99 protein-coding genes, 2 tRNA genes and 2 pseudogenes (2 of these 103 running past the window's edge) are annotated in these 115,343 nt (G+C 64.8%); 62 read left to right on the top strand and 41 right to left on the bottom strand.

Annotated features, from left to right (window positions below; translation table 11 throughout):
- Nucleotides 1-1,823: the 5' portion of a S9 family peptidase gene (locus OY559_RS18775; protein WP_277730063.1), read on the bottom strand. The gene continues 520 nt to the left of window position 1, outside the view; 1,823 of the gene's 2,343 nt are visible here — the first part of the coding sequence; it begins with the start codon at nt 1,821-1,823; its stop codon lies beyond the left edge, outside the window.
- Between the two features lie 186 nt (nt 1,824-2,009).
- Between OY559_RS18775 and OY559_RS18770 the strand changes: the two genes are divergently transcribed.
- Nucleotides 2,010-2,267, top strand: coding sequence for a YcgL domain-containing protein (locus OY559_RS18770; protein WP_277727807.1), 258 nt, complete (start codon nt 2,010-2,012; stop codon nt 2,265-2,267).
- Nucleotides 2,260-5,556 (top strand): ankyrin repeat domain-containing protein, encoded by a 3,297-nt coding sequence (locus OY559_RS18765; protein ID WP_277727806.1) that lies wholly within the window; start codon nt 2,260-2,262, stop codon nt 5,554-5,556. The genes OY559_RS18770 and OY559_RS18765 overlap by 8 nt, the downstream gene beginning before the upstream one ends.
- Here OY559_RS18765 and OY559_RS18760 read toward each other — a convergent pair.
- Entirely contained in the window at nt 5,553-7,349 is a 1,797-nt protein-coding gene (locus OY559_RS18760) for a monovalent cation:proton antiporter-2 (CPA2) family protein (protein WP_277727805.1), read from the bottom strand. The genes OY559_RS18765 and OY559_RS18760 overlap by 4 nt on opposite strands.
- 77 nt (nt 7,350-7,426) lie before the next feature.
- Between OY559_RS18760 and OY559_RS18755 the strand changes: the two genes are divergently transcribed.
- On the top strand, nt 7,427-8,290 hold the full coding sequence (locus OY559_RS18755; RefSeq protein WP_277727804.1) for an energy transducer TonB: 864 nt from the start codon (nt 7,427-7,429) through the stop codon (nt 8,288-8,290).
- A gap of 145 nt (nt 8,291-8,435) precedes the next feature.
- Here the strand turns inward: OY559_RS18755 and OY559_RS18750 are convergent, their stop codons facing one another.
- Nucleotides 8,436-9,305, bottom strand: a complete 870-nt coding sequence (locus OY559_RS18750) for a DUF2306 domain-containing protein (protein WP_277727802.1) — start codon at nt 9,303-9,305, stop codon at nt 8,436-8,438.
- Nucleotides 9,306-9,485: 180 nt separating this feature from the next.
- Here OY559_RS18750 and OY559_RS18745 point away from each other — a divergent pair, with 180 nt between their 5' ends.
- Together OY559_RS18745 and OY559_RS18740 are read left to right on the top strand one after the other, a co-directional pair.
- Nucleotides 9,486-11,453 (top strand): winged helix-turn-helix domain-containing protein, encoded by a 1,968-nt coding sequence (locus OY559_RS18745; protein WP_277727801.1) that lies wholly within the window; start codon nt 9,486-9,488, stop codon nt 11,451-11,453.
- 225 nt (nt 11,454-11,678) lie between these two features.
- Entirely contained in the window at nt 11,679-12,545 is an 867-nt protein-coding gene (locus tag OY559_RS18740) for a protein tonB (RefSeq protein ID WP_277727800.1), read from the top strand.
- Nucleotides 12,546-12,643: 98 nt separating this feature from the next.
- Here the strand turns inward: OY559_RS18740 and rho are convergent, their stop codons facing one another.
- Together rho and trxA are read right to left on the bottom strand one after the other, a co-directional pair.
- Nucleotides 12,644-14,347 carry a transcription termination factor Rho gene (rho, locus tag OY559_RS18735; RefSeq protein ID WP_277727799.1) on the bottom strand — a complete coding sequence of 568 codons (1,704 nt, stop codon included), beginning with the start codon at nt 14,345-14,347 and terminating at the stop codon, nt 12,644-12,646.
- Nucleotides 14,348-14,554: 207 nt separating this feature from the next.
- Nucleotides 14,555-14,896 (bottom strand): thioredoxin TrxA, encoded by a 342-nt coding sequence (gene trxA / locus OY559_RS18730; protein WP_055939299.1) that lies wholly within the window; start codon nt 14,894-14,896, stop codon nt 14,555-14,557.
- Nucleotides 14,897-15,121: 225 nt separating this feature from the next.
- Between trxA and rhlB the strand changes: the two genes are divergently transcribed.
- The 5 genes from rhlB (at nt 15,122) to ung (ending at nt 20,116) form a co-directional block, all read left to right on the top strand.
- Entirely contained in the window at nt 15,122-16,807 is a 1,686-nt protein-coding gene (gene rhlB, locus OY559_RS18725) for an ATP-dependent RNA helicase RhlB (protein WP_277727798.1), read from the top strand.
- 103 nt (nt 16,808-16,910) lie between these two features.
- Entirely contained in the window at nt 16,911-17,597 is a 687-nt protein-coding gene (ftsE, locus tag OY559_RS18720; RefSeq protein ID WP_142125980.1) for a cell division ATP-binding protein FtsE, read from the top strand.
- A complete protein-coding gene (ftsX, locus tag OY559_RS18715) occupies nt 17,594-18,538 on the top strand; it encodes a permease-like cell division protein FtsX (protein WP_277727797.1) in 945 nt (314 codons plus the stop codon). Before ftsE ends, ftsX begins: the two co-directional genes overlap by 4 nt.
- Nucleotides 18,539-18,552: 14 nt before the next feature.
- Nucleotides 18,553-19,392 (top strand): response regulator, encoded by an 840-nt coding sequence (locus OY559_RS18710; RefSeq protein ID WP_192202873.1) that lies wholly within the window; start codon nt 18,553-18,555, stop codon nt 19,390-19,392.
- A gap of 16 nt (nt 19,393-19,408) precedes the next feature.
- Nucleotides 19,409-20,116 carry a uracil-DNA glycosylase gene (gene ung / locus OY559_RS18705; protein WP_277727796.1) on the top strand — a complete coding sequence of 236 codons (708 nt, stop codon included), beginning with the start codon at nt 19,409-19,411 and terminating at the stop codon, nt 20,114-20,116.
- A 110-nt stretch (nt 20,117-20,226) separates the two neighbouring features.
- On the opposite strand, the gene OY559_RS18700 is transcribed toward ung, so the two are convergent.
- On the bottom strand, nt 20,227-20,784 hold the full coding sequence (locus OY559_RS18700; RefSeq protein ID WP_277727795.1) for a DUF2059 domain-containing protein: 558 nt from the start codon (nt 20,782-20,784) through the stop codon (nt 20,227-20,229).
- A gap of 122 nt (nt 20,785-20,906) precedes the next feature.
- Between OY559_RS18700 and arfB the strand changes: the two genes are divergently transcribed.
- Complete coding sequence (arfB, locus tag OY559_RS18695; RefSeq protein ID WP_277727794.1) at nt 20,907-21,341, top strand: alternative ribosome rescue aminoacyl-tRNA hydrolase ArfB; 435 nt, start codon at nt 20,907-20,909, stop codon at nt 21,339-21,341.
- 4 nt (nt 21,342-21,345) lie between these two features.
- Nucleotides 21,346-21,942 (top strand): lysophospholipid acyltransferase family protein, encoded by a 597-nt coding sequence (locus OY559_RS18690; protein ID WP_277727793.1) that lies wholly within the window; start codon nt 21,346-21,348, stop codon nt 21,940-21,942.
- A gap of 69 nt (nt 21,943-22,011) precedes the next feature.
- On the opposite strand, the gene OY559_RS18685 is transcribed toward OY559_RS18690, so the two are convergent.
- The 3 genes from OY559_RS18685 to OY559_RS18675 form a co-directional block, all read right to left on the bottom strand.
- Nucleotides 22,012-25,068: a TonB-dependent receptor gene (locus OY559_RS18685; protein ID WP_277727792.1), complete on the bottom strand. Its 3,057-nt coding sequence runs from the start codon at nt 25,066-25,068 to the stop codon at nt 22,012-22,014.
- Nucleotides 25,069-25,167: 99 nt separating this feature from the next.
- Nucleotides 25,168-26,229: a FecR family protein gene (locus OY559_RS18680; RefSeq protein ID WP_277727791.1), complete on the bottom strand. Its 1,062-nt coding sequence runs from the start codon at nt 26,227-26,229 to the stop codon at nt 25,168-25,170.
- Nucleotides 26,207-26,803: an RNA polymerase sigma factor gene (locus OY559_RS18675; protein WP_277727790.1), complete on the bottom strand. Its 597-nt coding sequence runs from the start codon at nt 26,801-26,803 to the stop codon at nt 26,207-26,209. The genes OY559_RS18680 and OY559_RS18675 overlap by 23 nt, the downstream gene beginning before the upstream one ends.
- Nucleotides 26,804-26,826: 23 nt before the next feature.
- On the opposite strand from OY559_RS18675, the pseudogene OY559_RS19760 reads away from it, so the two are divergent.
- From OY559_RS19760 to OY559_RS18630, 9 genes and pseudogenes are all read left to right on the top strand, one after another.
- A pseudogene (locus OY559_RS19760) lies at nt 26,827-27,645 on the top strand (cyanophycinase); the annotation flags it as partial.
- Between the two features lie 249 nt (nt 27,646-27,894).
- Nucleotides 27,895-28,875, top strand: a complete 981-nt coding sequence (locus OY559_RS18665; protein ID WP_277730062.1) for an isoaspartyl peptidase/L-asparaginase family protein — start codon at nt 27,895-27,897, stop codon at nt 28,873-28,875.
- A gap of 418 nt (nt 28,876-29,293) precedes the next feature.
- Entirely contained in the window at nt 29,294-31,015 is a 1,722-nt protein-coding gene (locus OY559_RS18660; protein WP_277727789.1) for a prealbumin-like fold domain-containing protein, read from the top strand.
- A 73-nt stretch (nt 31,016-31,088) separates the two neighbouring features.
- A complete protein-coding gene (locus tag OY559_RS18655; protein WP_277727788.1) occupies nt 31,089-33,188 on the top strand; it encodes a gluconolaconase in 2,100 nt (699 codons plus the stop codon).
- 115 nt (nt 33,189-33,303) lie between these two features.
- The gene (locus tag OY559_RS18650) at nt 33,304-33,729 is read left to right on the top strand and encodes a YciI family protein (RefSeq protein ID WP_277727787.1); all 426 of its coding nucleotides are present in this window, start codon (nt 33,304-33,306) and stop codon (nt 33,727-33,729) included.
- A gap of 10 nt (nt 33,730-33,739) precedes the next feature.
- The gene (locus tag OY559_RS18645) at nt 33,740-34,147 is read left to right on the top strand and encodes a VOC family protein (RefSeq protein ID WP_277727786.1); all 408 of its coding nucleotides are present in this window, start codon (nt 33,740-33,742) and stop codon (nt 34,145-34,147) included.
- Nucleotides 34,148-34,254: 107 nt separating this feature from the next.
- Nucleotides 34,255-34,896, top strand: a complete 642-nt coding sequence (locus tag OY559_RS18640) for a hypothetical protein (RefSeq protein ID WP_277727785.1) — start codon at nt 34,255-34,257, stop codon at nt 34,894-34,896.
- Between the two features lie 23 nt (nt 34,897-34,919).
- Complete coding sequence (locus OY559_RS18635; RefSeq protein ID WP_277727784.1) at nt 34,920-36,269, top strand: T6SS phospholipase effector Tle1-like catalytic domain-containing protein; 1,350 nt, start codon at nt 34,920-34,922, stop codon at nt 36,267-36,269.
- 97 nt (nt 36,270-36,366) lie between these two features.
- On the top strand, nt 36,367-38,304 hold the full coding sequence (locus OY559_RS18630) for an alpha/beta hydrolase family protein (protein WP_277727783.1): 1,938 nt from the start codon (nt 36,367-36,369) through the stop codon (nt 38,302-38,304).
- A gap of 7 nt (nt 38,305-38,311) precedes the next feature.
- Here the strand turns inward: OY559_RS18630 and OY559_RS18625 are convergent, their stop codons facing one another.
- The 4 genes from OY559_RS18625 to OY559_RS18610 form a co-directional block, all read right to left on the bottom strand.
- A complete protein-coding gene (locus OY559_RS18625) occupies nt 38,312-38,686 on the bottom strand; it encodes a YciI family protein (protein ID WP_277727782.1) in 375 nt (124 codons plus the stop codon).
- An 89-nt stretch (nt 38,687-38,775) separates the two neighbouring features.
- Nucleotides 38,776-39,024, bottom strand: coding sequence for a DUF3297 family protein (locus OY559_RS18620; protein ID WP_142125999.1), 249 nt, complete (start codon nt 39,022-39,024; stop codon nt 38,776-38,778).
- 51 nt (nt 39,025-39,075) lie between these two features.
- Nucleotides 39,076-39,786: a DUF6445 family protein gene (locus tag OY559_RS18615; RefSeq protein ID WP_277727780.1), complete on the bottom strand. Its 711-nt coding sequence runs from the start codon at nt 39,784-39,786 to the stop codon at nt 39,076-39,078.
- A 125-nt stretch (nt 39,787-39,911) separates the two neighbouring features.
- On the bottom strand, nt 39,912-40,508 hold the full coding sequence (locus tag OY559_RS18610; RefSeq protein WP_277727779.1) for a fasciclin domain-containing protein: 597 nt from the start codon (nt 40,506-40,508) through the stop codon (nt 39,912-39,914).
- Between the two features lie 174 nt (nt 40,509-40,682).
- Here OY559_RS18610 and OY559_RS18605 point away from each other — a divergent pair, with 174 nt between their 5' ends.
- Nucleotides 40,683-41,237, top strand: a complete 555-nt coding sequence (locus tag OY559_RS18605; protein WP_277727778.1) for a DUF6630 family protein — start codon at nt 40,683-40,685, stop codon at nt 41,235-41,237.
- Nucleotides 41,238-41,341: 104 nt separating this feature from the next.
- Nucleotides 41,342-43,816, top strand: a complete 2,475-nt coding sequence (locus OY559_RS18600) for a mechanosensitive ion channel family protein (RefSeq protein ID WP_277727777.1) — start codon at nt 41,342-41,344, stop codon at nt 43,814-43,816.
- A gap of 9 nt (nt 43,817-43,825) precedes the next feature.
- Here the strand turns inward: OY559_RS18600 and motB are convergent.
- A pseudogene (motB, locus tag OY559_RS18595) lies at nt 43,826-44,866 on the bottom strand (flagellar motor protein MotB); the annotation flags it as partial.
- Nucleotides 44,867-44,875: 9 nt separating this feature from the next.
- Nucleotides 44,876-45,730, bottom strand: coding sequence for a flagellar motor stator protein MotA (gene motA, locus OY559_RS18590; RefSeq protein WP_277730061.1), 855 nt, complete (start codon nt 45,728-45,730; stop codon nt 44,876-44,878).
- 162 nt (nt 45,731-45,892) lie between these two features.
- Here motA and OY559_RS18585 point away from each other — a divergent pair, with 162 nt between their 5' ends.
- Both OY559_RS18585 and OY559_RS18580 read left to right on the top strand, forming a co-directional pair.
- Entirely contained in the window at nt 45,893-46,288 is a 396-nt protein-coding gene (locus OY559_RS18585) for a BlaI/MecI/CopY family transcriptional regulator (protein WP_277727776.1), read from the top strand.
- A 1-nt stretch (nt 46,289) separates the two neighbouring features.
- Entirely contained in the window at nt 46,290-48,119 is a 1,830-nt protein-coding gene (locus tag OY559_RS18580) for a M56 family metallopeptidase (RefSeq protein ID WP_277727775.1), read from the top strand.
- Between the two features lie 80 nt (nt 48,120-48,199).
- Here OY559_RS18580 and OY559_RS18575 read toward each other — a convergent pair whose 3' ends face one another.
- The 5 genes from OY559_RS18575 to msrB all read right to left on the bottom strand — a co-directional run bounded on the left by OY559_RS18575 (nt 48,200) and on the right by msrB (nt 51,429).
- Nucleotides 48,200-48,499 (bottom strand): DUF4031 domain-containing protein, encoded by a 300-nt coding sequence (locus tag OY559_RS18575; protein ID WP_277727774.1) that lies wholly within the window; start codon nt 48,497-48,499, stop codon nt 48,200-48,202.
- Nucleotides 48,496-48,903 (bottom strand): DUF3037 domain-containing protein, encoded by a 408-nt coding sequence (locus OY559_RS18570; RefSeq protein ID WP_277727773.1) that lies wholly within the window; start codon nt 48,901-48,903, stop codon nt 48,496-48,498. Before OY559_RS18570 ends, OY559_RS18575 begins: the two co-directional genes overlap by 4 nt.
- Complete coding sequence (locus OY559_RS18565) at nt 48,890-49,663, bottom strand: HipA family kinase (protein ID WP_277727772.1); 774 nt, start codon at nt 49,661-49,663, stop codon at nt 48,890-48,892. The genes OY559_RS18570 and OY559_RS18565 overlap by 14 nt, the downstream gene beginning before the upstream one ends.
- Nucleotides 49,664-49,817: 154 nt before the next feature.
- Entirely contained in the window at nt 49,818-50,873 is a 1,056-nt protein-coding gene (locus OY559_RS18560; RefSeq protein WP_277727771.1) for a CorA family divalent cation transporter, read from the bottom strand.
- Between the two features lie 88 nt (nt 50,874-50,961).
- Nucleotides 50,962-51,429, bottom strand: coding sequence for a peptide-methionine (R)-S-oxide reductase MsrB (gene msrB / locus OY559_RS18555; RefSeq protein WP_277727770.1), 468 nt, complete (start codon nt 51,427-51,429; stop codon nt 50,962-50,964).
- Between the two features lie 145 nt (nt 51,430-51,574).
- On the opposite strand from msrB, the gene OY559_RS18550 reads away from it, so the two are divergent.
- Complete coding sequence (locus OY559_RS18550) at nt 51,575-52,330, top strand: hypothetical protein (RefSeq protein WP_277727768.1); 756 nt, start codon at nt 51,575-51,577, stop codon at nt 52,328-52,330.
- 54 nt (nt 52,331-52,384) lie between these two features.
- Here OY559_RS18550 and OY559_RS18545 read toward each other — a convergent pair whose 3' ends face one another.
- Together OY559_RS18545 and OY559_RS18540 are read right to left on the bottom strand one after the other, a co-directional pair.
- Entirely contained in the window at nt 52,385-52,957 is a 573-nt protein-coding gene (locus tag OY559_RS18545) for a DUF3016 domain-containing protein (protein ID WP_277727767.1), read from the bottom strand.
- A gap of 108 nt (nt 52,958-53,065) precedes the next feature.
- Nucleotides 53,066-53,974: an AraC family transcriptional regulator gene (locus OY559_RS18540; RefSeq protein ID WP_277727766.1), complete on the bottom strand. Its 909-nt coding sequence runs from the start codon at nt 53,972-53,974 to the stop codon at nt 53,066-53,068.
- A gap of 539 nt (nt 53,975-54,513) precedes the next feature.
- On the opposite strand from OY559_RS18540, the gene OY559_RS18535 reads away from it, so the two are divergent.
- From OY559_RS18535 to OY559_RS18520, 4 genes are all read left to right on the top strand, one after another.
- On the top strand, nt 54,514-56,082 hold the full coding sequence (locus OY559_RS18535) for an SEC-C metal-binding domain-containing protein (RefSeq protein ID WP_277727765.1): 1,569 nt from the start codon (nt 54,514-54,516) through the stop codon (nt 56,080-56,082).
- Between the two features lie 1,009 nt (nt 56,083-57,091).
- Nucleotides 57,092-58,179 (top strand): IS3 family transposase gene (locus tag OY559_RS18530; RefSeq protein ID WP_277727764.1). Its coding sequence is split into 2 segments (ribosomal slippage): nt 57,092-57,344 and nt 57,344-58,179, totalling 1,089 coding nucleotides; the frame shifts between segments, so codons are not numbered across the junction.
- Nucleotides 58,180-58,730: 551 nt separating this feature from the next.
- Complete coding sequence (locus OY559_RS18525) at nt 58,731-59,423, top strand: hypothetical protein (protein WP_277727763.1); 693 nt, start codon at nt 58,731-58,733, stop codon at nt 59,421-59,423.
- Between the two features lie 83 nt (nt 59,424-59,506).
- Nucleotides 59,507-60,667 (top strand): IS30 family transposase, encoded by a 1,161-nt coding sequence (locus OY559_RS18520; RefSeq protein ID WP_277727762.1) that lies wholly within the window; start codon nt 59,507-59,509, stop codon nt 60,665-60,667.
- Nucleotides 60,668-60,724: 57 nt separating this feature from the next.
- Here the strand turns inward: OY559_RS18520 and OY559_RS18515 are convergent, their stop codons facing one another.
- A complete protein-coding gene (locus OY559_RS18515; protein ID WP_277727761.1) occupies nt 60,725-60,931 on the bottom strand; it encodes a twin transmembrane helix small protein in 207 nt (68 codons plus the stop codon).
- A gap of 33 nt (nt 60,932-60,964) precedes the next feature.
- A complete protein-coding gene (locus OY559_RS18510; RefSeq protein WP_277727760.1) occupies nt 60,965-61,291 on the bottom strand; it encodes a hypothetical protein in 327 nt (108 codons plus the stop codon).
- A 156-nt stretch (nt 61,292-61,447) separates the two neighbouring features.
- Here OY559_RS18510 and OY559_RS18505 point away from each other — a divergent pair, with 156 nt between their 5' ends.
- Nucleotides 61,448-62,851, top strand: coding sequence for an aminotransferase-like domain-containing protein (locus tag OY559_RS18505; protein WP_277727759.1), 1,404 nt, complete (start codon nt 61,448-61,450; stop codon nt 62,849-62,851).
- Nucleotides 62,852-62,877: 26 nt separating this feature from the next.
- Here the strand turns inward: OY559_RS18505 and OY559_RS18500 are convergent, their stop codons facing one another.
- Nucleotides 62,878-63,801: a LysR family transcriptional regulator gene (locus OY559_RS18500; protein ID WP_277727758.1), complete on the bottom strand. Its 924-nt coding sequence runs from the start codon at nt 63,799-63,801 to the stop codon at nt 62,878-62,880.
- A 208-nt stretch (nt 63,802-64,009) separates the two neighbouring features.
- Between OY559_RS18500 and OY559_RS18495 the strand changes: the two genes are divergently transcribed.
- The 7 genes from OY559_RS18495 (at nt 64,010) to OY559_RS18465 (ending at nt 73,519) form a co-directional block, all read left to right on the top strand.
- Complete coding sequence (locus OY559_RS18495; protein ID WP_277727757.1) at nt 64,010-65,182, top strand: efflux RND transporter periplasmic adaptor subunit; 1,173 nt, start codon at nt 64,010-64,012, stop codon at nt 65,180-65,182.
- Complete coding sequence (locus tag OY559_RS18490) at nt 65,179-68,385, top strand: efflux RND transporter permease subunit (protein ID WP_277727756.1); 3,207 nt, start codon at nt 65,179-65,181, stop codon at nt 68,383-68,385. Before OY559_RS18495 ends, OY559_RS18490 begins: the two co-directional genes overlap by 4 nt.
- Complete coding sequence (locus OY559_RS18485; RefSeq protein WP_277727755.1) at nt 68,382-69,911, top strand: efflux transporter outer membrane subunit; 1,530 nt, start codon at nt 68,382-68,384, stop codon at nt 69,909-69,911. Before OY559_RS18490 ends, OY559_RS18485 begins: the two co-directional genes overlap by 4 nt.
- 239 nt (nt 69,912-70,150) lie before the next feature.
- Nucleotides 70,151-71,239: an NADH:flavin oxidoreductase gene (locus OY559_RS18480; protein ID WP_277727754.1), complete on the top strand. Its 1,089-nt coding sequence runs from the start codon at nt 70,151-70,153 to the stop codon at nt 71,237-71,239.
- Between the two features lie 257 nt (nt 71,240-71,496).
- The gene (gene yghU, locus OY559_RS18475; RefSeq protein WP_277727753.1) at nt 71,497-72,366 is read left to right on the top strand and encodes a glutathione-dependent disulfide-bond oxidoreductase; all 870 of its coding nucleotides are present in this window, start codon (nt 71,497-71,499) and stop codon (nt 72,364-72,366) included.
- 121 nt (nt 72,367-72,487) lie between these two features.
- The gene (gene gstA / locus OY559_RS18470; protein ID WP_277727752.1) at nt 72,488-73,099 is read left to right on the top strand and encodes a glutathione transferase GstA; all 612 of its coding nucleotides are present in this window, start codon (nt 72,488-72,490) and stop codon (nt 73,097-73,099) included.
- A 78-nt stretch (nt 73,100-73,177) separates the two neighbouring features.
- Nucleotides 73,178-73,519: a carboxymuconolactone decarboxylase family protein gene (locus OY559_RS18465; RefSeq protein WP_277730060.1), complete on the top strand. Its 342-nt coding sequence runs from the start codon at nt 73,178-73,180 to the stop codon at nt 73,517-73,519.
- A 111-nt stretch (nt 73,520-73,630) separates the two neighbouring features.
- Here the strand turns inward: OY559_RS18465 and OY559_RS18460 are convergent, their stop codons facing one another.
- From OY559_RS18460 to OY559_RS18445, 4 genes are all read right to left on the bottom strand, one after another.
- On the bottom strand, nt 73,631-74,539 hold the full coding sequence (locus OY559_RS18460; RefSeq protein ID WP_277727751.1) for a LysR family transcriptional regulator: 909 nt from the start codon (nt 74,537-74,539) through the stop codon (nt 73,631-73,633).
- Between the two features lie 47 nt (nt 74,540-74,586).
- On the bottom strand, nt 74,587-75,975 hold the full coding sequence (gor, locus tag OY559_RS18455; RefSeq protein ID WP_277727750.1) for a glutathione-disulfide reductase: 1,389 nt from the start codon (nt 75,973-75,975) through the stop codon (nt 74,587-74,589).
- A gap of 130 nt (nt 75,976-76,105) precedes the next feature.
- Nucleotides 76,106-76,477, bottom strand: a complete 372-nt coding sequence (locus OY559_RS18450) for a DsrE family protein (protein WP_277727749.1) — start codon at nt 76,475-76,477, stop codon at nt 76,106-76,108.
- A gap of 125 nt (nt 76,478-76,602) precedes the next feature.
- A complete protein-coding gene (locus OY559_RS18445) occupies nt 76,603-77,661 on the bottom strand; it encodes a LysR family transcriptional regulator (RefSeq protein WP_277727748.1) in 1,059 nt (352 codons plus the stop codon).
- Between OY559_RS18445 and OY559_RS18440 the strand changes: the two genes are divergently transcribed.
- Together OY559_RS18440 and OY559_RS18435 are read left to right on the top strand one after the other, a co-directional pair.
- Nucleotides 77,660-78,592, top strand: coding sequence for a pyridoxamine 5'-phosphate oxidase family protein (locus OY559_RS18440; protein ID WP_277727747.1), 933 nt, complete (start codon nt 77,660-77,662; stop codon nt 78,590-78,592). The two genes, OY559_RS18445 and OY559_RS18440, sit on opposite strands and share 2 nt — an antisense overlap.
- A gap of 3 nt (nt 78,593-78,595) precedes the next feature.
- Complete coding sequence (locus OY559_RS18435) at nt 78,596-79,549, top strand: PDR/VanB family oxidoreductase (RefSeq protein WP_277727746.1); 954 nt, start codon at nt 78,596-78,598, stop codon at nt 79,547-79,549.
- Between the two features lie 15 nt (nt 79,550-79,564).
- On the opposite strand, the gene OY559_RS18430 is transcribed toward OY559_RS18435, so the two are convergent.
- On the bottom strand, nt 79,565-80,341 hold the full coding sequence (locus OY559_RS18430; RefSeq protein ID WP_277727745.1) for an alpha/beta fold hydrolase: 777 nt from the start codon (nt 80,339-80,341) through the stop codon (nt 79,565-79,567).
- A gap of 451 nt (nt 80,342-80,792) precedes the next feature.
- Between OY559_RS18430 and OY559_RS18425 the strand changes: the two genes are divergently transcribed.
- Nucleotides 80,793-81,866 (top strand): alkene reductase, encoded by a 1,074-nt coding sequence (locus OY559_RS18425; protein WP_277727744.1) that lies wholly within the window; start codon nt 80,793-80,795, stop codon nt 81,864-81,866.
- 664 nt (nt 81,867-82,530) lie between these two features.
- Here the strand turns inward: OY559_RS18425 and OY559_RS18420 are convergent.
- Nucleotides 82,531-82,890 carry a serine hydrolase gene (locus OY559_RS18420; protein ID WP_343228738.1) on the bottom strand — a complete coding sequence of 120 codons (360 nt, stop codon included), beginning with the start codon at nt 82,888-82,890 and terminating at the stop codon, nt 82,531-82,533.
- Between the two features lie 24 nt (nt 82,891-82,914).
- Between OY559_RS18420 and OY559_RS18415 the strand changes: the two genes are divergently transcribed.
- From OY559_RS18415 to OY559_RS18355, 13 genes are all read left to right on the top strand, one after another.
- A complete protein-coding gene (locus OY559_RS18415; RefSeq protein ID WP_277727741.1) occupies nt 82,915-83,040 on the top strand; it encodes a hypothetical protein in 126 nt (41 codons plus the stop codon).
- 192 nt (nt 83,041-83,232) lie between these two features.
- Entirely contained in the window at nt 83,233-86,769 is a 3,537-nt protein-coding gene (locus OY559_RS18410) for an ATP-binding protein (RefSeq protein ID WP_277727739.1), read from the top strand.
- Between the two features lie 10 nt (nt 86,770-86,779).
- Nucleotides 86,780-88,006 (top strand): EAL domain-containing response regulator, encoded by a 1,227-nt coding sequence (locus tag OY559_RS18405; protein ID WP_277727737.1) that lies wholly within the window; start codon nt 86,780-86,782, stop codon nt 88,004-88,006.
- Between the two features lie 50 nt (nt 88,007-88,056).
- The gene (locus OY559_RS18400; protein ID WP_277727735.1) at nt 88,057-89,145 is read left to right on the top strand and encodes a response regulator; all 1,089 of its coding nucleotides are present in this window, start codon (nt 88,057-88,059) and stop codon (nt 89,143-89,145) included.
- 397 nt (nt 89,146-89,542) lie between these two features.
- Entirely contained in the window at nt 89,543-89,815 is a 273-nt protein-coding gene (locus OY559_RS18395) for a hypothetical protein (protein ID WP_277727733.1), read from the top strand.
- Nucleotides 89,816-89,883: 68 nt separating this feature from the next.
- Entirely contained in the window at nt 89,884-90,516 is a 633-nt protein-coding gene (locus OY559_RS18390) for a hypothetical protein (protein WP_277727732.1), read from the top strand.
- Nucleotides 90,517-90,575: 59 nt separating this feature from the next.
- The gene (locus tag OY559_RS18385; RefSeq protein ID WP_277727730.1) at nt 90,576-91,244 is read left to right on the top strand and encodes an AbiV family abortive infection protein; all 669 of its coding nucleotides are present in this window, start codon (nt 90,576-90,578) and stop codon (nt 91,242-91,244) included.
- A gap of 1,572 nt (nt 91,245-92,816) precedes the next feature.
- Nucleotides 92,817-95,228, top strand: coding sequence for a hypothetical protein (locus tag OY559_RS18380; RefSeq protein ID WP_277727728.1), 2,412 nt, complete (start codon nt 92,817-92,819; stop codon nt 95,226-95,228).
- Nucleotides 95,228-96,244 (top strand): ATP-binding protein, encoded by a 1,017-nt coding sequence (locus OY559_RS18375; RefSeq protein ID WP_277727727.1) that lies wholly within the window; start codon nt 95,228-95,230, stop codon nt 96,242-96,244. The genes OY559_RS18380 and OY559_RS18375 overlap by 1 nt, the downstream gene beginning before the upstream one ends.
- A 2,081-nt stretch (nt 96,245-98,325) precedes the next feature.
- A complete protein-coding gene (locus OY559_RS18370; RefSeq protein WP_277727725.1) occupies nt 98,326-99,060 on the top strand; it encodes an SDR family oxidoreductase in 735 nt (244 codons plus the stop codon).
- A gap of 101 nt (nt 99,061-99,161) precedes the next feature.
- On the top strand, nt 99,162-100,196 hold the full coding sequence (locus tag OY559_RS18365) for an aldo/keto reductase (protein WP_277727723.1): 1,035 nt from the start codon (nt 99,162-99,164) through the stop codon (nt 100,194-100,196).
- Between the two features lie 195 nt (nt 100,197-100,391).
- On the top strand, nt 100,392-101,672 hold the full coding sequence (locus OY559_RS18360; protein WP_277727721.1) for a Xaa-Pro dipeptidase: 1,281 nt from the start codon (nt 100,392-100,394) through the stop codon (nt 101,670-101,672).
- A gap of 10 nt (nt 101,673-101,682) precedes the next feature.
- Entirely contained in the window at nt 101,683-102,339 is a 657-nt protein-coding gene (locus tag OY559_RS18355; RefSeq protein WP_277727718.1) for a DsbA family oxidoreductase, read from the top strand.
- 25 nt (nt 102,340-102,364) lie between these two features.
- Here OY559_RS18355 and OY559_RS18350 read toward each other — a convergent pair whose 3' ends face one another.
- The 3 genes from OY559_RS18350 to OY559_RS18340 form a co-directional block, all read right to left on the bottom strand.
- Complete coding sequence (locus OY559_RS18350; RefSeq protein WP_277727716.1) at nt 102,365-102,862, bottom strand: DUF1579 domain-containing protein; 498 nt, start codon at nt 102,860-102,862, stop codon at nt 102,365-102,367.
- Nucleotides 102,863-102,955: 93 nt separating this feature from the next.
- Nucleotides 102,956-103,168 carry a hypothetical protein gene (locus OY559_RS18345; protein WP_142126021.1) on the bottom strand — a complete coding sequence of 71 codons (213 nt, stop codon included), beginning with the start codon at nt 103,166-103,168 and terminating at the stop codon, nt 102,956-102,958.
- A 135-nt stretch (nt 103,169-103,303) separates the two neighbouring features.
- Nucleotides 103,304-103,948, bottom strand: a complete 645-nt coding sequence (locus OY559_RS18340) for an arylesterase (RefSeq protein ID WP_277727713.1) — start codon at nt 103,946-103,948, stop codon at nt 103,304-103,306.
- 88 nt (nt 103,949-104,036) lie between these two features.
- Here OY559_RS18340 and OY559_RS18335 point away from each other — a divergent pair, with 88 nt between their 5' ends.
- Together OY559_RS18335 and OY559_RS18330 are read left to right on the top strand one after the other, a co-directional pair.
- Nucleotides 104,037-104,759, top strand: coding sequence for an ABC transporter ATP-binding protein (locus OY559_RS18335; RefSeq protein WP_277730059.1), 723 nt, complete (start codon nt 104,037-104,039; stop codon nt 104,757-104,759).
- Nucleotides 104,756-107,257, top strand: a complete 2,502-nt coding sequence (locus OY559_RS18330) for an ABC transporter permease (RefSeq protein WP_277727710.1) — start codon at nt 104,756-104,758, stop codon at nt 107,255-107,257. Before OY559_RS18335 ends, OY559_RS18330 begins: the two co-directional genes overlap by 4 nt.
- Nucleotides 107,258-107,393: 136 nt before the next feature.
- Here the strand turns inward: OY559_RS18330 and OY559_RS18325 are convergent, their stop codons facing one another.
- The 5 genes from OY559_RS18325 to OY559_RS18305 form a co-directional block, all read right to left on the bottom strand.
- Nucleotides 107,394-108,617 carry an RtcB family protein gene (locus OY559_RS18325; RefSeq protein ID WP_277727708.1) on the bottom strand — a complete coding sequence of 408 codons (1,224 nt, stop codon included), beginning with the start codon at nt 108,615-108,617 and terminating at the stop codon, nt 107,394-107,396.
- Nucleotides 108,618-108,755: 138 nt separating this feature from the next.
- A complete protein-coding gene (locus tag OY559_RS18320; RefSeq protein ID WP_277727707.1) occupies nt 108,756-109,874 on the bottom strand; it encodes a slipin family protein in 1,119 nt (372 codons plus the stop codon).
- Nucleotides 109,875-110,246: 372 nt separating this feature from the next.
- A tRNA-Asn gene (locus tag OY559_RS18315) sits at nt 110,247-110,312 on the bottom strand.
- A gap of 2 nt (nt 110,313-110,314) precedes the next feature.
- Nucleotides 110,315-110,386: transfer RNA gene (locus OY559_RS18310), tRNA-OTHER, on the bottom strand.
- Nucleotides 110,387-110,817: 431 nt separating this feature from the next.
- Nucleotides 110,818-110,943 (bottom strand): hypothetical protein, encoded by a 126-nt coding sequence (locus OY559_RS18305; RefSeq protein WP_277727706.1) that lies wholly within the window; start codon nt 110,941-110,943, stop codon nt 110,818-110,820.
- Between OY559_RS18305 and OY559_RS18300 the strand changes: the two genes are divergently transcribed.
- From OY559_RS18300 to OY559_RS18280, 5 genes are all read left to right on the top strand, one after another.
- Entirely contained in the window at nt 110,942-111,094 is a 153-nt protein-coding gene (locus OY559_RS18300; RefSeq protein ID WP_277727705.1) for a hypothetical protein, read from the top strand. The two genes, OY559_RS18305 and OY559_RS18300, sit on opposite strands and share 2 nt — an antisense overlap.
- A complete protein-coding gene (locus OY559_RS18295; RefSeq protein WP_277727703.1) occupies nt 111,091-112,173 on the top strand; it encodes a class I SAM-dependent methyltransferase in 1,083 nt (360 codons plus the stop codon). The genes OY559_RS18300 and OY559_RS18295 overlap by 4 nt, the downstream gene beginning before the upstream one ends.
- Nucleotides 112,174-112,177: 4 nt before the next feature.
- Nucleotides 112,178-112,885, top strand: coding sequence for a pseudouridine synthase (locus OY559_RS18290; RefSeq protein WP_277727702.1), 708 nt, complete (start codon nt 112,178-112,180; stop codon nt 112,883-112,885).
- A gap of 44 nt (nt 112,886-112,929) precedes the next feature.
- A complete protein-coding gene (locus OY559_RS18285; RefSeq protein ID WP_277730058.1) occupies nt 112,930-113,568 on the top strand; it encodes an HAD family hydrolase in 639 nt (212 codons plus the stop codon).
- A gap of 83 nt (nt 113,569-113,651) precedes the next feature.
- Nucleotides 113,652-114,146: an REP-associated tyrosine transposase gene (locus OY559_RS18280; protein ID WP_277727701.1), complete on the top strand. Its 495-nt coding sequence runs from the start codon at nt 113,652-113,654 to the stop codon at nt 114,144-114,146.
- A gap of 78 nt (nt 114,147-114,224) precedes the next feature.
- Here the strand turns inward: OY559_RS18280 and OY559_RS18275 are convergent, their stop codons facing one another.
- Both OY559_RS18275 and OY559_RS18270 read right to left on the bottom strand, forming a co-directional pair.
- Nucleotides 114,225-114,788: a DUF1415 domain-containing protein gene (locus OY559_RS18275; protein ID WP_277727700.1), complete on the bottom strand. Its 564-nt coding sequence runs from the start codon at nt 114,786-114,788 to the stop codon at nt 114,225-114,227.
- Nucleotides 114,781-115,263: a YajQ family cyclic di-GMP-binding protein gene (locus tag OY559_RS18270; RefSeq protein WP_142126029.1), complete on the bottom strand. Its 483-nt coding sequence runs from the start codon at nt 115,261-115,263 to the stop codon at nt 114,781-114,783. The genes OY559_RS18275 and OY559_RS18270 overlap by 8 nt, the downstream gene beginning before the upstream one ends.
- A gap of 78 nt (nt 115,264-115,341) precedes the next feature.
- Here OY559_RS18270 and OY559_RS18265 point away from each other — a divergent pair, with 78 nt between their 5' ends.
- Nucleotides 115,342-115,343: a 2-nt sliver of a DMT family transporter gene (locus OY559_RS18265; RefSeq protein WP_277727699.1), read on the top strand. The gene runs 883 nt beyond the window's last position; just 2 of its 885 coding nucleotides fall inside the window; only part of the start codon is in view: it crosses the right edge, with 2 bases visible at nt 115,342-115,343; its stop codon lies off the right edge, out of view.

The raw sequence follows: 115,343 nt of genomic DNA, 5'->3' as shown, positions 1-115,343 counted from the left end.
CAGTCGCGGCCGTAGCCCTCGCTGGCCCGGTAGTCCAGGTCGAGCACGATGTAGCCGCGTTCCACCAGCAGGTGGTGGAACATCTGCTCGCGGAAGTAGTTGGGGTAGCGCGCGGTGACGTTCTGCAGGTAGCCGGCGCCGTGCACGAACATGACGATGGGGTAGCGCTTGCCGGGTTCCATCGTCTTCGGGCCGTAGTACTTGCCCCAGACCATGCCGGCGCCGTGCTTGGATGGCACCTGCACGTACTGCGGTTCGATCCACTCGCGCGCCTTGAACGCCGCGCTGCGGGTGTCGGTAAGCAGCTTCGGCGCACCACCGTCCACGCCCACGACGGACAGTTGTGCCGGCGTGTAGCTGCGCGAGTGCCGGACCAGCAGCTGGCGACCGTCCGGCGATGCGCTGAAACTCTCCACGCCGTCGAGCGCGGTGACCTCGCGCAGCTGGTCACTGGCGAGGTCGAGCTTGCAGACCTCGTAGTCGCCCGGCCAGGCGCGGTTGCAGAGGAACAGGAAACCGTTGCCATCCGGTGCGACCTCCGGCTCGGAGACTTCCCATTTGCCCGCCGTGCGTGCGCGGAATTTCCCGCTGCCGGTGGCGGTATAGAGGTGCGAATAGCCGGATTCTTCCGACAGCAGCCACAGCGTGCGGTTGTCCGGCAGCCAGCCGAACTGGTTGAAACCCCAGTTCACCCACGCGGCGTCGGTCAGGCGGTGGCGCGGCTGCAGCGTGGCGCCGGGCAGGTCGACAGTGGCGATCCAGCGGTCCTTGTTGTCCACTGCATGGATCTGCACGGCGGCCTGCGTGCCGTCGTTCGTCCACGCCACGGCGCTGCCGTCGCTGTCGTTCTCCACGCGTACGTCGCGGTTGCCTTTCAACGGGTCCTTGCCGGCCGCTTTGCGCAGCGCCGCCAGCGGGTCCTTGTCGATACCGGGCAGCGGATCGAAGGCGAGCGGCTTCACACTGCCGTCGGCCAGATCCACGCGCCACAGCGCGTGCGGCAGCGGCGCGTTGCGGCCGACGCGGGTGCGCACGTCCTGGAATTCCTCGTAGCCGGACTCGGTGACGTACTTGGGCATCTTGCCGCCCTGTCCGGCATCGGCGCCCTTCTTGCGCGTCACCACCAGCAGCCAGCGGCCGTTCGGCGACAGCGAGCTGGATTCGATCTCGACATCGGGGCCCAGGTACACCGGCGCCGGTGCGCGGGTGGGATCGGCCTTGCGCCAGGCCTCGGCCTGCTTCTGCGCGGCCTCGCGCTGGGCGCGGTCGTCCGCGAGCGTGCGGATCGTCCGCAGCTGCTGTTCGCGCAGGGCGTCGGCCTTCGGCGGGGCAAGCGGATCGCGTTCCGTCTTCAGCTCGGCGACGGTGGTCGTGCCGGGGCCTGCGGCCCAGCGGTACCACGTGTTGCCCGCGCGCCAGATCACGGCGCCGTCATGGGCGAAGCGTGCCTGCTGTTCGGCCTCGTTGGTCCGGGTGACCTGCGCAAGCGCGCCGCTGCGCAGGTCGCGCACGAACAGGTCGCTGTTGCGCGACAGCAGCATGCGCTGGCGGGTCGCGTCGTAGACGGGGTTGCCGGCATCGAGCCGGGCGCGCTGATCATCGGCGATACGCCGCGCGGCGCTGCCGTCGAGTGCCTGCTCGAAGGTGTCGCGCACCACGCTGGCGTCGCGCTTGAGTTCGTACTGCACCTGCTTGCCGTCCCATGCCCACCACGCGCGCTCGACAGGGGGGCCGATCCAATCCGGCTCGGCCATCGCCTGTTCGATCGTCAACGGCGCGGACGTCTGGGCGTGCGCCGCGGGGGCGAGGGCGAGCGGCAGCAGCAAGGCGAGCAGGGCAGGGCGCATCGGGCATCCGTTAGTGCGAGGTGAAGGGGCGAAGATTACCAGCCCTGCCGCACGGTTCCGGCCGCCGATGGTCACGTCCGGCGTGAACGCGCGCGGGTTTCGCGCATAAGGCATTTCCCGCACAATCCCTGCTTGTCCACTCGCGGGGCGCGATACGCGCGAATGCAAGCCTACGTCTACAAGACCGAGCGCAAGGCCGACACCTTCGTCTACCTGGCGAAGCGCGACGACTTCACCCTCGTGCCCGAGCCGCTGCGTACCCAACTGGGGCCCCTTTCGTTCGTGCTGGAAGTGGCGTTGACGCCGGACCGCAAGCTGGCGCGCGAAGATGCCGGCGTGGTGCGCGAGAACCTGACCGCGCGCGGCTTCCATATCCAGTTCCCGCCCCAGGCCGATCCCACTGTTCGCCCCGATGCCTGATTTCCGGCTGCAGCCCCGTCCTGTCGCCCTGGTCGCCTTGCTGGCGGGCCTGCTGCTGGCCGGTGTCGGCGGATGGGCAGGCGGGATTTCCGCGGCCGTGGCGGCATGGCTGGCGCAGCCAGCCGTCGCGCTGGGCGTGTCGTGGCTGCGCGGCACCCGCGTGCTGGCGCCCTCGCGTGCCTGGCGTGAGGACGTGCCGGCCTTGATGCTGGCCTGGGCGGTCGCGTTCGCGGGTACGGCCCTGCTGCTGGCGTGGCCGCTGGCCTCGTTGCGCGACAGTGGCAGCCTGCCGGCCGCGCTGGGCGTCAGCGCGGTGGTGGGGGCAGTGATCGTCGCGCTGTGGCGGACGTGGCCTCTCTGGCACGGCCTGGAGCGTGATGGCGGCGCCCTGTCCGCGCATTGGCGTGGCCTGGTCGAACGCGACTTCCACGCGTGGCGCGGTCTGGCCGTGGCCACGCTGTTGACGCTTGCCGTGGCCGGTGGCCTTTCCCTGGCGTGGACGGACCTGGTGCCGGATGCGGCGCGTACCGGTGCCGCCGTGGCGTATGCACTGCTGTTGCCGCTCGTGCACTGGGGGGTGCAACGGCTGGACGGAGCCGGCGTGCTGGCCGTCGTGGAAATGCCTGGAAGCGAGGCCGATGCCTTCCACGCGACGGTCGAGGAGGAAGCACCCGGACATGCCCTGGACCTGGAGCAGGCGTTGTTCGATGCCGCCCGCACCGGGCGCGTGGACCGCGCGCTGGAACTGCTCGAAGCCGGCGCGGATCCGCATGCGTTGCCGGCGGAAGGCTCGCGCGACCAGCGCAGTCTCGGCGCGCTGGCGGCCGTGCTGCCCGACCTGCGCCTGCTACGCACGCTGATCGCGCATGGCGTGGACCTCAACCATGCCCATGCCGGCGTGACGCCGCTGCTGGCCGCCACGCGCGACAGCTGGCATGGCCGCCCGGACGCGGTCACCACGCTGCTGGCCAATGGCGCCGATCCGCGCATCGCCGACGCGGATGGCAACACACCGCTGCATCACGCCGCCCGCAGCTCCGATCCCGGCGTGGTCGCGCTGCTGCGCGACGCTGCCGCGGAACTGGATGCCTTGAACCATGACGGCCTCACTCCGTTGGGCGTCGCCTGTGTCGCCGGCAACTGGCGGCTGGCGAAATTCCTGCTGGAGCGCGGCGCGCGTCCGGATCCGCAGGGCGGGCAACCCGTGCTGCTGGCGGCGGCCTCGACCGAGGAAGACGATCCTGCCGGCGTGCAGTTGCTCCTCAAGCACAAGGCGAAGGTGGATGCGCGCGATGCCCAGCGCCGCAGCGCACTGCACGAAGGCGCGTATGCTGGCCATGCGGAAATCGCGGCATCGCTGCTGGCGGCAGGTGCCGACGTGCATGCGCGTGATGCACAGCAGCGCACGCCATGGCTGGAAGCCGCGCGCGGCGGACATCTGGGCGTGCTCGAGAAGCTCGCCGAGGCGGGCGCCGACCGGCAGGCCGTCGACGCGGATCGCCGGAACGCACTGATGCTGGCATGCGCCGCCGAGCATGCTTCGCCGGCGCTGGTGCGCCGGCTGCGGGAATGGGGCATCGATCCCGAGGCCACCGACGCCCTGGACCGGCGCGCGGTCGATCTCGCCGCCGAAGCGGGGCGCTGGGCGTTGGTCTCGGCGCTGGACCCCGGCTATGCCTTGCCCACCGCCGTGGCGACGGCGGACGACGAAACCCCACCCGACCGCGCGCCGGCCGCCCTGCTGCGCGAGGGCCTGGCGAGCGGCCAGGTGGAGGGCATGGAGGCGCTGGCGCGCCTGAGCTCGCGTGATGAGCTCGGTGCGCTGCTGCACGACGCCGAGATGCAGCGTCCGACGCGTCTGGCATGGTTGCTGAGGCAGGGCGCCGATCCTGAGTATCGCAATGCGCATGGCGACACCATCGCGTTCGCATTGCTGTCGCAGGGGCCGGCGGGCATGCCCGCGTTGGCGACATTGCTTGCGCGTGCGGTTTCGCCGGCCGGTGCCGGGGGCCTGGCGCGCTTCATGGCAGCCTGTGCGTCGGACGATCAGGCCGCGAGGACGCTGGAATCCTGTGCGCTGGACCTGCTCGAGCGTGGCGCCGACCCGTTCGCCCCCTCCCCGCAAGGCGATCCTGCGCTCTCGCTGGCGGTGCGCCTGGGTTGGCAGCGCGTGCTCGACCGGCTGCTGGATATCGGCGTGGACCGCGAGGCGCGCGACAGCCACGGCATGACCGCGTTGCACCTGGCGGCGGTACTCGGCCGCGAGACCGCTCTGAAACACCTCATCGCCAAGGGTGCGTCGCCCGAGTCGCGCGCCGCCGATGGCCAGACCCCGCTGGGTGTCGCGCTGGCTTGCGGGCGCCGTGACCTGGCCGACTGGCTGGACTGGCGCATCTGGTCGCTGCCGCGTCGCGCGTTGCGTCCCGCCGACCTGCCGGCGGCGGCCATGGCAGGCGATCGCGATGCGGTGCGACGGTTGCTGGATCTCGGCTTCGACGTGGACTCGCCCGACGCCCAGGGCTGCACCGCATTGCTGCGTGCCGCCGGTGGTGGATTCACGCCCACGGTGGAACTGCTGCTCGCGCGTGGCGCCGATGCGCAGCGTGCCGCCAATACCGGTGCGACGCCGCTGTCGGCTGCGGTGAGCATGCGCCAGGCCGACATCGTCAGCGCGTTGCTCGCGGCCGGTGCCGACATCGAATACCGGTTGCCCGGTGGCGTCACCGTGCTGATGCTGGCCGCCGCGCTGGGCCTGCCGGAAATCGTCGCGCGCCTGATCAACGCCGGGGCCAACGTGCATGCCGGCGATGCGCAGGGACTGACGCCACTGCATTGCGCCGCACTGTACGGATTCACCGCGCGCGAGAAGCCGCGCCTGGTGGCGCTGCTCGATACCCTGCTGCTGTCCGGTGCGGAATCCGAGCAGGTCGCGGCAGGGTCGGTGACGCCGCTCCTGTTGCTGCTCGGCTCGCGAGCCGAACCCGGCACCGCCTGCGACGAGGAGGTCGTGCTGGCCGGCCTGGAGCGCCTGCTGGACGAAGACGTTTCGCTCGACGTGCAGGATCCGCGCGGCTTCGGGCCGCTGCACCTGGCGTCGCTGCATGGCCTGTTGCGCGTCGTCAGCCGCCTGCTCCGCGCAGGCGCCGACCCGGAGTTGCGGGATGCATTGAACCGCACGCCGCGCGAGATCGCGGTGATGCGCGGTTTCATCGATGTGGCAGCGGAATTCGTTCCCGCCACGCCGGGCGCGGGCGCTTCGATGGCCCGCTTCCTGCGAGACCGCGGTTAACGCGCGGGCGGCGGGATGTCTTTGCCGGTGGCGTCGGCTTCGAAGAGTTTCTCCAGGTCGCTGATCGCATCGCGCGCGGTCTGGATCACCGCCCCGTCGTCGTCGTACACCAGGTACTGCGCACGCATCAGGCTTTCGTCGTGCTGGCGGAAGCGGCGGGTGTGCTCGGCAGCGGTCTCCGGCGGCATGCCCAGTTCCACCAGCACCTGCTGCGCCATCTCCAGGCTCGATCCCAGGGTTTCGCGGTAGGCCTCCGCGCTCAGGTCCATCAGGCGCCACGCATGCTGCCGGTTGCGCGCGCGCGCCAGCACGCGCGCCTCGGGGAACATGCGCCGGATCAGCCGCGTCGCCTTGATGTTGGTGTCGGGGTCGTCCATCGCCACCACGAAGACCTTCACGTGCTGCGCGCCGGCCGACCGGAGCAGATCGGGACGCGTCGGATCGCCGTAGTACAGCCGGATGTTGCCGAACCGCCGCAGCGTATCCACGGTCTCGGAGCTGTTCTCCAGCGCGACGAACGGGATGCGCTGCGCCGTGAGCAGGCGCGCGACGATCTGGCCGAACCGGCCCATGCCGGCGATCAGCACTTTCGGCTGCTCGTCCGGAATGTCATCGAACGCACGCGCCGACGGCCCGGATCGCCGCGCGCGCGCCGGCAGGCGATGCAGGCCCAGCAGCAGCACCGGGGTCAGCGCCATCGAGATGCCCACGATGGCAGTCAGCTGGTTGCGCAGTTCGGCGTCCATCAGGCGCACCCGCGCGGCTTCGCTGAAGACGACGAAGGCGAACTCGCCCCCCAGCCACAGGGTGCCTGCCAGCATCAGCGCGCCACGCGGGTCCAGCCGGCCCGGCCAGCGCCCGACGCAGAACAACAGCGTGAACTTCACCGTCAGCAGGATCAGCACGCCGGCGGTGACCAGTTCCGGCTGCCTCATCACGGCGTCCAGGTCGATGTCCATGCCGACGGCGATGAAGAACAGGCCCAGCAGCAGCCCCTTGAACGGATCGATCTGCGATTCCAGTTCGTGACGGAACTCCGAATCGGACAACAGCACGCCGGCAAGGAACGCGCCAAGGCCGGCGCTGAGGTCGGCCAGTTGCATGAACCACGCGATGCCCAGCACCACCAGCAGCGCAGTGGCGGTGAACACCTCGGGCATGCGGGTACGCGCCACGATGCGGAACAGGTGCCGCAGCAGCAGCCGTCCACCAATGATCACGATGGCGACGGCACCGATGGCATGCAGCACCATGGTCCAGGTCAGCGTTTCGTTCTTGGCGCCGCCCAGCAACGGAATAGCGGCGAGCAGCGGAATGGCGACCAGATCCTGGAACAGCAGGATCGCGAAGCCGAGCCGGCCGTGTTCGGTGGTGAGTTCCTTGTGTTCGGACAGCAGTTGCAGGCTGACGGCCGTGGACGACAGCGCCAGCCCCAGCCCTATCACCAGCGCCGTCTTCCAGTGGTGCTCGAACAGCAGCGCCACCCCGCCCAGCACCAGCGCACTCAGCATCACCTGCAGGCCACCCGCGCCGAACACCGGCTTGCGCATCACCCGCAGGCGCGCCGGCGACAGCTCCAGGCCGATGACGAACAACATCATCACCACCCCGATCTCGGCCGCATCCAGGATGCGCTCGGCGTCCCGCACCAGCGCCAGCCCGTCCGGGCCCAGCACCACACCGGCCACCAGGTACGCCAGCACGGCACCCAGGCCAAAGCGCTTGAACACCGGCACCGCGATCACCGCGGCCAGCAGGAACACCAGCGTCAACTCCAGACCACTACCGTGCATGCGTCACCTCAGGCGGATAGTATGCGGCGGACGGGCCCGGACCGGGCTGCGCGATTCCATCGATCAAGGAGGGGACGATGAAGTATCGGATGATGTGGGGCATCTGCGCTTGCGTGGGGCTGCTCGTTTTCGCGGGTAGCGTGTGGGGGCAGGGCGCCGGTGGCGTGCGCAAGCAGCTCGAAGCCAGCCTGCTGGTGCAAGGCGAAATCACGGTGGACGAGCAGGGCGCGATCGTCGACTACACGCTCAAGGAGCCTGACAAGCTGCCCGCGGACGTGGTCGCCTTCATCCGCGGCAACCTGGCAGGTTGGGCGTTCGATCCGCCGAGGATCGACGGCAAGGCGGTCAGGATCCGCAACGACATGAGCCTGTTGCTGGTGGCGAAGAAGGTGGATGACGACAGCTTCCTCATGCGCGTGCAGGCGGCCAGCTTCTACCCCCAATCCACGGGCGAGGGCTACGAGATCGTCCGCAGGAAGATGGACCCGCCCCGCTATCCGGTAGCGGCGGCACGGGGAGGCGCGCAGGGCACGGTGTATCTGGTGCTCAAGGTCGGTCGCGACGGGCTTGTGCAGGACGTGATCGCCGAACAGGTCAACCTGCGCGTGGTGGCCAGCGAGAACATGATGCGCCAGCTCCGCGAGATGTTCGCGGAGGTATCCATCAATGCCGCCAGGAAATGGCAGTTCACGCCGCCGACGCGCGGTGACGACGTGGGCGCCGAGTTCTGGTCTGTCCGCGTGCCGGTGGATTTCAACATGGGAACGAAGCTGCCGCGCTACGGACGCTGGGTGGGCTACATTCCGGGGCCACGCCAGAAGGCGGGCTGGGTGGATCAGGAACTCGCGGAAATGTCGCCCGAAGCGATGGCGGCGGGTGAGCCTCGCCAATTGGGCAGGGAAGGCCTGCGTCTGCGGACGCTGCTGTCGCAAGGGGGCTGAAAGGGATCCATCAAGGAGGACTCCCTATGCCGCACAGCATGCCATGCCGCATGTTGACGGCGGGGGGATGGTACGTCCGTCGGACAGCACGGTGCGTGTATGCCGGCCCCGCGCTCGGCGGGAAGCCGCCCTCGAGAGGCGGGAATCAACCACCCAGAAGTTGCAGCAGGTGCTTCCCGTACTTCCCGGTAGATGTCGCGGTCACCACGGTCACCGCATACGCAAACACCAGCACCACGGCGGCGAGCACCGCAGCCGCAAGCCATCCCAGGACGCGATGCGCAGCGATGTACTTGTGCTGGTTGCGGATGAAGCATTCCGCGACCAGCAGGTTGGGAACGAAAAACAGGTACAGGATCGCGTAGTCGAACGGACCGCTGGTGTTGCCTGCGCCCATGCCGAGTCCGCCGGTCAGGTCCTTCCATGCGCGGATCTCGAGATCGAACACCCATGAGCCCAGCACCATAGCGAACAGTCTGATCGCCCATGCGCGGTGCAGGTCGAAACGTTTAGCCCGCGCATGCAGGTACGCCATCACCGCACTCAGCATCAGCACTGCGCCCCAGATGGCGAACGCGATGGAGGCGGCCGGGGTATACGCGCCGTGGGTGAGGATGAATGACATGCCGCCAGCGCCCGCCAGGATGCCGGCGGTCACATAGGTCCGCCCCGTCCAGCGATGCACGGCGCGATGGCGGGTGCGGATACGCGCCGACAACAGGATCGGCCACGCCAGCACCAGCACCGTGCCCATGACGAAGTGGACACCGATGCCGATGTTGGCGATCCAGTCGGACACGGTCGGCATCGGCAGGCCGTCCACCAGCGCGCGCCACTGCGCGAAGTTCTTGAACGTCGCCCCGGTGGCCCGGAGCGCGATGTAGGCGCCGAAGGCCAGCAGGCCGATCAGGGTCACGAAACGGAAGACGCGAGCGATGCCGCGGAGCCCTCGTTCCGCGACGGAGGCCGGCGGCGCCCCGGTCCGGTCCATGTGCAGCGTGCCTGGCTCACTCACGGCGTTTCCTTCCTGGGCTGTACCGGGTCGCCCCCGGCGCCGACAGCGTCCGGTCATGGCGAGGGGATGTCGTTAGGGGAGTCGCAGGGCGCGATGAGGAAAGCTCAGGAACGGGTGGCCGGCCCGAGCGCGTCGGCACCTATACTGGATCGGGCGGGGCAGGCTCCGCCGGGGGACCGCATGCCGCAAGCTGATCCGAGCCGCCTGGCCTTCGACGACGTGGTCATCGACTTCGTCGGTCGGCGGCTGATGCGTGCGGGCGACGAGCAGCCGCTGGAACCCAAGGCCTTCGCCGTGCTCGCGCTGCTGGCAGGTTCGCCCGGCCGGGTGTTCACCCGGGACGAGCTGCTGGATGCGGTCTGGGGCCATCGCCACGTCACCCAGAGTGTGCTGAACCGGATCATGAGCCTGCTGCGCCAGGCGCTGGACGAGGACGCACAGCACCCGCGCCTGCTGCACACCGTGTACGGCATCGGCTATCGCTTCGACCTGCCCGCCGCGGCCGGCATCGCGGCCGTGTCCGCGGAACCGGAGGGTGCTCCGCGTTGGCGGCAATCCCGGGTCATCGTGTCGGCGTGCGTGCTGCTGCTGACGTTGGGTGGCGTCATCTGGGTGCAGCGGAACGTCTCTCTCGAAGCGCCTGGTGAACCCATCGCAACCCAAGCCCGGCCTTCGCTCGCGGTGCTCCCTTTCGCCGACCTCTCACAAGCGCGCGACCAGGGCTACCTTGCCGACGGCCTGGCCGAAGAGATCCGCAACCAGTTGGCGCAGGCACCTCCGCTGCGGGTCGTCGGGCGCACGTCGAGCGGCGCGTTCAAGGGGAGGAGCGAGGATCTGCGCGCCATCGGCCGAGCCCTTGGCGTGGCCTACCTGCTCGAAGGCAGCGTGCGCCGCGAGGGGAGCCACCTGCGTGTCACCGCGCAGCTGATCCGTGCCGATGATGGCTCCCACCTGTGGTCGAAGACCTACGCGCGCGAACTGCGCGACGTATTCGCCGTACAGGACGAGGTTGCGCGCGATGTGGCACGAGCGCTCAGCGTGAAGCTGGATGTGGCCAGGTTCAACCGTGAGCAGGGCGGCACCACGCAGGTCGACGCTTACGAACGATTCCTGCGCTGGCGCAGCATCGTGATGCGCGAGCAGTTCGACGTCGAACACGATCGCCTGCGCCTGCAGCTCGCGCGCGAGATGGTGGCGCTGGATGCGCAATGCGTGCTGTGCTGGGATGCGCTCGCGGTCTCGCTGAATGCCATGGCAGAGGAACTCGACGACGTGCAGGCCGATCGGTTGCGTGCAGAGGCGTTGCAGATTCGGAACCATATCGCCCGCATCGCGCCTGAGAGCTGGGTGGCCAGGCGCGACCGGTCCAATGCGCTGTGGCGCGAAGGCAGCCGGGCCGAGGCCATCGCGCTGGCCAGGCAGATCACCGATGCCGGACCGTTGACCAAGGAGCGCACGTGGGACTACGCCTACATGCTCTATGCGATGGGCCATCTGGAGGACACCATCGCGCTGGTAGAGCAGGTGCGTGCCACCGAACCCAGGGCCCTGTTCCTGTCGCGCGACCTGCAGTACGACTACACCGCCGCGCGTCGCTATCCGGACGCGGAGGCCGAATACCAGCGCGGTCTTCGGCTGGAGGGCAGCCAGCGCGAGCCGGATTACGTGGCTTTTTTCCGTCAACTCGCGGGGCGGCGGCCTGGAGGGACGCCTGAGCTGCAAGCCCTGCATCGCCGTCTGCTGCGGTACGACGGTCTGGATACGCCATTCTTGCGCGATCTGGGCGAAGTGCTGGACGACCGGGAAGCGATGCTCGTGCTCGTGCGCCGTGCGCTGGCGGACGATGCTTACGCTGGTGGAGTGGAGGTCGCATACACACGCACCAGCGTGGCAGACGCACTGGGGGATGCGGACTTGGCGGTGAGGTCGTTACGCAGGGAACTGGAAGCCCAGCCCGGATTCGAGGACGGCACCATGGCGCAACACGCCTACGTCGCTTTCTGGAACGTGCCGTACTCCGGCACACGCGCGCACCCGGACTTCAAGGCCCTGCTCGTGAAAGCGGGCGTGGTCGATTACTGGCGGCAGACGGGTCGATGGGGCGACGGTTGTGGTCCGGTGGGAGCTGACGATTTCCAGTGCCGATGAGCGCAACCGCCTTTGCTTGGCCGCGCGTTGGCACTTGCACTTGCCTGCCGGGTCGACGTCTCACGGGAGGAGGCGGTCGTCATGGCGCTTCCCGTCCCTCGTCTTGCGCATCGCGAACCTCGAAGCCGATTCCTGACCTCGACCGTGCACGCGTTGGCTCGTGGCGATAATATTCGGCGGAAGGGCCCGGACCGGGCAGCATTTCCACGGATGAGGGAGAGGACGATGAAGCAAGGAGTCATGTGGCGCGCTGCGATCCTGGTTGCCGCCCTGATGCTGGCACAGCCAGCCTTGGCCCAGGGGGCGGCGGCCGTACGCAAGCAGGTGGAGGCCAGCCTGCGGGTGACCGGATCGATCACCATCGCCACCGATGGCAGCGTTGAACGCGTGGAGCTGGATGCGCCGGAAGCGTTGCCGAAGGGCGTCGCGGCGCTCGTCGGCAATCATGTCGCGACATGGCGCTTCGAACCGGTGCTGGTGGATGGCAAGCCACGCCGTGCGCTGACCAAGATGAGTGCGCTGGTGGTGGGCAAGTCGATAGGCGATGGCCAGATGCAGGTGTCCATCCGTGGCGCGGATTTCGGCGACTACACCGCAACTCCCGAGGCCGAGCGCGTTGTTGCGCTCAAGCTCAAGCCGCCCAGCTACCCGGCCGGTCCGGCCCGGGGTGGTGCACAGGGAACGGCCTACCTGCTGGTCAAGGTCGAGCGCGACGGCAGCGTCGGCGAAGTGGCGACCGAGCAGGTCAATCTGCGCATCATCGCCAACGAGGCGCAGATGAACCAGTATCGCGAACGTTTCGCCACCGCCGCGATGGCGGCGGCCCGGACATGGACGTTCACCCCGCCGACCGCAGGCGAGGAGGCAACGCAACCGTACTGGGTGGTGCGTGTGCCAGTGGACTTCACCTTCAGCGGCCAGCAGCGCCAGGGCAAGTGGGAGGTTTACGTACCCGGCCCGCGATCACGTCCGATCTGGGCACCGGATGAAGATCAGCCCGGGTTCGCCCCTGGTGCGCTCGCCGAGGGTGGCGTGCACCTTGCCCGCAACAAGAACAGCCCCCGGTTGCTGACCCCGCTGGATGGCGCCTAGGACGGCGTGACTGCTCTTCACGGCCGATACGCGCGCGAAGGAAGCCAACGAAAAAGCCCCGCATCGCGGGGCTTTTTCTTGTCCGCTGCCGGAGCAGGTCAGCGCTTCATCGAGCTGAAGAACTCGTCGTTGGACTTGGTGTTCTTCATCTTGTCCAACAGGAACTCCATCGCCGCGATCTCGTCCATGGGGTGCAGCAGCTTGCGCAGGATCCAGATCTTCTGCAGCAGTTCCGGTTCGATCAGCAGGTCCTCGCGGCGCGTGCCCGAGCGGTTGATGTCGATGGCCGGGTAGACGCGCTTCTCGGTGATGCGGCGGTTCAGGTGCACTTCGCTGTTGCCGGTGCCCTTGAACTCTTCGTAGATCACTTCGTCCATCTTGCTGCCGGTCTCGACCAGCGCGGTGGCGATGATGGTCAGCGAACCGCCTTCTTCGACATTACGCGCGGCGCCGAAGAAACGCTTTGGACGGTGCAGGGCATTGGCGTCCACGCCGCCGGTCAGTACCTTGCCGGAGCTCGGCACGACGTTGTTGTAGGCGCGGGCCAGGCGGGTGATCGAGTCCAGCATGATCACCACGTCCTTCTTGTGCTCGACCAGGCGCTTGGCGCGCTCGATCACCATCTCAGCGACCTGCACGTGGCGCGCGGCGGGTTCGTCGAAGGTCGAGCTGACCACTTCACCGCGCACGGTGCGCTGCATTTCGGTGACTTCTTCCGGACGCTCGTCCACCAGCAGCACGATCAGGTGCACGTCGGGGTGGTTGGTCGTGATGGCGGTGGCGATCTGCTGCATCATGATCGTCTTGCCCGCCTTGGGCGGCGACACGATCAGCGCGCGCTGGCCCTTGCCCTGCGGTGCCATCAGGTCGAGGATGCGGCCGGCGATGTCTTCCGACGAACCATTGCCACGCTCCAGCGTGAAGCGGCGGCGCGGGAACAGCGGGGTCAGGTTCTCGAACAGCACCTTGTTCTTCGACGCTTCCAGCGGTTCGCCGTTGATCGTGTCGATGGTCGACAGTGCGAAGTAGCGTTCGCCGTCCTTCGGCCAGCGGATGCGGCCGGCCAGATGGTCGCCGGTGCGCAGGTTGAAGCGGCGGATCTGGCTGGGACTGATGTAGACATCGTCCGGGCCGGCCAGATAGCTGGCCTCGGCGGCACGCAGGAAGCCGAAGCCGTCCGGCAGGATTTCCAGCACGCCGTCGGCGGCGACGCCTTCACCGTGGCGGGTCAGCACCTTCAGCAGCGCGAAGATCACGTCCTGCTTGCGGGCGCGGGCGACGCCTTCCTGAATGTTCAGCTGCTCGGCGATGTCCAGCAGCTTCGGTGCAGGCATGCGCTTGAGGTCGCCCAGCGAATACTGCGGAAAGCCCTCCGGCACGTTCGGCATGGCGCGCGGCACGAACGTGTCCTGGCCGCCGCCGTTGCCGTCCTGCGGCATGCCGTCGTTGCCCTGGCGCTCGCGGTTGCGCTCGCGGCGGTTGCGGAAGCGGTCGCGGCGGTTGTTGTTGAAGCGGTTGCCGTCGCGCTGGTCGCCCCCCTCGTGCTGGCCGCCGCCCTGCGCCTGGGGCGCGGGGCCGTCACCGCCGCCGTCCTGGGACGGTGCGGGTGCGGCGGGTGCGCCAGACGCTGCGGGCGCAGGTGCGCGTTCGGTCGCGACGGGCGGCAGCGGAAGCTGCGGGGCCGGATCGGACGCGCGCTCGGTGGGCGCTGCGGCGGTGTCGGCGGTCGGGGTTTTCGGAGTGCGGGCTTTGCGCACGCGCTTCTCGGCGGGAGCGCCGGTTTCGTTGCTGCTGTCGGACAAGTTGCGAATCCTCGCTAGGTGGCGAGCGCCGGCGTTGCGGCGGCGGGTGAGGTGAAGAGTGGGTATTCAGATGGGTGCGGCGCATCCCCTGCGCCGGATTTCGGGTTCGACACTACCACCGGCCCGGGATGGCGGCAAGCTGCGCAGGGGCGGTGGGTTCAAGCGGATTCAGCCTTTGCGCGCCCGCTTGGCGGGGGCGGGGCGGCGTCAGGCTGCCTGGGTGCCCAGGGCCTTGTCGATCATCTGGGTCAGCTGGCCCTTGCCGACAGCGCCGATCTGGGTGGCCTGGATCTGGCCGTCCTTGAACAGCAGCAGCATCGGGATGGAGCGCACGTGGTACTTGATGGCGGTGGCGCGGTTCTCGTCCACGTTCACCTTGGCGACCTTCAGCTTGCCGCCGTAGGTCTCGGCCAATTCGTCGAGCACGGGCGAGATCATCTTGCACGGGCCGCACCATTCGGCCCAGAAATCCACCAGTACGGGTTCGCCTGACTGCAGCACGGCAGCATCGAAATCGGCATCGCCGACGTGGGTCACTTTGTCGCTCACGGGGATCTCCTGCGGGGTCCGCGGCCGGGCGCGGACGGGTTCGGGCCGGGACGGCCACCACTATTGGGGTAAACTGGGGCGTTCCGCGACCTTTTCAAGGTTACCCAGGTGGTCGCGCAACCCGGCACAGGGGGCGCAGTGTGCGACGCCGGTACGGCCGATGCAAGCACACCCACCGCATTCATAAGAGACGCGCGCGGAACACAGCGACGCAAAGAAGAAGGCATGAGCGACAAACCGTTAACCGATATAACTTTCTCTTCGTTCGACCTGCATCCGGCGCTTCTGGCCGGGCTGGAAGCCGCAGGTTTCTCCCGCTGCACGCCCATCCAGGCGATGACGCTTCCGGTTGCCCTCGCGGGCCGCGACGTGGCCGGCCAGGCGCAGACCGGCACCGGCAAGACGCTGGCGTTCCTGGTGGCGGTGATGAACCGCCTGCTGATCCGCCCGGCGCTGGCCGATCGCAAGCCCGAGGATCCGCGCGCGCTGATCCTGGCGCCCACGCGTGAGCTGGCCATCCAGATCCACAAGGATGCCGTGAAGTTCGGCGCCGACCTCGGGCTGCGCTTCGCGCTGGTCTACGGTGGCGTGGACTACGACAAGCAGCGCGAACTGCTGCAGCAGGGCGTGGACGTCATCATCGCCACCCCGGGCCGCCTGATCGACTACGTCAAGCAGCACAAGGTGGTCAGCCTGCACGCCTGCGAGATGTGCGTGCTGGACGAAGCCGACCGCATGTTCGACCTGGGCTTCATCAAGGACATCCGCTTCCTGCTTCGGCGCATGCCCGAGCGCACGACGCGGCAGACGCTGCTGTTCTCGGCCACGCTGTCGCACCGCGTGCTGGAGCTCGCCTACGAGCACATGAACGAGCCCGAGAAGCTCGTCGTCGAGACCGAGTTCATCACCGCGGCCAAGGTACGGCAGAAGCTCTACTACCCGGCCGATGAAGAAAAGATCCCGCTGCTGATCGGCCTGCTGTCGCGCAGTGAAGGCGCGCGCACCATGGTGTTCGTCAACACCAAGGCGTTCGTCGAGCGTGTTGCCCGAGCGCTGGAACGGGCCGGCTACCGCGTTGGCGTGCTGTCCGGCGACGTGCCGCAGAAGAAGCGCGAATCGTTGCTGAAGAAGTTCCAGGCCGGCCAGCTGGAACTGCTGGTGGCCACCGACGTGGCCGCGCGTGGCCTGCATATCGATGGCGTGTCGCACGTGTTCAACTACGATCTGCCGTTCGACGCCGAGGACTACGTGCACCGCATCGGCCGCACCGCGCGCCTCGGCGCCGAGGGCGATGCGATCAGCTTCGCCTGCGAGCGCTATGCGATGTCGCTGCCCGACATCGAGGCCTACATCGAGCAGAAGATCCCGTCCGAGCCGGTCACCGCCGAGCTGCTGACGGCGCTGCCGCGTCCGGAGCGTCCGAAGCCGGCAGCGGGTGAGGGCGATGACGAAGAAGAAAGCGTCAGCCAGATCTTCCGCGAGGCCCGCGAACAGAAGGCGGCGGACGAAGAGCGCCGGGGTGGTGGCCGCAAGCCCGGTGGATCCGGTGGCGCCGGTCGTCGCGACGGTGCTCGCCGCGACGGCCCGCGCTCGGCCGATGGCAAGCCGCGTCCGCCGCGCGCACCGCGTGCGCCACGCCCCGAAGGTGAGGCTGTCGCCGCGGCTGCACCGGCGGCGCGCGTTGCCGAAGTGCCGCGTCCCGAGGCCGCCGCGCTGCCGGAAGGCGAGCGCAAGCCGCGCAAGCGCCGTCGTCGTCGCCATGGCCGTCCGCTCGAGGGGGCCGAAGGTGCCGTGGCGAACGTCGCGCCGGCCGCACCGAAGCCCGCAGCCGCACCGAAGCCCGCCGACGAGAATGCGGGTTTCCTGACGCGCCTCGGACGCAAGATCCGCTCGCTGGTGTCCGGCGGCTGATCCGTCCGCTCGCACGCGTCGTGGAGAAGCCGGGCTTGTCCCGGCTTTTTCTTTGCGCGCCGGCATCGCCAGTGTCTTGATCGGTCCGGCATAATCGACGCACATGAGCGTCCTCCGATTCGAAAACGTCAGCAAGCAATACCCCGGCGGCCATGCGGCGCTGGAGGATGTCAGCTTCGAGGTGGCCGAAGGCGAGATGCTGTTCGTCACCGGCCATTCCGGCGCCGGCAAGAGCACGCTGCTGAAGCTGATCCACCTGAGCGAGCGACCCAGTCGCGGTGCTGTCCTGTTCGCCGGCAAGAACCTTTTGAAGGTGCGTGGCGGCCGCATCCCGCTGCATCGTCGCGAGGTCGGCGCGGTCTACCAGGACCACCGGCTGCTCACCGATCGCACGGTGATGGAGAACGTCTCGTTGCCGCTGATCCTGCGCGGCGATCGCCGTGGCGACATCGGCAAACGCGTGCGGGAAGTACTGGCGCGACTGGGGCTGGGCCATCGCGAGAAGGCGTTGCCCACCCAACTGTCCGCCGGCGAACAGCAGCGCGTCGGCATCGCGCGCGCCATCGTCGCCGAGCCACGCCTGCTGGTGGCGGACGAACCGACCGGCAACCTCGATCCCACGCTGGCGGCGGAGATCATGTCGCTGTTCGCGTCCATGCCCGAGCGCGGTACCAGCGTGCTGGTGGTCAGCCATGACCTGTCGCTGCTCAAGCGCATGAAGAAGCGGGTGCTGATCCTCGACCACGGCAAGCTGGTCGACGACATCTCGCCGGCGGACCTGGCCGAATGAGCGACGCGAAGAACAGCCGTGCGCAGGCGCGCTCCGGGTTCGGCATCTGGCTGGACCAGCATCTCTACAGTTTCGTCTCCAGCCTGGGGCGCACCGTGCGGCGGCCGTGGGCGACGTTGCTCACGATCGGCGTGATGGCGGTGGCGTTCGTGCTGCCGCTGGGCCTGTGGCTGGCGTTGCTGAACGTGGGCCTCTTCGCCGGCGATGTGCAGCAGTCGCGCGAGATCGACCTATTCCTGACCCCGGACACGCCGGTGGCGCGCGCGCAGGCGCTCGCCGAATCGTTGCGTGGGCGCGACGATGTCGCCCGCGTCGAGTTGCGCACGCCCGAACAGGGCCTGGCGGAATTCCGCGAACGCAGTGGTCTGGCGGGTTCGCTGGATCTGCTGGACGGCAATCCCCTGCCTAGCCTGCTGGTCGTGGTGCCCGAGGGCGACGAGGCGCGACTGATCGCCGCGCTGGAGGCGCTGCCGGAAACCGACCTGCTGCAGCACGATGCGGCCTGGCGTGAGCGGCTCAGCGGCTGGATGGGTTTCGGCAAGCGGCTGGTATGGGTACTCGCCGCGCTGTTCGGCCTGGGCGCCCTGCTGGTGGTCGGCAATACGGTGCGCCTGGACATCCAGTCGCGGCGCGAGGAAATCGGCGTGCTGCAACTGCTGGGCGCCAGCGATGGCTTCATCCGCCGGCCTTTCGTGTACCTGGGCGCCTGGTACGGCCTGGCCGCCGGTGCGCTGGCGCTGGGCCTGCTGACGCTGGCGGCGCTGGCACTGCGTGATCCGCTGGCGGCACTGGCGCGGAGTTACGGCAGTCCGTTCGTGCTGGTCGGGCTGGACCCGGTCGGTGCGACGGCCGTCGTGCTGGCGGCTACGGTGATCGGCTGGGTGGGGGCATGGCTGGTGACTGGCCACTTCTTGCGTCAGACTCGACCGACTGAAACCTGAGATTCCTCACCTTCATGGCCCAAGAGCTCCGGCACCTGATCAGCGACGCGCCCCGCGTGATGGTGGTGGACGGGTCCAAGCTGGTCCGCAAGCTGATTGCCGACGTGCTGCAGCGCGAGCTGCCGGGGGTGCAGGTGATCGGCTGCTCCAGCGTCGCCGAGGCCCGTAACGCTCTGGCGGGCGGCGAGGTGCATCTGGTGACCACGGCGCTCGCCTTGCCTGATGGCGACGGACTGGAGATCGCGCGCAGTGTCCGCGAGGCGGCAGGGCAGGCCTACGTGCCGGTGATCGTGGTCTCAGGCGATGCCCAGCAACATCTGGAAGAGCGTCGCTTCACCGAATTCGTCACCGATTACTTCGACAAGTCGCTCGGGCATGAGGCGCTGGCCACCTTCATCCGTGGCTACGTGCAGCCCGAACCGATCGTGGGCGCGACCATCCTGTACATCGAGGACAGCCGCGTCGTCGCCGAGACCACGCGGCGCATGCTGGAGCGCCAGTCGCTCAACGTGGTGCACGTGCTGAAGGCGGAAGACGCATTCGCGCTGCTCACGGCGGAATCCCTGGGCCTGTCGACGCACAAGTTCGACCTGGTGCTCACCGACGTGATCCTGAAGGGCGAGTTGAGCGGGCGCGACATCGTGCAGCGCATCCGCGTGGACTTCGCCTACGGCAAGCGGCGGTTGCCGATCCTGGTGATGACCGGTGACAGCAACCGCGACAACCAGGCCGAATTGTTGCAGGCCGGCGCCAACGATCTGGTACTGAAACCCATCGCCGAACGTCTGCTGGTGACCAAGGTGTTGTTCCAGCTTCGCCTGGCGCGCATGGACGAATCGCGCAGCCTGGTCTGAGCCGCACGCGACACGCATGACCGACGACGACCGCATCAAGCTGGAGCCTTCGTGGAAGGCGCACACCGGCGACTGGCTGCAGCGGCCGGACATGCGCGATCTGTCGGCCTTCCTGCGCCAGCGCAAGGCGGCCGGCGCGCGTATCTATCCGCCGGGGCCGCAGATCTTCGCCGCGTTCGATGCCACGCCGTTCGATGCGGTGAAGGTGGTGATCCTCGGGCAGGACCCGTACCACGGGCCCGGCCAGGCGCATGGCCTGTGCTTCTCGGTGCTGCCGGGCGTGCCGGTGCCGCCGTCGCTGGTGAACATCTACAAGGAAATCAACACCGACCTCGGTATTCCGCCGCCCGATCACGGCTGCCTGCTGCCGTGGGCACGCCAGGGCGTGCTGCTGCTCAATGCCGTGCTGACGGTGGAAGAAGGCCGGGCCGGCGCCCACCAGGGCAAAGGCTGGGAAGGCTTCACCGACCACGCCATCGAGACGCTGGCGCGCGAGCGCGAAGGTCTGGTGTTCCTGCTGTGGGGCAGCTATGCGCAGGCCAAGGGCAAGGTGATCGACACGCGCCGCCATCGCGTCCTGCGCGCGCCACACCCTTCGCCGTTGTCGGCGCATCGCGGCTTCCTGGGGTGCGGGCATTTCTCGGCGACCAATCAGTACCTCGCGCAACGCGGGCAGGCACCCATCGACTGGCGGTTGCCGCCGCGCGCCCAACTGGTGCTTTGAAGCGGACGTGGGCCTTTGTAGGAGCGGGCCATGCCCGCGATGCTCTTCGATCGGATCGCGCAAAAGCATCGCGGGCATGGCCCGCTCCTACATTCGCGTTTCCCGTGCGGTCAGCGCGTGCGGCGGCGCTTCTGCGGCGGAGAGACCGGAGGCGGCGGGGTGACCGGGATGTTCTTGATCTCGGCCTGCAGCTCTTCCAGCATCGGCACCATCTTCTGCTGCACGGCCGACATGATGTTCTGCATCAGGGCCGGGTTCTTGTCGAGCATGCGCTGGCCGGCGGCGCTTTCGTAGAATTTGGTGATCGCACGCACGTCTTCGCGCGTGTAGGTCTTCTTGTAGACGTCCAGGTATACCGGCCGCATCTCTTCCCACGACAGCGTCCTGCGGATGATTTCCTGCGTCTTGGCCTGGATCCGGGTGACTTCGGCCTTCTGTTCCCCGGTCATTTCCTTGCCGGCGAAATGCTTGTCGAACTCCTGCTGCTGCACCGCTTCCATCTGGGGGATCATCCCGGCCAGCAGGCTTTCGGCGCGCGACGCCTTGAGCAGGCGGTCGACGTCGGCATCGGTGGGTTCGGCCGCGAAGGCCGGCGCGGATGCCGCCAGGGCGAGGGTGAGCAGGAGGCGCAGCAGGGCACGGGCCGTGATCGACGGGAAGTAGGACATGCGGCGTGGACGGCGGGAACGGGGTCGTAGGGTGCCTGCGCAGGAGTAAATCTGGTGTTAATCGTCGGCCAATCCACGCGCTTGCACTGCGAACGGACACGCATCCTGACTACAATCCGCACATGGGGAGCACCGCACTCGAGATCACGCCGACGCTGGCGATTCCGGACGACGAACTGGTCGAGCGCTTCGTGCGCGCGAGTGGCGCGGGCGGCCAGAACGTGAACAAGGTGTCCACTGCCGTGGAGCTGCGCTTCGACGTGGCCGGCTCGCCGTCGCTGCCCGAGGCGCTGCGTGAGCGCCTGCTGGCCAAGCGCGACCGCCGGCTGACGGACGAGGGCGTGCTGGTCATCGATGCGCAGCGCTTCCGCACCCAGGATCGCAACCGCCAGGATGCGCGTGAGCGGCTGGCCGCCATCATTGCCGCTGCGCTGGTGGTGCCGAAGAAACGCGTGGCCACCAAGCCTTCGCGTGCCGCCAAGGCGCGTCGGCTGGATGCCAAGCGCGAGCGCAGCCATATCAAGCGCGGCCGCTCGCAGAAGAACCAATGGGAGTAATTGTTTGAGCGATGACATCATTCCGCGCATTCCACCCAACATGCCGCAGGTGCCGCCGAACCGGTTCACCCGCTGGCTGGGCCGCACGTTCCTGCGCACCTTCGGCTGGAAGGTGACCGGCACGCTGCCGGACATTCCGCGGCTGGTGATGATCGTGGCGCCGCATTCGTCCAACTGGGACGGCATCTGGGGGATGGCGGCGAAGATCGCCATGGGCTTCCAGGTGCGTGTGCTCGGCAAGGCGCAACTGTTCTGGTGGCCGCTGTCGCCCCTGCTACGCAAGCTGGGCGTGGTCCCGTTGGATCGCAGCTCACCGCAGGGCACTGTGGAGCAGGCCGTGCGCATGCTGCGGCAATCCGAGAAGATGTGGTTCGCTCTGACGCCGGAAGGCACGCGCAAGCGCGTGGACAAGTGGAAGGGCGGCTTCCTGAAGATCGCCCACCAGGCGCAGGTGCCGATCCTGATGGCGTACTTCCACTACCCGGAAAAGACCATCGGCATCGGCGACGTGTACTACCCCACCGGCAACATGGACATCGACATGGCCGCGATCCGCGACTGGTACCGGCCGTGGCAGGGCAAGAATCGCGGGACGGTGTGACCGACCCGTACCTGAAAACAGGAAGCCCGCCGGAAGGCGGGCTTCCTGTTGTTGCCGTACTGGAGGAGCTTAAAGCGCGCTGCCACCGAACTTGTGGGTGTACTGCAGGTAGAAGCTGCGGCCCTCGGTGTCGAACCACGAGATGTCGTAGTAAGGATACGAGGTGTAGGTCGGATCGACCGGCGGCGCCTTGTCGAACAGGTTGACCACGGACAACGAGATCTGCGAGTGGTCGGTGAAGCGGAACTGCACATTCGCGTTGTAACGGTAGGTTGCGCCGATCTTCGGGCCCGGATCGCCTTCCTCCCACACCTCATCGTAGGACCAGCCGTTGGGCAGGCTTCCCAAGCGACGGCCCTGGATGGCGGCGCTCCATGCGTTCTTCTCCCACGACAGGCGCAGGCTGGCCTTGGTTCGCGGGATGTCGTAGCCGCTGTTGATGGCGAACATGTCCACGACCGCTTCATCCGGATACTCCTGGATGTCGTGCTTCTCCACCCAGGTGTAGCTGCCGGTCAGACGGAACAGGCCTATGCCGGTGTCCAGCTTGAGATTGGCCGTGGCGTCGATGCCGCTGGTCTTCTCCTGCGCGATGTTGATCGGGTTGACGTGTACGCCGTAGATGGCGCCGGTCTGCGTGCGCGTCACGCGGGCCAGCATGTCGATGCAGGTATCGGACGTCGCGACCGCGCCATTCAGGCCCAGCCGGCAATCCCGCTCCCAGCGCATGACTTCGTTCGCGCGAAGGTCCTGTACCTGGTTGCGCATGTCGATGTTGAAGTAGTCCAGCGACAGGTCCAGCCACGGCGCGGGTGACCAGACGAGGCCGGCGGTCCAGGAATCGCTGGTCTCCGGCTCCAGGTCCTTGTTGCCGACGCGGCTGCGGATGATGCCTTCGCTGCCGTAGCTGCAGTCGTCGTAACTCTCGGCATCCGGCTCTTCCGTGTCGCAGCGGTAGAAATCGGTGACCGAGGTTTCATCGTTGCCCGGGCCCGTGAACACGTAGTGCAGGTCGGGCGCACGGAACGCGGTGCCGTAGGAGCCGCGCACGAGCAGGCTGTCGACGGGACGCCACTCCAGGCCGGCGCTCCAGGTGAACTTGTTCGGATCGCGGCCGGCGAAGCGGTACTGGTCGAAGCGGCCGGCGACGCTCAGGTTCAGGCTGTCGAGCAGCGGCATGCGAAGTTCGCCTGCCACCGCCCAGCGGTTGCGGCTGCCCTTTCCGTCCGAATCCTTCCAGCTGTAGTAGTAGTACTGCGTCGCCAGCGGGTCGGGTTTCAGGTCGTAGGACTGGCGACCGAGTTCGGCGGTGGCCGCGAATCCTGCATCGCCGCCGGGCAGCGAGAATAGCGAGGCGTTCGTCAGCGTGAACGACAGCGACTGCGTTTCGGATTCGGGCTTGTAGGTGGTACGGGCGAAGATGCTGTCGTACTCGGCACGCGTCAGCGGCGTGTACATGCGTTCGTGGGGCGCGTCGTAGATCGGATAGCCGTCTTCGTCATAGCCGAGCTGCGGTCCGAGGAACAGGTCGTTGGCGCGCGCGGCGATGATCTGCGGCCAGCTGATTTCGGCCCGGTACTGCGAATGGCTCAGTGCGGCTTCGTAGTCCCAGTTGCTGCCGAAGCTGCCGGAAAAGCCGGTGGTGACGCCGAAGGTCTTCTGGACGGTGTTGACCATGCCATTGCGCAGGCCGCCCATCTCTTCGACGGTGAACTGGCGTTGCCAGTACTCGAGCTGCTCGGTGTTCTGGTTGTAGAAGTAGTCCCACTCGGTGCCGTCTTCCGTCATCAACGCCCAGCTGCGTGGTGCGCGGAACAGCGACAGTTCGTGGCGGCCGGCCTGCACGTCGGCGAACCAGCGCGTGCCATTGCCGAACTCGTAGTTGAACGTGGCGTAGGTGTTCACGCCTTCGCGCTTGCTGATCATGGTGCGGTAGGCCACCGCACGGTCGCTGCCGCAGTAGTAGCCGTAGTTGCGGCGATTGGCGTAGTGCATCGTGCCTTCGTTGAGGTTCGACAGGCTGTCGCAGGTCTCCTCGCCCGGATCGATGTAGTCGTCCCACCAGTCGGTGATCAGGAAGTTGCGCGGCGGATAGCCATAGCGGGTCGGATTGGGCGCGTCGTAGCTGGAGTCCTGTTGCGCGCGCTGATAGCCCCACAGTGGACTCTGGTCGCGATACTCCATGCCCAGAACGGCATCGAAATTTCCGCGCGAGAATCCGCCGGAGATGTTGAGGCGCATCGATTCCGCGTCGCCGCGTTCGGTCTGTCCGTAGCGATAGTCGACGGTGATGCCGTCCGCTTCCTTCTTGAGGATGAAGTTGACCACGCCGGAGATCGCGTCCGAGCCGTAGATCGCTGACGCGCTGCCGGTCAGTACCTCGATGCGTTCGATCATGCCAAGCGGCAGGCTGGAGATGTCGGTGAAATTGCTGCGGCCTCCGAAAGGCAGCGGGAAGTCTGCGATGCGACGACCGTTGACCAGCACCAGGGTGTGGTTCGGGCCCAGGCCACGCAGGTCGACCTGCTGTGCGCCGGGGGAAAAGTCCGCACCGCCGGCCGATTGCTGGCTCTGGGTCTCGCCGCCGTTCTGAGTCAACGACTGCAGCACATCGGGAACGCTGGTGAAACCGCCTGCCTTGATGTCCTCCGCGGTCACCACGGTGATCGGTGCCGGTCCCTCGATCTGCGCGCGGGGGATGCGCGAGCCGGTGACCTGCAGGGTTTCCAGCTGGGTCACGGGTTCCTCGACCTGTGCGGCGCCTCCGCCCGGAGGTGTTTCCTGCGGCGCCGGGCGCGGTGGCGGTGCGCGGCGCGGAGTAGGGTCGGCCTGCACGATCAGCACCGCGCCGGATGCATCGCGTTTTGCCTGGAAACCACTGCCCTGCAGCAGGCGGTCCAGCGCCTGGTCGGTCGACGTGGCGCCCTGCACCCCGCTGGTGCGCCGGCCCTTCAGCTGATCGGCGCGATAGACAAGTTGCGTGCCGGATTGCTTGGCCAGCGTGTTGAGCGCTGCCGTCAGTTCGCCCGCAGGCAGATCGATGCGGCCTGGGGCCGCCTGGGCCTGCGCGGCGAGCGCCGCGCTACAGGCCATGCTCAACAGCAGGACGCGCACTGGGTACTGCATCGACGACTCTCCCCGTGGTGCTCGGAATGGCACCTCTCGCTATCAGGACGAACGAGCCGCGCAAATCCCCCCATGACCTTCGTCGTGGCGTGCGTGGCCCTAGCGTGTGTGCAGCACGATGCGGTCCGGGTGCCGTTCGGCGCGCACCGGGAATCCCTGTTCCAGCAGATGCGCGAAGCCGTCGGCATTGGACCAGCGGAAGTTGCCGCCCACGCGCAGGCCGGCGACGGCGTCGTCGCCCAGCTCCAGCTTGCGCGTGTTGAAGCGGTTGAACTCGGCCGCGGCCTCCGCCAGCGAGGTGTCGTCGAAGGTCAGGAAACCCTCGCGCCACTCCAGGTAACGCTCCGCATCGGCCACCGGCAGCGAACGCACCAGCACGCCATTGCGGCCGGCGGTCGCCACGCTGCCGGCCGGCAGCAGCGCAACCGGCTGCGCACGGCCGTCGGCGCCGGCGCGGCTTTCCAGGCGCACCTTGCCTTCGGTCACCACCACGCGCACCGCATCGGCATCGCGTCGCACGGAAAAGCGCGTGCCCACGGCCGCCACGCGGCGGCCTTCCGTTTCCACCACGAACGGGCGCCGCGTATCGCGGGCCACATCGAAGAAGGCTTCACCCTGCACCAGGGCGAGGTGCCGCTCGCTGCGGCTGATGCGCAGCTCCAGCCGGCTGCCGCTGCTCAGCGTGGCGGTGGAGCCGTCAGGCAGCGTCACGGTCTGTATCTGCCCAACCGCACTGGCGTAGGTGCCGTGTTCGCGACCGGTCATCTGCCAGCCGCCCCAGACGGCCGAGCCCAGCGCCACGACCGCCAGCGCGGCCGCCATGCCATGCCGCCATCCGCCGCGCCGCGCCCGGTCGTCCCGGTAGCGTGGCGCGAAGGCGACGCCCCGAAGGTCGGGAACCTGGTCGGGTGATCCTTCCGGCATGCGTGTAGCGGACCAGGCGCGAGGCGGCGGCGAACCCGCAGGCAGCCCCGCCGCCAACGCCTGCAGGCGACCGGCTTCACGCCACGCCGATTCTAGCCTCAGCCACGCCACCTTGTGCTGCGCGGACGCGGCCAGCCAGGCATCCAGCGCATGCTGGTCCTGCGCGCTCCAGTCATCGCCATCGCGACGGACCAGCCAGTCGGCCGCAGCTTCTTCAATCCGTCTGCTGTCGGTCATGTCCGTCGTCCTCGTCCATGACGGGCCGGGCAGCCGTTCGTGCGGCCGGTCCATGCACGGCGTCGCCGCCGTACAGGTGGTCGGCGAGCAGGCGCATCCCCTTGGCCAGATGTTTTTCCACTGTCTTCTCGCTGATGCCCAGTTGCCGGGCGACGTCCTTCTGCGGCAGTTCCTCCACCCGCCGCAGCCACACCACTTCGCGGCAACGGTCGGGAAGCCGGTCCAGGGCCTCGACCATGCGCTTGAGCGCCTGTCGGGTCCCGGTCCACCGCTCCGGCGACACCTCATCGATCAGGTAGACGTTCGAGGACTCGAAATCACCCACCGACTCGATCGACACCACCCGGCTGCGGCGCAGGCGGTCGGTCATCAGGTGGCGGGCGGTGGCGAACAGGAAGGCCTTCGGCGCGTCCGGCCGCGTGCGTGCCGCCGCCTCGTAGACCCGCGCGTAGGCCTCCTGCCGCAGGTCGTGCCATTCGTCGCGATGGGGCCAGGCACGCTGCAGGAACAGCACCAGCGCCCGTTCGTGGACGAGCACCTCGCGGATGAACCAGTCGTCCAGTTCGGTGGGCATGACCGCACTCTAGCCGATCGCACATGCCGTACGCGCGGTCCGCCCGGATGGGGGGAAGTGCGCGCCGGTTCGTCTCTCCTTGGCATCGGTGCGTGGCATCCTGCCGCCACCTTCGACGTGGGAGTGGCGGCATGGTGTCTGTCTTTGGTGCGATGCGACGTGGCGTGGTGTGCATGCTGGCGCTGGCCTTGTCGTTGCCTGCGCTGGCGGGCAAGCCGGCGCATTACGTACTGGGCGACACCGGCGCGAAGACCCCCGGGAAGGTGCAGCCGGGCCTGCTGCTGATGGGCGGCGGCGACCGCAACTTCGACGCGCTGCGCTGGTTCATGCGGAAGGCGGGCAACGGCCACATCGTGGTGCTGCGGGCATCGCAGGCCGGCGAGATCGGCGAGGAATTCTTCAACGAAGTGGGCGGCATCGCGTCGGTGGAAACGTTCGTCTTCAGCGACCGGGACGCGGCGACGGATCCCGCCATGCTGCGCAGCCTGAAGCGCGCCGATGGCATCTTCCTGGCGGGCGGCGACCAGTCGCGCTACGTGCGCTACTGGCGTGGCACCCCGGTGGGCGATGCGCTGGACGCGCACGTGCGCGCGGGCAAGCCGCTCGGCGGCACCAGCGCCGGGCTCGCGATGCAGGGCGAATATCTCTATGGCGCGATGGATGGCGGCAGCCAGATCAGCCCGCGCGCGCTGGCCGATCCGCTCGGTCCGGACAACACCATCGAGACGGATTTCCTGCACCTGGCGTTGCTGAAGGGCGTCATCACCGACACGCACTTCAGCGAACGCAACCGCCTCGGCCGCCTGATTGCGTTCGTCGCCAAGGCCGAAGCGATGGCGCAGCGTCCGCTTGTCGGCCTGGGCGTGGATGAAGACGCCGCGGTTGCCGTGGAAGGCGATGGCAGCGCGCGCGTCTATGCGACCGCGCCCGGTGCCGGCGCGACGGTGGTGAAGGGTGGCTTCGCGCAGAAGCAGGTCGAAGACGAGGCGATGAACCTCGATCGCGTCGAGACCGTGATCGCCGGTGTCGGCTCCGTGCTGCATCTGCCCAGCGGCCGCGTCGAGAAGCCCGCCGCCGAACGCCAGTACGCCGTGCGCGACGGCGTGCTGGTGGCGGTGGCGTCGCCGGTACTGGTGATCCACGGCGGTGCGGGCGTCGAGCGTGCCGGGATGACGCCGGCCGAGGAAGACGCCGCACGCACCGCGCTGGAAGCCGCGCTGCGTGCCGGCCATGCGCAACTGGAGAGCGGCAAGCCAGCGCTGGACGCCGTGACCGCCGCCATCGCCGTGCTGGAAGACGCGCCGCAGTTCAATGCGGGCCGCGGCGCGGTGTTCACCCACGACGGCAGGAACGAACTCGATTCCTCGATCATGGACGGCGCCACCGGCAAGGCGGGCGCGGTCGCCGGTGTGCACCGGGTCAAGAATCCGATCACGCTGGCGCGCGCGGTGATGGAAAAATCGCGCCACGTGATGATGGTCGGCGGCGGCGCGGAAGCTTTCGCGAAGGAGCAGGGCATCGCGCTCGTCGACCCGTCGTACTTCCGCACCGAAAAGCGCTGGCAGCAGTTGCAGAAGGCACTGCAGGAAGAAGCGCAGGCGCAGGCGAGCAATACGCCGCTGGCGTTGCCGGGCAAGGCCTACTTCGGCACGGTCGGCGCCCTGGCACTGGATGCGAAGGGACAACTGGCTGCGGGCACGTCCACCGGCGGCATGACCAACAAGCGCTACGGTCGCGTGGGCGACGCACCCATCATCGGTGCAGGCACCTGGGCCGACGACCGTTGCGCGGTTTCCGGTACCGGCTGGGGGGAGTACTACATCCGTGCGGCGGCCGCGCACGAGATCTGCGCGCGCGTGCGCCTGTCCGGGCAGGGCATCGCCCGCGCGGCCGGGGGGGTGATCAACGGCGACATTCCCAAGGCCGGCGGCGACGGCGGCGCGATCGCCCTCGGCGCCGACGGCAGCATCGCGTTCCCGTTCAACACCGAAGGCATGTACCGCGGCTGGATCGGCGCCGACGGCGTGCCGCACGTCGCCATCTACAAGGAAGACCCGTTGCCTGTGCGCTGAGGCGGCGGCTGGACTCCAAGGGGCGCGCTGGGGTTGGCGATGATGCGGGTTGATCGAGGCGTCGGAGCGAGCATTGCAGCCTATCGTGACGGACGGGTCCGCACGGTCGCGCCGAGCCTGTTTCCCGTGCCGGGTGCCCCGCCATGTCAGGGGGCGCCATCCTCATCTGACGAGGGGAAGGGTGCGGTCGGCTGAACGTTTTTCCTTCCGCAGACCCCCTTGGGGGGGGCGATAACGTGACGTATTGCTCAAAAGCGTGAGATGTAAGCTAAGATACGGATCACATTTGTGAGTGGCCCCTCCATAGCCTGGAAGGCGTCTTGGGTCACCGCGTCAAACGGGGCAAGCGTAAGGCCGTTGAATCCACAGGCCTGGGGAGCGCCTCTCCAACAGATCGTGTCAGGGGATCCGTTCGTCGATGTCGTACCACGCTATTGATGGCCAGCGCCCGAGCGGCGCCTTTTTCGCGCGTCTGTCGTCTTCCACCGCTGTCCGGGCCCGCCGCTGGCGCCGCCGCGCGGAGCAGGCCGGGTTGCTGTTCGCCGGCATCCTGGCGGCCGGTTCGGCCCTGGCACTGATTACCGGCGCCTGGACGACCAACGGATCGGCGTCGGCCACCACCACGCTCAACGGCATCAGTGTCGTGTGGACGGGCACCTCGGACGATCCATATGCCAACGGCACCTTCAACGGGACGAACGGCGGCCGCTGGACCGACCCCTATGGCGGTACGGTGAATGGGGGGGCTTCGCTGACGTTGCTGCACGAAGTCAGCAGCCGCAACTACACCATCACCTTCAGCAAGCCGGTGGACAACCCGGTGCTGCACATCGACCGCCTGGGCGGCGCGATCGGCTCCGATCCCAACAGCTCGCGATGGACGTTGAACAGTTCGGTCTCGCAGGGCGGGACCGTCTCGCTGACGCGGCTCAGCGGCAATCCGCAGTTCCTGGTGAACGGCAGCACCTTCGTGCGCGAGACCGGTGATGGGTTCTCGGGCGAAGCCGATGCGGAATGCCGCGCGGGCAACACGGCCTCCATCGCGCGTGGCACGGCCTGTGGTTCGATCCGTTTCAATGGCACGGGCATCACCAGCCTGACGTTCAACGTGGGACTGCAGGGACCGACCGGAGGCGATCAGCTGGAACTGCGCTGGAGCCTTGAGGGTTCCCGCGTGATCGTGCGCAAGCAGTCCGCGGGCGGCACCGGCACCTTCGGCATCACCGCCAGCAATGCGTTGTCGCAGACGTCCAACCTGACCACCACGGCGCAGAATTCGCCGGTGGCGTCGGCGACCTATCCGGTCACCAACCACGCGGCCGCGATCACGCTGACCGAGTCCAGCGTCCCCGCCGGCTATGTGCTCACGTCCGGCGCCTGTACGGACCAGAGCGGTGCCGCCGTGAGCGCCACCGTCGACACGGCGACCCGGCAGATCACCATTCCCGCCGCGAACTACCGCGCCAACCAGACCATCACCTGCACGCTGACCAACAGTGCGCAGGCCACGCTGGCCCTTGCGAAGACGTGGGTCAACGCGGCGATCAACGATACCGCCGCGCTATCGGCGACCGGGGGCGCCACCAACGCCACGCTGTCGTCCACCGCCAACAGTGCATCGGAAACCGACACCGGAGCCGCCGTGCAGGTGGTGCCGGGCAACGTCATCACCCTGGGCGAAACCCTGGGTGCGGGCAACGCGCGCACCTACACCCCGGGTGCGTGGAGCTGCACCGGAGGCAGTCTCAGCGGCAACACGCTGACCCTGACCAGCGCGCATGCGGGCCAGGCCATCGTCTGCACGATCACCAACACCGCGCGCGTGACCGACCTGTCGGTGGTGAAATCCACCGCTTCCGGCCCCTCCCTCAGCGGAGCGCTGCGGAACTTCACCGTGACCGTGTCGAACGCAGGCCCCAGTGCGGCGGATGGTGCGCTGGTAAGCGATACGCCCGGCGGTGGCCTGAGCTGCCCGGCCGCGGGCAATCCCATCACCTGCAGCGCCAGTGGCGGCGCGGCGTGTCCGGGCGCTGCGGCGCTTCCCAACCTGGTAAGTGGTGGCGTGGCCGTACCTGTGCTGCCTGCCGGAGGGCTGGTGACCTTCATCGTGCCTTGCCAGGTGACGGCGACGGGGCTGTAGGCTTCGGCGGCGCGCTTCCAAAGCGTGCGTCGAATCTCCATCATGCGGCGTCCTTCTCCCGCCTCCTGATGCAATGAGTCGTACTGCCTGGCTATGGGTAGTGGTAGTGCTCACCACCGCTGCCCTCGCCGCCACCTTCCTGTTCACCCCCCGCTTCCCGGTCCCGGTGCCCGATTCCGGCCCGCCAGCCACCCCGTTCGGCTGGCCCGGCCAGCTGTCGCTGGCGGCAGGCGATGGCGTGCGCGGCCTGCGGGATGGCGCGGGGCTGCAGGCCCGCTTCGACGACCCCTGGGGCATCGTGGTGATGGAGGACGGCACGCGTTATGTCGCCGATGCGGGCGACAACAACCGCATCCGCCGCATTGCCGCCGACGGCACCGTCACCACACTGGCGGGCGGGCGCGAGGGGTTCGCCGATGGCACCGGTCCGGCTGCCGCCTTCCACACGCCGTCGGCGTTGGCGCGCGACGATGCAGGCAATCTCTACGTGGCCGACACCGGCAACCATGCCATCCGCAAGGTCACGCCACAGGGCGTGGTGACCACGGTCGCGGGCACGGGTGAAGCCGGCTACCGCGACGGACCTGCGCAGCAGGCACAGTTCAATGGCCCCATCGGCGTGGCGGTGGACGGCAGCGGTCGCATCTATGTGGCCGACACCTACAACGACCGCATCCGCTTGATCTCGCGCGAAGGCAACGTCACCACGCTGGCGGGCGGAGAACATCCCGGATTCCTCGACGGTTCGGGAGCGGAGGCGCGGTTCGACACGCCGACCGGCATCGCGGTCGATGCGACCGGCGTGGCCTGGGTGGCCGATCTCCGCAACAATGCCATCCGCCGGATCGGGCCGCAGGGTGGCGTCAGTACGCTGCCGATGCAGCAGGACCTGCCGGCGCTGGCCGGCCCGCGTCGGCCCCTGAGCCTCGCGTTGACGCACGATGGCCAGTTGTACGTCGGCGAGATGTACAGCGGGCGCGTCATGCAGGTGATGCGCGACGGTCGCTGGCATGCGCTGGCGGGGCATGTATCGGACCAGCGCCTGTCGCGCACGGCCGGCCTGGCCGTCGATGCTTCCGGCGACGTGCACTTCACCGACGCGGGAAGCCATCGCGTGCATCGCATCACGCCACTCGCGACGGGTGCAGTGCCGATGCCGGCGACCGTGGGGCCTTCGGCGGACGATCCACTGCCGGAGACGGCGGGCCGCTGGCCACTGCAGCCGCAGGACGCGTGGCACGAAGTGGTGGGCACGCTGGGCGAAGTCCGGGGCGACTACGAAGGCGAGAGCCGCCACCATCTGCACGGTGGCCTCGACATCCGTGGCGACGTGGGCGCCACCGTGTTGGCCATCGCCGACGGCAAGGTCAGCAGTCCGTCCGCGGCGTGGGGCTTCGATGGCCTGGGCGAAGGGCTTGGCGTGGGCCCGCTGGACTACATCCACATGAAGGTGGGGCGCACGCCGCGCGGCGACCTGCTCGATCCGGCTCGCTTCCAACTGCTGCGGGATCTCAGCGGCGATCCCGGCCGCATCCGCGTACGCCGCGGCACCCGTTTCGCTGCCGGCGACGCGCTGGGAACGATCAACCGCATGGCGCACGTGCATCTCTCGATCGGGCCGTCGGGCTACGAACGCAATGCCATCGCGCTCGGGTTCACCGGTTTCACCGATGCGTACCCGCCGCGCATCGACGACGTCGCACTGTTCGACACGCTCGACCAACCCATCGACCAGCATCAGGACGGCCGTGTGGTGGTGCCGCGCGAACTGCAGGGCGTGCGCATCGTCGTGGACGCCTGGGACCAGGTGGATCGCAACCTGCCGCGGCGCCGCCTGGGCCTGTATGCGTTGGGTTACCAGGTGCTGCATGACGACGGCACGCCGGTGGTCGGCTTCGAGGCGCCGCGCATGACGCTCGACTTCCAGCGCCTGCCGTCCGATGACGCGGTGCAGGTCGCCTACGCGCCGGGCAGCGGCATCACCGTGCATGGCAGCGCCGTGACACGGTTCAAGTACAGCGTGACCAATACCGTGCGCGATGGCGCCTGGGGCGAAGGCGCGTGGCACGCAGGCGAACTGCCGCCGGGCGACTACCTGCTGCGCATCACCGCGCGCGACTACAGCGGCAACGAGGCGCAGGGCCGTCGCGACCTGAAGCTGCGCCTCCAGTAGGCGGCGTCCCGACCCGCCGTCGTCGGTCGCGCAAGATCGTGTCGATCCGCGCCATGCCCATTCGTCGTCTCCCTGAAAGCGGCGGAAGGTCCCGACCGCGTGACAGGAGATCTCAATGAAAGTCATGGTCATCGTGAAGGCCAGCCCCGCGTCCGAAGCCGGTGAAATGCCCGGCACCGAACTGCTGGCCGAGATGGGCAAATTCAACGAAGCGCTGGTGAAGGCCGGCATCATGCTGGCGGGTGAAGGCCTGCATCCGTCCTCGCGGGGCGCGCGGGTGCGCTTCGAGGGCAGGCAGCGCAGCGTCATCGATGGGCCCTTCGGTGAGACGAAGGAGCTGGTCGCGGGCTTCTGGCTCTGGCAGGTACGCAACCTCGACGAAGCGATCGAATGGATCAAGCGCGCACCGTTCGATGGCGGCACCGAGATCGAGTTGCGGCCGGTGTTCGAGGCCGATGACTTCGGGGATGCGCTGACGCCGGAGCTGCGCGAGCAGGAAGCGCGACTCGCCGCACAGATCCCGCCGCAGAACCAACGTTGAGGTCATCGCCATGAGCCACCAGATCTTCGTCAACCTGCCCGTCCGCGACCTGGAAGCCTCTAAGGCGTTCTTCAGGGCGCTGGGCTACGCAAACAACCCGCAGTTCACCGACGAGAACGCGGCCTGCGTCGTCATCAGCGAAAGCATCTACGTCATGCTGCTGGTCGAGCCGTTCTTCCAGGGCTTCACGCGCAAGGCGATCTGCGACTCGCGCACGCACACTGAAGTGATCCTCTGCCTCTCCGCCGAAAGCCGCACCGCCGTCGACAGCATGGTGGACAGGGCGCTCGCCGCTGGCGGCGGCGAACCGATGGAAGCCAAGGATTACGGCTTCATGTACCAGCGCGGCTTCCAGGACCTCGACGGCCACCTGTGGGAAGTCGTGCACATGGACGAAGGTGCGATGCCGGCGGATTGATGTACATGAATGTAGGTGGAGAGGTGCGCTGACTTGAATGTGAAAGCTTGCGCAGGCGACACATCTGAAGTACAGAAGAGCCGACGCATGACGCGAGAGGTGCACGAATGCTGGGCAGGAAGCCAACACGCCATCGACGTTCTTCGGGTCATGCGCCATCGCTGGCGCTGATATCGGCGATGATCATTTCAACCGCAGGATGCCAGGGCATGGCGATGACGCAGGAATCGGGCAACGGAAAGACCGTGGGCAGGATCGACAACACCGTCGCCGACTGGCCATTGACGTTCGTGCAGCACAATTTCGGTGCGCACTGTTTCGACACCATCGGCTGCAGGATCACTTATTCGGGCTTCACCCATGGGGTCGACACAGACGATGAGGTCAGCCCCCCTTTGGCGTCCTATCGGGGGACGCGGGAACAGATCTTGAGCGCGGGACACATTGCGCGGCGGAATTTTCCGCCGCCCGCCCACGTGAGTTGGCGGTCGAAGGATGGGGTGGCGCATGAAGCCGACGTCGATATCGCTGCAATCTTCAGCGACAGGAAGATCGTCCATCAGGTGCCGCGCGAAGACATACGCGAGGACGTTTCGATCACCGATCCCGACATCGTGCTGGAAGTCGAGGACCGCACGATCACGGTATACATGCGTGCGTTCATTCCCACCAAAGCGCTGCAGGTGGCCGGCAATCCCTACAGCGGTCATCGCAACGATCTGGTGCGCGTGTGGAGCAGGACCTACTGAGGCAGTAGTCCAAGGAGAAGGACATGGGCGGAGAACGGCACCCTGACGGCGTCAGCACGATACCGGCGACGGCATCGGACCTAGCGAGCTTTCCACACGCCAGCGAGCAGCTCGCGGGGTTATCCGCGCCCGTTCTCCACGACAGTGGCAGGTCGGACGACCGTCTTTTCATCGCCGCGTTCGACGGCACCGGCAACAGCATGATGAGGGATGCGCCGGAGAATCATACCAACGTCGCGCGGATCGCCAGGCAGATCGAGTCGCTGAGGGATCCCGCCATCGCCCAGGGTTACGTGGAAGGGCCGGGGACGCAGGGAGGGCTGAGCGGTACTTACGATCTCGTCAGCGGGTACACATACGAAGCACGCATGGAGGATATGTATCTTCAGTTCGTGAAGCAGTCGGCTGCCTGGTTGAAGGAGAATCCGGGCGCGGACATCCGCCTCGCCGCCATCGGATTCAGTCGTGGCGCGGAACAGGCGGCCGGTTTCACCCGGTTAGTCGAAGAGCGTGGCATCAAGAATCCCGAGGGCGCGCAGGTGACGCGTGACGGAGACGGTCGCGTCCTGCGCGTCAATTACATTGGCCCACCGTTGCGCGAACCCGGCACCGTCATCCAGGCCGTCGGCCTGTTCGATCCGGTCGGCACGGGTGAACCGCGCGATCACGACCGCCGCCTGCCGCCGTCCGTGGTGTCCGGCTTCCAGATCACGGCCGACGACGAGCGGCGCAACCTGTTCCAATCCACGCGCGTGATGGATCCCGGGGTGACCGATGGCGGGCGCTTCCTCAACGTCACGGTGGCGGGTGCGCACAGCGACATCGGCGGCGGCTACTCCCAGGACGGCATCGGCATACGCAGCGGCAACCTGATGATCGATTACCTCAACGCACTCAGCGACACGCCCTATCTGGAGAAGCGCGAAGAGCCGACCGATCCGGCACGCAACGCCATCCATCGCTCCGAAGAGCACCAGTTCTTCTATCGCACCTCGGTGTACGACAAGGCCGGCGCACGCGGGATGCAGGAGGAACTCGCGCCCGGAACCCTGTGCAGGATCGACTGCCTGGATGCGCAGCCGCGCAACGAAGCGCTGGTGCGCGAACTGGCGTGGCAGCCCGTCGAGATCGGCCCGGTGCCGGGGACCCGTTCGGACACCGCAGTGCCGGCCCGTGCAGGCGACATGGTCGGGTCGTTGCTCGATGCGGCGAAGCGCGGCGATGGTGCGGCGATCGAACGCATCTCGCGCGATGGATTGCAGGGCGAGGCCGGACAGGCGTGGCTGCAGGCGGGCCAGCAGCGGCTGGAGGCCACTTCGCTCGTGCAGGCGCCCGCGATCGAACGGCCGCAGGAGCCGGCGCTGGCGCGTTGAGGTCCGCTTCGCGATGGCGTGACCGCGTGCGCTTGTTCCCCACCGTGCCACTGCGCTTTAATCCGCGTGGGGACACGCGATGCCACGGGAGGCGTCCATGGAGTGGGGAATACGCAGTGCGGGCATCCTGCTGGGATGTCTGCTGGCGCCGCTGGCGCACGCGCAGGTCGAGCTTGAGCCGTTCCTGAAAAAGGACGTGCTGGAGACCCTGAAGATCTCGCCGACGGGCGAGTACTACGCGATGACAGTGCCGCTGGAGGACCAGACCATCCTGGCCGTCATCCGGCGCAGCGACAAGCAGGTCACGTCCAAGGTCAGCGCAGGCCGCGACAGCGTGATCAATGGCGTGTGGTGGGTCAGCGACGAGCGCGTCGTCGTCTCGGTGGCGAAGAAGTACGGCTCGCGCGACCAGCCGTATGCGACCGGCGAGCTGTACGCGACCAACGCCGACGGCAGCGCGCGGCGGCAGATCTTCGCGCGCTACGGGCTGGAGGGCACGGAGCTGCAGCCGCGTGCCGCCTATCTCATCGATACCTTGCCGGATCAGTCGCGCAAAGTGCTGGTGGGCATGTACGCATTGGACACCTCCTCCCCGAGCACGCGCGTGGAGATGCTCGATGTCTTCAGTGGCGATCTCGATACGGTGGCGACAGCGCCCGTGCGGAACGCGCGCTTCGTCGTCGATCCCGCCCGTCGGGTGCGCTTCGCGATCGGATCCGGCGATGACAACATCAGCAAGCTCTACCATCGGGCGGACGATGATTCGCCGTGGACGCTGGTGAACGATGAAGGCAAGAGCGGGCACGTGGAGTGGCCGCTCGGCCTCTCCACCGACGGGCGCACGGCCTACCTGCAGGTACAGCAGGCGCAGGGGCCGGATGCCATCGTGGCGATGGATACCACCAGCGGGGGACGCACCCAGGTGATGCGCGACGCGGTGGTCGATCCGCACGACATTATCTATGCGGATGATGGCCGCACGCCCGTGGGCAGTTTCTTCATGCACGAGAAGCTGCGCACCGCGTTCTTCGACGAGAAATCCACCACCGCGCGGCTGTACCGCAAGCTGGAGCGCTCGTTCCCCGGCGCGTCGATCGAGATCACGTCGGGCACGCGCGACGGCCGGCTGAAGATCGTCCATGCGTGGAGCGATACCAGTCCGGGCGATTTCTTCCTGTTCGATACGACGAACAACTCGGCGGACCTCGTCTTCAGCCGGCGCAGCTGGCTGGACCCCGCCAAGGTCGCACCCAGCGAACTGGTGACGCTGCGGGCGCGCGACGGACTCGCCCTGCATGGCTACCTCACCCGGCCGCGCGGGCAGCACGCCGCACCGCTGCCGATGGTGGTGATGCCGCACGGCGGCCCGTTCGGCGTCTTCGACGGATGGGAGTTCAACGACGAGGCGGAGATGCTGGCGCGTGCGGGCTACGCGGTGCTGCGATTGAACTACCGCGGCTCCGGCAACTACGGCAGTGCGTTCCAGCAGGCCGGCGCGCGGCAGTGGGGGCGCACCATGCAGGACGACGTCACCGACGCCACGCGGTGGGCGATCGAACAGAAGATCGCCGACCCGCAACGCATCTGCCTGTATGGCGCCAGCTACGGCGGTTACGCGGCCCTGATGGGCGCGGCGAAAGAGCCGGACCTCTACCGCTGCGCCGCCGGCTATGTCGGCGTCTACGACCTGGAGCTGATGCACAAGCAGAAGTCCCGCAGCGCGCGCTGGATGGGCACCTACATGGACGACTGGGTGGGTGACGATCGTGCGCGTCTGGTGGACGTCTCACCCACCGCGCTGGCGTCGCGCATCCGGGTGCCGGTCTTCCTGGCGGCGGGCGGCAAGGACGAAATCGCGCCGCAGGCCCACAGCGAACGCATGGAGAAAGCGCTCAAGGCTGCTGGGGTGCCGGTGGAAACCCTGTACGTGCGTACCGAAGGCCACGGCTTCTACGCCGAAGCCAACCAGCGTACCTACTACACGAGGTTGCTGGACTTCCTTTCGCGCCACCTGGGCGGCGCGAAGGCGAAGTAGGCGCGGGTCAGGCGCCCACGCGCCGGCGCACCGCGTCAAAGTCGCGCACCGGCCGCACCTCGATGCTGCCGGTGCCGATCCACGGGAATTCCTGCGCGATCTTCACCGCTTCGTCGATGCTGTCGGCCTCGATGAGGTTGTAGCCGCCCAGGATCTCCTTCGTCTCGGCGAACGGGCCGTCGACGATGCTGGTCTTGCCGTTGCGTACCCGCACCGTGCGCGCGGTGCTGCCGTGTTCAAGCTGCTGCGAATCCACCAGGGTGCCCTGCGCCTTCAGTTCGTCGGCGTGGGTGATGCAGCCATGCATCATCTGGTCGAACGCGCCGGCGGGCAGCGCATCGAGCAACTGGTCATCCGTGTAGACCATCAACAGGAACTTCATGCGCCCTCCCGGCGTGCCATGCAGGCCGGGATTGTGCCACGGTGCGCCGACCGGCGACGTTCATGCCGCGCGTGGCGGCACCGCGGCGTTCATTCGCCGGCGGGCGAACGGAACCATGCTTCCACGGTGCCCTTGACCTTCATCGTCATCGGGTTGCCGCGGCGGTCCTTCGACTTGCCCACGGGCACGCGCACCCAGCCTTCGCTGATGCAGTACTCCTCCACGTTGTCGCGCTCCACGCCGTTGAAGCGGATGCCAACACCACGATCCATCGCCTCTGCGTTGTAGAACGGGCTGCGCGGGTCGGAGGCCAGGTGGTCGGGGGGCGTGTCGGACATGGGAATGCGTCGTGCGGGATGGGAGGCGGAAGGATAACCGAAGCGCGCCGCTCACCAGGCCACGCGGTTGCGGCTGCAGGTGAGCGTGGCCTGCAGGGTCAGCCGCCCGGATCGCGGGTCCGCGCACAGCCGCTCGGGATGCGGGACGGCCGGAGCATGGAACGCCGCACCATCATGGAAGACCAGCCGGTTCCATTTCGCGGGCACGCTGAGCACGCGGGTGAACCAGGCATTCGAACCGTCCGGATACCCCGCTGGCAGGGCGTAACGCCGAGAGAACTCCTCCGGCGGCAGCGCGTCGGCATCGTGTTCCATCTGTTCCACCTGCTGCGGCGAGACGCGGGGCAGGAAAAACTGCAGGCCACCCAGGCCGGGGTCCTGGAAGAGGAACAGTTCGGCCATGGCGATGCACTGGTCCGCCTCGAACGCACGCGTGCGCCCGGGGGTCCAGTGCGCGGGGGCAAGCGTGGCCGGCGGCGACGTCAGCAACGACAGCCGGCCCGCGCTGAACAGCACGCGCCGGGCGCCCATCGTGCGGCGCGCATGCTCGCGGAACACGTCATGCAGCAGATGGATGAATTCTTCCGGCATGCGCAAATGGACGCCGGGAAAGACCGACGCGGGCGCCGGCTGGAAATCCTCGCGGTAGGCCTCTGCATAGGCGGGCAGGCGATCCGGCGCGAGCAACGCATCGTCGACGATCACGCAGGCATGGCCATGGCCGATGGCCAGCTGCTGCACCACGGGACGGGGGTTGAACATGGCACGGCCTCCCCGGCAGGCCGGCGTGCGGACCGGCCCCGCCACGATAGACCCTGGCGGTGGCGGTGACAAAAAACGCCGGGGCGGCCCACCACGACCGCCCCGGCGGTGCTGCCGTCGAGGAATTACGGCATCAGCACCTTGTCGACCACGTGGATCACACCGTTGGTCGCTTTCAGATCGGCGGCCGTGACCTTGGCCGTGTTGCCTTTCGCATCGGTGAGGGTGACGCCGCCGTCGGCCAGCTGCGCCTTCAGTTCGCCGCCTTGCACGGTCTTGAGCGTAGCGGTGCCGCCGCCCGCTTCGATCTGCTGCGTCAGCGTGGCCGCATCCACATTGCCGGCCACCACGTGGTAGGTCAGCACGGCGGTCAGGTCGCCCTTGCTTTCGGGCTTCAACAAGGTGTCGACGGTGCCGGCGGGCAGCGCGTCGAAGGCGGCATTGACGGGGGCGAAGACCGTGAACGGACCCGCGCCCTTCAGCGTATCGACCAGGCCCGCTGCCTGCACTGCGCTCACCAGCGTGGTGTGGTCGGGCGAGCCGATGGCGATATCCACCACATCGTTCTGTTCGGCGGGCATGGCTGCATCGGCCGTCACGTCCGCAGTGGCTTCGGGTACCGGCATCGGCGCGGCACCTGCCTCGGCATCGGCGGTCTTCGGCGAACAAGCCGTGGCGGCGAGGGCGGCCGTCAGGGCGACGGACAGGAAGGTGTACTTCATGGTGTGCTCCAGGAGTGGGAAGAGGTGTCCCGCGCTGCGGACACGCAGTTCCTTACGACGCGCTCACCCGACTGGATGCATCACGCGGCCTTAATGTCCTGCAGGACGCGGCATGGCTTCCCCGGGCGCTGCCGGCGCGGCATGCTGTGCACCCGCCTCCTCCCTGCGACGCCGATGTCATCGCCCGACCACGAATTCGACCCCGACGACAACTTCCGCCATGCCTTCGATGACGAGGACGACATGGACCTGGACGACACCGAAGCACTGGTGTGGAACCTGCTGGTCCTGATCAACCCGGGCGACGAAGAAACCGCATTGCGACAGTTCGCGGCCTACCGCGAAGCGGGCGGCGACGAAGGCGTCGAACCCGACCAGGTGGTGTGGACGCTGAAGGACGCCATCGACTGGACCTCCGGTTTCTACGTGGACTGGAAAGACGCGGAGTCCTTCATCGACTGCGTCAACCAGCTCGCCGCGCGTTACGCCATCGAGATCGACTGGGGCGGCGATACCAGCGATGAGGACTTCCTGGACGATACCGACGTGCCCGCACTCATGGCCATCGCCCACGACCGCCTGCGGGAACACGGCTACACCCTGTGGAACTGGAACACCGGCGGGGATGCGTATGCGGGCTGGATGGCACTGCGCCGCGACGACGAAGGCATGCAGCAGCTGGCCGCGGTGATGGGCGTCGAGATACGACCGGGCAGCGACGCCTTCTGATCCATGGTTGTCCATGGTCCCCGCAGTACCCGGGTTAGACTGCGTCGTTGCCGGCTGTCGGACCGGTTCCCCTTGAAGCGAATGCCATGTTGCCTGGAGCGATCATGCCCGTGATGCGCCTCTTGCTGGCCTGCTTGTTCTACCTGCTGCCGGCACTCGTGCTGGCGCAGGATGCAACCACGTTGCTGACACCTGCCAAGCCCAAGGCGCCGGAGGCCATCGCACTGGCCGATATCCCGGGGCGCGCCGATGCCGACGAACGTTACGCGGAAGAGGTGGCGCTGCGTGCAGCCAACGCGGACTCCTCGGGCAGGCTGGTGCCACGGTTGGCGACGATCGAGCAATCCGTGGACCAGAAGGCGCGCCTGTTCCGTTACGGCGAGCTGCGCACCCTGCCGGTGGTGCGGCTGGAAAGCATGGAGCGCCACTGGAAGTTCGATGCACGGCAATACGCGCGCTGGCGCGCCGACATGCAGGCGCTGGTCGGGCCCTACGCGCAGGATGCCGCGGAACTCGCCCTGCGCCGCGCGGACTGGGACCTCACGCGCGAGGCGATGACGTCCGGGAGCACGCCTGAAGCCCTGCGCCTGCGCGTCGACGCGGTCGCCGCCCGCCTGCAGCAGGCCGAACAGGCGCTTTCATCGCCGCTCGCCGAACAGATCGGACTCGGCCGTCGCGCCAATCTGCTTGCTGCGCGCATCCAGTCCGGGCAGCGGTCGGTGGAAGAGGCCATTGCGTATTCCGACCGTCGGCTGCTGCGGCTGGATGCGCCTCCGTTGTGGCGCGTGCACGGCACCACGACGCTGCGCCAGGACGTGACGGACAAGCTCACGCGCGAGCTCCAGTCGGAAAACAGCTTCGTCGCCCAGTACGCGGCGGCGGACGTGGGCAACCAGCGGCTGCTGCACATACTGCAGGTGCTGTTGCTGGTCGTGCTGCTGTGGGTGGCGTGGCGCCATCGGCGCAGCGGGATGGACCCGACCGCAACGGTAGCGACCGATGCCGAGTCGCGCGTGATCCGCCGGCCATTCTCCACCTGGCTGCTGCTCTCGATGATCGGCACGCTGCTGCTGGAGCCTAACGCCCCGATGTTCCTGCACCAGATCGCCATGCTCGTCGCCCTGGTGCCGGTGCTGCGCCTGATGCCGCAGCAGGGACGCCGCCTGCTCGGCCCATGGCCGTATCTGGCCACCGGGTTCTATCTGTTGCAGCGGCTGGCCGTGCTGCTGATGGCCAGCGACTATCTCTACCGCATGTACTACCTGGCGCTGGCGGCATTGGCGCTGGTGGCGACGGGATGGCTGCTGTGGCGTTCCCGCAGGCAGCAGTTCGCGGGGGTGGCGGGACCGGCGGGCAGGCTGGTGCATGCGCTGGCCTGGGTTGGCGTGGTGGTGCTGGTCGTATCGATCGGCGCCAACGTGCTGGGCAATGTGTCGCTGGCGGAAATGCTGGCTTCGGGAATCATCGAGAGTGGCTACTTCGCCCTGGTGCTGTACGCGGCGGTCACGGTGTTCGAGACCTTGCTGCGCCGGCTGGGCACGCGCCGCGAGGTCAGGCGCCTGTGGCTGATGCGCCGGCATGGCGGCAACGTGCTGGAATCGCTGGCAAGGTGGGCGCGCGTGGCGGCGGTGATCGGCTGGATCGTCTACACGATGAACCGCTTCCGCATCTTCCGGCCGGTATACGACGTCACGAAGGCGATCGTGACGCACCGGTTCGAGTACGGCGAGCTGTCGATCAGCCTCGGCCACATCCTCGTGTTCTGCATCGGCGTGGTGCTGGCGGTCTGGACCGCGAAGACGCTGCGCGCCCTGCTGCGGGAAGAAGTGCTGCCGCGCATGTCGTTGCCGCGCGGGGTGGATAACAGCGTGGCTTCGCTGAGCTACTACGCGCTGCTGCTGCTCGGCCTGCTGGCGGCGCTCTCGGCGGCCGGTTTCAAGCTGGGCCAGCTGGCGTTCCTGTTCGGCGCGCTCGGCGTGGGCATCGGCCTGGGCCTGCAGGACGTGGTGAAGAACTTCGTCTCCGGCCTGATCCTGATGTTCGAGCGCCCGGTACAGCCGGGCGACGTGGTGGACATCAGCGGCACGGCGGGCCGGGTGCGCAACATCGGCATGCGCGCGACCACGGTGCGCACCTTCGATGGGGCCGACGTGGTGGTGCCCAACGGCATGCTGCTGTCCGACAAGCTCACCAACTGGACATTGAACGATCCCACCCGCCGGATCGACATCGACCTGGGCGTCGCCTATGGAACGGATGTCACGCGGGTGATGCAGCTGTTGCAGGAAACCACGCGCGCGACGCAGGGCATCGCGGACGATCCCGCCCCGGCCGTGCTGTTCACCGGATTCGGTGCCAGTTCGCTGGATTTCGCGATCCGGGCATGGACGCACGACTTCGACAACTGGTCGGCCCTCCGCAGCGAGTTGATGACCCGGCTGCATGCGGCGCTGGATGCGGCCGGCATCGAGATTCCCTTCCCGCAGCAGGACCTGCACCTGCGCACGGTGGCGGATGACGTGCTGCAGTCGCTGCACTCCCCGCGCGCGCCGGAACCGGGTGGCCACGAAGCCGGCTGAGCGCGGTCAGGGATGCGCGGATGCGCTCCGTACAGGCACTGCGGCCGTCGAAGGCGTGGACGCGACGGCGACGGACGTTGCAGGCGAAGGGGCGTGTGGAGAGGTGATGCTGGCCGTGGCTTCCGGCATCGCGGTATCGGCATCCGGCAAAGGGGAGCCGGGTGTCAGCATTCCGCCGCCGCCCTGCATCGCCTCTTCCGCTGCCTTTGTCATCACCACGATGCTGATGCGGCGATTGATCGGGTTCTGCGGATCCTGCTTGTCGAAAAGCACCGACGACGACAGGCCCACCACGCGCGAGACCTTGTCCTCGTGCATGCCACCGGCCACCAGCGCGCGTCGCGCCGCATTGGCACGCTCGGCGCTGAGCTCCCAGTTGGTGTAGCCGCGATTTGACGCGTACTGCGTGGTGTCGGTGTGGCCGGTGATGCTGACGCGGTTGGGAACCTGGTTGATGAAGCCCGCCAGTTCGCCCAGGATCGTCTGCGTGTAGGACTTCAGCGTGGTGCCGCCGAGGTCGAACATCGGCCGGTTCTGCTGGTCGACGATCTGGATGCGCAGCCCTTCCGGCGTCAGATCGAGCAGCAACTGGTCCTTGAACGGCTCCAGCGCCTGGCTCTTGCCGATGGCTTCCTCCAGCGCCTGCATCAGCGTCTCCAGGCGCTTCTGTTCCTGTGCCTTCTGCTGTGCCTCGACCTCCGCTTTCTGCGCATCGGCCGAAGGCTTGCTGAAAGGATCGTTGGCGTCGCCACGCGGTATGTCCATCGTGCCGCCCAGCTTGATCATCGAATTGCTGGCGCCACCGGGACCGGCGGGGCCGGGCGCGGGCGAGAAGCTCTTGCCGCTCAGCGGACTCGGGTTGCGGAAGTACTCGGAGATCGCCGCGCGTTCCTTGTTGGTGGTGGCACCCATCAGCCACATCACCAGGAAGAACGCCATCATCGCGGTCACGAAATCCGCGTAGGCGACTTTCCACGAGCCGCCGTGATGGCCGCCGCCGGCGACCTTCTTGACCCGGCGTACGATGATGGTGGGGCGCTGCTCGCTCATCGTCGCGGCTTACTTGTTGGCCTTGAGGTGCGCTTCGAACTGGACGAACGGCGGGCGCACGTCGGAGGGCAGCGTCTTGCGGGCGAACTCCAGCGCCACCGCCGGGTTGTAGCCGCGCAGGCAGGCGAGCAGGGCGGTCTTCACCGATTCGTACATGCGGCTGTCCTGCTCGACCTGCGCCTCGATGGCGGCGGCCAGCGGCGAGACGAAGCCGTAGGCCAGCAGGATGCCGAGGAACGTGCCGACCAGCGCCGCGGCGACATGCGCGCCCACCGCAGCGATGTCGCCGCCGATCGAGCCCATCGTCACGATGATGCCCAGCACCGCCGCCACGATACCGAAGCCGGGGAGGCCGTCGGACACTTTCTGCAGCGCGTGCGCCGGTGCCATCGCTTCGTGGTGGTGCTTCTCCAGTTCCAGTTCGAGCAGCGGTTCCAGTTCGTGCGGCTCGATGTTGCTGCCGACCATCAGGCGCAGGCATTCGGTCAGGAAGTCGAGCAGGTGGTGGTCGGCGAGGATCTTCGGATACTTCTGGAACAGCGGGCTGTTGGTCGGATTCTCGATGTGCTCTTCCAGCGACATGAAGCCGTCGCGGCGCGCCTTGTTGAGCATCTCGTGGATCAGCGTCAGCACGTCCAGGTAGTCGGCCGACTTGTACTTCGCGCCCTTGAACACCGACAGCGAGGCGGCCAGCGTGCCCTTGACCACCTTGGTCGGGTTGCTGGCCATGAAAGCGCCCAGTGCCGCGCCGCCGATGATGACCAGCTCGAATGGCTGCCACAGCGCGCCCAGCTTGCCGTGCGAGCCGAGGTAGCCGCCGATCACGCTCAGGGTGACGATGATGAAGCCGACGATGATCAGCATGGCGAGCGCACACACGGTGGGGTTGTCCAAGGATCGGCCTGACCACCGGTTTCTTGAGCCGCGACCGCCCGTCGGCCGATGCGCGGGAATGACCTTCGGCAGGGTTGACTACAGTTGTCGTCACGGGCATGTTGACGACAACTGTAGTCACAAGGCGATCCCATGCCCGGCAAGGCCCGCAAGTCCATCGGCGACCAGGAACTGGCGCTGCTGCAACACCTGTCCGACCACGGCGAGGCCAGCGTGGGCGAAGTGGCGGCCGCGTTCGGCGAAGCCCGCGGTCTGGCCCGCTCCACGGTGCTCACGATGATGGAGCGCCTGCGCGCCAAGGCCTACCTGCGGCGCCGCCAGGTGGAGGGCGTGTACCGGTACGCGCCGGTCGCGCAGTCCAATGAAGTGATGCGGCATGCGGTCGGCAGTTTCGTCGAGAAGACGCTGCAGGGCTCGCTGTCGCCGTGGGTGGCGTGGATGTCCCAACGCACCGAGGTGAGCGACGACGAACTGGCGGAGCTGGAAGCGATGGTCGCCAGCCTGCAATCCCGGCGTAAGGAGGGCTGACATGGATCTCGTCGCTTTGGCGGACAACCTGCTTTCCCGCTTGCTCGGCGTCGGCATGCAGTCGCTGTTGCTCGCAGCCCTGGTCTGGGCGCTGTGCCGCTACCTGCCGCGCCTGGATGCGCGCACGCGGGCCTGGCTATGGTGGCTGGTGGCCGCGCAGATGGTGGTCGGACTGGTGTGGCACGCTCCCGTCGCACTGCCGTTGTTGCCGGCGGAGCCCGCCACGGCGCAGGTGGCGATGGTCGCGTCTGGGGAGGCCTTACCTGCGTTCGCCGCGGCGGGCGCGACGGAGCCCGTCGTGCCTTCGGCGGCGTTCGCGCAGGAGGCATCCCTCGATGCCGGCGTGCTGTTGCTGATCGCATGGCTGGCCGGCGTGGCGGTGATGCTGGCCAACACGGTGCGCCAGGCGTGGCAACTGCGGCGGCAGATCGCGCGCGCTCGGCCGTGCCGGGATCGCCAGGCGCGCGAGGAATACCACGCGCTGGGTCGCCATCTCGGCATCCGGGCCTTGCCGGTGTTGCAGGTCAGCGACGACATCGATTCGCCGCAACTCGCGCGGCCGTGGCGACCGGTCCTGATGCTGCCTGCCGCCGCGTTGGCCCGCATGAATGCTGACGACCTGCGCATGTCGCTGCATCACGAACTGGCCCATCTGCAGCGTCGCGACCTGTGGTGGGCGTGGATGCCGGCACTGGCGCAGCACCTGTTCTTCTTCCACCCCGTCGCCCACTTCGCGGCACGCGAATACAGCCTGGCGCGTGAAGTCGCCTGCGATGCCGCCGTGCTCGCGGACGAGCGCCACGCTCCCCGCGATTACGGGCGCCTGCTGGTGAAGCTGGGCGTTTCCACCGCTCCCTCGCCGGCGTTGGCCGGCGCCTCCCCCACATTCCGCATCCTCAAGAGGAGACTGCTCATGCTGCAGCACACTGCTTCCCCCCTGCGCACCAGCGCCCTGGCCGTCACCGTCGGCATCGTGCTGCTGGGCGTGGTGCCCTATCGCGTGATCGCCAGCAGCACCCCGGTCACGCCGGTGGCCACCGCAGTGCCGGTGGCAGCGACGCCCGTCGCGGCACCCGTGATCGCCGCGCAGGCCGATCCGGTAGCCGCGCCGACGCCCGTGGCTGCCCCGCGTGCCGTCGTGGTCGCGGCAGCGGGCGACATGCCGGCACCGCCGGCACCCCCTGCGGCGCCCCGCGTGCGCGCACCGGCGGCGCCCACTCCGCCCGCACCGCCCCCGATGCGTGGCACATGGAGCATCGGCGGCGCACGCGATGGCGACGCCTACGTGCTGATCCAGGACAACGAGGTGACCATGGCCGGGCACAGCGACGACATCCGCATCGCCAGGACATTGCAGCAGGGCAAGGCGCCGGTGTTGTGGATACGCGAGGACGGCAAGCAATACATCCTGCGCGATGCCGCCACCGTGCAGCGCGTGAAGGCCGCGCATGCGCCGGTCGAGGCGTTGGGTGCACAACAGGGCAAGCTCGGCGAACAGCAGGGTGCGCTCGGCGAGCGCCAGGGGGACCTGGGCGTGAAGCAGGGCGAACTGGGGGTGAAGATGGCCGCCATCGCCACCGAACGCGCGTCGGCTGCGCTGCAGGGCAGCCGTGCCAGCGATGCGGAGATCGACCGCCGCCTGGACGCGCTCGCACAGGAGCAGGAAGCGCTGGCGCGCCAGCAGGAAGTCCTTTCGCGGCAGCAGGAGCCGCTCGCACGGCAGCAGGAAGCGCTGAGCCGCAGGCAGGTGGCCGCCACGGAACAGATGCAGCGTGAAGTGAAGCGCCTGTTGGACGACGCCATCCGCAGCGGCAAGGCGCAACAGCTCTGACGCAGATCGCGGGGCCGGGCTTCTCCGGCGCCTTCATGGCGTCGGCCCCAGCAGGGGTGCGGTCGGGGCTGAAGCCCCTCCTACAGGGAGCGTTCGCCGTCTGCCGCGCCGCTCCATTGCGAACGCGCGAGACGGATGATCGCGCGGACCTGTTCGCGGTCGCGGTGGCGGGAAATGGCAATGGCGCCGAGCCGCAATGCTTCTTGGCGCAGTTCTTCGGTCAGGTCGTAGTGCGCCCCGCTGCGCTTGTCCTGGAAGGCGCGGGGCGGCATACCCAACCGTTCCGCCATCGCATGCAGCTCTTCCAGCGTGTCGGCCATCATGTGTGCCCAGCGACGGCCGCGCCACAGGGTGACGGCGTCATCCACGTAGACGCTCATCGCGGCGCAGTTGCTTTCGGTGGCCGCACCATGCGATCCATCAGGTGCTCCAGCGTTGCGGGAAGATCGCCGCAACGGCCCATGTGCACGGACGAGGTCTGGATGATCGAACTCCGCTTCGCCGTGAGCCAGTGGAAGCGGGCGCGCGGCGGCAGCAGCCCGATCGGCGCAGCCGCTTCGCCGCCGCGGCAGATGGCCGGGATGGTGTCCAGGTGGCGGCGCAGCGACTCGATGTCCAGCGTGGCGTCGAGGGCCTGCAGGCGGGCTTCGTCCAGTTCGATGCGCGCTTCCAGGAATCCCGCGCGTTCGCACGACAGGATGACGCCGACGTTGACGAACTCTTCGCGTTCCACGCGCGGTACCACGCGGATCACCGCATAGTCGTAGGTGTCATGCGCGCGCATGGATCGCCCCCTGCACGAACGCGTCCCGCTGTGTCAGGCGTCGGATCAGGTAGTCGGTGTAGGCCGCGCGCTGTGCCGGCGGATCGCCGAAGCTGTCCGGTCCCTGCAGCCAGGCGTCGGGGACCTCGGCAACGATTCCCGCCATCACGGCATCCGGCAGGTGCGCCGCCATGGCCGCATCGATGTCCGCCAGGCGCGAGGCCCAGCGCAGCAGCACGTGGTCGCGGATCAGCGGGAACGGCTTGCCGGCGCCGGACACGTCGCCGTCCCAGCCATGATGGAAGTACAGCGACGCCCCGTGGTCGATCAGGTACAGCCGCCGGTGCCACATCAGCAGGTTGGTGTTGCGTGCGGTGCGGTCCACGTTGCTGATGAAGGCATCGAACCACACGATCCGCGAGGCGAGGTCCGCATCCGGTTGTTCGGCCACGGGATCGAAATTCACCGCGCCGGGCAGGTAGTCCATGGCCAGGTTGAGCCCGGCGCTGGCCTTGATCAGGTCCTGTATTTCCGGGTCGCCTTCGGTGCGCGCCAGGTCGGCATCCAGTTCCATCAGTGCCAGGTCCGGCATCGGCAACTGCAGCGCTTTCGCCAGGCCGCCGGCGATCAGTTCGGCCACCAGCGCCTTGGGTCCCTGGCCGGCACCGCGGAACTTGAGCACATAAAGGCCGTCGTCGTCGGCCTCGACCACGGCCGGCATCGAGCCGCCTTCGCGCAGCGGGGTGACATAGCGGGTGGCGGTACGGAAAGGCAGCGTCATCAGGCCGCTAGGATACCCGTGCAGGAGGGGCTTCAGCCCCGACCGCAGAAACGTGGGCGCCGGTGAGCTCTGCCCATCGATGCGGCGCGTGCCGGACATGCTTCATCGTGTCGGGTGGCGTGCGTGTCGGGGCTTCGGGTCCTCCCGCGCGTGCTCAGGTCGACCGCGCCACGCCCATGCGCCGCAACATCAGATAGACCGCCACGCTGGAGGCCGCGCCCAGCAGCAGCGCGAACACCAGGCCATGCGTCCCGTGCGCGAACGGCAGACCGGGCAGGTTCATGCCGAAGATACCGGCCACCAGACTGGGCGGCAGCAGCAAGGCCGTGATCATCGAGAGCACGTAGAGATGGCGGTTGGTGCGTTCGGCCAGCTTCGCGGCCACTTCATCCTGCAGCAGGCGCGCGCGTTCCTGCAGCGTGCCTACATCGCCATCGAGGTCGTCGAAGCGCTGGTTGAGGCGCGAGACGGCGGGCAGAAGTTCGTGTTCGGCGTCGGCGGGGTGGCGCTGCTCGAACTGCTTGAGCACGCGCCGCATGGCGGTGAGCGGGCGGTGCAGGCGGACCGTCTGGTGGCGCAGCTGCGCCAGGTCGCGGCGTTCTTCGCCGATGCTGTCGGCCAGCACGCGGTCCTCGATCCGGTCCAGTCGCACGGAAAGGCTGTCGCTGCTGCGCTCCACCGTGTCGGCGAAATGGTCGGCGATCACTTCCAGCAAGCGCACCGGGGAACCGGCGCGCATGCCGCCCGCCATGCCGCGGCGTGCCGCCTCGACCGAGCGCAGTGCCTGCCGCCGTGCGGTGACGAGCAGGCCCGGCGTCGCGGCGAAGTGCAGCCAGCCGATGCCATCGTCGCCACGCAGCTGGCCCTCGACCGCGAGATCGACGCCTCGCTGGTGCACCCAGTCGACGAATACGCCGTGCGCGGCATCGTCTTCCAGTTGCAGGTTGACGTGGGTATCGGGCGACACCAATGCGGTGCGCGCGTCGTCCGGGATCGGCAGCATCGCGACCACCTGCGCGCTGCGTGCGTCGCTCAGGTCCAGGTGCAGCCAGTGCCAGCCATCCGCGAAGGCATCCAGCGCGTCGGGCCCGCACTTCGCCGCATTCAGTATCCGTGCCCGGCCTTCGGCATCGAAACGATAGAGCCAGAGTGCGGCGGGCAGTCCGGCAAAGGGCGACGCAGGCGCTTCGGGATCGGCGGGCAGCGGCATGTGTTGCACCCGTGCGGCAGCCGGGAGACGGTTGGGTGACGGTCAGGCTACCGCCGTCATGTGCCGGTCTTGTGACAGCAGCGGGCGGCTAGCCGGCGGGCTGCGCTTCCGCGCCACCACGCTGGAGCAGGTCGGGCAACGCTTCGCCATTGGGCGTGAACGCCAGCGAGGCCGAATTCAGGCAGTGGCGCTCGCCGGTCGGCGGCGGACCATCGGGAAACACGTGGCCCAGGTGGCTGTGGCAGCGCGCGCAGACGATCTCGGTACGGACCATGCCGTAGCTGCTGTCGCGGATACGGCCGACATGCGCTTCGTCCACGGGCTGGAAGAAGCTCGGCCAGCCGGTGCCGGAGTCGAACTTCGCGCTGGAGCGGAACAGCGGCAGCCCGCACAGCCGACAGGTGTAGACGCCGTCCTGCTTGTTGTCGAGGAAGACGCCGCAGAACGGCGCCTCCGTCCCATGGTTCAGCAGCACGCGGCGCTCCTCGTCGCTCAGGTCCGCTATCAGGCGCTCGCGTTGCGCGTCGGTGGGGGGCGACAGGTCGAAGGTCGTCATGATGGGCACTCCGCGGGAAGATGGCCCCGATATGGTGCCGCGATCGCCATGCTGCAAGCCTGGGTTACCATCCGGATCGGTTTCAGGGAGGTAGGCACGGATGCGCTTGTCTTGTTCACGGGCCGGGTGGGCGCTGCTGCTCCTGATGGCGGCGATACCTGCACTGGCGCAGCGAGTGCCGCCCGCCCCCGGCTGCCTCGATGCGCGCCAGATGTCCGAAGTGCGGCAGGCCTCGTCCCGCCAGCTTGCGGTGCAGGGACAGGATGGCCAGCGTTTCCGCATCACGCTGGACGGAGATTGCCCGGGTGCAGGCGAAGCGAGCGCCGTGCTGCTCGCCCACGAGGGCTGGGTCTGTGGTGCGGGTGACGAGTTCGTCCGCATTGGTGCTTCGGTCTGTGCCGTGGCCGGGGTGGAGCGGATCGATGCGCGTGCCTACGCCGCGATGGCACGCGAGGCGTCCATCCGGCGTGCGGACGACGAAGTTAAGACGCTGGAGACCGTGCAGGTGCGTGCACCGCAGCGCAAGGGTTTCGCGGGCTCGCCAAGTTTCTGTTTCAACCCGCGCTACCTGCGTGCATGGTCGGAGGACAGCAAGGGCATGCTGGTGGAACTCTCGCCACGCCGCTCCGGCGGTCATCGCTACTACCGCGTGGAGCTGGCGCAGACGTGTCCCGATCTGGATTCGGCGCCGGCCATCGTCTTCCGGTCCGGCGTGGGCATCGGCCTGATCTGCGGTAATCCCGGTGATCGCGTGATCGCCCAGGACAGCGGTGGTGGCAGCCTTTTCGATGCCGGGGATCCGGCGCTCGCGTTCGCCGATGATCCGCGGCGGTCGGCGCGCATGGGTATGCGCGTGCAATGCAATGTGGCAGCCGTGTACCCGCACGAACCGGAAGGCTGAAACCGAAAGGCCCCGCACCGGATCGATGCGGGGGCCACATGCGATGGTGCGGGGTCAGGGCGTGGAAGTGACGGCCTGGCCGTTCCGGAACTCCTTGCGCAGCCAATCGTCGATCAGGCGCTTCTCGTAGCGCAGGTTGTCGTTGTTGTTGAGATTGGGGCCCATCAGGAACCCATGATCGACCAGTTTGCGTTCGCCCTCAGCCACGACCTGGCCGTCTGCCCCTTTCAGGGTGAAGTTCAGCGTCATGCGCGGGGGGTAGAGGTCCTTCACGATGCGGATGTCGTCCATCCCGGGGCGCACCGTCGGCTCGTAACGGCCCGCACGGTCGATGTCGGTGATCACGATGTCCAGGGTCTGGCCGCGGGCAAGCTGTTGGCCGGCCTCATCGCGGAGGTACTTCGCCAGGTCGGTGACCCAGCTGCCGCGTTCGGCTTCCCAGCGGTTGCCGCTGTACTTGATTTCGCTGAACCCGGCGGGATCAGTCCAGCTCACGCTGACAGCGCCCCCTTCGGCCGGCAGGCTGCGCGGAATGTCGGGGTCGGTGACGTTCTTCTGGCGTGCCATGCCGGGCACGGCGGTCGCCAGCGCGACGATGGCGGTGAGCAACAGGGCAGGCGTCTTCATGGCCGTTCCTCGGTAGGTGTCACATTCGAGTGTGCGCCTGCTCTGCGGGCGCGGCAACGTCAGAGCCGGGTCTGCAAAGGCGGCGTTCAGCCCGTGTTTCCACGCCCGTCAGAGGTTGCGCAGGCGCTCCACATCGCGGACCGGCGGCGCGCCGAACATGCGGCTGTACTCGCGGCTGAACTGCGACGGGCTCTCATAGCCAACGCGATGGCCGGCGCTGGCGGCATCCATCACTTCGCTCAGCATCAGCCGACGCGCTTCCTGCAGGCGCAACTGCTTCTGGTACTGCAGCGGGCTCATCGCGGTGACGGCTTTGAAGTGGTGGTGCAGCGCCGAGGCGCTCATGTGCACCTCGCGGGCGATGTGGTCGATGCGCAGGGGCTTGGCGTAGTGCTGGCGCAGCCAGTGGATCGCCTTCGCCACGCGCTGGCCCTGGCTGTCGGCGATGCCGATGTGGCGCAGCATCGCGCCCTGCGGACTGCACAGCACGCGGTACAGGATCTCGCGTTCGACCAGCGGTGCGAGCAGCGGGATGTCGTGCGGCGTGTCGAGCAGCTTCACCAGGCGGATGGCCGCATCCAGCATCTCCATGCTGCTGGGCTGCAGGAACAGGCCGCGCGACGGTGGTGGAAGTGGCGTCTTCGCCGACTCGGCCTCGGTGACCATCTCGGCGATGGTGGCGGAGGACAGCTTCAGCACCAGGCACAGGTAGGGCGCCTCGGAGGAGGCTTCCGTCACCTGGCCGGTCACCGGCAGGTCGACCGAGGCCACCACGAAGCGGCTGGCGTCGTACTCGTAGACCTCGTCGGCCAGGATCGCGCGCTTGGCGCCCTGCACGATCAGGCATAGCGCGGCTTCCTGCACGCCGCGCATCGGCAGCGCCATCGGGGCGCTGAGCCGCGAGAAGTTGAGCGCCGGGATCGCGGTGGTGTGGAAGCCGTCCTGGCCGGTGGATCGTTCAATCAGCCCGGCCAGTTCGCGGACGCGGTCATCGAGCTCAGGGGCGGTATCGGGCATGGGAAGCGCCTGTGGGACATGCGGTGGGGATGAAAGCGAGTCTACGCAGCGCGCAGGGGGATGGAACGGGGCAAGGACGGCAGTCGCAGGATCAGGCAAGGATCGCGGAGGAACCGGATATCGACCCCGTGATGCCGGCGCCCAGACTGGTGAGCGAAAGGCCAAAGTCTGTAAGGAGCCCACCAACTATGGTGGCTGGAGGAACACAAACTATGGTGGTCCCCTCAACCGCGCCTAAGGCCTAGAAGTTAGTCCGAGCCGAACCCAGTTCGCCGGACGGCTCAGCTCAGGCCGGTAGATATCCGCTTCTGTTCGAAAGCAGGCGTCACCGGGGTCAAGCGGCGAGGGGGGGGGCGGGGGCTCGATCCGGCCTGCCGGCTCCGGCGAAGGACCGTCGCATTCGTAAAGCCTCCAACAGGGGGGCAAGCCCAAACTGCCGCGCCAGCTTTCGTGAGCTGCCCGCCGAAGCCTTGCAGGTCTAATACGTAACAATTCTCGGAAATTTGTGGTAACTCAGCGCCAAGGACGGAGGAAGTGAGATGTCGGAGATCGAGCAGAGAAGGATCGACCCTTGCTCTTGCGGCAGCGGCAAGCGGTACAAGCATTGTCACGGAGCCTTCCCGGCTCCCTGGAACGACATCCTGGAGAAGGGTTTCCAAGCTGGCAAAGCGCGGCACGATGCCGAACAAGCCCGCCGCCGACACCAGCAAGGTCACGGCAAGCCAATCATCAGCGCGAAGCTAGGTGACGTCCAATTTGTGGGCGTAGGGAACAGCGTGCGCTATGGGACCTGGAAAACCTTCGAGGACTTCCTTGATACGAACCTAAAGCTCGTCTTCGGAAAGCACTGGGCAGACAAAGAACTAGCCAAGCCCGAGAACGAACGTCATCCATTGTTCTCGTGGATCGCCGAGTATGCCCGCCAACTCGATCTGGCGCCTGCCGCTCCCTCAGGCATTAAGACCATGAAGTCCGTGGGTGCACATTCTGCCTACTTTGGGCTCGCCTACAACCTGTATCTATTGCAGCACAACTCGGAGCTGAAGAGGCGGCTTCTTCGGCGACTTCGCTTGAGGTCTGAATTCCATGGAGCGTATTACGAGACATGCGTTGCGGCTACCTGCATCCTCGCTGGTCTGAAGCTAGAGCTAGAAGATGAGGGCGACGCAAGCTCAACTCATTGTGAATTTTATGCCGTTGAGCCTGTTTCAGGCCGGAAATTTTGGGTGGAAGCTAAGTCTCGATCTCCAGGCAAAGATCACACGAATATTCGCGATCAACTTTACAAGGCGTTCAAGAAGAGTGCCGATGTGGAGCGGATCGTTTTTGTTGATCTCAATGTTCGTGATGAAACTTTAGATGAGACGGTGGCGGACGTTCTCACCTCAGCAGTGCGTGAGTGCGAACTAACGATGACGATTGACGGTCAGCCTACACCCAAGGCTTTCATCTTCGTGACAAATTTTCCAGCTCATCTGAATATTCAGGCGAAGCCACCCAGAAGAATGATTGTTCCCTTGGGCTTTAAGCGACCAGAGTTCGGAGTGGGAGTGGGCTACCGAACTGTAGAGGAAGCGTTCAAGGCAAAGCGGGCGCATGCACCTCTCTATCTATTGATGGATCGCTTCAAGGCTTACTCGATTCCCTCTACGTTTGACGGAGAGATTCCTCAATTCTCTTTTGGTACGGCTAAGAGACGTTGGGTGGTGGGCGAGGAATACACGGTCGGTGACACTGAGGGCCTATTCGTGTTGGAGTCGGGGATAGTTCTGCCGGAGAGCAAAGAAGCCGCCCTGGTTTTCAAGCATGGAGGTGACCTTGTCATACATAGGGACACTCTCTCGGACGCCGAATTAGAGGCATATAACGCCCATCCTGAAACGTTCTTTAGCATCCTCGACAGGAACGCGAGGAAAGAGCGACCCGAGACGCAGCTTGAATGGTTTGAGTTCGCTTACTCGACCTACAAGGACACGGCAAAGGAGCAGCTGCTGGAGTTCATGAAAGATGCGCCCAACATTGAAGAACTCAGAGAGCTGGACCAGGACGAGTTAGCAATCCGCTACTGCGGAGGATTCGCACGGGGCGCTTGCCCTGGTAGTCACTAGAAGAGCATCTGATGCTTCCTCAGGCTCTTCTAGGTGAACTACTACCTATAGACCTGGACGAAGAAATCTAGGTCAGAGTCTTTGTCTTGCGAGCTGTTGTCGCAGGGCATCGTCGTCAAGATCGTCGAGCCCGGTGGCGCGTTGGACACGAAGCTCTCCGAGCGGCTCGCGAGGGAGGCATCCGATGCCAGGCCGGCGCACGAGGACTGTGCACGCCGGGGAGCAGATCGTCTAGCGACTTGCGGGTTCAGCGCGCCGAGATCGGCCCTAGGGGGGGCGGCTTGCTGCACCCTAAGGGCTCATTCAATCCGGACGATACTCAGCTCCGATGCTCGACTCTGGCCGACGTCCGAAGTCCGACTAGGGTCGGGGATGTCCGCTTCCGACCCGAAGCGGACATCGGAACGGGCCAAGAACGGCTGTTTCGACGCCAGATAGGGAGATCTGAGGGCGCATTGGGGAGACGAATGGTGTCTGGGCTGCTGCCGACGACTTAGGAGAGTGCCGTGCAGGACAACAATAAACCGTACTACCTTGCTCATTTGGTTGACTGTGTCAATCGGATGCTTCGATTTCGAGACGTAAACAACTACCTTGCACACAACCGTGCCAACTCGGGAGCCAGCAGGCTCGATAAAGCCAACAATAGAATTATCGAAGGCAACATTGGCTGCTTGATCCTTTCCAGTGGGAACCATTCGCACGGAGTGGAATGGGTGGCGGCTAGTTTTAATATGAAAGACTATCTCAAAGAGGTTCTCGCTTCTGAGGGTAGTTACGTATTGATAGAGCCTCAAGGAAAGTGCATACGCTCCCACATCAAAGCCGGCGACGAAGCTTCGAGCTTCCCTCCCTTATTTCCTGCTTTGGAAGACGATAGAACGCATGACTCCGAATACCTACTGCTTAACTTCCTTGGAAACGCCATAGAACAAGGGAGGGTAATCCCCCCGCGGATTAGCTGACACCAGAAGTGGAATTTTCTCGTACGCTTTCCCGAGGAGGTTCCATGAAGAAGTCCCGATTCACCGACAGCCAGATCATTGCCGTGCTCAAGCAGGCCGAAGGCGGTACGCCCGTGCCTGAGCTGTGCCGCGAGCACGGCATCAGCTCGGCGACGTTCTACAAGTGGCGCAGCAAGTTCGGCGGCATGGAGGTGTCCATGGTCGCGCGGATGAAGGAGCTGGAGGAAGAGAACCGGCGCCTGAAGAAGATGTACGCCGACGCCCAGCTCAGCGCCGACCTGCTGAAGGAGGCGCTGTCAAAAAAATGGTGAGGCCATCTCAACGCCGGGAGATGGCCCGAACAACGGTCGAAGGCGGACGCACGAACATCCAGCACGCCTGCCGGACATTCGAGGTGAGTCAGACCTGCTACCGGTACCAGGCCAAGGCTTCGGACGAGAACGCCCGGATCGCGGACTGGCTGGTGCGATTGACGACGACGTATCGCGACTGGGGCTTCGGTCTTTGCTTCCTGTACCTGCGCAACGTGAAGGGCCTGGGCTGGAACCACAAGCGGGTGTACCGCATCTACCGGGAGTTGGAATTGAATCTGCGGATCAAGCCAAGGAAGCGACTTGTGCGCGAGAGGCCCGAGGCGCTGGCCGTGCCGGAGTCGATCAACCAGATCTGGTCGATGGACTTCATGCACGACCAGCTGGCCGATGGCCGCAGCTTCCGGTTGTTCAACGTCCTGGACGACTTCAATCGCGAGGGGCTGGCCATCGAGGTGGACTTGTCGCTGCCCTCTGCCCGGGTGATCCGATCGTTGGAACAGATCATCGAATGGCGTGGCAAGCCGCGTGTCATTCGCTGCGATAACGGACCTGAATACATCAGCGGGGCACTGCTGGCGTGGGCGGAACGCAACGGCATCCGGATCGAGCACATCCAGCCGGGCAAGCCACAGCAGAACGCCTACGTTGAACGTTACAACCGCACGGTCCGCTACGCCTGGCTGGCCCGTACCCTGTTCGACACCATCGAGCAGGTGCAGGACAAGGCCACGCGCTGGCTATGGACTTACAACCATGAGCGCCCGAACATGGCGCTCGGCGGCATCACACCAGCCATGAGGCTGGCGATGGCCGCATAGCTCCACTTTTGGCGACTGCTAAAAATGGGGGGATTACCGGAGGGTTCCGGATACTGGAAGACTTTCCCTAATAACCGAGAGGATTCCTTGCGAGAGTTGTTCTGCGGTCATGTGTGGGTTCTTGGCCAGGTTCAATCAAATCACCCTTGATGTCTTCTACTTGCACGACACACAAGACCGACAGCCGGAGGCCTTCCTCAACTCCTTGGATCAACACGATGTTCGGTTGATCAAGGTTGCGTTTCACACAGCTGTTGACCTGCTCGAGGTTCGTGAGAATCCGAGGGTCACAATCGGACCGAGGGCACGGGAGCAAATCAAGATGTTCGGCGGATCGCCCAACCAGATCCTGCAAGCTGTGAGGCCAAGCATTTAAGTGCCTGCGTGTTCGCCCGAGCCGACGGTTCTTAACGGTCGGCTTAGCTCAGCTGCTAGGGGTGAAGGGAGTGGCATCCGCTTCTGGCTGAATGCGGACATCGGGCTAAGCGCCTGAAAGACGGGATGCCAGTCTTCTGGACGGACCGGCACCAGGCATTCCATGGGAGATTCAGATGTTCTCAGACTCCTTCTTCGAAGCTTTAGGGGCTTGGCAGCGAGGATGGCGCGAAGACCAAGCAGAGCGCATCAAGCGCGCAAAGAATCTGCTGAGAGAAGCGGATAGCTTGCCTACGCAGTTTCGAACGGTCTCTGCGCCGTGCTTTAGAAAGCGATTTCTCTACATTGGCGACTTTTCTCGGTTGTTAGCACCTGATGGCTTCGTTCCCGATGGCATTGCAAGTTGGACGCTGGATGCGGATTTCGCAGATACATTTAAGGGGGTTGAGCGGGAGGGCGCGGTGACCGCTGCCATCTTTCGATGCGAGCCTGATATGGACGAAGTGGTCGTCAGCATTCCCGCGCTTTGGGCATCTGAGGAATTCCGGCGAGCGGCTGAGGACTATCGGGTCCGCAACGGCGTTGAGGCAGAGGCAATCTGGAAGATCGCGAGCCGTCAACACGAGGTGGTTCTCAATAGAAACGCGAGGTGCCTGGAAATCGTGGCCTTCTCTGGGAGAAGCAGCCCGTTCGAAGAGTTGTGCGCGGCAGCGGGCGTGCCGCCGGAAGACTACGATGCGGCCTGGAAGCTTTTGATCGATCTGGGAAAGCAGCCTGAAGCTCCGAGATATGTGCGCGCCGAGCAAGTTAGACGGATTCTTGAGCGAGTGCAGGCAAAAATTGAGTCACTCCAGGCTAACGTCCCGTGAGCCCCGGATGTCCGCCTTCGACCGCGGATTCATATGATCGACGCAACACACGGATAGCTGCATAGGGAGCAGGAGTGTTGCGGATGAAGCGCAGGAAGAGGACCTATTACACCGACACCCAGAAGGCACTGATGTGGGATCGCTGGCAGCAGGGCGAGTCGCTGCACCAGATCGCGTCCCTGTTTGACCGGCACCACAGCTCCGTCCGGAACATCCTGGCCGAGCACGGCGGCATTCGTCCGCCGATGAGGCGAAGATCTCCAAGGGCGCTGAGCCTGGCTGAGCGCGAGGAGATCTCCCGCGGCTTGGCGGCGGGACGATCGATCCGCATGATCGCTGCGTTACTCGAGCGGGCGCCATCCACGATCAGCCGCGAGATCGGTCGCAACGAAGGCGCTGAAGGCTACCGCGCCAGCCAGGCCGACCGGGCTGCTTGGGACCGGGCGCGGCGTCCCAAGCCCTGTAAGCTGGCGCTGCATCGAGCCTTGGCCGCTCGCGTGGCAGAGAAGATTCAGCGGCAGTGGTCGCCTGAGCAGGTGGCCGGCTGGCTCAAACGCACCTATCCCGATGATGCGAGCCGCCAGGTGTCCCACGAGACGATCTATCGCACGCTCTACATCCAGTCGCGCGGAGCCTTGAAACAGGAGCTGCTCGCGCACTTGAGGCGCACGCGGGCGATGCGTCGTTCACGACATGACACCCAGAAGACAGAGAACCACGGCCGGATTACCGACACCGTCTCGATCAGTGAGCGGGCGGCCAATGCCGAAGATCGGGCCGTGCCGGGGCACTGGGAAGGCGACCTGCTGTTCGGTGACCGGAACAGTCAGATCGCTACGCTGGTGGAGCGACAGACACGCTATCTGATGCTGGTGAAGGTGGCCGGCAAAGACACCGAAACCGTGGTCAACGCGCTGATCAAGAACGCACGCCGCTTGCCGAAGCAGCTCTACCGATCACTAACCTGGGATCGAGGCAAGGAAATGGCGGCGCACCGCCGCTTCACTTTGGCCACCGATATCCAGGTCTACTTCTGCGACCCGCACCATCCTTGGCAACGCGGCACGAACGAGAACACCAACGGCCTGCTACGGCAGTACTTCCCCAAGGGCATCAGTCTGGCGGATATCTCGCAGGCCAGACTGGATGCCGTGGCGCGTCAGCTCAACGAACGGCCACGCAAGACGCTCGGCTACGAAACACCGGCAGAGCGATATCGACAAACTGTTGCGTCGATCGGTTGAATCCAAGACCCATAGCAGACATCGGATCTTCGAATACCTGGCGCCAATCGCGAATGCCTAGGCCGGTATGCCATGGGGCTCAATGATTCCTGTAGCAATGCCAATACAGACGAGAAGGATAAGAAGCACTGAGAATGCCACTCGGCGTGTCAGTGCATGAACTGTTCGCTTTGAGTTTCCTTTGTCGGTAAGCATGTAGTACATGCCCGCGCCTAGGTTGTAGAGGATCAGGACAAAGAATCCGATGATGACGAGCGTTTTCATGGTGACCAAACAGAGTGATGAGGGTTAGGCGCCTCAGAACGCGGCTTGCGAGCGTGTACGTGCGAACCAGTAGGTTCGAATCGTGAACGCCGCTCCAAGGACGGCAAGGAAGACGCCATAAGAAAGCGCGGTAGCCAGAATCTGCTTCCACATCCGACCGTAGAAGGGATCGGCATGGATGAAAGACCAGTACACGCTGGCGAGAAAAGCGGCCAATGAGGCAGCAAGGGCAATGGCATCGAACACGCGTCTTGCCCGGCCGCGATGCGACTTGGGGAAGACCGCATAAACCCACCCTAGGATCAGCAGCCAAGGAAGGAACAGGATCAGGGTCAGGTTGAGTTCGACGGTGGGGTTCATGGCGCTTTGGGGGGTACGGATTGGTCCGGGTGCTAGTCTGTGGAAACCAGATCAGAACCGTCAGGCTCAGATTTTGTGAGAAAAACCAGATCAGATGAGTCAGCGCCTACGGCTTGGCAGCCCGCACCGGGCCGGACGCTGAAGCGCTATGAGGCGTTGGCACGGGACATAGCGTTTTCCATCCGCCAGGGGCTGCTTGCCCCCGGCGATCGTTTGCCCTCCGTGCGACGCGCCAGCGCCAGCCGCGACGTCAGCCCTGCTACGGTCTTCGAGGCGTACTACCTGCTGGAGTCACAGGGCTTGATCGAGTCGCGCCCGCGCTCGGGCTACTACGTCGCCCAGGCGCCGCGGCAGCACCCGATGGAGCCACAGCGCCACTCCTCCCCCGATGGACAGGCGCGCCCGGTCGAGATCAGCAGTCTGGTGTTCGACATCCTGCGATCGGTAGGTTCGCGCGATGTCGTGCCACTGGGATCGGCCTTTCCCAGTCCCTTGTTCTATCCGCTGCCGCGCCTCGGCAGGGCGCTCGCGCTGGTGGCCACTCACATGGACCCATGGAGCACGGTCGACGACCTGACGCCGGGCAACTTCGAGCTTCGTCGCCAGATCGCGCTGCGTTACATGCTCGGTGGGGCCACGGTAGATCCTGCCGGCATCGTGATCACCAATGGCGCGATGGAGGCGCTGAACCTGTGTCTCTCGGCCGTCTGCGCACCGGGCGATGCGGTCGTCGTCGAGTCGCCTTGCTTCTATGCGTGCCTACAAGCACTGGAACGTTTGGGCCTACATGCAATTGAAGTGGCCACCGATCCGCGTGAGGGAATCGACCTTCATGCGCTTGAGAAGGCGTTGGTCGAGCACAAACCCAAGGCGTGCTGGGTCATGACCAATCACCAGAATCCGCTCGGCAGCTCGATGGGCTCCGAGAAGAAGCAGGCGCTTGTTGAGCTACTGGCGCGGCACCAAGTGCCAATGATCGAGGATGACGTCTATCAGGAGCTCTACTTCGATACCCATCGGCCGGCCAACAGCAAGCGTTTCGACGATGAGGGATGGGTCATGCATTGCGGCTCCTTCTCTAAGTCTCTGGCGCCCGGGTATCGGGTGGGCTGGGTCGCAGCGGGTCGATTCGCCGAACAGGTGGCTCGCCAGAAGCTCACGGCCTCACTGGGTACCTCCATACCCGTGCAGCTGGCGATCGCCAAGTATCTGGAGCGAGGCAGCTATGAGCGCCACCTGCGCTCACTGCGCTCGACGCTGCAGTTACAGCGCGACGAGTACATCCAGGCAGTGGCTGAGTACTTCCCTGTCGGCACGCGCATTAGTCGCCCTGGCGGGGGCTACTTTCTCTGGATCGAGCTGCCTGAGCAGGTGGATGCCTTGGCGCTGGCTCGCCGCGCCGGCGTCGACGGAGTCAGCTTGGCGCCAGGTCCGATGTTCACCGCTGCAGGCGGATTCGATCACTTCATTCGCATCAACTTCGGACATCCGTTGTCAGCGGCGGTTCGATCAGCCCTTAAACGACTGGGTGAGTTGGCGAGTGCGAATGCTGTCAGGTGACGTTGCGTTGCATGAGGATCCTGGCGTTAGTAGGCATCGACGCGCCACTCCTTTTCCGCTTTTCCCACGACTTCAGCGATCCAATCCACGAAGGCGCGCACCGTAGGCGATAGGTGGCGATTCTTCGGGTAGAGGGCCGACAGGGGGACCATAGGCGCCGTGTAGTCTGGAAGGACCCTGAGCAGGCGTCCGCTACGGAGGTGGTCGAGCACCATGTAGCTGCCTGGCCGCACCAGGCCCAACCCCTGCAGCCCACTTACAACATAGGCATCGGTGTCGTTCACGATCAGGCGATCCCGCATTCTGATGCTACGGCTCTCGCCATCGACCACAAAGTTCCACTCCATAGATCGCGCCGTTCGGCTTGACAGGTATCCCACGGCGTAGTGATCGCAGAGGTCTTCCAGCGTGCTAGGCGTGCCATGAGTAGCGAGATACTCCGGTGAGGCGCATGTCACCCACTCGAAAGCACCAATACGCTTTGCGACCAGTGTTGGTGAATCTTCCGGCGTACCTGCGCGAATCGCGCAATCGACACCCTCCTGAATCAGCTCGACGGTGCGGTCGGCCGCAGTGAGGGTGAGCTCAACATCCGGGAAGCGCGACTGAAAATCCTTGATGCGAGGCAGCACCACCAAACGGGCAAGCGAGAGCGTCATGTCGACGCGCAGACGCCCGCGAGGCTGTCCGGCGCTTCCTGGGAATCCGGACTCCACTGCTTCCAGATCATCTAGAAGCCTTCTGCAATTGTCGTAGTAGAGCGTGCCATCGGGCGTCAGGCTGATATGGCGCGTCGTTCGCTGCAGCAGACGCACACCAAGAAATGCTTCGAGCTCCTTCACTGCGCGGGTGACCCGCGAGGGGGGCAAAGAGAGGCTATCTGCAGCGCGACTGAAGCTGTGCATTTCGACGACGCGAGTGAAGATCTGCATCGACTGGAAGCGATCCACAGGTCGTGTCCTCCGGCGGAATTTTGTTGCCTGAACAGCAATAAGACTTCAAAGCTTGTCCCGGCAGGGACATATATACCAGCACTTTCCGGGCTGGTCTCGCATCATTTATTCCATTTCAAGCAATAAAGATAGCCAGTTTAGGACCTAGATGACTGGTAGGCGGAGGGACAGACTGCCAGCCGTCCAACTCCCTCAGGCCCTTTTTATGAAAGCCCGCAAGACACCCCATGTAGCAGTTCTAGCGTTTGCAATTGCCCTGGTAGGTGCAGGGATTGTTATCGCCCGGACCGGCAATGAAGCTCACGCTGAACCGGCCGCCGCTCTACCGGTGGTCAAGATCCAGTACGCCATGGAACGCCCGGTGTCCGACACCCAGGACTACACCGGTCGCCTAGAGGCGGTAGACGTGGTCGACGTTCGACCCAAGGTGCCGGGCACCCTGTTGAAGGTCCACTTCAAGGACGGGCAACAGGTTCAGCAAGGCGACTTGTTGTTTACCATCGATCCGGCACCGCTCCTGACGCAGGTGAACCAGGCCCAAGCCAATCTGGCCAAGGTCAGTGAGCAGCGCCGGCTAACCGAGCTGGAGCAGGCCCGTGCCCAGAAGTTGATCGCCTCTAATTCGATCTCCCGCAAGGACTTCGACGCCCTCGACCACGGCGCACGCGAGGCTGCAGCTTCCCTGAATGGCGCCAAGGCAGAACTTGCCCAGGCGCAACTGCAGCTGAGCTACACACAGGTCCGGGCCCCCATCTCCGGACGCATCTCTCGCGCGGAAATCACGCCAGGCAATGTCGTAAGCGCCGGCGGAGATTCGGTTCCACTGACCCGCATCGTCTCCGACAGCAAGCTCTACGCATCTTTCAGTGTCGATGAGCAGAGCTACCTTCGCATCATCGCTCCGTCCCTCAAGGCCGGCACGCGTCCGTCGGTGAAGGTGGGGCTGGCCAATGACCGCGCGTACTCGTACTCGGCCACCATCGAAACACTCGACAATCAGATGGACACGCGCTCAGGCACCGTGCGCGTTCGCGCTCGCATCGATGAGGTCAGCCCCGAGATGCTGCCCGGTCTGCAGGCGCGCATCCGGCTCCAAGGTGGCGTTCCGTACAAGGCCGTCGTGATCGACGATGCACTGGTAGGCACGGACCAGGACCGCAAGTATGTCTTGGTGGTGAACAAGGAAAACAAGGTCGAACGACGCGTTGTCGAGACCGGCGCACTGCAAGGCACCAGCCGCATCCTGCGTGGTGGTCTGCCGGCCGGATCCAGAGTCATCGTCGATGGCGCCTTCCGCGCCCCGGGCACGTTGGTGTCAGCCGTAGCCGCTGAAACGCCTAAGCCAGCCGGAAACCCGGTGGCAGGAGGCCGGAAGTGAACATCTCCAAGTTCTTTATCGATAGGCCGATTTTTGCGTGTGTCCTATCGGCATTGATTCTGCTTGCCGGCATCGTTGCTTCACTGAACATGCCAGTGTCCGAGTATCCGCAGGTCATTCCGCCCTCGGTGGTCGTGCATGCACAGTACCCCGGCGCCAATGCCAAGACGATCGCTGAGACAGTGGCCGCACCACTGGAGCAGTCGATCAATGGCGTGGAGGACATGCTGTACATGGACTCCAAAGCCAGCAGTGACGGTCATCTGTACTTGACCGTCACCTTCAAGCTCGGCACGGATCCGGACAAAGCCCAACAACTGGTGCAGACGCGGGTGTCGCAGGCCCAACCACGCCTGCCCGAAGATGTGCAGCGCCTAGGCGTAACAGCCATCAAGAGCTCGCCGATCATCACGATCGCCGTGCACATGGTCTCCCCCAAGGGTACCTTCGATAACAACTACATCAGCAACTACGCGGTACTGCATGTAAAGGACCGCATGGCCCGTATCCCGGGCGTCGGTGACGTCGTTCTGTGGGGACCAGGCGGTTATGCGATGCGCGTCTGGCTGGACCCGGCCGCCCTGGCTGAGCGTGGTTTGAGCGCGGCTGATGTTGCCGGCGCCATTCGGCGCCAGAACATCCAAGCCGCCGTGGGCACCATCGGCAGCGCACCGACAACGCCCGAAGCCGCATTCCAGCTCACCGTCAATGCCGATGGTCGGCTCAAGACGCCGGATGAGTTCAAGAACATCATCATCAAGTCCGATGCGTCGGGTGCGATCACGCGCTTGGCTGACATCGCCCGCGTCGAACTCGGCGCCGAAGACTATGGCATTCGCGCCACGCTCAATAACCAGCCAGCCATTGCCGTCGCGGTGCAGGAAGCGCCGGGTGCCAACTCCCTGGAGATCTCCCGGGAAGTGCACAGCGCCATGGAAGAGCTGGCCAAGGAGTTCCCGGAGGACCTGGAATACCGCGTGGTCTACGAGCCCAGCAAGGCGGTTCAGACCGGTATCGACGCTGTCATCAAGACCTTGCTCGAGGCCGTGGCGCTCGTTGTGCTGGTGGTGTTCCTGTTCCTGCAAACCTGGCGCGCCTCGATCATCCCGCTGCTCGCAGTGCCGATATCGATCGTGGGCACTTTCACCTTCCTGCTACTGGCCGGTTACTCGATCAATACACTTTCGCTGTTCGGACTGGTGGTAGCCATCGGCATCGTGGTCGACGATGCGATCGTGGTGGTGGAGAACGTAGAGCGCAACATCGCCAGCGGCTTGTCGCCGCGTGAGGCTACCTACCAGGCGATGCAGGAGGTCAGCGGCCCGATCATCGCAATCGCGCTAACCCTGTCGGCCGTATTCCTGCCGCTGGCGTTCCTGAGCGGTCTGACCGGTGAGTTCTATCAGCAGTTCGCCGTCACCATCGCTATCTCAACGCTTATCTCGGCGGTGAACTCGCTAACCCTGTCCCCAGCGTTGTCGGCCCTGCTGCTCAAAGGCCATGGCGAAGCGCCTGACCGCTTCACGCGCGTGACTGAGAAGCTGTTCGGTCGGTTCTTTGGTCGCTTCAATCGCTTCTTCGATCGTGGGTCGGAGTCCTATGGCAACAAGGTGGGCGTGCTGCTCAAGCGCAAGGGCACGCTGCTGGTGGTTTATGCGGTCCTGCTGGGCGGTACGTGGTGGCTGACCGACCGAGTACCGGGTGGATTCGTTCCGGCACAGGACAAGGAGTACTTGGTCAGCCTGGCACAGCTGCCTGAAGGCGCAACGCTCGATCGCACCGAAGAGACCATGAAGGCCATGAATGATCTCGCGCTGAAGCATCCCGCGGTGATGGGGACTTCCAGCTACAGCGGACTGTCGATCAACGGCGTGACCAAGAGTTCGAGCACCGCGCTGACCTTCGTCCTGCTCAAGCCGTTCAAGGATCGCCCTGGCGTCAGCGCCGATGACGTCGCAGCAGATCTTGGTAAGGAGTACGCAAAGATCGGCCACGCCTTCGCCGCCATCTTCCCCGCACCGCCGGTCTACGGACTGGGTACGCTGGGTGGATTCAAGTTCCAGATCGAGGATCGTGCCGACCTGGGCTACGAAGAGCTCTACAAGGCGACGCAGGCCTTCATCCAGAAGGCAGCCGAAGCCCCCGAACTGAGCCCGCTGTACTCCACCTACACCGTGAACGTCCCGCAGTTGAAAGTGGACATTGATCGGGCCACGGCGCAGCAGCTTGGCGTGGAAACGCCGGCGGTGCTGAGCACGCTGCAGGCTTTCCTTGGCTCCTACTACGTCAACGACTTCAACTTCCTGGGTCGCGTGTACCAGGTCCGCGTGCAAGCCGACAGCCAGTATCGCTCCAAGCCCGATGACATCGGTCAGCTGCATGTGCGAAGCGAGTCCGGGCAGATGGTGCCGATTGCCTCGGTGGCCTCGGTGAGCCAGACCTATGGTCCTGACCAGGTGCTGCGCTACAACGGCTTCACCTCGGCCGACGTTACTGGCAGTCCCGCACCGGGCTACTCCTCCGACCAGGCCATGGCGGCCATTGATCGGATTGCGGCTGAAACGTTGCCGCCAGGCATGACCTACGAATGGACCGATCTGACCTATCAGCAGATCATCGCGGGCAACAGCGCCATCTGGATCCTGCCACTGTGCGTGTTGCTGGTCTTCTTCGTGCTGGCCGCTCAGTACGAGAGCCTGACCCTGCCGCTGGCCATCATCCTGATCATTCCGATGAGCATCTTCTCCGCGCTGCTCGGAGTCTGGCTGACCGATGGCGAGAACAACATCTTTACGCAGATCGGATTGATCGTCTTAGTGGGACTGGCAACAAAGAACGCCATCCTGATCGTTGAGTTCGCGCGAGAGTTGGAAATTTCCGGCATGCCGACCTTGAAGGCGGTCGTGGAGGCTTCCCGCCTGCGCCTGCGCCCGATTCTGATGACCTCACTGGCCTTCATCATGGGTGTAGTGCCGCTGGTGCTCTCCACCGGTGCCGGCGCCGAGATGCGCCAAGCCATGGGCATCTCGGTGTTCTTCGGGATGATCGGCGTGACGCTGTTCGGCCTGTTCCTCACCCCGGTGTTCTACGTGGTCATGCGCGCTATCACCGGAGGCAAGCCGCTGCACTCGGCGGCACACCACAAGGCGCCGGGGATCGTTCCCCATCACGCTGAGCTCGCTCATTCGGAGAACAAGTCATGAAGCTCGAGAACCTGACAACTTCTGGTGGCACGCAACGGTTTGCCCGCCCAATGCTCGCCATCATGTGTGCACTGTTTGTCTCGGCTTGCTCGCTGGCACCGAAGGAGAATCGCCCCAACTTCGATATTCCTTCCAGCTATGGACAGGCCAGCAACCTGGCTCAGCCCGTACTGGATGCCAGCGAAGAAGCCGGCGTGTGGAAGCCGGCGGAGCCAGCAGACCAGACGCACGCATCACCGTGGTGGAACCTGTTCGAAGATTCGACACTGGTGCGCCTGCAGGAAGAAGCCCTGGCCGCCAATCCGGACGTGAGCATCGCCCTGGCCCGGATCAAGCAGGCCCGTGCGTTGACCTCGCGTAGCGAAGCGGCCCGCTTTCCCGAGATCAACGCGGGCTTCGGGCCTACCCGTCAACGGACCAGCGGTGCCGCCGCCGGCCAGGGAGATGGAGCGCCTGGCTCCACCCAGACCCTGTGGCGGGCCCAAGCCTCCATCGCCTATGAGGTCGACCTCTTCCGTCGCGTGAGCTCCGGGGTTGCCGCAGCTCGTGCAGAGTCCGAGCAGCAGACCGCGCTGGCCCATCAAATTCTGTTGGTGGTGCAAGCCGACGTCGCCCGGACCTATTTCAGCCTGCGCCAGCTGGAGGCAGAGCGCGAGTTGCTGCGGGAAACCGTGACGCTCAGGGAGGCGGCTACCAAACTGCAGGAAGAGCGTGAGCAGGTGGGTACAGTGGCCGGCTATCTGGTCGACCAGACGATGACGGAGTTGTTGTCGGCACGCTCTGAACTGTCCAGCATCGAACAGCAGTACGCGCTGACCTCTCACGCCCTTGCCGTGCTGGTAGGCAAACCGCCTGCAGGCTTCTCCCTCTGGGTCAACAAGATCCAGAGCGTGAAAGTCCAGATACCTGCCGGTATGCCATCCGCGCTGCTGAAACGGCGGCCGGACATCGCGGCGGCCGAGCGCGCGATGGTGGCGGAGAACGCCCGCATCGGTGCCGCCAAGGCGGCGTACTTTCCTTCGCTCTCGCTTACCGGCTCCGGTGGCTATGAGTCGCTGGAGCTGAGCAATCTGACCAACTGGTCGCAACGCACCTTCTTGTTGGGTCCGTTGGTGGTTGCAGTACTAAATCTGCCCATTTTCGATGGCGGCAAGCGCAAGGCCGATGTAGCACGTGCCCGCGCGCTCTATGACGAACGCGTGGGGCAATATCGCAAGACCGTGCTCCAAGCCTTTCGTGAAGTAGAAGATGCCCTGGTATCGATCAGGACTATCGATGAACGCGTGGTCTACCAACAGCAGGCGCAGCTGGCGTCCTCGCGCGTGGCCAGCTCGGCAAAGAACCGTTTTGATACCGGCGATGTCGACTATCTGCTGGTCGTCGATGCCGAGCGGACCCATCTTCGCAGCCGTCAGCTGCTCATCCAGTCCGAGGGCGAGCGAGCGCGGGCAACCGTCGATCTGATTCGTGCCCTGGGTGGTGGGTGGGATGCCAAATCCGTGGGTCTGGCCACCGCAAAAGACTGAGCGCGGTAGATCGAAACATAAAAAGACCTGATTCGACCTTCGGTGGCATGACGCCCTGATCCCAGCTGCGATCAGGACCTGTCTCGTTGCACGCGTTAGCCGTCTCCCAACCCAGATCGGGAGCCCTCATTGCCGAGGGCTCTGCCTACCTGCGCCCCGCATTGTTCACGCCAGCCGCGTCTCGTATCTACGCCGCCAAGCGGAGCACCAGTCAACTTCGCTGCCTCAAGGAGTACCCCATGTCTGTTGATGATCTTTTCGAGCCTTTAACGCTGCTGCACGGACCGGCAATGAGGAACCGCTTCATGCTGGCACCGCTGACCAACCAGCAAAGTGAGGACGACGGATTTGCTTCCGAGTTCGACCAAGACTGGATTCGCCAAGTAGCACAGAGCGGCTATGGCCTCATTACTACTTGCGCAACCACTGTGGAGGCTGGCGGCATCGCCTTTGCGAGGCAGCTGGGCATTCACCGAGACGAGCATCTGGAGGGCTTGACCCAAATGGCCTCATCCATCCGCGCTGGTGGTGGTCTGTCAGCTGTCCAGCTGCATCACGCCGGCCACCGCGCCCGTCCTGAGCTGGGCGGCATCCCTTCTCCTGCCTCCAGCCACACGTTGCCAGGTGTCAGGGCACTGACGACCGAAGAGGTCGAGCGCATTCGCGACAGTTTCATCACCGCGGCCCAGCGTGCTGAGACGGCCGGCTTTGATGGCATTGCCATCCATGGTGCCTTTGGCTGGATCCTGTCCGAGTTCATGTCGCCCTATCTCAATGATCGGACCGACAAGTACGGCGGCAGTGTAGAGAACCGCGCACGACTGACGCTTGAGGTGATGCAGGGTATCCGTCGCGCGTGTGGTCCGGATTTCCAGATTGGATGGCGTCTGTCGGTAGAGCGCTACGGACTTCGCCTTGAAGAGCTGCGAGAAATCACCGCCTTCATTCTCGATCGCGAGATGATCGACTACTTGGATCTGGCGCTATGGGATTCGGCTCAGATCGTGCAGGACGGAAGCTTCAGAGGGAACTCCATGCTCAGCGTCTTTACCAGCACTCCGCGCAGGGGCGTGCGCGTGGGCGTGGCGGGCAAGATCATGAGCGCACAACGCTGTGCGCAGCTTCTGGATCAGGGGTGCGACTTCGTCCTGATCGCCCGCGCGGGGATCCTTCAGCGTGACTTCCCCTTGCAGGTGAAAGCCAATCCTTTTTACGACAGTGTCCCAACGCCCGTGCCTGCGCAGCACCTGCGATCTGGAGGTCTGAGTGAGCGATTCATCACTCACATGCGTGGCTGGCCCAGCTTCGTCATCCCCACGAGCAAGTAAAGCTCGGGCTACTGGGCCACGAATCGATTGTTCAGATGTTTGAACAGTAAATTCGTTCGGCTCTTGTATATGCCAAACAAAGCGCTGGATAGACTCGATTCAAGCCAAGTACTGCCGTAGATGCGCCATCCCAACCACGTCGGCGTAGGGCATCCGTAGAAAGTTCAGTTGTCCCGACCCGTTGGTAGCTCACGCTCCTTGCCGCTACCGCCACTTCTTCCCCGAATGCCGGCTTGCCCGGCCAGATGGAGATGACCATGACAGACAATGCTCTTGAGAATCAGCCGCCAGGCTATGTGCCGCCGAAAGTCTGGGCCCCCAAAACCAACTATGGCGGCACGTTCGGCAGCATCAACAGCCCGGTCTCGGGCGCCAGGTTCGAACGTGAACTGCCGGTAGGCAAGCACCCTCTTCAGCTGTACTCGCAGGGAACACCGAATGGCCAGAAGGTCACGATCCTGCTCGAAGAGCTTCTGGAAGTAGGTCATAGCGGCGCTGAGTACGACGCCTGGCTGATCGACATCTTCAAGGGCGATCAATTCGGCAGCGGCTTCGTGGAGATAAATCCCAACTCCAAGATCCCCGCCCTGGTGGACCACTGGACCGATCCGCCCACCAACGTCTTTGAAAGCGGTTCGATCCTGATCTACCTGGCTGAGAAGTTCGGAACCCTTCTTCCGAGCGAACGTCGAGCTCGGACCAAGACCCTCAACTGGCTCATGTGGCAGATGGGAACCGCGCCCTTTGTGGGTGGTGGACTCGGTCACTTCTTTGCCTACGCTCCGCTGAAGATCGAGTACGCGATTGATCGGTACGCCATGGAAGTCAAACGGCAGCTCCATGTCCTGGACACACATCTGGCCGCCAATGAGTTCCTTGCCGGCGATGAGTACACCATTGCGGACATGGCAGTCTGGCCTTGGCAGCCGGGCAGCCTGTTCGGGGTGTATGGCACCCACGAGTTCCTCGCCGTGCAGGAGTACACAAACCTCATGCGTTGGTACAAGGCTGTCGGCGCACGCCCTGCCGTGGAGCGCGGCAGGCGCGTCAACCGTACCAACGGCGCGCCTGGCGAATTCTTGCTCGAACGGCATGACGCCAAAGACTTCGACACCCTGACCAAGTAACGGTCCACGTCCTTCTCGTGCGCCAATGCCGGGCCTTCGGGTCTGGCAGCGGAGTCTTTCGTTCCGAAGAAGATGCTCCGACGAGAACCTGGCTGACTCTTCACCCACCACCGAGATAATCATGAAACTGTATTACTCCCCCGGCTCCTGTGGACTGGCCTCCCAGATTGCCCTGCGCGAGGTTGGTCAGACCTTCGAGCTGATCAAAGTCGACTTCAAGACCAAACAGACCGTCGAAGGTGACTACTTCAAGGTCACGCCTAAAGGCTTCGTGCCGGCGCTCAAGCTCGATGACGGCGATATCTTGACCGAAGGTGCGGTCATCCTGCAGTGGATTGCGGACCAGAACCCACGTCACGGCCTTCTGCCCGAATTCGGTACACGCGAGCGCTACACAGCGCTGGAGTGGCTGAATTTCGTGGCCAGCGACCTGCACAAGAACATGGCGGTGATGTTCTCCTCCGTCGTGGATGGCACGACAAAGCTGAAGTTCGCCCAGGTCAATCTGACCAACAAATTCGAGTACATCGATGAGAAGTTGACGGGTAAGGACTACGTTCTTGGCGACCGGTTCTCCATCGCTGATGCCTACCTCTACAACGTGCTCTCCTGGGTGCCGCGCGTGAACCTGGATATCTCCGGATATGAGCACATCCAGAAGTTCATGGCGCGCATGGAGACCCGTCCCAGCGTTCGCGCCTCGCTGGAAGCCGAAGGCTTGGGCGCCGGCTGAGATCTGACTCCTGAACCTTGTTGCCGGGATGCACCTACCCGGCGACACCCCGAAGAACCACAAGGACTACCGATCATGATGCAAGACTGGAATGCCTACCGCGCCGCCTTGATTGAGCGCGTGGGCGATTACGCCAAGCTCAGCCCGGACACGATGCGCGGCATGGCACTGATGGACAACGCACCGAGCAAGACCGGCCACTTGGATGCCAAGGTACACGAGCTGATCGCGCTTGCCGTGGGCGTGACCACGCGCTGCGATGGCTGCATCTCCGTGCACACCCAGAAGGCGGTCGATGCCGGCGCCACGCTGGAGGAGATATCCGAAGCGCTGGGCGTGGCTATCGCGCTCAACGCCGGCGCCGCGCTGACCTATTCGGCTCGTGTGTTCGACACCTACAAGCAGCTGCCCAAAGCGTGAAGTTGGTGGTGGTGTGGGCTGGTCGCCGAGTAGGTGGCCAGCCCATGCTTTTGAAGAGATTCCGACCGGCACACCGCCTATGGCGCCACCACGATCACCGTTGGATGGTGATTAGTGCATGGTGGGATGGTGGGCGAACAGGCCGGTGACCCAGTCCACGAACACTCGGACTTTGGCGGACAGATGCCGGTTCTCCGGGTAGACGACATGGATGGGCAACGGCTCGTTGGTCCAGCCCTCCAGGATGCGAATGAAGCGTCCATCCGCGATCATGGGTGCCATCAGGAAGTCGGCCATCTGGACCACGCCCAGTCCAGCCAAGCCTGCCGCCGTGTAGGCATAGCTATCGCTCACGGCAATGTGACTGGACAGGGCTACCTGAACCCGTTGACCGTCGCGCTCGAAGTACCAGTCGAACATTCGACCGGTTCGTGCGGAAAAGTAGTTGACGCAATGGTGCTCCACCAGGTCATCTGGATGCTGAGGTGAGCCGCGCTGCTCCAAATAGGCCGGCGAGGCGCAGGTCATGTAGTGCATCGTGCCCACACGCTTGGCGACGAGCCTGGAGTCGGTCAGGCGGCGTCCCCCGCGGATCGCGCAGTCCACGCCCTCTTCGACAAGATCTACCGGGCGGTCACTGCAGCCCAACTCCAGGCGAATGTCCGGGTAGAGCTTGAAGAACTCCGGCAGTGCCGGGATGACGACCTCGCTAGCCAGGCCCGTGGGCGCATCCACGCGCAGCCTGCCCGAGGGACTTTGGCGGTTGCGCAGCACGGAGTCTTCCGCATCTCGCACGTCCGAGAGGATCTGCAGGCATCGTTCGTAGTAGGCCGCCCCATCGGCGGTGACGCTCACCCGACGGGTGGTGCGGTTGAGCAGCTTGACCGCAAGCGTCGTCTCCAATGATTGAATTGAGGTCGAGACCGTGGCCTTGGGAAGCTTCATGTTCTCCGCAGCGCGGGTGAAGCCACCGGCGTCCACGACCTGAACAAAGACTTCCATGGCTTGTAGCTTGTTCATTGGAACTCCTCGATGCACGCGATGTAGACGCTCGTGGCGTGGACGACTCAGATTCGCTCGCCGTTCCTGATGCGGTAGGTGGGCTTGTACATGGTGACCAGCTCTTCGGCCGCAGTGGGATGCACGGCCATCGTGCGATCAAAGTCTTCCTTGGTTGCGCCGGCCTTCAACGGGATGCCCAGCAACTGGGCCATCTCGCCGGCGTCATGCCCCAGGATGTGGGCGCCCACGACTTTGCGGGTCGCAGCATCGACCACCAGCTTCATGATCGTTTTCTCCGAGCGCCCTGAGAGAGTGGCCTTCATGGGCCGGAACTGGGCGCGGTAGACCTCGATCTCCTCGTACCGTTCAGCAGCGGCCTCTTCGGACAGGCCCACGGTGCCGATCTCGGGTTGAGAGAAGACGGCGGTGGGGATCAGATCGTGATCGGGTGAGGAGGGGTTGTCCTTGTAGACGGTCTCGATGAAGCACATGGCCTCATGAATGGCCACCGGCGTCAGCTGCACCCGGTCGGTGACATCGCCCAGTGCATAGATGCTGGGGATGCTGGTTTGCGAGTAGGCATCGACCACGATCGCGCCGCGCTCGTCGGTCTGGACGCCGGCGACATCCAGACCCAGCCCCTTCGTGTTCGGCTCGCGGCCCAGCGCCAGCAAGATCACCTCGGCGCTCAGCGTCTGGCCGGTCATGGTCCGGGCAATGAGCTCGCCATCGTCGGCTCTGGATACCTGCTCCACGACGTCGGTTAGCAGGATCTTGATGCCCTTGTCGGTCATCGCCTGATGCAGGCCCGCACGAAGATCGTGATCGAAGCGCGACAGGATCTCCTTGCCGCGATAAACCACGGTGACCTCCACGCCCAGTCCGTGGAAGATGTTGGCAAACTCCAAAGCGATGTAGCCGCCGCCCAGAATCAGGATCGATCTTGGCAGTACCGTCAGGTCGAAGGCTTCATTGGAGGTGATGCACAGCTCATGGCCTGGCAGTGCTGTGTGGGTATTGGGAGCAGCGCCGGTGGCAATCAGAACTCGTTCGGCGGTGACGGTCTTGCCACTGCCCACCAGTCGAATCGTGTGCGCATCTACCAACTCGGCCCGCGTCTGCAGAAGCTCGGCACCGTTGCTCTCCAATCCGCCGCGGTACAGACGCTCAAGACGCGCGACCTCGACATCCTTGGCCGCGATCAGTTGAGGCCAGTCCATCGTCGCCGGTCCTACGTTCCAGCCGAACCCGGCCGCGTCTTCAAAATGCTCCCGGTACTGGGAGGCATAGACGAACAGCTTCTTGGGAACACAACCCCGAATGACGCACGTGCCACCGAACCGATACTCCTCGGCAATGGCCACGCGCTTGCCCAGGGAGGCGGCCAAGCGCGCAGCCCTGACACCACCAGAGCCGCCACCAATCACAAACAGGTCGTAGTCGAATTCACGCATGGCACTCACATGCCCAGGCACCTGGCAGGCAAGCTCTGGGTCCTTGTCAGAAGGATGCGCTGGCAAGACATGCTGGCCAGCGCCTAGCGGCCATGGCGACGCGCGAGCGCATCGCCATCCCGGGCTGGCCTTAGAACGTCAGCACCGTGAAACCGTCAGCGGCGATGTCCGCCACGCTGGGCAGACCCGAGGTGCCGGGAACCATGTTCTCCTGGACCAGCTTGAAGCCCGACTTCTCCGCACCGTCCTTGGCACCAAAAACATCGGCGCAGCCGGAGGACACGCCCACGACGCTGGCCTTGACCGCCTCGAACAGGACGTTGATGGGGTGATTGACGCTGGAGAGCACTTCCGGCCAGCGCGTACCGGTGCCGTGGAAGTAGATACGGACCTCATTGCCCTTGGCCTTGAAGTCGTAGGCGGCGGCCAGCGCATTGAACACGCGGCCCAGGGCTTCTTCACCGGCATTGGGATCAGACAGGACAACAATTGCAGCTTTCATTGGACATCCTTAACGTTGAAGGGGAGCGTCTGCCGAACCAGCGGCGACGAAGCCAACGATAGGGATCGGGCGTGGTGGCAGAAATCCGCCCGGCTGCAATTGAGTCTTGCGTTTTTCTGGTGCAATCAGTCCAGGATCAGTGGCAGGCGGCGCAATGCCGCAGCCAGATGATCGATGAAAGCCCGTACGCGGGCTGAGCCGTTGATGGACTCCCGGTGCAGGATGTGGACCGGGAGGGGCGGCTCCTCGAAATCCTCAAGGATGATCCTCAGACGCCCTGCGGATACCTCCTCGGCGATCTGATACGACAGCAGGCGCGCCATGCCAAACCCGGAGGACACCGCAGCGATCGCGGCATCGTTACTGGTGACCGTGATACGCGGTCGCACCTTGACCTGGACAGGCTGCTGCGAGGGTCCGAATCGCCAATCCAGGCGGGGGGATATGGCCGCCGCAACCACCACGTCATGCATCGTTAGTTCGGCAGGGTGAGCGGGCGTTCCCCGCGTAGCAAGATATTCAGGCGAGGCGCACAGGACATGACGCACGTGGCCCACCTGCATGGACCGCATGCCCGAGTCGGGAAGCTGGCCTATGCGTACGGCAACGTCGATGTTCTCATCGATCAGATTGAGGTTGCGGTCGGAGAAATGGGCCGTGACCAGGACCTCAGCATGCATCTTCAGGAAGGAAACGATGCTGGGCATGACGGCGATCCTGCCGAATAGCACGGGGGCCGTAACGGTAATGGACCCTTTGGGCGTGGCATTGGCATCGGCGAGGGTGGCATTCAGATCCTCGATCTGCTGCAGGATCGAGCGCGACTCCTCGAAGTAGCGGCTGCCGGCGTCGGTCAGCCGCATGCTGCGGGTCGTGCGTACCAGCAACGTCACTCCTAGTGCTTCCTCCAGGCTGACCACCGCACGCGTCACGCTGGCCGGGGAGAGATCGAGCTTTCTGGCCGCCGGCGCAAAGCCCTGGGCTTCGACCACGGCGACAAAGACCTGCATCAGGCGGACATGATCCATGAGAGGCACCCTTTCTTGTCCGATCAGCCTAGCAAAACCTGCCGCCCCGGTATTGCCGGCGCAGAAATAATCAATTGCGTTGCAGGCCATTTCTGGCTCTTCGCTCCTTGCCGAGCATATGCAGTGCGCCGCCGCCGCGGCAACGAGTCCTGCCATGCACAAGACAGCCAACTTCCACGAGGGTGAACTTCAGGCGCAGGCGATGGCCCACGAGTCTGACGTCGCCGCCCGCAACGGGTCCAACGTGACCGATCACATCATCCGTCCTGCACTGCCGTTCGTTCGCCAGCAGAAGATGGCCTACGCGGCCAGCGTGGATGCGGTGGACCGCGTCTGGGCATCGGTGCTGATCGGTGAGCCTAGCTTTCTGGAGCCCACCGAGGATGCGGGCGCGCTGAGCATCCACCTGGACAAGGTGGTCAGGCAGCCTCACGACCCCCTCTGGGACAACATCGAGCAGGATGGTCGCATCGGGCTATTGCTGCTGGAACTGCAGACCCGCAAGAGACTCAAGATCAACGGACAGGCGCAGCGGTACGGTGATCGCCTTGTTATCCAGATCACCGAATCGGTGCCGGTGTGTCCTCGCTACATCCAGCGCCGGGTCATCGACCTGCCCGCCGGTTCGGGCACGCAGATGCCTGCGGGCATCAAGCAAGGCCTGATGCTTGAGCAAGAACATCTCAAGCTCCTCCACAGCTCCGATACCTTCTTTCTTGCAACCGCCCACAAAACCCACGGCGCCGACATCACCCATCGAGGCGGCCCTTCGGGATTCGTCGAAGTGCTCGCCGACGGCAAGCTCAGGATTCCCGACTACAACGGCAACGGGATGTTCAACAGCGCTGGCAACGTACTTGTTGATCCACGTGCCGGGCTGGTGTTCCCCGACTATGCCCAACGCAGGATGCTCCAGCTCACCGGACGCGCCGAGATGCTCTGGGATCAGCTCGATCCCAAGGGCGTGACCGGCGGCACCGGGCGCTTCTGGCAGTTCCAGACCAGCGCCTGGATCGAAACGCAACTGCCTGAGCAGCTCAGTACAGCGTTCGTCGACGCCTCTCCCTTTCTGCCACAAGGTCTTTGAAACATGCAGTTGCGTGTGAGCCAAATCAGTGCCCTGACAACCAGTGTTCACTTGATACGTCTGGAATCGACGGACGGTCAGCTGCTGCCCGCTTTCGAGCCGGGCTCGCACTTGGCCTTGGGTTTTGATCTCGAGAACGAGCCCGTGCAGCGAAAGTACTCGCTAGTCTCTGACCCACAGGGCGGCTTGTACTACGAGATCGCAGTAAAGAAGAACCCAAACGGCCGTGGGGGCTCCAAGTTTCTGCACGAGCGACTTGCAGTGGGCGCACTATTAGAAGCATCGAGCCCCATCAGCGAGTTCAGCATCGCGCCGGATGGCCAGCACTACGTGCTGATAGCAGGCGGCATCGGCATCACGCCCATGCTCAGCATCATTTCGCGGCTTCGCCAGACCGGCACGTCCTTTGAGTTGCACTACTCCTCAAAGTCACGCGCTGAGATGGTCTTTCAGGAAGTGTTGCTCGGCGAGGACTGCGATCGCGTGACGGTGTACTTCACAGAGAGCGACACTTTCAGGCGGATCGACATCAACCAGTTGCTGAAAACCCACGCCCATGAAGCTGACACGCACTTCTACGTGTGTGGACCTTCCTCGCTGATCGACCGTGTTCGCCTGGCGGCCGGCGCGCATGGTGTACAGGCAAAGCGGGTGCACTTTGAGAGCTTCGGGCCAGCGTGGTCCATGACCGATGGCCCGGTAAAGCTGGCCCTGTCCGAGTCCAACATCGAAGTGGATGTGCCGGTGGGGACCACATTGCTCGATGCGATGGAAGCGGCCGGTGCATGGATCGCCTCGGACTGCCGGCGCGGGGAGTGTGGGGCCTGCATCACCACCTACACCGACGGAACGCCCATCCATCGCGACAATTGCCTGACGGAAGAACAGAGGGCGCATTCTTTCTGCCCCTGCGTCTCATGGGCCTCTTCTGCGGGAACATTGACTTTGCAGGTCTGAAACGGTGGAGGTTACCTACGATGCCTCATCGCTCAGGAACGACTCGACGGCCTCATTGAAACGCTCCGGAGCCTCCAGGTATGGCAGATGACCGCACCGCTCAAAGACCTGGTGCACAGCGTGCGGAATCAGTTGCTGTAGCTCGCCGTGGCAGTAGGAAGGCACGATCTGGTCCTTGGCGCCATGGATGAGCAAGGTGGGACTCGAGATCGTGGCGACCTCTGAGCGCTGGTCGTAGTCCTGGATCTGCTGGAACAACGCCCGGATGTAGGGACCGTCCAAGCTATTGAGCGAACGCAGGAAGCCCTGGTAGATGGTCGTGCCTTCCTCGATAGCCATCTGGGCGAGTAACTGCCTTGCCCATGACTGCATGCCGGCCGGCCCCAGCAGGAGCTCGTCGTACAGCGTCGTTCGGGCAGCCTGATCCGATGGGCTCAGGCACAGGCATGTATTGACCACGATCAGCGCGCTGACCCGATCCCTGGCGCGTGCCGCCACACCTAAGCCGACACGGGCGCCTTTGGACAGGCCGCAGATCGCCACCTTGTCGATACCCAGGTGATCGATCAGGGCAATGACTACGTCCACGAACGCTGAGAACTCGATGTTCTTGCCCTCCGACTTGCCATGGCCCGGCAAGTCAAGGCAAATCACCCGCCGGCGGGAGACGAAATGCTGCCGCTGGTAGGTCCAGTTGCGAGCGTTGCCACCCAGTCCGTGCAGGAAGACGAGTGCATCGCCCCGTCCATCGTCGGTGAAATGGATCTGGTGTTCTTTGTACCGAAAGTACATGGCGGCCTGATACCCGTGCGTTCCAGTGCGTGCTCAATGAGGCAGATAGGACTACGCCAACCTCTGTTCAACAGCATGGTCTAGCGGTGCTGCTCGCAAAGGAATGCCGACTTAGGAATTACTGAATTCCGCTACGCGCAATAGTGCCGGTGATAACAGATACATCACAAATGGATCATCGGCGCCTGCGCCCGAAGAGCGCGAAGGTACGCGGTTCTCTCGCCGACGGACTGGACGCTCTTCGCCCAGTCCGACCGCCTCTCTGAATTATTCCAGAAGTGGCAAGAGAGTTAGTCGAGATCAGGGCTGTTTGCGCGCAAGCACCGGAATCAGACTTCTCGACACACCCGCGCTCCTGAAGCAGAGCAGCGCTGATCAACAAGCCGTCGGTCAGCAACAACGCGGCAATTTCGCCCGAACTAACACGCGCACGCCAGCTTGGAGGAACACCATGTCAACACTCTTTGATCCCATCTCTCTCGGCGCCCTAAAGGCCAAGAACCGCGTTATCATGGCGCCGCTGACGCGCGCGCGCTCGACAAGAGAGCACGTTCCGACTCCGATCATGGCCGAATACTACGCTCAGCGTGCCTCGGCCGGCCTGATCATCGGTGAAGCCACGGGCATCTCCCAGCACGCTGTGGGTTGGCCCTACGCGCCGGGCCTGTGGTCTGAGGAGCAGGTTGAGGCATGGAAGCCCGTAACACGTGCCGTACATGCAAACGGTGGGCTCATCATCGCGCAGCTCTGGCACATGGGGCGCATGGCACACTCAGCGGTAACAGGAATTCACCCGGTATCTTCCAGTGCGACCACCATGCCAGGTGATGCGCATACGTACGATGGGAAGAAGCCCTTCGAGGCCGCTAGGCCGCTTGATTCCGATGAGATCCCGGGATTGATCCAGGACTACGTCCGAGCCGCCAACAATGCGATCGCCGCAGGCTTCGACGGTGTACAGATCCATGCAGCGAACGGCCAACTGATCGATCAATTCCTTCGCGATAGCAGCAACACCCGGACGGATGAGTATGGCGGAAGCATCGCCAACAGGATTCGCCTACTCAAACAAGTTACTGGCGCGGTGGCTAACGCAGTTGGTGCAGATCGCATGGCCGTTCGCCTGTCTCCCAACGGCGAGAGCTATGGGGTGGACGACAGCAATCCCGAGCCCCTGTTCTCCGCGGCTGCAGTGGCGCTGGATGATATTGGTATCGCATTCCTTGAGCTGCGCGAGCCGGGTCCGGACGGCACGTTTGGATCAACCGACGTGCCACGTCTTTCTCCGGTGCTTCGCAAGCATTTCAAGGGGCCGCTGATTCTCAACAGCGACTACGACCTGAAGCGCTCGCAGGCCGATCTTTCGAACGGACTAGCGGATGCGATCAGCTTCGGACGTCCCTTCCTCGCCAATCCTGATCTAGTGGATCGCCTGCGAAACAACTCGGAGTTGAACGAGGATCGCATGGAGACCTACTACAGCCAAGGCGAGGAGGGATACACGGACTATCCCAAGCTAGCCTGACCTCACCGAGCGGGCTGTCGTCTCCTTGGCGCGCCGCTCATTAATTCGCTGGCATTCCCCGAGCCAGTTGATGCCGCCCTCACCCTTGGCGGAAGACTGTCGTGATGACAGCCCGTACGCAGAGGAGGCCTCCTCCCCTCTGCGTAGCACTTCCCCACTCATCGATCCAAGCAGTACCGCAGCTTCTTCATGCAAGACAGCTACTTCTGATTGCCAGAGATTTAGCAATGTCCGCTTCTGGCCGGAAGCGGACATCCAGTGCCACGCGCAGGTACTCCAAGAGGCAGTCTCTGGTCTATGCCTTTTAAACAGGACACTTAAGACCTTGTCGATGCATTGGCATGCCATCCAACAGAGCTGCTAGCCAGGCCCATGCGGATCATTGGAAGCAGGTCCTGCGAGCCAGACGCGGAGCGTCATACTCAGTGCGTCCGCAGCATTCCGAATGTCTAGTTCGCGATCAGTACCGGCTCCGCGCATGAAGCTCACGATATCCGGGCTCCACATGATGGCTGTGGCCCGATCTCCGAACACTACCTCTTCTTGCTCGTCCATGCGCGACAGGATAGCCTGCGCGCGCCCGGCCATCACGATTGAGAGCGGCCCTCTTGGCCGAAAGCAGACAGGACACAACCTTTTAACGTAGGCCTCCGACAAGGGCGGCCTAGTGGGCGGTCGTATTGGGACGGGATTGATAAAACTCGCCGATGCGACGGATGAATCTTTGAGGATTCGAACCTGCGAGGTTGGTCAGTACGATGACGGCCAGATCTTCGTCAGGATAGACAACAAAGGCAGCCCGTGCGCCGCCGATGCCCGCGACTTGGCGGGGAAAATCCGCTTTAAGTACCGGCCAGCCCAAGGCCCATTCACTCTGCGCACCGCTAGTGAGCGATTCCGGTTGCCACAACCATTGCATGTGCTCCGCGTCTATCAACCGCTCCTCGGACAGCGCGATAATCCAGCGCAAAAGCTCCTCGGCCGTAGTCTGCATGCCGCCGCCAGCCCACAGGCTATAAGGCACCCCTCGACCGAGAGGCAGTACGGCATGCCAGTGGAGCACTGGTTCAAGGTGCAGGACGCCATCAGCGACCGCAAGCACATGGAGCAGGTGGCCGTGCTGAAGGGCGAAGCGCGGGGCGTACGCGTCCTGCCGGATGGGGTCCTGGCCTAAAGAATCCGGAATCGGGGCCGATGAGAAGTCGCGCGGACTTCCCCTGACCGCCCACGAGTCTTCATGCTGCTCATCATTCAGGCCACGTTGCGACGCACGTCACATTTAAAGGCGACTCATCACGCTCCGCTACCGTCCGAAGCCACAGGCTTGCTTCCACGCTAGTTCATGGACGCGGCGGCGACATCACTCATGGCACTGCACCAGGATCTGGCACGCGCGGCGCTGGACGCTTTGCCCCACCCGGCCTGCATCGTGGGCGAGTCCGGCACCTTGCTGTTCACCAATGAAGCGTGGAAGCAGGCCTCGCACAGCGCAGGCATCGATCCGGGCGCCGTTGCCGAGGGTGCCAACTACCTGCTCGTCTGCAAGCGCGCCGCGGCCTGCGACGACCCCTACGCGCGCAAGTTCGTCGAGCTGTTCGCCGAGGTGGTGCAGGCCGGATCGGGCGGCTTTCAGCTGGAATATCCCTGCGATGCCCCCGACCGGCCACGCTGGTTCGTCGCGCGCGCGTCCTGCTTCACGTCCAGCGCGGGCACGGCGGCACCGCACGTGCTGGTCGTGCACGAAGACATCACGGCGCAGAAGCTGGCGCAGAGACAGGCCGATGAGGTGTCCGCCCTGGCGCGCTTCGCCAGCCGGATGGTCCGGTTCGGCGGGTGGCAGTACGACGTGCGCGAACGCCAGATCACCTGGTCGGGCCAGGTGGCCGAAATCCATGGCATGCCCGAGGGCACCCACCCGACGCCGGAGCAGGCGGTGCAGTTCATCGCCCCCGAATGGCGCAACCACCTGATCGAAGCCTTCGCTTCGTGCGAAATCGATGGCGCGCCCATCGACGAGGAGTTCGAGATCATCTCGGCCACCGGCGAATGCCTCTGGGTGCGCTGCGTGGGCACGGCCGAGCGGGACGCCGCGGGCAACGTGGCGTACATCCGCGGCGCCTTCCTGGATTCCTCGGCGCGCTACCGGGCCGAGCAGCAGATGGCCAACGTGGCGGCCCGGCTGACCAACACCCTGGAGAGCATCACCGACGCGTTCTTCCAGCTGGACCGAAACTTCGCCTTCCGGTACGTGAACCGGCAGGCCGAACGGCTGCTGCACGAGCATCGGGGGAAGCTGCTGGGCTACAACATCTGGGATGCGTTCCCGGAAGCGGTGGGAAGCGAGTTCCAGGCGCAGTACGAAGAAGCCGTGCGGACCGATACGGCCCGCGAATTCGTCGCTTTCTACCAACCGCTCCAGGCGTGGTTCGAAGTGCGCGCCTACCCGCACGAGGGCGAGCTGTCGGTCTACTTCCGGGACATCACGGCACGCCGGGCGGCGCAGATCGCCCTGGAAAACAGCGAACAGAGCCTTCGCCTGGCCATCCGCGCCGCCGGCCTGGGGACCTGGAGCTGGAACAGGGAGCAGCGCCGGATCGTCTGGTCGGACAGGTGCGCCGAGATGTTCGGGTTGGCGCCCACCGGTTCCATCGGCTATCTGGAATTCCTGGAGCGGATACACGCCGAAGAGCGGGAGGCCAAGGACCGGCAACTGCGGCATGTCCTCCAGGAGGAGCAGGAATTCCGTGTGGAGGTGAGGGTGCCCGCCGCGACCGGCGACGTGCGCTGGGTGTCGATCATCGGAAGGATGTTCCCCTCCGACGGCGAGCATGCCGGGTCGATGCAGGGCGTCGCCCTGGACATCAGCGACCAGAAGCTGGCCGAGCGCGAGCTCCGCACGCTCAATGAAGACCTGGAACGGATCGTCGCGCAGCGCACGGCGGAGCTGCAGGCGGCCAAGCAGCAGGCCGAATCCGCCAGCCGGGCCAAGTCCGCGTTCCTGGCGTCGATGAGCCATGAGATACGCACGCCCATGAACGGCGTGCTGGGCATGGTGGAGGTGCTTTCCCGAAGCGAGCTGGGCAGCCGGCAGAACGATGCGTTGAAGACGATCCACGAATCGGCCACCAACCTGCTGCGGCTGATCGACGACATCCTGGATTTCTCGAAGATCGAAGCCGGCCGGCTGGAGATCGTGCGGCAGCCCACGGCGCTCGAGCCCCTCGCCGAGTCCGTCTGCGAGACCCTCAATGCCGAGGCGGTCGCCAAAGGCGTGGACGTCAACCTCTACATCTCCCCCGGCCTGCCCGAGACGGTGCTGGCCGACCCGGTGAGGATGAGGCAGGTCTTCTTCAACCTGCTGGGCAATGCGATCAAGTTCAGCGGAAGTCGCGCCAAGCGGGGGCGCGTAAGGTTCGCGATCGAGGAGGACCGCGACGACAACGGCTGGCTGCTGGTCACCGTGGCCGACAACGGGATAGGCATTTCCCCGGAAAACATGGACCGCCTGTTCCATGTGTTCACCCAGGCCGAAGCCTCGACCACGCGCCGGTTCGGCGGCACCGGTCTGGGGCTGGCCATTTGCAAGCAGCTGGTCGACCTGATGGGTGGATCCATCTGGGCCACCAGCCAGCTGGACGTAGGATCGACGTTCTACGCGCGCATTCCGGTCGCAGGCGTGACCCAGTCGCCCTCGTTGAACCTCAGGCTGGACGGCCTGGAGGTGCTGGTGACGCAGAGCGCGGTGTACGACGCCGACGATGTCTGCTCGTACCTGCGCTACGCGGGCGCGAACGTCAGCCAGGTCCCCGGCATGGAGCTGGCGGCGAAGGTGCTTGCGTCCCGCCCCGATGCGCTGCTCCTGCACGGCGCGGACTACAAGGCCAGGGGCTGGTTGATGCTGCCGCCCTGCATGGATGGGGTCGCCGGCGTGGCCCGGCTCGTCGTCACGCGCGGACGCAGGCGCTCGCCGCGGCGGATAGACGACGGCACCGTGGTGCTTGATGCCTCCATCCTGAGGCAGCGCGCCCTCCTGTCTGCGGTGTGCCTCAGTGCGGGCATCGAATTCGACTGGCCGCTCGCGCCCTCCGGCGCCGACAAACCCGCGGCAGGCAGCGCCGCCAGCGCTCCCGCGCAGCGTGGGCGCGTGCTCGTCGTCGAGGACGACATCACCAACCAGAAGGTCATCCTGCGGCAGCTCGAACTGCTCGGGTACGTCGCCGATGTGGCCGGGGACGGCCTGGAAGCCCTGGCGCTTCTGGAGCAGCGGCGGTATGCCGTCGTCATCACCGACCTCCACATGCCCAACATGGACGGCTACACGCTGATCGGTCGCCTCAAGGCCGATGCCCGGCAGCGCGATATCCCAGTGATCGTGCTGACGGCGAACGCCATCCGTACGGAGGCGACCACGGTCGATCTGAAGGCGGACGAATACCTGGTCAAGCCCACCACCCTGACGTCGCTGCAGGAGTCCCTGACGCGCCTGACCTCGGTCCACAGCGACAGCGCCCTGGCGGCGGCCGCCGTCCCGGCAGGCGCCGAAAGGCTGGACCTGTCTGTCCTGGAGCAACTGGTGGGCAGCGACAAGTCCGTGCATGCCGAGCTCCTGTCGGCCTTCGGGGAGTCGCTGCGCCAGGCCACGTTCGACCTGCAGAGCGCAAGCCTGAGGGACGACGTCACCACGATCGCGGGCATCGCCCATCGGCTGAAATCGTCCTCCCGCGCGGTCGGCGCCTTGCCCTTCGCGGAAATCTGCTCCGAGCTGGAGCGCGCAGCCCTTGTCGCCGATGGTCCGCTCAGCCAGGAGGTGCTGGTGATGCTGCTCAGCGAAGCGGTGGGGCTGCTGGAAGAAACCACTCAGGCGATCAAGAGATTGGAAGAGAGAGGAGAAACCGATGGATAAGGAGGTTCCCATGGAGATAGTGGTGGTCGACGACGACCGCATCACCCTTCGCGTGGTCGAGATGCAGCTGAGGAACCTGGGGCTGCGTGCGCAGGGCATCGACACGATCCGTGTCTACGACGATGCCGCCAGCGCGCTGGAGTCCCTGGCCCAGACCCACGACCGGGTCGCCGTCGTGGTCTGCGACCTGCAGATGCCGGGAATGGATGGCGTGGAGTTCATCCGCAACATCGCCTCGCTGGGCTATTCCGGCGGGCTGCTGCTGTTCTCGGCGGAGGAGACGGCCATCGTGGGGTCGGCCCGGGAGCTGGCGATGGCGCACGGGCTGTGCGTAGGTCCCGCGCTGCACAAGCCGGTCTATCCCAATGAGCTGGAGCTGGCGCTGCGCGATGTCCTTCGCATGTCCGCCGCATCGGCTTCCACCCGCAAGCCTCTGGAACTGTACGAGTCCGAGCTCGACCAGGTGGCGGTGGAGAACGTCGAGCCCTGGTACCAGCCCAAGATCGACCTCAGGACCCTGGAGGTCGTCGGCTTCGAGGCGCTCGCGCGCTGGCGGAGCGAGACGCACGGGATCCTGACGCCGGGCAATCTGGCGACGACGCAGCGCTATGCCGCCCACATGAAGGAGGTGTCCAGCACGGTGTTGATCACCGCCATCTCCGATCTCGCCGAATGGGCGGGGCGCGGCCATCCCTGGACGGTGTCCGTCAACGTCACCGCCGAACTGCTGGCCGACATCAGGCTTACGGAGTCCATCGTTGCGCTGGCCTCGCGCTTCCAGGCGCCGCTGGAGAACCTCACCCTGGAAATCACCGAACAAGAGGCGTTCGTGCAGCCGAGCGCCCAGCTGGATACCGCGAACCGCTTGAGGCTGCGGAAGATCTCGCTGTCGATCGACGACTTCGGCACCGGTCACTCTTCGCTCGCCAATCTCCGCGACCTGCCGTTCGACGAGCTCAAGATCGACCGCAGCTTCGTCGCAGGCGCGGCCAGGAACGAGCGTGGCCGCAAGATCCTGCAATCCACCCTGGCACTGGCCGCGGACCTGGGCATGACCACGGTGGCCGAAGGCGTGGAGACGGAAGAGGAGTTCCACCTGGTGCGCGAGCTGGGCGCAGCCCAGGCGCAGGGGTACTACTTCTCGCCCGCGCTGCCCATCGACGAAGTGATTCCATGGACGCGCGCGTGGGACGGCCCCTCGCGGCTGCGCGGCGTGGGCGAGGCACGCGGGGACTGACCCGGATGAACGTGGATTCCAAACCCGGCGACAGCTCCCATGCGGCCCCCGTGCTGGTCGTCTGCGATTCGAATTCCGACCGCCGCCTGCTGGCCGAGATGATCATGCAGCAGGTCGCGCTTGAGGTGGCCACGTCGAACATCGAGGCCGCCTACCAGCAGGCCGAAGCCATCAAGCCGAGCGTGCTGGTGCTGGCATTCCATGATCTCGACGAGGCGGAGAGCTGGTACCTGGGGCTGTTCCGGGCATCGGCGCAGCTGGCGTCGCTGCGGCACAAGGCGGTCGTTCTGTGCAAGCGCGCCGACGCCGTGCGCGCCTTTCATCTCTGCAAGGACAAGCGCTTCGACGATTACGTCGTCTTCTGGCCGATCAGCGACGACCCTCGGCGGCTGGGCATGGCGGTCATCGCCGCCGTGCGCGCGCTCCAGGAATCGAGTGCATGGAACTCGCGCATTTCCGGCATCGCGGCCAACGCCCGCCACATGGCGCAACTGGAGCAGGCCGTCCTGGACACCTTAGCCGCTGGCGACAGGGCAATGGGGGATGTCTCGCGCAGGCTGCACGGTGCCGGCGACGGCATGCAGGCGTTCGTCGAGGGGCTATCCGGCACGCTGCCCGCCCAGTCCTACGACGCGGCACGCGCGCTGCTGACACAGATCCGCGAGTGCGGGGACCTGGCCGAAGTAGCGGCGTGGGTGACGGCCCTGAAGGCGCATCTGGAAAGTCATATCGGCCATGCCCGTGCCATATCCGCGCAGACACGGCATGTAGAGCCCGAGGTGCTGGTGGTCGACGACGACGAATTCCAGCATCGCATGATCGGTCACCTGCTGGCCGACGCGGGATTGCGATTGAGCTACGCCAAGAGTGCGTCGGAGGCCATCCTGCTGCTTAGGGGCTGGCGGCCCGATCTGATCCTGGTAGATTTCGGGCTTCCCGACACGGATGGCATCGAGCTGATAAAGATCGTGAAGGCGAACAGCGAACTCGCCGGGGTCCCCATCATTCTGATCACCGGTAACAGCACGCGCGAGGTGGCGGTCGAGAGCATCAAGCTGGGCGCGGTGGACTTCATGGTGAAACCCTTCGACCGCAACCGCCTGCTTTCAAGCATCAAGAAACACATCGCGATGGCGTGAGGCGTCCAGCCCCGGCGGGCCTTGCGGCATGTCGTCGGGGAAGCACATAGATGGGCATTCGCAATGCGGCCCGCCGAACCCTGTGGGGCGCCTCCGTTCGATATCGCGGTGCGGAGGGTCGCCCGATCATCCGTGGGAGGGCACCTGGAGCACGCGCTTTGTGGGGTCGGATTATTGGTCGCCTGAGGGCTGCTTCCGACCCAGAGCGGACATTCGCTTTAGCGAGTACACCGAACTCTACTGGGTACGGTTGTTCATCGGGTTGTTAGCCGGACGTGGTCGGCCTAAGATCGAGCCCTATCGAGGGTATAGCCTTCCATACGGTGCGCTTTGGATAAGTCGTATAACCGACCTAGGGGTTCAACTGCTAAGTAGTTGTGCCGCGTAAGGAAAGCTCATGGCTCTGACAGAAATCATCAAAGCACCACCTTCAGCTAACCGCTGCTTCCACACGACGACCAAGAACACCGCGATCTCTCAGAGAAAGACCTTGGAAGAGGCGATTGTCAACCTTGCGACAGCATTAGGTTCTCGCGTCATCTATAAGCAACTCAGCTCTCGTGGCACGTACTTCTATGAGGTTCAAGGCGTCGGCCTCAGCGGCTTCCAGAGCGCGTCCAACACGATACTTGAGCTGTCTCGTATGCTCGCCAGCAGTAGCAAGGTATAACAATCCATTCAAGCCGATGCCGCTTCGCGGCACAGCTCAATCTTGGCATTAGGCCTCAAAGGCACTGTATGACGGTCGGACATCTCGCAATAATCATCAGTCTTCTCGCCTTGGTGGTTTCTTTCTTATCACTCTGGGTAAACAGCCTGCGCCCATTCAAGCTTCGCGTCTCACATGATGCGCCTAGCTTTCGTCTCTACCGAATCACACCTCAGATATCTGGCTCGGAAGATGGTAAGAGCTGGTGGATTCCAAGCTTTGACATGGGTCTCTCCTTCTACAATCTTGGTAGACAGCCCGGAGAAGTGTTGGATGTAAGGCTCGTCTGTGAGCTGAAGGGTCACCGAACATCTCGCAGATTCTCGTTCTATCCAAAGTGGATCGTTGCTTACTCCCAGTTCCAACGATCTGGCAGCAAGCGATTTGAGTGGCTTGACAGCGCCGTTGTTCGCGACTGGTATCCGTTCACGCTCGGTGCAAATTCAGAGAAAGACATCCACGTTGTGCTTGAGACAGATCGATGGGATCACGAAGAGAACGGTGAAATGACGCTTTATCTGGAGATAATTTCGTCACCCAACACCAAATGGAAGCGAATCGCTAGCTACAAGCTACATGTTTCAGAGGGCATGTTTGAGGGGAAAAGTAGCTACTCACCTCATGACGAAAAAATCGAGAGACTACGGCGAGATGAGGCCTAACAACTCATTCAAGCCGACACCGTCTCGCGGCGGGGCTCAATTCCGGTGCTAGACGGCAGATGAGACAGCTCAGCAAATCGACACTCATATCGCTATCTAGGGCGGCACTCGAGAACGCCGAAGCTTTAGTTGGTGAAGCAGAAGTACTGCTAAAGAGCGAGAACTTTGCAAGAGCCTACTTTCTAGCAGTGGCTGGCATCGAAGAGATCGGGAAATCTGCACTGGCATTTAATGCGGCCGGACGAAACCTCGACGACCCGCGCGTAGCTAAAGCTGTCCGGGAGAAGCTCCTAGATCACAAGTCCAAGATCATCTCTGCATTCGGCCCTTCGCTGTACCTCACCAAGAAGGATAGTTTAGAGGAGGCCATTGAAGCTTCAATGGAGCTCATTGGCGCTCTACGACGGGGCCGGGAGCCATCCATGTACACGGAGATACTTCATGACGGCACCGTAAGATCCCCTCTCGATGTCGTTCGACCAGTTGCCTCACGCGACTCGGTCAGGCTTGCGCAGCACTGTTTGCATCGTGCAAGGGCCCACCTTACTGGTGAGAAGCCGCCTACAACCTCTGTCGCCAATGACTTCTTCTACACTCAATCCACCAGCAAAGTTAAGCAACTAATGGAGCACCCAGACTTTTCTGCGTTTTATCTTGAGCGGATAAAGGGCGGGGATACCGATCTTGAAGAGGCCATCTATGCCTTTGCTACGCGGCCTGCCGCCTAACAATTCATTCAAGCCGACGCCGCCTCGCGGGCTGGCTCCATCTTGACGGGGTGTCCGCTTCTGGCCGATTGCGGACTACTAAAGTCAGCTCGGCGCGACTCCCGAGAGGGATTCGTACAGGGCAAGCGTCGTTGCCACCTATCGTCTCCTGACGCACTAGTGAGATTGGCTAGGCTGATCTACGATCGACTGCGACAGCGTGCCATGAACAAGAAGCGGCGCGCGCCCCGTCCTGTCGACTAATCGCATCGCACGTAGATCAAAGCGCGGGACGCAAACCTCTCTTCTTTCAATTCATGCTTACTCTGATGGGCCTAGAACAGTCTGGGAGTAGCCGCAGTAGCGCGGTAGTCGCGCAGGCCACTTCCCCTATGAAAGGACTCAGGTAAGGGTCGCTGCGCATGTCTCTAACAGCCATGGCCATGTAACAAGCGGCTACCCATTGGCTATCCACTTGCCTCTTCAAGTGCATCAGACGGAACAGGCACGCGAGAGACAGCAAGCCGTACATGTCGCCCCGGCGCCACAATCCTTCGTAGTCCTCAAACGAGGCCGGGCCCAGTCCTGCGGGACCTCCGATTGGATCGCCCGGAAACCTATAGAAGCCACTAACCTTGACGCCACCTACCTCGTAGTAGCCCCCTATGTACGGCTCAATCCAGCACTGCACCTCCGCCAGGCTTCGTGGTCTCAAACTTAAAGACGCGAATGGCATTCCTGCAATAGTTCCAACCAATGGATGTCGCTGTGTGACAAGACGCATTCGAGCGGGCGAGAGAGAACGGGAGTCTGAGCTGTAAGCTGCAAATTCATCTCGACGCATGCACAACGGATCGTCGCCGCTTTCCCTACGCAGAACGTAGCGAGCCTCCAACTTATCCTCGCCACCTTCATTTAAAGCCCATGCGTGCCAGATGATCCGCCTATGGAGGCGTCCCACTGCATCACCGGCCGGCCTTCCTCTCTGAGGCTCCATCAGCGAAGAGAGTCGAAAGATCGCGTCGTAAAGCTCACCCATGACGCCTCCAATGGAAGTATGCGGAAAACCAACTCTTACGTTGGGTGAATCAACTTAGCAAAGGCGCTAGCGTTCTAGCGAACCCAGCGCCACTGGATGCTACGTGGAAACATCTAGCGATACGCTCTCCACAGCTTGGATCGCTGAGACATACGGAGCCCTAGTGCAGGCGAAGGATTTGTCACGGCTATTAGGGTTCAGCAACCCAGCCGGTCTTAGACGCGCGCATGCAACTGGGAGGCTTCCAGTAAGCCTATTCAGGTTGTGCGGACGGCGCGGTTGGTTCGCGCACGCCAGTGACGTGAGCGCCTATCTCCGATCGCAAGTGCGAGGGCACGCGCCGTGAACTAAACAACCGCCATCGTTAGTTTTCTGGGGCTCAAACAGGAAAAACCCGCGAGTGGTAACTCGCGGGTCTCTTGGTCGGCGACGTCTTCGTAGGGCCGCTGCCGGCACTGTCCCTCTCCTCGTTTCCTTTGTCAAGACTTCTTTGCGCTTGGCACGGGAGTGTTGTGCTTTCTCATTCGCATAACGAGTCAGTCGGGAGCATCCGCATGAAGGTGAATAGGGTACTGGGCGGCCCTTCGATGGTCGAAAGGGAGTGCGTCTATGCAGCCCTTGGCCTCTCAGAAAGGTCCACGGCTCTAATCGAAGAAATGATTCGTAACAGCGGACTCCGGGACGTCGCCAAGTCGGCCTTGACTAATGTCCGGACCGCGCTCCCTTCGGGAGTCAACGGTGCGGCTCGCGTTTTGGAAAGCCATACCTGCGAGCTGATATTTGCACGTGAACTAGAGTTGGATCCAACAGTGATCGGCTACTACGTCCAAGTGCCATTGCAAAACATTGAGCGAACCACAATTGCGGGCAGACGTCACATTTCCTCGGCGCACATCGATTTCCTCGTTTTTCGAGGAAACTGCGCTGAGCTTGTCGAGTGCAAGACTCAGGAGTGGCTAGCGAAGGTAGCGCTGCGACCGCGCAGCGATTGGAGTTGGAGAGAGGGTCAGTGGTTCCATGAGCCCTACATCGCTGCGGCGGAAGTTCTCGGCCTACCGTTCCGCACCTGGACGCCGCCATTTCCACACGGCATCTACGGAAGAAACCTTGAAGCCATACACGCGACACTCAATGACCTCGCCCAGCCAGACGTAAGCCTTATGGGGCGGGTGAAAAGACTTCTAACCACGCGACCTGCATCCATAGAGTCGATCTCAAAGGCGCTTCCCAGCTTTGGACTGGAGGTTGCACTATGGATGCTCGCGCGGCGACTCGTATACGGACCAATCACTTCCCTCCCGATTGATCAGGCTGACAGATTCCTCCTCTGTGCGTCTTCAGAGCAGGCCAATGAGATTGACGCCCTGCACCTCGCGCATCTATCTGCGTCACTCGCTCAGCCCGATGTATGCGATCCAATTCTCACAGCGTCAACTACTGACGTGAACAGAGCCTTGGGAAGGCTGAGGAAGATTGAAGACTTTGAGGCTGGCAGAACGAAGGGGACCGTGAGGCTACGGCAACTCATAAGAGAGGTCGCAATAGCCGTAGATGCTGGCAAGTCGCCGTTGTCGGCGTGCCTTACGAACTACTCGAAAAGTGGGAACCGGGTCGACAGAATCGACAAGCAGCAAATGGAGGCAGTCCAGGCGGCAATAGAAATCTGGAACCGAGGTGGAGCGAGGAACTCTAAGGAGCTTGAGTTTGTCTTCGAGGAGGAGTGTGCCAGACGCGAGGTGGATCCCGTGGGTTACTCGCGCCTCCACGCGATACGCCGCATGCAGAACCCTGAATCTCGCGCACTCGCCACCGGCGGAATGCGATCCTTTCATCAGGTTAGGTCGAGCACAGATCCAAGATATCGAAGTCAATCACCAATGCGCTATGGGCAGGTGCTGTACATCGACTCATCGCCATTTGATATAACGTTTGCGCCAGATTTAATAAACCATTTCCCAGCAACCAGCGGCGTCTTCTACATTGGAATCGACGGCGCAACCCATGACTCGATGGCGCACGCCGTAATCTACGGATCCGCGCGAACCGATGGACTAGCTCTGTTGATCAGGGAGCACGTACGTAGGCATGGCTTCCTTCCACGCACGATACATGTGGACCGCGGGGCAGAGAACACTTCCGATTGGTTGAAGTCGTTCTGCGATATGAGGATCTCATTGAGGCATTCACCAACCGCTGGGAGTGCTTGGAATGGGGTTGCAGAAAACACTATTAAGCAGATCAATTCGTGCGTTGCGCATGCCCTGCCTGGCAGCAAGTGGAATGATCAGTTGGGGAGAAAGGTCGATGGACGCTTCAAGAGCATCCATCACGCGCGCATGAGCTTCGCCGAAGTACTGGAGGAGTTCAGCACATACGTGTACGAGGATCTCCCCAATACCCCACGTGTGGGAGGAAGATCGCCACGAGAGATGCGGGAGGAGCTCCTCAAGAATTCGGGTCACGGAGGAATAGATTGTCTATGGGGTGACGACATTCTCATACAGACATCCATAAAGCCCCGTACCTGGGCTTGTGACAGACGCCGAGGAATTCGGATTGGAGAGGCACGATACACAAGCCGCGAGCTAATCGATGGATTGAAGCTTGATTGCGTCTCGGAGGTGCGTGCGGACGTGTGTGACCCGACAGTCGCATACGCCAAACTGAATAGAGCTTGGGTAAAGGTGTTCCATGCCAGTGTTATAGAGAAGGCGCACCTATCCCCGAGTGAAAAATTGTTTGAGCTTCTGTCTAGGCCGGAAGTACATCGAGAGGCTCGATTAAAGAAGCGAGATCTCGCGAAAAAGCGCTACTCTCGACATCAGCTCGCAATCGCTGCCTTACCTTCAACCCAACACTTGGGGCCAGAGCAGTTGGTCGCCGACCCGGGTCATGAGGAGACGCAATCAGGGCGAGGCCTGGACGTCACAGATGTTCTCCCTTTCGAAGAGGGGGAGGATTTCTAATGAAGATGATTCAGCATCCTATCTACAAGATTGCGAGAGTGCAGTTACGGCGTGAGTTAGAACTTCACCGCTCAGGACACATGGTCTTCATCATTGGGCCATCTGGCGTGGGAAAGACGACGATCCGCCGATCGACTCTACGCGAGATGTTCGGTAATCCACACTACTGGGGGAGAGGTCGCACGCCACTTGTCGAAGTTTTTGCAACGATGCCGAGCCGGGCCTACTTTAGTTCTCGAGATCTGGCGAACAACTTGGTTGACGAGCTGAATGCGCCAAGTATGGAATGGCTACTTGATTCGGGATCTTTCGCGGCGAAAGAGTGTTCGGTGTTGCGTAGCGAGCTAGCCGAATGCAAAGCGATTTGGCATGCAGTTCCACGCAAGCGAGTCACCGAGGCGGAGACGTGGCAAGCTTTCCGAGCTGGTTCAGGTGCTCGCGGATGCCGCTACGTCTCCATTGATCAAGTGACCGCACTTCTGGTGAATCACCGAGATACCTCTCCGGCAGACCATACGCTGCACCTCATGTCTCTGGGAGAATCTACAGGCTTGATGTTCATCATGACGGGCGTGTATCAAGCAGCTCGACTTTGGGATATCCACTCGGAACTACGTCGTCGCGTAAGCGTGATTTGGGTTCCTCCCTACAGTGACAAGCGAGCTGAAGATCGAGTTTCATTCTCCCGGTTTCTGAAGACCGTGGGAGCCAGGTCGCCCTTGATCTGTGACGCCATTCTTATCAACATGGCGCCGGAGATCCTTGCTGCGACGGCAGGTGTGGTTGGTGAAGTTTTGCAGCTGGTCGACCGTGCAACCAAGAGGGCTATAGATGAAGGTGCGCCCAAGCTTCTGAGGCGACACTTGAGCTTGTCGTACTACAACGATTCGGATTTGAGTTCGCTTTGGCGAGATGTGAACGAGTTTGAGCGAGTGATGAAAGCTGGAAGCGTGAAGGAACGATCATCACTCGTTCGTGCCCGATGGAAGATCGCTCAGGAAACGGTAGATCCATGAGCAGTTGCCGTCGAGAATGAACGCCGGAGCGAGTTTCTGGTGCCCACTTCCTCCGCTAGAACTTAGAGGAGTTGGGCAACCCGACGTAGAGTCCGCTCTATACTACGTCCAAAGGTTAGCGGCCGCGTGCAACACTAGCGCCGCATCGATACTTCGCGCCTCCTGTAAGAACGCATCAAATGTCAGAATTGTCTCCAATGCATCAGTATGTGGGCAGTCTCTGGAATTCGTAGATCGCCTTGAAGGATTGCAACGTCTCGGTGCGAGTGAGTATCTGAAGTGCGGCTCGTTCTGGGCTTTGAAGAATGTACTCGCTATTCGTGCGATCGGGTGGGACTCAAATCGTCGTCGGTGGTGTCCAACTTGCTTCTTCGAATGGAGCGAGGATTCTTCATACGAGCCCCTCATATGGTCACTTGGACTGCAGCTGCGATGCCGCTGGCATGGCTGTCTACTTGTGGAGAAGTGTCCGAGTTGCAAGTCCTCGCAGCCTGCCGCGTCAGCCCTTGGGAAGAGGCTCTCCTGCTGGAAGTGTCGCGCAGCACTTGGGTACCGTGCGCCAGCGGAGGAGGTCGACGCTCACGAGCGGTGGCAGGAGCGTCAGTGCGCTAGCTTGATAGCACTCTGCTCAAGCAATCTTCCGGAGCCGGTGCAGTGGAACAACTACGTTGATCTGATCCGAGGCATATCTGACGGCCTCGACGGCCGCAAGACTCATGGCCTGAGATGGCTCGCCAATAACTCTCGACGTGGCGTGATCTACAGACCGACGATCAACACGTTAGTGTCGCTTGCTGCATTTCAAGGAATAGACATACGTGAAATGTTGCTGGATCCTGCTTTCGGGTCTACGCCACTCATAGACCCAGAACGCGCGTTCAAATGGCTCCCTCCTTCAAAGCGCCTCTTTTCTCCACGGGTACTTTCGGCTGTCCGCTATATCGCCTCCGTTCTACGAAGGGAGCCCCCAGTTATCCCTCCCCCGGGCGTCATTTCGACATTTTTTGCGATTCGCAGTGAGATGATGATTGAAGCCGATCCTATGGCTTACGCAAGTTACGTCGCTCTATCTAGGTCTCGGGGTGGTGCTGCTCATCAGTGGCGCTTGCGAAATGCATTTAGAGTTGCCTTAGCCGGCATCGATCAAAAGAGAGATAAGCCAACCTGGCGAACGACCATGCCTCCCATTCTCTGCAGCCTTGGAAGCCGCGGACTAGACCCGGTTACGGCGGACTCAGTAGTGCGTGAGGCGCTGCGACTTGAGGCCTATAGACTACGTTCCAAGTGGCACATAGGGGACTCTCGGCATGTTGCCCAAAGCACGGCATGGCTGTCCGGCTAATGCCGGAACGGAGTGGCATTTCGCCGTGCAGACAACGGGTGCAAGTGGCTGGCAAATCCTTATGCTGCTTCCGTCTGGAAAGAGCAAGCTGCAGTAGCCACTTAGACAACGCTTGGCAGCTTGAGGCTCACTCAGAGGTCGATTGGACCGAGCTATCGGTGACCGGGGTGGGGACCTCGATATACCAGCAAAGACCGTCCCCACTTGTCCACAACTCGCACGTACCACAGCGTTTCATCATTTCCCAATAACTTGCAACAGGCCTCAATTCGTCGCTCTGGTTCTTCGATTCCTTCCTCATACGTAATCGTAGGGCCCCTAGGTTTTACTGGAGCCAGGCCCTTGAGAAGTTCGAGTGCATCTTTGCAATACGGGGCAGATTTGGGTGTCATTTCACGCGCCTGTCGGACTTCAAAACTAGCAGCTGGCTCGTTTCAAGGATGCGTCATTAGAGGCGGATGTTACGCGCTCCTCTAGCGCATTGACCTTTCCAGAAAATGGTTGTCTCTGTCGTGGACAATGCTCAACTTAGCACCTGTAACGTTTGCCATACCAAAGGTGGATGGCGTACGCCGGCAAACTATCACCGACTTTGCTAGTCAAAGACGGCCCTGGGTTCCAAGAATTGACCTTTGTCGCACCGGCTTTGATGTTGGGCCGACTACAAACTATGTCCTTCTGCCCACTGCGCCCCTTCCCGGCGAACCCCCGCGCCGGGCTTCCCCCAACGAGGTGTCCCATGTCCGGAATCGAAGGAAAAGTCATCGCCATCACCGGTGCCAGCAGCGGCATCGGCGAAGCCGCCGCACGTGAACTCGCGCGCCGTGGCGCCCGCGTCGTGCTCGGCGCGCGCCGTAACGGCAGGCTCGAACAGCTGGTCGCAGAGATAGAAGGGGCTGGCGGCACCGCCCGCCAGCGTGCGCTCGACGTCACCCGCCTGGACGACATGGAGGCGTTCGTCGAATTCGCCACGGCGGAATTCGGCCGCCTCGACGTGATCGTCAACAATGCCGGCGTCATGCCGCTGTCGCCGCTGGCCGCGCTGAAGATCGACGAATGGAACCAGATGATCGACGTCAACCTCCGCGGCGTGCTGCACGGCATCGCGGCGGCGCTGCCGGTGATGCAGACGCAGGGCGGCGGACAGATCATCAACATCGCCTCCACGGCAGGCCACCGCGTATGGCCCAGCGCCTCGGTTTACTGCGCCACCAAGCACGCCGTGATCGCGCTGTCCGAAGGCCTGCGACAGGAACACGACAACCTGCGCGTCACGGTGGTGTCGCCGGGCGTGACCACCAGCGAGCTGGCCGAAACCATCAGCGATCCCGGCATCAAGATGTGGATCGAGGACTTCCGCCAGGTCGCGATTCCCGCCGAAGCCATCGCACGCGCCATCGCCTACGCGGTGGAGCAGCCCGACGATGTGGACGTCAGCGAGATCATCGTGCGCCCGGCGGCCAGCCCCAACTGAGTTTTCGTCGGCAGGCAACGGAGTTTTCCACCGCCGGGGGTTGCCGCTGTCGCGGCGGGGGAGTGCAATGGCGCACTCCCCCGCTTCTGGAGCATCCGCTCATGGAATACCGTTACCTCGGCGCGTCCGGCTTCCGCGTGCCCGTCCTCTCCTTCGGCACCGGCACCTTCGGTGGCCAGGGTGCGTTGTTCAGTGCCTGGGGCAGCACCGACGTGGCCGAGGCGCGCCGACTGGTCGATGTATGCCTCGACGCGGGCCTGAACATGTTCGACAGCGCCGATGTCTATTCGAAGGGCGCTGCGGAGGAAATCCTTGGCGAGGCGATCAAGGGCAGGCCGCGTGATGCGCTGATCATTTCCACCAAGGCGACTTTCCGCTTCGGCGACGGTGAGAACCAGGTCGGTTCCTCGCGCCACCACCTGATCAACGCCGTCGACGCCGCACTCAAGCGCCTGGGCACCGACTACATCGACCTGTTCCAGCTGCACGGCTTCGATGCGCGTCCGCCGGTGGAAGAAGTGCTGTCCACGCTCGACACGCTGGTGAAGGCGGGCAAGATCCGCTACCTGGGCGTGTCCAATTTCTCCGGTTGGCACCTGATGAAATCGCTCGCCGCCGCCGACCGCCATGGCTGGTCGCGCTACGTGGCGCACCAGGCGTACTACTCGCTGGTCGGCCGCGACTACGAATGGGAGCTGATGCCGCTGGCCGCCGACCAGGGCGTCGGCGCCGTGGTGTGGAGTCCGCTGGGCTGGGGCCGCCTGACCGGCAAGATCCGCCGCGGCCAGCCGCTGCCCGAGAACAGCCGCCTGCAATCGCAGACGGCGAACGATGCCGGCCCGCAGGTGGACATGGAATATCTGTACGACGTGGTCGACGCACTGGACGAGGTCGCACAGGAAACCGGCCGGTCGATCCCGCAGGTTGCCTTGAACTGGCTGCTGCAGCGTCCCACCGTGAGCACCGTGGTGATCGGCGCGCGCAACGAGGAACAGCTGAAGCAGAATCTCGGCGCGGTCGGCTGGAACCTGACCACGGAGCAGGTAGCCAAGCTGGATGCGGCGAGCCAGCGCCCGAAGCCGTATCCGTACTGGCACCAGGCCGGCTTCGCCTACCGCAATCCCACGCCGGTCTGACTGCGGCATCGCGACATCCGGTGATCCCTGATCCCGGGATTCCTTGATCCTGTAGGAGCGCCCCATGGGCGCGATGCTTTCCGGGCAGTTGCACGAAGAGCATCGCGCCCATGGGGCGCTCCTACAGAAGACCGATCAGCGACGCCCCTTCCCGTCTTGCTAGAGTCACGCCTCTTTGCCCGTTACGGAGTTCCGATGCGCCTGCGTGCCCTTGCCGCCGTCCTGTCCATCGCCTGCGCACCCGCCTTGGCCGGCACCACCTACATCAAGGCCGGCCGCCTGCTCGATGTCGAATCCGGCCGCATGCTGACCGACCAGGCCATCGTCATCGAGGACACGCGCATCACCGCCATCGGCCCGGCCGCGAGCACGCCGGTGCCGGCCGGTGCGACGGTCCATGACCTGTCGACGAAAACCGTGCTGCCCGGCCTGATGGATGCGCATGTGCACCTGCACGGCGATGCCGACCTGCAGGGCTATCGCCGGCTGGCCATCTCGCTGCCCGCCGCTGCGATCAAGGGCGCCAAGAACGCGCGCACCACGCTGCTCGCCGGCTTCACCACCGTGCGCGTGCCCGGCTCGCCCGGCTACGCCGACGTGGCGCTGCGCGATGCGATCGCCAATGGTGAAGTGGAGGGCCCGCGCATCCTCGCTGGCGGCGTCGCGATCGGCATCACAGGCGGTCATTGCAGCGACAACAACCTGCTGCCGGCCGAATACAAGGCAGTGGGCGAGGGCGTCGCCGACGGACCGTGGGCCGTGCGGCAGAAGGTGCGGCAGGACGTGAAGTTCGGTGCCGATTTCATCAAGACCTGCTCCACCGGCGGCGTGCTGTCCAAGGGCACCGAAGTCGGTGCGCCGCAGTATTCGCTGGAAGAGCTGAAAGCACTCGTGGATGAAGCGCATGCGCTGGGCCGCAAGGTGGCTTCGCACGCGCACGGCGCCACCGGCATCCGCAACGCGCTGCTGGCCGGCGTGGATTCCATCGAGCACGCCAGCTTCATCGACGACGAGGGCATCGCACTGGCGAAGAAGAACGGCACCGTGCTGGTGATGGACATCTACAACACCGAGTACATCCTGGGCGAAGGCGAGAAGGCCGGCTTCCTCCCCGAATCGCTGGAGAAGGAACGCCGCGTGGGCGCCACCCAGCGCGAGAATTTCCGCAAGGCGCATCAGGCCGGGGCCATCATGGGTTTCGGTACCGACGGTGGCGTCTACCCGCATGGACTCAATGCGCGCCAGTTCTCGCGCATGGTGCAGTTCGGCATGACCCCGCTGCAGGCGATCCGCTCGGCCACGGTGGTCAATGCACGGCTGTTCGGTATCGACAAGGACGCCGGGGTGCTGAAGCCGGGCTACTACGCCGACCTGATCGCCGTGGATGGCGATCCGCTGCAGGAGGTGTCCGTGCTGGAGGACATCGGCTTCGTGATGAAGCAGGGTCGCGTGTACAAGAACACCGCGAGCGAGTGAGGCGCAGCGCATGTCCACGCCCGTGAAGATCGATTTCGTGTCCGACGTGGCCTGCCCCTGGTGCGCGGTTGGCCTGGCCGCGCTGGAGCGCGCCATGGCGAACATCGGCGGCGACCTGCAGGTGGACCTGCATTTCCAGCCGTTCGAACTGAATCCCGACATGGTGCCGGAAGGCGAATCCATCGCCGAGCACCTCGGCCGCAAGTACGGCCTCGGCGCGGAGCAGCTGGCGCAGAACGGCGAGGCGCTGCGCCAGCGCGGAGAGGCCCTGGGCTTCCGTTTCGACCTGCAGAAGCGCGACCGCATCTACAACACCTTCGACGCGCATCGCCTGCTGCACTGGGCGGGCGAACTCGGCGCCCCGCAGCAGCTTGCCCTCAAGCATGCGCTACTGGATGCGTATCACGGTGAAGGAAGAAACGTGTCCGACCGCGACACGCTGGCCGCCATCGCGGGATCCGCCGGACTGGATGGCGCGGCGGCGCGGCATATCCTCGACACGGATGCCTTCGCTGCACAGGTCCGCGAACGCGAACACTTCTATCAGCGGCAGGGCATCCGCGCGGTGCCGTCGGTGATCTTCAACGACCGCCACCTGGTGCAGGGCGGGCAACCGGTGGAGGTGTTCGAACAGGCGCTGCGCCAGCTGTCGGGCATCGCGGCCTGATCGTTTCCGCCCCTGCAACGGCCGGCTATCCGACGCGGGTGTAATGCGTTTCGACCGCCCGCATTTCCTCGCCCTGCGGGGTGATGTTGAACATGGTGATAAGCAGCGTGTCGGGGTCGGGTTGCTCCAGCGTCGTGCGCCAGCCCCAGCGTGGACCGCCTTGGCCGTCGCCGTAGCTGACGAGGACGTTGGGGTTGGGCTCGCTGCCGGCGCCGGTCGAGAACATGATGTTGGTGCCCGTCCCGAAACTCTCCACCCAGGCGGACTCCCAGTGGGCATCGTCCAGGTGGTAGCCGTACAGCACGATGCCTTCGATGGGCTCATCGTTGAAGCGGCTCTCGTACTCGTGCATCAGAAAGCGTCCGCCCAGTACGCTGCGGATGCGCCCGCGCTGCGGAGCCTCGCAGGCCAGTTCGTCCGGCGTGAACCACAGGCGGAAGCGGCCTTCCCACTCACCGGCCATCTGCGCCAGTTGCCGGTGCCGGCCTTGCGCCAGCGACTCTTCGAACGCGTGCTTGCCCATGGCGGTCTCTCCAGGTGTGTGCGGCGGATCATGCCATCCGCTGACGGAGGACGCACGGCAGCACGCGGCCTCCCGCGCACTCGCAACAGCGTTTCAGCCGTGGCGCGCCAACAGCACGGATTCGTTGCTGGGCATCTCGACCACCACGGCGGTCGGGATGCCGTGATGCTGATGCAGGGTGGCCGCGAGCAACTTGGCGTTCTCGCGCGCGTCGCCGAGGTTGTCGAACCAGTCCCGGCCGAACTGGCCTTCATACAGTTGCCAGCCGCTGGCATCGGCGGCGATGGTGAAAAGCAGGCGGGGCATTGCGTACTCCAGTCGACATGCCGGGCAGGGAACCGGCATGGGGACTGTGCGCGAATGTGCCAGTTATCACATTCGGCGGACTGCCCGCATCGGCGTAGGAAAATTCCTACCGCCGTGTAGGTGCAACGCCGGTCCTCAGCGCAGCAGCGGCTCCAGCGCGGTCCAGACGTGGTCGCGCAGTTTCGGCTGGGCGCTGGCGACGGGGTGCAGGTTGTCGGCCTGGTAGGCATTGCGGTCCAGTGCGATGGGCTGCAGCAGGAATGGCAGCAGCGCGGTGCGGTACTGCTTGGACAGCGCGCTGAAGTTCTGTTCGAAGCCGCGTGTGTAGTCCGGGCCGTAATTCGGCGGCATGCGCATGCCGACCAGCAGCACCTTCGCCTTGCTCGTCTGCGCGGCCTTGATCATCTTTTCCAGATTGGCGCGCGTCTGCGCCAGTGGCAGACCCCGCAACCCGTCGTTCGCGCCCAGCGCGATGACCACGACGGCGGGCTTGTGGCGTTGCAGTTCCGCCGCGATGCGCGCCGCCCCGCCCGCAGTGGTCTCGCCACTGATGCTGGCGTTGACGACACGCCAGCCCGGCTTCGTCTTGCCGATCCGGTCTGCGGTCAGCGACACCCATCCCTGCGACGGCGCCAGGCCGTATGCCGCCGAGAGCGAGTCGCCCATCACCAGCACGGTGCGCATGCTCTTCGCGGGCGCGGCCTGCGCACTCTGCGCTGCGGCGGGACGTGCAAATAATGCGACGAGCAGCAGCAGCGCCAAGCCCATGGCCCATTGCATGCGTACGCCGCTGGCCCCATACCTGTTCAAATTAAGAAACATTTAATCCGTGCTCCCGATGATCCACGAAATGACCGACGAGACGATCATGGCCGACGCCAGCAGACTCCCCACTGAAGCCCCCTCCATTGCGCGCCATGCCGTGCTCGACGTGCAGGGGTTGGGCAAGCATGTGCCGCTGCCCGACGGTGCCCTGACGATACTCGACGACATCGGCTTCCGCATCGAGCACGGCGACACCGTCGCCATCGTGGGGGCATCCGGCTCCGGCAAGAGCACGCTGTTGTCGCTGCTGGCCGGCCTGGACGTGCCCAGTGCGGGCACGGTGGTGCTGGACGGCGAACGCCTTTCGGACATGGACGAGGACGGCCGCGCCCGCGTGCGCGGCGAGAAGGTCGGCTTCGTCTTCCAAAGTTTCCAATTGCTGCCGTCGTTGACCGCGCTGGAGAACGTCATGCTGCCGCTGGAGTTGCGGGGCGATGCCGACGTGGAGGGTCCGGCGCGGCAGATCCTGGAGAAGGTCGGCCTCGGCCAGCGCCTGGGCCATTACCCGCGCCAGCTGTCCGGCGGCGAGCAGCAGCGCGTCGCGCTGGCGCGGGCGTTCGTCACCCGGCCATCGCTGCTGTTCGCCGATGAGCCCACCGGCAATCTCGACACCCATACCGGCCAGGCGATCATCGAACTGCTGTTCGCGCTGAATGCCGATGCCGGCACCACGCTGGTGCTGGTCACGCATGACGACCACCTGGCCGAGCGCTGCCAGCGCCTGCTCCGACTGGATGCCGGCCGCCTGCAGGATGCTGCCGCATGAGGACGTTGGCGCTGGCTTGGCGCCAGCTGCGCCGCGATCTTGTCGCGGGCGATGTCCGCATCCTGTTCGCCGCGCTGGTGCTCGCGGTGGTCGCGGTCACCGCCGTCGGCTTCGTCACCGATCGCGCCGAACGCGCGCTGGCGATCGAGGCGAACCGCCTGCTGGGCGGCGACGTCGTGGTGCGTGGCGACTCGGCGCCGACTGATGCATTGCGCGCACTGGCGGCGGCACCGGGCCTGCGCGTGACCGAGACGCAGGAACTGCAGAGCATGATCCGCGCGGGCGAATCGTTGTCGCTCGGCGACCTGCGCGCGCTGGGCGAAGGGTTCCCGTTGCGCGGCAATTTCCGCGTGGTCGATGGTAGCGGCGGCGCAGAGCGCGATGCCGCTGGCATCCCGGCGCCGGGCACGCTGTGGATCAGCCAGGCTGGTGCGGAAACGCTGGGCGCCAAGCCCGGCGACGAGATTGGCATCGGCACGCGCACGCTCAAACTCGCGGCACTGGTGACGCAGGAGCCGGATGCGGCGCTGGACTATTTCAACGTCGCCCCGAAGGTGTTCCTCAATCTCGCCGACCTGCCGTCCACCGGTCTGGTGCAGGAGGGCAGCCGCCTGCGCTATCGCCTGGTGGTCGCCGGCAACGCGGCCGCGGTCGAAACATTCACCGCGGCAGTGAAGCCGCAGCTCGCGCGCGGCCAGCGCATGGAGACCATCCAGGACGCGCGTCCGGAAGTACGCTCCGCATTGGACCGCGCCAGTCGCTTTCTGGGATTGGCTGCCTTGGTCTCCGTGGTGCTTGCCGCCGTCGCCGTCGCGATGGCCGCGCGTCGCCACAGCGAGCGCCATCTGTCCGGCACGGCGGTGATGCGCTGTCTGGGGGCGCAGCAGCGCACGCTGGTCGGCATCCATGTCGGTGAGCTTGTGTTGCTGGGCCTGGCGGCCTGCACGGTGGGCGTACTGATCGCCTTCGGCCTGCAATGGGGCATCGGCAGCTGGCTGCAGCAGTCGCTGAAGATCGACATTCCGCCGGCGGGCCTGATGCCGGCGCTGCAAGGTTATGGGGTGGGCATGATCGTACTGCTCGCCTTCGGCGCGCCGCCGGTGCTGGCGCTGCGTCGCGTGCCGGCATTGCGCGTGCTGCGTCGCGACCTGGACCGCACCGAGCCCAGCGCGTGGCTGGTCGCATTGACGGGCTTCGTTGGCCTGGGTGCGCTGCTGTGGTGGAAGGCGGGTTCGCCCACGCTGGGCACGGCGATGCTGGTCGGCATCGTCGGCACGCTCGCCGTGCTGGCGTTGCTGGCGTGGCTGCTGATCCTGCTGGTGCGCCGCGTGCGCTCGCGACTGCGCGGCAGCCTGCGCTACGGACTGGCGAATGTCAGCCGTCGCGCCGGCACCTCGATCGCGCAGGTCTCGGCCCTCGGCCTCGGGTTGATGGCGCTGCTGCTGCTGACCTTCGTACGCACCGACCTGCTCGATCGCTGGCAGCTGGCGCTGTCGGCCAATGCGCCGAACCGCTTCATCGTCAACGTGCAGCCGGACCAGGTCGATCCGGTGAAGAGCTTCATGCAGGCGCGTGGTCTGTCTGCGGTCGATCTGTACCCGATGATCCGTGGGCGCCTGGTGCAACTCAACGGCAAGCCCGCCAGCGGCGCCGATTATGAAGGCGCCGACGAGCGCGCACAGCGACGTGCCGAGCGCGAGTTCAACCTGTCGATGTCGGCGACGTTGCGCGACGACAACAAGGTCACCGCGGGCGAGTTCTGGAACGGACGCACGCCTTCGTCGCCGGAGCTGTCGGTGGAAGAAGGCTTCGCCGAAGACCTGGGCTGGAAGCTTGGCGACCAGGTCGCCTTCGATATCGCCGGCCAGCGCTTCGAGGGTCGCATCACCAGTCTGCGCAGCGTGGACTGGGAAAGCTTCCGGCCGAACTTCTTCGTGGTCGCCTCGCCGGGCGCACTGGATGGCTATTCGGCCAGCTACATCACCGCCGTCAGCGTGCCGTCGGGCGATGCCGCGTTCACGCGCGAGCTGGTCAACCAGTTCCCCAACCTGTCGGTGATCGACGTGGAGGCGGTGCTGAACCAGGTGCGCAGCACGGCCGAGCAGGTCTCGCAGGTGGTGCAGGTGGTGTTCTGGTTCTCGTTGGCGGCCGGCCTGCTGGTGCTGATGGCGGCCGTGAGCGCGAGCCAGGACGAACGCCTGCTGGAGGGCGGCGTGATGCGCGTGCTCGGCGGGAGTCGTCGCCAGCTGCGCCTGGCGCAGGCATCGGAGTTCGCCGCCATCGGCCTGCTGGCGGGACTGGTCGCGGCGATCGCCGCATCCGTGTTGTCGGGCGTCGTTGCCACGCAGGTGTTCGATCTGCCGTGGAAGGCGAACTGGCAGCTGGCCGCCATCGGTGGCGGGCTGGGCATGCTCGCGGCGCTCGGCGCCGGCCTGTTCGCCACGCGCAAGGTGCTGGATGCGCCGCCGTCGGTGACGTTGCGCGAGTTGCAAGGCTAACGCTGCGGTTGTTGTAGGAGCGCCCTCGGGCGCGATGCTCTTGCCCTCGCTGCGGGCCAAGGAAGAGCGTCGCGCCCGAGGGCGCTCCTACATAAAAGAAAGGGTGAGCCCAAGAAAAAAAGGGGCGAGCCGAAGCTCACCCCTTGATGCACACCACCTGGCGCAGCGTGTGGACCACCTCCACCAGGTCGGACTGCGCGGCCATGACCGCATCGATGTCCTTGTAGGCCGCCGGCGATTCGTCGATCACGCCGGCGTCCTTGCGGCATTCGACGTGCGCGGTGGCCTCGCGGTGCTGCGACAGCGTGATCTGCTGGCGCGCGGCGGTACGGCTCAGCACGCGGCCGGCCCCGTGGCTGCAGCTGTGGAAGCTGTCCGCGTTGCCCTTGCCGCGCACGATGAAGCTCTTCGCGCCCATGCTGCCGGGGATGATCCCCAGCTCACCGGCACGCGCACTCACCGCACCCTTGCGGGTGACCAGCAGGTCCACGCCGCCATGCGTTTCCTTCTGCACGTAGTTGTGGTGGCAGTTGACCGCCATCTTCTCCAACTGGAACTTCGGCAGGCGGTGACGCATCTCGGCCAGCACGCGCGACATCATGGCCTCGCGGTTCTCGCGCGCGTAGTCCTGCGCCCACGACACCGCTTCCACGTAGTCGTCGAACAGGGACTCGCCTTCCATGAAGAAGGCCAGGTCCTTGTCCGGCAGATGGAAGCCGAGCACGCGGTGCGCCAACTGCTCGCGTGCGCGCTCGATGAAGTACGTGCCGATCAGGTTGCCGGTACCGCGCGAACCGCTGTGCAGCATCACCCACACCGCGTCGGCCTCGTCCAGGCAGATCTCGATGAAGTGGTTGCCGCCGCCCAGCGTGCCGATCTGGCGGTCCAGCTTGTCGGTGCGGATCTTGCGGTGCTTCTGCTTGATCGCCTCCAGGCGCGGCTCCAGCCCCGACTGGGTGATGCGCGTGCGGATGCTGTCCGGCAGCTTCCAGTGCTCACCGCCGCGGCCGTTGCCCACCGGCACGCTGCGCTCGATGCTCGAACGCAGTTGCGCCAGGTTGTCAGGCAGGTCCTTCGCGCGCAGCGTGGTCCGCACCGCGGCCATGCCGCAGCCGATGTCCACGCCGACCGCCGCAGGAATGATGGCACCGCGCGTCGGAATGACCGAGCCCACGGTCGCGCCCTTGCCCAGGTGCACGTCGGGCATCACCGCGACCCACGGGCCGACGAAGGGAATCGCCGCGATGTTCCGCAGCTGCTCGTGGGCGCCCTGGTCCAGGGGCACGCCGCGCACCCAGCCCTTGATCGGCGTGGCGCTGCCCTCGGCGTGCAGCAGTTCGAAGTGTGTTTGCATGTTCATGTGATGTCCTTGGCCTTGTAGGAGCGCCCCATGGGCGCGATGCTCCTGCTTTCGCTTCTTCCATGAAAAGCATCGCGCCCATGGGGCGCTCCTACATGAAGCCCGGCGCGGCGGATCCGTCCACCACGCGGGGTCGTACTACTTCAACGTCACCAGTTGCTTCAGCACGCCATCCAGGCCGCCGAACACGGTGAGCTTGTCGATCTTCTCGGTGACCTTCTCCAGGGCCTCGAGCTCCTTCAGGCGCATCAGCACCGGCGACTCGTCGATCAGCTTCGCGGTGTTGAGCAGGGAACGCGTGGCGTTCGCCTCCTCGCGGCGGCGGATCACGTTGGCTTGCGCCGTCTTCTCCGCCTGCACCACCCCGTTGAGGATCTCCTTCATCTCGCCCGGCAGGATCACGTCCTTCACGCCCACGCCCAGCACCTCCACGCCGAGCCCGGTCAACTGGCCGCGCACGTACGCGAAGATGTCGGCATCCAGCGAAGCCTTGTCGCCCAGCAGTTCGTCCAGCGTCTTGGCGGAAACCGCCTTGCGCAGGCCGTACTGCAGCTCGCGGTAGACGAAGTCGCCGACCTTCGCGACCTTGGTGCGCGCGGCCACCACGTCGGTGACGCGGGTGCTGGCGGCCAGGTTCACGCGCAGGCTGACCTTGTCACGGGTCAGCAGCTCCTGGCCCGACACTTCGATCGTCTGCACGCGCAGATCCACGATGTCCACGACCACGTTCTTCTGGAAATTCCAGAAGGCGTAGCTGCCCGGGGCGAGCGTGCGCTCGAGCTTGCCGTCGATGAACACCAGGCCGGCGAACTCCGCCGGCACATCGGCCACCACCGCCAGCTTCGACAGCGCGCCCAGCTGGCGCAGGCGTCGCGCCACGGCGACGTCCACGTCCGGCGTGGCGAGCGACACCGTCTGCACCTCGACCTTCACCAGGCCGATCCAGTACAGGCGCCGCGTGCCGGGCGGCAGCACGTCTTCCAGCTTGCCGTTCTTCAGCACCAGGCCGACCTGGTCCACGCCGATGTCGGCGAGCACGAAGACCTCGCCCAGGCCTTCGCCCAGGCGCGCGATCAGCGCGTCGACGTCATGGCCGGCGTATTCCGGCGTAGCGATGTTGAACGTGCGTACCTCGATGCGACCCATCGGGTCGAACCAGCGGTACACGCCCGGCACGAGCAGCTGCTCGAACCGACGGTTGCGATACACCAGGCCGCGCTCGCCGTCACCGATCACGACCCTCTTGGTCCAGAACATGGCGTTGTTCTCCTTGTTGGCTCTGGTGGTTCGATCCGGGTTGCAACACCGTCGCGGCGGATCGAGTCCCGCGACGATGACGTGCCGTCCGCGACATGCGGATGGCGGAGAAGGGTGGAAACGCCCCTGGACGGAGACGGTGCGGGCGGCCGGCGCTGTTGGCGGAAGCATCGTGGCGCTGAGGCGATCCGCAGATCGCATCAAAGGCCGCGCGCATCCGCGTCGAGGGCGCGGTGCCGGCACCATCCTCGCTGCGACATGCCGTCTTCCTGCAATCCATCGCGGGAGAACGTCGCGCCACACGGGGCGTTTCCTGGGTGGGACTTGCGTCCCGGTGTCATGACGTGAAAGGTCATGTGCCCTTGCAGGCGTTGGAGCGGGAATCGAACCCGCGACAGTCGGATTAACAGTCCGATGCTCTAACCATCTGAGCTATCCAGTGGTGGACGAACCGGATTTGAACCGGTGGCCAACGGCATGCGCCGCTGCTCTCCCAAGCTGAGCTATCGTCCGCTCGAGGAACACCGCCTCCCACGCTTCGGCATACGCCACGGCAGCGCCGCGCGCACCGGACGGGATACAAACCCGTACCGCTGTAGCGTGTTTGATCGATGCTCCCCATTGCCGGCTGTCGCCAACCGGCAATCCGTTCGGGCGCCATGCGCCCTTGTTGATGTTCTTCCCACGTGCAGCCCGCGTCGGGGCATCACGACGCAGCGCACATGCGCCGGTCGCAGCCGCGCCCCTGCCTCGGGACGCGCACGCGCGCTACCCGGATGCCCCAGGGCGGAAAAGGATTTCCGTGATGGAAAGAAACGAACCTCGATGCATGCGCATCCTCCGCGAACGCTGAAAACAAAACGCCCCCGGGTATGGCGACCCGAGGGCGTTCGCGTTCCTCGGGAGATCGGGGTGGCCGATCTCCCAGGGAGTCAGCCGGATGTCAGGTGTCCAGGCGCCGTGCGGATTCGCTGCCGCGCTTGGCAGCGAAGGCATACGCATGCACGCGCAGGCCGCAGCGCGATGGCTGCAGGTCGAGCGTGTTGGCGATGTCGTACGCGGGCTTCATGGAATTCGTTCTGGTGAAAAAACAGCCGCAGGGGCCGAAGGCCGCGCACGATACGCCGGTTGTTTTGTTCGTGCAACATTTTTTTCACTTTGTTTTCCGTGGCCGACGGGCGGTGTCGGAAACGGTAGCCAGCGGCCAGCCGGTAGAATGACGCCTCCCTTCCTCATGCGTGCCGCCGTGGCCTCCCGATTCTCCGATCCCGCGCTCGACGCATTGATGTTGCCCTTCACGCAGGGACTGCTTGCCTGGCCGTCCGGACCCGTGTTGTTCCTGCGCGCGCGCGATGGCGCCGCGCTGCGCCAGGTTTCGCTCGCCCGACTGGTGTGCGAGCAGAGTTTCCGCCCGGACGCCGAACTTCTGGAGCGCGCGGGACTGCGTGTGGTCGCCAATGCCGCCGCGGACGACGCGCGTTATCCGCTGGTGCTGGTGTTGCCCCCCCGCCAGCGCGAAGAAGCGCGTGCGCTGCTGGCGCGTGCGGTGCAGCTTGCGGCGCCTGGCGGTGTCGTTGTCGCCGCAATGACGAACAATGAGGGTGCGAAGTCAGGCGAAGCCGATCTGAAGCAACTCACGGGCATCGGCGGCACCTTGACCAAGTTCCATTGCCGCACGTTCTGGACACGCCCGCTGGGCGAAGGTACGGACGGATCGCTGCTGCGCCAGTGGTCGTCACTCGACGCACCACGCCGCCTCGAAGGGGGGCGCTTCCTGAGTCGTCCGGGCGTGTTCGCCTGGAACCGGATCGATCCGGCATCAGCGCTGCTCGTCGAATGCCTGCCTGCCGACATCATCGGGCATGGCGCCGACCTTGGCGCGGGCTGGGGATTCCTGTCGCTCGCTCTGCTCGAACGCAACCCCGGCATCACCGCCCTGGATCTCTACGAGGCCGAGGCGCGTGCGCTGGCGTTGGCGAAGGAGAACCTGGGCAATACCGCTACTACCGCGCGCCTCGACTTTCGCTGGCACGACGTGACCGGTGGGCTGCCGGAGCGCTACGACTTCATCGTCAGCAATCCGCCCTTCCACACGCAGAGCCGCGCAGACCGTCCCGACATTGGCCAGCGCTTCATCGCGGCAGCGGCGGAAGCGTTGAAGCCGGGCGGCCGCCTGTGGCTGGTCGCCAACCGTCATCTGCCTTACGAGCAGACCTTGAACGAGCGTTTCGGCGACGTGCGCGTGGCCGGCGAGCGTGACGGTTTCAAGGTCATCGCCGCGGTCAAGGCGAGGCGGTGAGGGCATGAAGATCGTCAAGCACATCGCCAACCTCGGCTACGGCAGCCGCAAACAGGTGCAGTGGATGTTCCGCGAGGGACGCATCACCGACGCCGCGGGCGAGGTGCTGTATGCCGATGATCCGGTCGACCACGACACCATCCGCGTGGATGGCGAGCCGCTCGATCCCGCGCCGGGGCTGGCGATCCTGTTGCACAAGCCCGTCGGCTACACCTGCTCCACCAAGGACACCGGCCGCATCGTCTACGACCTGTTCCCGTCGCGCTTCCGCGATCGCTCGCCGGTGCTGTCCACGGTCGGGCGACTCGACCGCGAGACCAGCGGCCTGCTGCTGCTCACCGACGACGGTGGACTGCTGCACCGGATCATCTCGCCGAAGGCCAACCTGCCCAAGGTCTATGACGTCACGCTGGCGCAGGACCTGCGCGGCGATGAAGGCGCGGTCTTCGCCAGCGGTACGTTGATGCTGGAATCCGAGCAGACGCCGCTGGCACCGGCCGGGTTGCACGTGACCGACCCGCGCCATGCGCAGGTCACGCTTACCGAAGGTCGGTACCACCAGGTGCGCCGCATGTTCGCCGCCGTCGGCAACCATGTGGAGGCATTGCATCGCAGTCGCATCGGAGGACTGACGCTGGGCGACCTCGAGCCGGGGCAATGGCGTCTCCTGGACGAGGACGATCTCCGCCAGCTGTTCGAGGGGAACGCGTGAGCCCCGTACACCTGCCGTTCGTGCCCGAGGCGGTGATCTTCGACATGGACGGCCTGATGCTGGACAGTGAACGCGCGATCATCGGTTGCCTGGCAGCGGCTGCACGCGAACAAGGTCATGATCTTCCCGACGTGCTGTGGCTGTCCATGGTGGGCCACAGCGAGGCCGTCTGCCGGCACCTGCTGGATGAAGCGGTGGGCGAAGCGCAGCGCGACCTGGTCCTGCAGCGCTCGCATGCGTTGTACGACGCCGTCGTGGCCGCAGGAGTGCCGCATCGGCCCGGCATCATCGAGATGCTGGATTTCCTGCGGTCGCGCGGCATTCCGCGCGCCGTTGCAACGTCCACCCGACGGCCGCTGGCAGTGCGCAAGCTGGAAGCCTCGCAGCTGTTGCCGTACTTCGACGCGGTCTGCACCAGCAGTGACGTCCAACACCCCAAGCCCGCGCCCGATGTCTATCTTCTGGCGGCACGCACGCTGGGCATCGAGCCGGTGCGGTGCCTGGTGCTGGAGGATTCGCCCACCGGCGTGCGCGCCGCGCTCGCCGCCGGCATGCATCCGATCCAGATCCCCGACTTGCTGGAACCGGACGACGCCGTGCGTGCGCTGGGGCACACCATCCTGCGGTCGCTTGACGATGCCCGCATGTTGTTGGAGCGAGGCGTACCTGGAGAGCTCTTGTAGGAGCGACGTGAGTCGCGACCGCACGGCAAATTCCCACTCGAATGCGCGAGGTCTCCTGATATGGCGGCCCTTGCGGTGATTCCATGCTCGCCGGCATGGATAACGCCGACTGCCTGCGACGAACTGGAGGTCACGCCGCTTTGCGTCACGGACGCATATCAGCGGAAGGACAGGTCTACCTGGTCACCTTCGTCACGGATGACCGCCGACCACTTTTCTCCGATCCCACTCTGGCCTACGATGCCGCGCGTGCGGCCACCGACAAGCGGCTCTGGTATCGCTCCCGGCTGTTGGCGTGGGTGCTCATGCCGGATCACTGGCATGGGCTGATCGAGTTGGGCGCTATGGAATCGCTGTCCGTCTGCGTGCAGCGCCTGAAGACCAATACGTCACGCGCGACGGCCAGGCCCGAAGGTCCGCGACGTGTGTGGGCACCTGGCTTCCATGATCGCGCGATCCGTTCGGATGATGGCGTGCGGGCCGCCGCGCGTTACCTGGTCGCCAATCCATTGCGCGCTGGATTGGTTGATCGGATCGGAAGCTACCCATACTGGGATGCGGTGTGGGTCCAGTCCTAGAAGAGCGATGACGGCGCTACGGGGCGGACGGTCGGCGGTCGCGACTTACGTCGCTCCTACGGAAGAGCCTGACCTCGCTCACTCCGCGAACAGCTTCGCCCACCCCGCATGACCCAGCGCATCCAGCGTCTTCACGTTGCGCTCCACGATGACATCGGCATCGGGGAAGGCTTCCACCGCGCGGTCGATGCTGGCTTCGCGCAGCAGGTGCAGGGTGGGGTAGGGCGAACGGTTGGTGTAGTTGCTGATGTCGTCCGGCATGGTGCCGGCGAACTGGTAGTCCGGGTGGAAGCTGGCCACCTGGATGATGCCCTGCAGGTCCAGCGCCTCGACGGCGGCGTCGGCGTTGTCTAGGAAATCGTTGTAGTCGAGGAAGTCCGTCAGCACGTCGGGATGGATGATCAGCGTGGTGTCGACCTGGTCGGGGTCCGCATCGCGCAGCAGCACCAGTTCCTCCGCCAGTTCCTCCAGCAGTGCTTCCGGGGTGCTCGCATCGCTGAGCACGAAACGGACCTGCTGCTTCACGTACACCGCTTTCGCGAACGGGCACAGGTTCAGGCCGATCACCGCGCGCTCCACCCAGCGACGAGTGGCGTCGAGGGGATCGGACGTGTCGCCGGCTGCGGCGGGCGAGTCAGTCACGGAAGTTGTCGAACTGCAGCGGCAGCTCGAACTCGGTCTTCTTCAGCAGGGCGATGACATCCTGCAGGTCGTCGCGCTTCTTGCCGGTCACGCGCAGCTTCTCGCCGTTGATCTGCGCTTCCACCTTGAGCTTGGCGTCCTTGATGGTGGAGACGATCTTCTTGGCCAGCTTCTGTTCGATGCCCTGCTTGACGGTGATCTTCTGGCGCGCGCCGGCCAGGTTGGTGTCCACGTCGCCGAACTCGAGGCAGCGTACGTCGATCTGGCGGGCGATCAGGCGCGCGCGCAGGATGTCGGTCATCTGCTTGAGCTGGAAGTCGCTCGGCGCGGACTGGGTGATGAGTTTGTCTTCCAGCTCGAACTTCGCTTCCACGCCCTTGAAGTCGAAGCGGGTGGAGAGTTCGCGGTTGGCCTGGTCCACGGCGTTGGTCAGTTCGTGGGCGTTGACTTCGGAAACGACGTCGAAAGAGGGCATGGGGGTTCTTCCTGCGTGATGCACCGCCATTCTAGCGTGCCACCTTCGCCGCCGAGCACCGGCGGGCGATAATGGCGCAT

Origin of the sequence: Pseudoxanthomonas sp. SE1 (assembly GCF_029542205.1) — a bacterium.
Classification (GTDB): domain Bacteria; phylum Pseudomonadota; class Gammaproteobacteria; order Xanthomonadales; family Xanthomonadaceae; genus Pseudoxanthomonas_A.
This window is presented reverse-complemented; position numbering and strand designations above follow the sequence as displayed.

Excerpts from the sequence above, each read along its gene's own strand:
- OY559_RS18770 (WP_277727807.1), top strand. The coding sequence starts at position 2,010 with ATGCAAGCCTACGTCTACAAGACCGAGCGCAAGGCCGACACCTTCGTC.
- OY559_RS18765 (WP_277727806.1), top strand. The coding sequence starts at position 2,260 with ATGCCTGATTTCCGGCTGCAGCCCCGTCCTGTCGCCCTGGTCGCCTTG.
- OY559_RS18760 (WP_277727805.1), bottom strand. The coding sequence starts at position 7,349 with ATGCACGGTAGTGGTCTGGAGTTGACGCTGGTGTTCCTGCTGGCCGCG.
- OY559_RS18755 (WP_277727804.1), top strand. The coding sequence starts at position 7,427 with ATGAAGTATCGGATGATGTGGGGCATCTGCGCTTGCGTGGGGCTGCTC.
- OY559_RS18745 (WP_277727801.1), top strand. The coding sequence starts at position 9,486 with ATGCCGCAAGCTGATCCGAGCCGCCTGGCCTTCGACGACGTGGTCATC.
- OY559_RS18740 (WP_277727800.1), top strand. The coding sequence starts at position 11,679 with ATGAAGCAAGGAGTCATGTGGCGCGCTGCGATCCTGGTTGCCGCCCTG.
- rhlB (WP_277727798.1), top strand. The coding sequence starts at position 15,122 with ATGAGCGACAAACCGTTAACCGATATAACTTTCTCTTCGTTCGACCTG.
- ftsE (WP_142125980.1), top strand. The coding sequence starts at position 16,911 with ATGAGCGTCCTCCGATTCGAAAACGTCAGCAAGCAATACCCCGGCGGC.
- ftsX (WP_277727797.1), top strand. The coding sequence starts at position 17,594 with ATGAGCGACGCGAAGAACAGCCGTGCGCAGGCGCGCTCCGGGTTCGGC.
- OY559_RS18710 (WP_192202873.1), top strand. The coding sequence starts at position 18,553 with ATGGCCCAAGAGCTCCGGCACCTGATCAGCGACGCGCCCCGCGTGATG.
- ung (WP_277727796.1), top strand. The coding sequence starts at position 19,409 with ATGACCGACGACGACCGCATCAAGCTGGAGCCTTCGTGGAAGGCGCAC.
- OY559_RS18700 (WP_277727795.1), bottom strand. The coding sequence starts at position 20,784 with ATGTCCTACTTCCCGTCGATCACGGCCCGTGCCCTGCTGCGCCTCCTG.
- arfB (WP_277727794.1), top strand. The coding sequence starts at position 20,907 with ATGGGGAGCACCGCACTCGAGATCACGCCGACGCTGGCGATTCCGGAC.
- OY559_RS18685 (WP_277727792.1), bottom strand. The coding sequence starts at position 25,068 with ATGCAGTACCCAGTGCGCGTCCTGCTGTTGAGCATGGCCTGTAGCGCG.
- OY559_RS18680 (WP_277727791.1), bottom strand. The coding sequence starts at position 26,229 with ATGACCGACAGCAGACGGATTGAAGAAGCTGCGGCCGACTGGCTGGTC.
- OY559_RS18675 (WP_277727790.1), bottom strand. The coding sequence starts at position 26,803 with ATGCCCACCGAACTGGACGACTGGTTCATCCGCGAGGTGCTCGTCCAC.
- OY559_RS18660 (WP_277727789.1), top strand. The coding sequence starts at position 29,294 with ATGTCGTACCACGCTATTGATGGCCAGCGCCCGAGCGGCGCCTTTTTC.
- OY559_RS18655 (WP_277727788.1), top strand. The coding sequence starts at position 31,089 with ATGAGTCGTACTGCCTGGCTATGGGTAGTGGTAGTGCTCACCACCGCT.
- OY559_RS18650 (WP_277727787.1), top strand. The coding sequence starts at position 33,304 with ATGAAAGTCATGGTCATCGTGAAGGCCAGCCCCGCGTCCGAAGCCGGT.
- OY559_RS18645 (WP_277727786.1), top strand. The coding sequence starts at position 33,740 with ATGAGCCACCAGATCTTCGTCAACCTGCCCGTCCGCGACCTGGAAGCC.
- OY559_RS18640 (WP_277727785.1), top strand. The coding sequence starts at position 34,255 with ATGCTGGGCAGGAAGCCAACACGCCATCGACGTTCTTCGGGTCATGCG.
- OY559_RS18635 (WP_277727784.1), top strand. The coding sequence starts at position 34,920 with ATGGGCGGAGAACGGCACCCTGACGGCGTCAGCACGATACCGGCGACG.
- OY559_RS18630 (WP_277727783.1), top strand. The coding sequence starts at position 36,367 with ATGGAGTGGGGAATACGCAGTGCGGGCATCCTGCTGGGATGTCTGCTG.
- OY559_RS18625 (WP_277727782.1), bottom strand. The coding sequence starts at position 38,686 with ATGAAGTTCCTGTTGATGGTCTACACGGATGACCAGTTGCTCGATGCG.
- OY559_RS18620 (WP_142125999.1), bottom strand. The coding sequence starts at position 39,024 with ATGTCCGACACGCCCCCCGACCACCTGGCCTCCGACCCGCGCAGCCCG.
- OY559_RS18615 (WP_277727780.1), bottom strand. The coding sequence starts at position 39,786 with ATGTTCAACCCCCGTCCCGTGGTGCAGCAGCTGGCCATCGGCCATGGC.
- OY559_RS18610 (WP_277727779.1), bottom strand. The coding sequence starts at position 40,508 with ATGAAGTACACCTTCCTGTCCGTCGCCCTGACGGCCGCCCTCGCCGCC.
- OY559_RS18605 (WP_277727778.1), top strand. The coding sequence starts at position 40,683 with ATGTCATCGCCCGACCACGAATTCGACCCCGACGACAACTTCCGCCAT.
- OY559_RS18600 (WP_277727777.1), top strand. The coding sequence starts at position 41,342 with ATGCCCGTGATGCGCCTCTTGCTGGCCTGCTTGTTCTACCTGCTGCCG.
- motA (WP_277730061.1), bottom strand. The coding sequence starts at position 45,730 with ATGCTGATCATCGTCGGCTTCATCATCGTCACCCTGAGCGTGATCGGC.
- OY559_RS18585 (WP_277727776.1), top strand. The coding sequence starts at position 45,893 with ATGCCCGGCAAGGCCCGCAAGTCCATCGGCGACCAGGAACTGGCGCTG.
- OY559_RS18580 (WP_277727775.1), top strand. The coding sequence starts at position 46,290 with ATGGATCTCGTCGCTTTGGCGGACAACCTGCTTTCCCGCTTGCTCGGC.
- OY559_RS18575 (WP_277727774.1), bottom strand. The coding sequence starts at position 48,499 with ATGAGCGTCTACGTGGATGACGCCGTCACCCTGTGGCGCGGCCGTCGC.
- OY559_RS18570 (WP_277727773.1), bottom strand. The coding sequence starts at position 48,903 with ATGCGCGCGCATGACACCTACGACTATGCGGTGATCCGCGTGGTACCG.
- OY559_RS18565 (WP_277727772.1), bottom strand. The coding sequence starts at position 49,663 with ATGACGCTGCCTTTCCGTACCGCCACCCGCTATGTCACCCCGCTGCGC.
- OY559_RS18560 (WP_277727771.1), bottom strand. The coding sequence starts at position 50,873 with ATGCCGCTGCCCGCCGATCCCGAAGCGCCTGCGTCGCCCTTTGCCGGA.
- msrB (WP_277727770.1), bottom strand. The coding sequence starts at position 51,429 with ATGACGACCTTCGACCTGTCGCCCCCCACCGACGCGCAACGCGAGCGC.
- OY559_RS18550 (WP_277727768.1), top strand. The coding sequence starts at position 51,575 with ATGGCGGCGATACCTGCACTGGCGCAGCGAGTGCCGCCCGCCCCCGGC.
- OY559_RS18545 (WP_277727767.1), bottom strand. The coding sequence starts at position 52,957 with ATGAAGACGCCTGCCCTGTTGCTCACCGCCATCGTCGCGCTGGCGACC.
- OY559_RS18540 (WP_277727766.1), bottom strand. The coding sequence starts at position 53,974 with ATGCCCGATACCGCCCCTGAGCTCGATGACCGCGTCCGCGAACTGGCC.
- OY559_RS18535 (WP_277727765.1), top strand. The coding sequence starts at position 54,514 with ATGTCGGAGATCGAGCAGAGAAGGATCGACCCTTGCTCTTGCGGCAGC.
- OY559_RS18525 (WP_277727763.1), top strand. The coding sequence starts at position 58,731 with ATGTTCTCAGACTCCTTCTTCGAAGCTTTAGGGGCTTGGCAGCGAGGA.
- OY559_RS18520 (WP_277727762.1), top strand. The coding sequence starts at position 59,507 with ATGAAGCGCAGGAAGAGGACCTATTACACCGACACCCAGAAGGCACTG.
- OY559_RS18515 (WP_277727761.1), bottom strand. The coding sequence starts at position 60,931 with ATGAAAACGCTCGTCATCATCGGATTCTTTGTCCTGATCCTCTACAAC.
- OY559_RS18510 (WP_277727760.1), bottom strand. The coding sequence starts at position 61,291 with ATGAACCCCACCGTCGAACTCAACCTGACCCTGATCCTGTTCCTTCCT.
- OY559_RS18495 (WP_277727757.1), top strand. The coding sequence starts at position 64,010 with ATGAAAGCCCGCAAGACACCCCATGTAGCAGTTCTAGCGTTTGCAATT.
- OY559_RS18485 (WP_277727755.1), top strand. The coding sequence starts at position 68,382 with ATGAAGCTCGAGAACCTGACAACTTCTGGTGGCACGCAACGGTTTGCC.
- OY559_RS18480 (WP_277727754.1), top strand. The coding sequence starts at position 70,151 with ATGTCTGTTGATGATCTTTTCGAGCCTTTAACGCTGCTGCACGGACCG.
- yghU (WP_277727753.1), top strand. The coding sequence starts at position 71,497 with ATGACAGACAATGCTCTTGAGAATCAGCCGCCAGGCTATGTGCCGCCG.
- gstA (WP_277727752.1), top strand. The coding sequence starts at position 72,488 with ATGAAACTGTATTACTCCCCCGGCTCCTGTGGACTGGCCTCCCAGATT.
- OY559_RS18465 (WP_277730060.1), top strand. The coding sequence starts at position 73,178 with ATGCAAGACTGGAATGCCTACCGCGCCGCCTTGATTGAGCGCGTGGGC.
- OY559_RS18460 (WP_277727751.1), bottom strand. The coding sequence starts at position 74,539 with ATGAACAAGCTACAAGCCATGGAAGTCTTTGTTCAGGTCGTGGACGCC.
- gor (WP_277727750.1), bottom strand. The coding sequence starts at position 75,975 with ATGCGTGAATTCGACTACGACCTGTTTGTGATTGGTGGCGGCTCTGGT.
- OY559_RS18450 (WP_277727749.1), bottom strand. The coding sequence starts at position 76,477 with ATGAAAGCTGCAATTGTTGTCCTGTCTGATCCCAATGCCGGTGAAGAA.
- OY559_RS18440 (WP_277727747.1), top strand. The coding sequence starts at position 77,660 with ATGCACAAGACAGCCAACTTCCACGAGGGTGAACTTCAGGCGCAGGCG.
- OY559_RS18445 (WP_277727748.1), bottom strand. The coding sequence starts at position 77,661 with ATGGCAGGACTCGTTGCCGCGGCGGCGGCGCACTGCATATGCTCGGCA.
- OY559_RS18435 (WP_277727746.1), top strand. The coding sequence starts at position 78,596 with ATGCAGTTGCGTGTGAGCCAAATCAGTGCCCTGACAACCAGTGTTCAC.
- OY559_RS18430 (WP_277727745.1), bottom strand. The coding sequence starts at position 80,341 with ATGTACTTTCGGTACAAAGAACACCAGATCCATTTCACCGACGATGGA.
- OY559_RS18425 (WP_277727744.1), top strand. The coding sequence starts at position 80,793 with ATGTCAACACTCTTTGATCCCATCTCTCTCGGCGCCCTAAAGGCCAAG.
- OY559_RS18415 (WP_277727741.1), top strand. The coding sequence starts at position 82,915 with ATGCCAGTGGAGCACTGGTTCAAGGTGCAGGACGCCATCAGCGACCGC.
- OY559_RS18410 (WP_277727739.1), top strand. The coding sequence starts at position 83,233 with ATGGCACTGCACCAGGATCTGGCACGCGCGGCGCTGGACGCTTTGCCC.
- OY559_RS18405 (WP_277727737.1), top strand. The coding sequence starts at position 86,780 with ATGGAGATAGTGGTGGTCGACGACGACCGCATCACCCTTCGCGTGGTC.
- OY559_RS18395 (WP_277727733.1), top strand. The coding sequence starts at position 89,543 with ATGGCTCTGACAGAAATCATCAAAGCACCACCTTCAGCTAACCGCTGC.
- OY559_RS18390 (WP_277727732.1), top strand. The coding sequence starts at position 89,884 with ATGACGGTCGGACATCTCGCAATAATCATCAGTCTTCTCGCCTTGGTG.
- OY559_RS18385 (WP_277727730.1), top strand. The coding sequence starts at position 90,576 with ATGAGACAGCTCAGCAAATCGACACTCATATCGCTATCTAGGGCGGCA.
- OY559_RS18380 (WP_277727728.1), top strand. The coding sequence starts at position 92,817 with ATGAAGGTGAATAGGGTACTGGGCGGCCCTTCGATGGTCGAAAGGGAG.
- OY559_RS18375 (WP_277727727.1), top strand. The coding sequence starts at position 95,228 with ATGAAGATGATTCAGCATCCTATCTACAAGATTGCGAGAGTGCAGTTA.
- OY559_RS18370 (WP_277727725.1), top strand. The coding sequence starts at position 98,326 with ATGTCCGGAATCGAAGGAAAAGTCATCGCCATCACCGGTGCCAGCAGC.
- OY559_RS18365 (WP_277727723.1), top strand. The coding sequence starts at position 99,162 with ATGGAATACCGTTACCTCGGCGCGTCCGGCTTCCGCGTGCCCGTCCTC.
- OY559_RS18360 (WP_277727721.1), top strand. The coding sequence starts at position 100,392 with ATGCGCCTGCGTGCCCTTGCCGCCGTCCTGTCCATCGCCTGCGCACCC.
- OY559_RS18355 (WP_277727718.1), top strand. The coding sequence starts at position 101,683 with ATGTCCACGCCCGTGAAGATCGATTTCGTGTCCGACGTGGCCTGCCCC.
- OY559_RS18350 (WP_277727716.1), bottom strand. The coding sequence starts at position 102,862 with ATGGGCAAGCACGCGTTCGAAGAGTCGCTGGCGCAAGGCCGGCACCGG.
- OY559_RS18345 (WP_142126021.1), bottom strand. The coding sequence starts at position 103,168 with ATGCCCCGCCTGCTTTTCACCATCGCCGCCGATGCCAGCGGCTGGCAA.
- OY559_RS18340 (WP_277727713.1), bottom strand. The coding sequence starts at position 103,948 with ATGCAATGGGCCATGGGCTTGGCGCTGCTGCTGCTCGTCGCATTATTT.
- OY559_RS18335 (WP_277730059.1), top strand. The coding sequence starts at position 104,037 with ATGGCCGACGCCAGCAGACTCCCCACTGAAGCCCCCTCCATTGCGCGC.
- OY559_RS18330 (WP_277727710.1), top strand. The coding sequence starts at position 104,756 with ATGAGGACGTTGGCGCTGGCTTGGCGCCAGCTGCGCCGCGATCTTGTC.
- OY559_RS18325 (WP_277727708.1), bottom strand. The coding sequence starts at position 108,617 with ATGAACATGCAAACACACTTCGAACTGCTGCACGCCGAGGGCAGCGCC.
- OY559_RS18320 (WP_277727707.1), bottom strand. The coding sequence starts at position 109,874 with ATGTTCTGGACCAAGAGGGTCGTGATCGGTGACGGCGAGCGCGGCCTG.
- OY559_RS18300 (WP_277727705.1), top strand. The coding sequence starts at position 110,942 with ATGGAATTCGTTCTGGTGAAAAAACAGCCGCAGGGGCCGAAGGCCGCG.
- OY559_RS18305 (WP_277727706.1), bottom strand. The coding sequence starts at position 110,943 with ATGAAGCCCGCGTACGACATCGCCAACACGCTCGACCTGCAGCCATCG.
- OY559_RS18295 (WP_277727703.1), top strand. The coding sequence starts at position 111,091 with ATGACGCCTCCCTTCCTCATGCGTGCCGCCGTGGCCTCCCGATTCTCC.
- OY559_RS18290 (WP_277727702.1), top strand. The coding sequence starts at position 112,178 with ATGAAGATCGTCAAGCACATCGCCAACCTCGGCTACGGCAGCCGCAAA.
- OY559_RS18285 (WP_277730058.1), top strand. The coding sequence starts at position 112,930 with ATGGACGGCCTGATGCTGGACAGTGAACGCGCGATCATCGGTTGCCTG.
- OY559_RS18280 (WP_277727701.1), top strand. The coding sequence starts at position 113,652 with ATGCTCGCCGGCATGGATAACGCCGACTGCCTGCGACGAACTGGAGGT.
- OY559_RS18270 (WP_142126029.1), bottom strand. The coding sequence starts at position 115,263 with ATGCCCTCTTTCGACGTCGTTTCCGAAGTCAACGCCCACGAACTGACC.